This is a genomic window from Achromobacter xylosoxidans, assembly GCF_014490035.1.
Lineage (GTDB): Bacteria > Pseudomonadota > Gammaproteobacteria > Burkholderiales > Burkholderiaceae_B > Achromobacter > Achromobacter bronchisepticus_A.
Genome location: NZ_CP061008.1, coordinates 1,019,001 through 1,129,820, shown reverse-complemented (window position 1 = coordinate 1,129,820; position 110,820 = coordinate 1,019,001). Strand labels below are relative to the sequence as shown.

At 66.1% G+C, this 110,820-nt stretch carries 108 protein-coding genes (2 of these 108 running past the window's edge); 44 read left to right on the top strand and 64 right to left on the bottom strand.

All coding sequences use genetic code 11. From position 1 onward, the window contains the following. The 5 genes from IAG39_RS05180 to IAG39_RS05160 all read right to left on the bottom strand — a co-directional run. Window positions 1–319: the 5' end (the start) of a hypothetical protein gene (locus IAG39_RS05180; RefSeq protein ID WP_118931304.1), read on the bottom strand. The gene continues 902 nt to the left of window position 1, outside the view; only the first 319 of its 1,221 coding nucleotides appear in the window; its start codon is at window positions 317–319; its stop codon lies beyond the left edge, outside the window. Between the two features lie 125 nt (window positions 320–444). Continuing rightward, window positions 445–1,422, bottom strand: a complete 978-nt coding sequence (locus IAG39_RS05175) for a Bug family tripartite tricarboxylate transporter substrate binding protein (protein ID WP_118931305.1) — start codon at window positions 1,420–1,422, stop codon at window positions 445–447. 18 nt (window positions 1,423–1,440) lie between these two features. After that, window positions 1,441–3,066 carry a GMC family oxidoreductase gene (locus tag IAG39_RS05170; RefSeq protein ID WP_118931306.1) on the bottom strand — a complete coding sequence of 542 codons (1,626 nt, stop codon included), beginning with the start codon at window positions 3,064–3,066 and terminating at the stop codon, window positions 1,441–1,443. Beyond that, on the bottom strand, window positions 3,063–3,668 hold the full coding sequence (locus IAG39_RS05165) for a thiamine pyrophosphate-dependent enzyme (RefSeq protein ID WP_165867752.1): 606 nt from the start codon (window positions 3,666–3,668) through the stop codon (window positions 3,063–3,065). Before IAG39_RS05165 ends, IAG39_RS05170 begins: the two co-directional genes overlap by 4 nt. 2 nt (window positions 3,669–3,670) lie before the next feature. Beyond that, window positions 3,671–4,189, bottom strand: coding sequence for a thiamine pyrophosphate-binding protein (locus IAG39_RS05160; protein WP_191295103.1), 519 nt, complete (start codon window positions 4,187–4,189; stop codon window positions 3,671–3,673). 113 nt (window positions 4,190–4,302) lie between these two features. Between IAG39_RS05160 and IAG39_RS05155 the strand changes: the two genes are divergently transcribed. Then, window positions 4,303–5,265: a LysR family transcriptional regulator gene (locus IAG39_RS05155; RefSeq protein WP_118931308.1), complete on the top strand. Its 963-nt coding sequence runs from the start codon at window positions 4,303–4,305 to the stop codon at window positions 5,263–5,265. A 137-nt stretch (window positions 5,266–5,402) separates the two neighbouring features. Then, on the top strand, window positions 5,403–6,062 hold the full coding sequence (locus IAG39_RS05150) for a glutathione S-transferase family protein (RefSeq protein WP_118931309.1): 660 nt from the start codon (window positions 5,403–5,405) through the stop codon (window positions 6,060–6,062). Window positions 6,063–6,081: 19 nt separating this feature from the next. On the opposite strand, the gene IAG39_RS05145 is transcribed toward IAG39_RS05150, so the two are convergent. Genes IAG39_RS05145 through IAG39_RS05115 form a run of 7 tightly spaced genes read right to left on the bottom strand, consistent with a single transcriptional unit; the run spans window position 6,082 to window position 13,973 of the window. Further along, window positions 6,082–6,828, bottom strand: a complete 747-nt coding sequence (locus tag IAG39_RS05145; protein ID WP_054451836.1) for a citryl-CoA lyase — start codon at window positions 6,826–6,828, stop codon at window positions 6,082–6,084. Window positions 6,829–6,880: 52 nt separating this feature from the next. After that, window positions 6,881–9,016 carry an acetate--CoA ligase family protein gene (locus IAG39_RS05140; RefSeq protein WP_118931310.1) on the bottom strand — a complete coding sequence of 712 codons (2,136 nt, stop codon included), beginning with the start codon at window positions 9,014–9,016 and terminating at the stop codon, window positions 6,881–6,883. Then, on the bottom strand, window positions 9,013–9,510 hold the full coding sequence (locus IAG39_RS05135) for a MaoC/PaaZ C-terminal domain-containing protein (RefSeq protein ID WP_118931311.1): 498 nt from the start codon (window positions 9,508–9,510) through the stop codon (window positions 9,013–9,015). Before IAG39_RS05135 ends, IAG39_RS05140 begins: the two co-directional genes overlap by 4 nt. Further along, a complete protein-coding gene (locus IAG39_RS05130) occupies window positions 9,507–10,256 on the bottom strand; it encodes an SDR family oxidoreductase (RefSeq protein WP_059371457.1) in 750 nt (249 codons plus the stop codon). Before IAG39_RS05130 ends, IAG39_RS05135 begins: the two co-directional genes overlap by 4 nt. Before the next feature lie 60 nt (window positions 10,257–10,316). Further along, entirely contained in the window at window positions 10,317–11,282 is a 966-nt protein-coding gene (locus IAG39_RS05125) for a Bug family tripartite tricarboxylate transporter substrate binding protein (protein WP_118931312.1), read from the bottom strand. A gap of 22 nt (window positions 11,283–11,304) precedes the next feature. Continuing rightward, window positions 11,305–12,768, bottom strand: coding sequence for an aldehyde dehydrogenase family protein (locus IAG39_RS05120; protein ID WP_118931313.1), 1,464 nt, complete (start codon window positions 12,766–12,768; stop codon window positions 11,305–11,307). Window positions 12,769–12,779: 11 nt separating this feature from the next. Next, window positions 12,780–13,973 carry an iron-containing alcohol dehydrogenase family protein gene (locus IAG39_RS05115; RefSeq protein ID WP_118931314.1) on the bottom strand — a complete coding sequence of 398 codons (1,194 nt, stop codon included), beginning with the start codon at window positions 13,971–13,973 and terminating at the stop codon, window positions 12,780–12,782. Between the two features lie 80 nt (window positions 13,974–14,053). On the opposite strand from IAG39_RS05115, the gene IAG39_RS05110 reads away from it, so the two are divergent. The 4 genes from IAG39_RS05110 (at window position 14,054) to IAG39_RS05095 (ending at window position 18,276) form a co-directional block, all read left to right on the top strand. Beyond that, on the top strand, window positions 14,054–14,875 hold the full coding sequence (locus IAG39_RS05110; RefSeq protein ID WP_118931315.1) for an IclR family transcriptional regulator: 822 nt from the start codon (window positions 14,054–14,056) through the stop codon (window positions 14,873–14,875). After that, window positions 14,872–15,891, top strand: a complete 1,020-nt coding sequence (locus tag IAG39_RS05105; protein ID WP_118931316.1) for an NAD(P)H-dependent flavin oxidoreductase — start codon at window positions 14,872–14,874, stop codon at window positions 15,889–15,891. Before IAG39_RS05110 ends, IAG39_RS05105 begins: the two co-directional genes overlap by 4 nt. 257 nt (window positions 15,892–16,148) lie before the next feature. Continuing rightward, a complete protein-coding gene (locus IAG39_RS05100; protein ID WP_059371451.1) occupies window positions 16,149–17,120 on the top strand; it encodes a Bug family tripartite tricarboxylate transporter substrate binding protein in 972 nt (323 codons plus the stop codon). Window positions 17,121–17,124: 4 nt separating this feature from the next. After that, on the top strand, window positions 17,125–18,276 hold the full coding sequence (locus IAG39_RS05095) for an acyl-CoA dehydrogenase family protein (protein WP_118931317.1): 1,152 nt from the start codon (window positions 17,125–17,127) through the stop codon (window positions 18,274–18,276). Window positions 18,277–18,294: 18 nt separating this feature from the next. On the opposite strand, the gene IAG39_RS05090 is transcribed toward IAG39_RS05095, so the two are convergent. From IAG39_RS05090 to IAG39_RS05075, 4 genes are all read right to left on the bottom strand, one after another. Beyond that, window positions 18,295–19,233: a VOC family protein gene (locus IAG39_RS05090; RefSeq protein ID WP_118931318.1), complete on the bottom strand. Its 939-nt coding sequence runs from the start codon at window positions 19,231–19,233 to the stop codon at window positions 18,295–18,297. 47 nt (window positions 19,234–19,280) lie between these two features. Continuing rightward, window positions 19,281–20,267 (bottom strand): tripartite tricarboxylate transporter substrate binding protein, encoded by a 987-nt coding sequence (locus IAG39_RS05085; protein WP_118931319.1) that lies wholly within the window; start codon window positions 20,265–20,267, stop codon window positions 19,281–19,283. Window positions 20,268–20,336: 69 nt separating this feature from the next. Then, window positions 20,337–21,323 (bottom strand): Bug family tripartite tricarboxylate transporter substrate binding protein, encoded by a 987-nt coding sequence (locus IAG39_RS05080; RefSeq protein WP_165867753.1) that lies wholly within the window; start codon window positions 21,321–21,323, stop codon window positions 20,337–20,339. Between the two features lie 115 nt (window positions 21,324–21,438). After that, window positions 21,439–22,293 (bottom strand): fumarylacetoacetate hydrolase family protein, encoded by an 855-nt coding sequence (locus IAG39_RS05075; protein WP_118931321.1) that lies wholly within the window; start codon window positions 22,291–22,293, stop codon window positions 21,439–21,441. Between the two features lie 114 nt (window positions 22,294–22,407). Between IAG39_RS05075 and IAG39_RS05070 the strand changes: the two genes are divergently transcribed. The 3 genes from IAG39_RS05070 to IAG39_RS05060 all read left to right on the top strand — a co-directional run bounded on the left by IAG39_RS05070 (window position 22,408) and on the right by IAG39_RS05060 (window position 24,472). Then, a complete protein-coding gene (locus IAG39_RS05070) occupies window positions 22,408–23,115 on the top strand; it encodes a GntR family transcriptional regulator (RefSeq protein WP_118931322.1) in 708 nt (235 codons plus the stop codon). A 128-nt stretch (window positions 23,116–23,243) separates the two neighbouring features. Continuing rightward, window positions 23,244–23,864: an NAD(P)H-dependent oxidoreductase gene (locus tag IAG39_RS05065; RefSeq protein ID WP_118931323.1), complete on the top strand. Its 621-nt coding sequence runs from the start codon at window positions 23,244–23,246 to the stop codon at window positions 23,862–23,864. Next, complete coding sequence (locus IAG39_RS05060; RefSeq protein ID WP_118931324.1) at window positions 23,861–24,472, top strand: TetR/AcrR family transcriptional regulator; 612 nt, start codon at window positions 23,861–23,863, stop codon at window positions 24,470–24,472. The genes IAG39_RS05065 and IAG39_RS05060 overlap by 4 nt, the downstream gene beginning before the upstream one ends. 1 nt (window position 24,473) lies before the next feature. Here the strand turns inward: IAG39_RS05060 and IAG39_RS05055 are convergent, their stop codons facing one another. The 3 genes from IAG39_RS05055 to IAG39_RS05045 form a co-directional block, all read right to left on the bottom strand. After that, on the bottom strand, window positions 24,474–25,487 hold the full coding sequence (locus IAG39_RS05055; RefSeq protein WP_059371442.1) for a cyclase family protein: 1,014 nt from the start codon (window positions 25,485–25,487) through the stop codon (window positions 24,474–24,476). 85 nt (window positions 25,488–25,572) lie between these two features. After that, on the bottom strand, window positions 25,573–26,253 hold the full coding sequence (locus IAG39_RS05050; RefSeq protein WP_205736579.1) for a DsbA family protein: 681 nt from the start codon (window positions 26,251–26,253) through the stop codon (window positions 25,573–25,575). Window positions 26,254–26,333: 80 nt separating this feature from the next. After that, a complete protein-coding gene (locus IAG39_RS05045; RefSeq protein ID WP_118931325.1) occupies window positions 26,334–27,242 on the bottom strand; it encodes a LysR family transcriptional regulator in 909 nt (302 codons plus the stop codon). Between the two features lie 294 nt (window positions 27,243–27,536). Here IAG39_RS05045 and IAG39_RS05040 point away from each other — a divergent pair, with 294 nt between their 5' ends. Then, on the top strand, window positions 27,537–29,900 hold the full coding sequence (locus IAG39_RS05040; protein ID WP_223283265.1) for a mechanosensitive ion channel domain-containing protein: 2,364 nt from the start codon (window positions 27,537–27,539) through the stop codon (window positions 29,898–29,900). Window positions 29,901–29,973: 73 nt separating this feature from the next. Here the strand turns inward: IAG39_RS05040 and IAG39_RS05035 are convergent, their stop codons facing one another. After that, window positions 29,974–30,678: a glutathione S-transferase family protein gene (locus IAG39_RS05035; RefSeq protein WP_118931326.1), complete on the bottom strand. Its 705-nt coding sequence runs from the start codon at window positions 30,676–30,678 to the stop codon at window positions 29,974–29,976. A gap of 104 nt (window positions 30,679–30,782) precedes the next feature. Between IAG39_RS05035 and IAG39_RS05030 the strand changes: the two genes are divergently transcribed. Continuing rightward, window positions 30,783–31,112 carry a winged helix-turn-helix transcriptional regulator gene (locus IAG39_RS05030; protein ID WP_059371427.1) on the top strand — a complete coding sequence of 110 codons (330 nt, stop codon included), beginning with the start codon at window positions 30,783–30,785 and terminating at the stop codon, window positions 31,110–31,112. A gap of 27 nt (window positions 31,113–31,139) precedes the next feature. Here the strand turns inward: IAG39_RS05030 and fes are convergent, their stop codons facing one another. The 5 genes from fes to IAG39_RS05005 form a co-directional block, all read right to left on the bottom strand. Continuing rightward, the gene (gene fes, locus IAG39_RS05025) at window positions 31,140–32,735 is read right to left on the bottom strand and encodes an enterochelin esterase (RefSeq protein WP_223283266.1); all 1,596 of its coding nucleotides are present in this window, start codon (window positions 32,733–32,735) and stop codon (window positions 31,140–31,142) included. A gap of 42 nt (window positions 32,736–32,777) precedes the next feature. Then, window positions 32,778–34,406 (bottom strand): PepSY-associated TM helix domain-containing protein, encoded by a 1,629-nt coding sequence (locus IAG39_RS05020; protein ID WP_118931328.1) that lies wholly within the window; start codon window positions 34,404–34,406, stop codon window positions 32,778–32,780. 15 nt (window positions 34,407–34,421) lie between these two features. Beyond that, window positions 34,422–34,712, bottom strand: a complete 291-nt coding sequence (locus IAG39_RS05015) for a hypothetical protein (RefSeq protein WP_118931329.1) — start codon at window positions 34,710–34,712, stop codon at window positions 34,422–34,424. Continuing rightward, complete coding sequence (locus tag IAG39_RS05010; RefSeq protein ID WP_118931330.1) at window positions 34,699–34,986, bottom strand: hypothetical protein; 288 nt, start codon at window positions 34,984–34,986, stop codon at window positions 34,699–34,701. The genes IAG39_RS05015 and IAG39_RS05010 overlap by 14 nt, the downstream gene beginning before the upstream one ends. A gap of 91 nt (window positions 34,987–35,077) precedes the next feature. Then, window positions 35,078–37,252 (bottom strand): TonB-dependent receptor, encoded by a 2,175-nt coding sequence (locus IAG39_RS05005; RefSeq protein ID WP_118931331.1) that lies wholly within the window; start codon window positions 37,250–37,252, stop codon window positions 35,078–35,080. A 332-nt stretch (window positions 37,253–37,584) separates the two neighbouring features. On the opposite strand from IAG39_RS05005, the gene IAG39_RS05000 reads away from it, so the two are divergent. Next, window positions 37,585–38,256, top strand: coding sequence for a lysozyme inhibitor LprI family protein (locus IAG39_RS05000; protein ID WP_118931332.1), 672 nt, complete (start codon window positions 37,585–37,587; stop codon window positions 38,254–38,256). 61 nt (window positions 38,257–38,317) lie between these two features. Here the strand turns inward: IAG39_RS05000 and IAG39_RS04995 are convergent, their stop codons facing one another. Together IAG39_RS04995 and IAG39_RS04990 are read right to left on the bottom strand one after the other, a co-directional pair. Next, on the bottom strand, window positions 38,318–39,217 hold the full coding sequence (locus IAG39_RS04995) for an arginase family protein (RefSeq protein WP_118931426.1): 900 nt from the start codon (window positions 39,215–39,217) through the stop codon (window positions 38,318–38,320). A gap of 148 nt (window positions 39,218–39,365) precedes the next feature. Further along, entirely contained in the window at window positions 39,366–40,547 is a 1,182-nt protein-coding gene (locus IAG39_RS04990) for an MFS transporter (protein ID WP_059371420.1), read from the bottom strand. A 358-nt stretch (window positions 40,548–40,905) separates the two neighbouring features. Between IAG39_RS04990 and IAG39_RS04985 the strand changes: the two genes are divergently transcribed. Further along, a complete protein-coding gene (locus IAG39_RS04985) occupies window positions 40,906–42,174 on the top strand; it encodes a GGDEF domain-containing protein (RefSeq protein ID WP_240633175.1) in 1,269 nt (422 codons plus the stop codon). Here the strand turns inward: IAG39_RS04985 and IAG39_RS04980 are convergent. From IAG39_RS04980 to IAG39_RS04945, 8 genes are all read right to left on the bottom strand, one after another. Next, a complete protein-coding gene (locus tag IAG39_RS04980) occupies window positions 42,161–43,177 on the bottom strand; it encodes a hypothetical protein (RefSeq protein WP_118931333.1) in 1,017 nt (338 codons plus the stop codon). The genes IAG39_RS04985 and IAG39_RS04980 overlap by 14 nt on opposite strands. Window position 43,178: 1 nt before the next feature. Then, window positions 43,179–43,760, bottom strand: coding sequence for an SMI1/KNR4 family protein (locus IAG39_RS04975; RefSeq protein WP_118931334.1), 582 nt, complete (start codon window positions 43,758–43,760; stop codon window positions 43,179–43,181). Window positions 43,761–43,890: 130 nt separating this feature from the next. After that, window positions 43,891–44,499, bottom strand: coding sequence for a hypothetical protein (locus tag IAG39_RS04970; protein ID WP_059371416.1), 609 nt, complete (start codon window positions 44,497–44,499; stop codon window positions 43,891–43,893). A 128-nt stretch (window positions 44,500–44,627) separates the two neighbouring features. Next, window positions 44,628–45,026 (bottom strand): hypothetical protein, encoded by a 399-nt coding sequence (locus tag IAG39_RS04965; RefSeq protein WP_118931335.1) that lies wholly within the window; start codon window positions 45,024–45,026, stop codon window positions 44,628–44,630. 11 nt (window positions 45,027–45,037) lie between these two features. Next, window positions 45,038–45,967: a DMT family transporter gene (locus tag IAG39_RS04960; protein WP_059371414.1), complete on the bottom strand. Its 930-nt coding sequence runs from the start codon at window positions 45,965–45,967 to the stop codon at window positions 45,038–45,040. Window positions 45,968–46,224: 257 nt separating this feature from the next. Next, complete coding sequence (locus IAG39_RS04955; protein WP_118931337.1) at window positions 46,225–46,716, bottom strand: chromate resistance protein ChrB domain-containing protein; 492 nt, start codon at window positions 46,714–46,716, stop codon at window positions 46,225–46,227. Window positions 46,717–46,738: 22 nt separating this feature from the next. Continuing rightward, window positions 46,739–47,935: a chromate transporter gene (locus IAG39_RS04950; protein ID WP_118931338.1), complete on the bottom strand. Its 1,197-nt coding sequence runs from the start codon at window positions 47,933–47,935 to the stop codon at window positions 46,739–46,741. 34 nt (window positions 47,936–47,969) lie between these two features. After that, window positions 47,970–48,935 (bottom strand): chromate resistance protein ChrB domain-containing protein, encoded by a 966-nt coding sequence (locus tag IAG39_RS04945; protein WP_118931339.1) that lies wholly within the window; start codon window positions 48,933–48,935, stop codon window positions 47,970–47,972. Between the two features lie 128 nt (window positions 48,936–49,063). Between IAG39_RS04945 and IAG39_RS04940 the strand changes: the two genes are divergently transcribed. The 3 genes from IAG39_RS04940 (at window position 49,064) to IAG39_RS04930 (ending at window position 51,843) form a co-directional block, all read left to right on the top strand. Then, window positions 49,064–49,342 (top strand): metal-sensing transcriptional repressor, encoded by a 279-nt coding sequence (locus IAG39_RS04940; RefSeq protein ID WP_059371413.1) that lies wholly within the window; start codon window positions 49,064–49,066, stop codon window positions 49,340–49,342. Window positions 49,343–49,353: 11 nt separating this feature from the next. Beyond that, window positions 49,354–50,511, top strand: a complete 1,158-nt coding sequence (locus IAG39_RS04935) for a nickel/cobalt efflux transporter (protein WP_118931340.1) — start codon at window positions 49,354–49,356, stop codon at window positions 50,509–50,511. A 189-nt stretch (window positions 50,512–50,700) separates the two neighbouring features. Then, the gene (locus IAG39_RS04930) at window positions 50,701–51,843 is read left to right on the top strand and encodes an MFS transporter (protein ID WP_240633177.1); all 1,143 of its coding nucleotides are present in this window, start codon (window positions 50,701–50,703) and stop codon (window positions 51,841–51,843) included. 64 nt (window positions 51,844–51,907) lie between these two features. On the opposite strand, the gene IAG39_RS04925 is transcribed toward IAG39_RS04930, so the two are convergent. Continuing rightward, entirely contained in the window at window positions 51,908–52,885 is a 978-nt protein-coding gene (locus IAG39_RS04925; protein ID WP_118931342.1) for an alpha/beta fold hydrolase, read from the bottom strand. A 72-nt stretch (window positions 52,886–52,957) separates the two neighbouring features. On the opposite strand from IAG39_RS04925, the gene IAG39_RS04920 reads away from it, so the two are divergent. Next, entirely contained in the window at window positions 52,958–53,383 is a 426-nt protein-coding gene (locus IAG39_RS04920; protein ID WP_059371409.1) for an RrF2 family transcriptional regulator, read from the top strand. A 25-nt stretch (window positions 53,384–53,408) separates the two neighbouring features. Here the strand turns inward: IAG39_RS04920 and IAG39_RS04915 are convergent, their stop codons facing one another. Together IAG39_RS04915 and IAG39_RS04910 are read right to left on the bottom strand one after the other, a co-directional pair. Further along, entirely contained in the window at window positions 53,409–54,392 is a 984-nt protein-coding gene (locus IAG39_RS04915; protein ID WP_118931343.1) for a Bug family tripartite tricarboxylate transporter substrate binding protein, read from the bottom strand. A 375-nt stretch (window positions 54,393–54,767) separates the two neighbouring features. Beyond that, window positions 54,768–55,124, bottom strand: coding sequence for a hypothetical protein (locus IAG39_RS04910; RefSeq protein WP_118931344.1), 357 nt, complete (start codon window positions 55,122–55,124; stop codon window positions 54,768–54,770). A 321-nt stretch (window positions 55,125–55,445) separates the two neighbouring features. On the opposite strand from IAG39_RS04910, the gene groES reads away from it, so the two are divergent. The 3 genes from groES to IAG39_RS04895 all read left to right on the top strand — a co-directional run bounded on the left by groES (window position 55,446) and on the right by IAG39_RS04895 (window position 58,528). After that, window positions 55,446–55,733, top strand: a complete 288-nt coding sequence (groES, locus tag IAG39_RS04905; protein WP_006221616.1) for a co-chaperone GroES — start codon at window positions 55,446–55,448, stop codon at window positions 55,731–55,733. A gap of 37 nt (window positions 55,734–55,770) precedes the next feature. Continuing rightward, on the top strand, window positions 55,771–57,411 hold the full coding sequence (groL, locus tag IAG39_RS04900) for a chaperonin GroEL (RefSeq protein WP_054451905.1): 1,641 nt from the start codon (window positions 55,771–55,773) through the stop codon (window positions 57,409–57,411). Between the two features lie 199 nt (window positions 57,412–57,610). Beyond that, entirely contained in the window at window positions 57,611–58,528 is a 918-nt protein-coding gene (locus tag IAG39_RS04895) for a YihY/virulence factor BrkB family protein (RefSeq protein ID WP_059371386.1), read from the top strand. Between the two features lie 11 nt (window positions 58,529–58,539). On the opposite strand, the gene IAG39_RS04890 is transcribed toward IAG39_RS04895, so the two are convergent. Then, a complete protein-coding gene (locus tag IAG39_RS04890) occupies window positions 58,540–59,034 on the bottom strand; it encodes a MarR family winged helix-turn-helix transcriptional regulator (protein WP_059371385.1) in 495 nt (164 codons plus the stop codon). Between the two features lie 82 nt (window positions 59,035–59,116). Further along, on the bottom strand, window positions 59,117–59,953 hold the full coding sequence (locus tag IAG39_RS04885; protein ID WP_118931345.1) for a helix-turn-helix domain-containing protein: 837 nt from the start codon (window positions 59,951–59,953) through the stop codon (window positions 59,117–59,119). 148 nt (window positions 59,954–60,101) lie between these two features. Between IAG39_RS04885 and IAG39_RS04880 the strand changes: the two genes are divergently transcribed. From IAG39_RS04880 to IAG39_RS04855, 6 genes are all read left to right on the top strand, one after another. Beyond that, a complete protein-coding gene (locus IAG39_RS04880) occupies window positions 60,102–60,656 on the top strand; it encodes a GNAT family N-acetyltransferase (protein WP_191295102.1) in 555 nt (184 codons plus the stop codon). Between the two features lie 78 nt (window positions 60,657–60,734). Next, window positions 60,735–62,192, top strand: a complete 1,458-nt coding sequence (locus tag IAG39_RS04875; protein WP_118931428.1) for a 2-hydroxymuconic semialdehyde dehydrogenase — start codon at window positions 60,735–60,737, stop codon at window positions 62,190–62,192. A gap of 25 nt (window positions 62,193–62,217) precedes the next feature. Beyond that, the gene (locus tag IAG39_RS04870) at window positions 62,218–62,655 is read left to right on the top strand and encodes a RidA family protein (protein ID WP_059371383.1); all 438 of its coding nucleotides are present in this window, start codon (window positions 62,218–62,220) and stop codon (window positions 62,653–62,655) included. A gap of 6 nt (window positions 62,656–62,661) precedes the next feature. Then, entirely contained in the window at window positions 62,662–63,630 is a 969-nt protein-coding gene (locus tag IAG39_RS04865) for a LysR substrate-binding domain-containing protein (RefSeq protein WP_059371382.1), read from the top strand. A 139-nt stretch (window positions 63,631–63,769) separates the two neighbouring features. Continuing rightward, window positions 63,770–64,321 (top strand): 3-hydroxyanthranilate 3,4-dioxygenase, encoded by a 552-nt coding sequence (locus IAG39_RS04860; protein WP_059371381.1) that lies wholly within the window; start codon window positions 63,770–63,772, stop codon window positions 64,319–64,321. A gap of 68 nt (window positions 64,322–64,389) precedes the next feature. Continuing rightward, window positions 64,390–65,391: an amidohydrolase family protein gene (locus IAG39_RS04855; protein ID WP_118931346.1), complete on the top strand. Its 1,002-nt coding sequence runs from the start codon at window positions 64,390–64,392 to the stop codon at window positions 65,389–65,391. Window positions 65,392–65,419: 28 nt separating this feature from the next. On the opposite strand, the gene IAG39_RS04850 is transcribed toward IAG39_RS04855, so the two are convergent. The 11 genes from IAG39_RS04850 to IAG39_RS04800 all read right to left on the bottom strand — a co-directional run bounded on the left by IAG39_RS04850 (window position 65,420) and on the right by IAG39_RS04800 (window position 77,555). Then, complete coding sequence (locus IAG39_RS04850; RefSeq protein ID WP_059371379.1) at window positions 65,420–66,484, bottom strand: Ldh family oxidoreductase; 1,065 nt, start codon at window positions 66,482–66,484, stop codon at window positions 65,420–65,422. A 40-nt stretch (window positions 66,485–66,524) separates the two neighbouring features. Then, window positions 66,525–68,087 carry a mannitol dehydrogenase family protein gene (locus IAG39_RS04845; RefSeq protein ID WP_118931347.1) on the bottom strand — a complete coding sequence of 521 codons (1,563 nt, stop codon included), beginning with the start codon at window positions 68,085–68,087 and terminating at the stop codon, window positions 66,525–66,527. Window positions 68,088–68,090: 3 nt separating this feature from the next. After that, entirely contained in the window at window positions 68,091–69,302 is a 1,212-nt protein-coding gene (gene manD / locus IAG39_RS04840; protein WP_059371377.1) for a D-mannonate dehydratase ManD, read from the bottom strand. A gap of 46 nt (window positions 69,303–69,348) precedes the next feature. Continuing rightward, window positions 69,349–70,884 carry a UxaA family hydrolase gene (locus tag IAG39_RS04835; protein WP_118931348.1) on the bottom strand — a complete coding sequence of 512 codons (1,536 nt, stop codon included), beginning with the start codon at window positions 70,882–70,884 and terminating at the stop codon, window positions 69,349–69,351. Window positions 70,885–70,910: 26 nt separating this feature from the next. Next, window positions 70,911–71,777 (bottom strand): fumarylacetoacetate hydrolase family protein, encoded by an 867-nt coding sequence (locus IAG39_RS04830; protein WP_118931349.1) that lies wholly within the window; start codon window positions 71,775–71,777, stop codon window positions 70,911–70,913. Between the two features lie 27 nt (window positions 71,778–71,804). After that, complete coding sequence (locus tag IAG39_RS04825) at window positions 71,805–72,551, bottom strand: SDR family oxidoreductase (RefSeq protein WP_118931350.1); 747 nt, start codon at window positions 72,549–72,551, stop codon at window positions 71,805–71,807. Window positions 72,552–72,564: 13 nt separating this feature from the next. Next, window positions 72,565–73,971, bottom strand: coding sequence for a TRAP transporter large permease (locus tag IAG39_RS04820; RefSeq protein ID WP_118931351.1), 1,407 nt, complete (start codon window positions 73,969–73,971; stop codon window positions 72,565–72,567). A 44-nt stretch (window positions 73,972–74,015) separates the two neighbouring features. After that, window positions 74,016–74,642 carry a TRAP transporter small permease gene (locus tag IAG39_RS04815; RefSeq protein WP_205736580.1) on the bottom strand — a complete coding sequence of 209 codons (627 nt, stop codon included), beginning with the start codon at window positions 74,640–74,642 and terminating at the stop codon, window positions 74,016–74,018. Window positions 74,643–74,706: 64 nt separating this feature from the next. Next, a complete protein-coding gene (locus IAG39_RS04810) occupies window positions 74,707–75,681 on the bottom strand; it encodes a sialic acid TRAP transporter substrate-binding protein SiaP (protein WP_059371372.1) in 975 nt (324 codons plus the stop codon). A gap of 61 nt (window positions 75,682–75,742) precedes the next feature. Further along, window positions 75,743–76,777 carry an L-idonate 5-dehydrogenase gene (locus tag IAG39_RS04805; protein WP_118931352.1) on the bottom strand — a complete coding sequence of 345 codons (1,035 nt, stop codon included), beginning with the start codon at window positions 76,775–76,777 and terminating at the stop codon, window positions 75,743–75,745. A gap of 40 nt (window positions 76,778–76,817) precedes the next feature. Next, a complete protein-coding gene (locus tag IAG39_RS04800) occupies window positions 76,818–77,555 on the bottom strand; it encodes a FadR/GntR family transcriptional regulator (RefSeq protein WP_059371370.1) in 738 nt (245 codons plus the stop codon). A gap of 182 nt (window positions 77,556–77,737) precedes the next feature. Here IAG39_RS04800 and IAG39_RS04795 point away from each other — a divergent pair, with 182 nt between their 5' ends. Genes IAG39_RS04795 through pyrF form a run of 3 tightly spaced genes read left to right on the top strand, consistent with a single transcriptional unit; the run spans window position 77,738 to window position 80,330 of the window. After that, the gene (locus IAG39_RS04795) at window positions 77,738–78,136 is read left to right on the top strand and encodes a diacylglycerol kinase (protein WP_054451923.1); all 399 of its coding nucleotides are present in this window, start codon (window positions 77,738–77,740) and stop codon (window positions 78,134–78,136) included. Window positions 78,137–78,185: 49 nt separating this feature from the next. Next, window positions 78,186–79,505 carry an NAD(P)/FAD-dependent oxidoreductase gene (locus IAG39_RS04790; RefSeq protein WP_118931353.1) on the top strand — a complete coding sequence of 440 codons (1,320 nt, stop codon included), beginning with the start codon at window positions 78,186–78,188 and terminating at the stop codon, window positions 79,503–79,505. A 6-nt stretch (window positions 79,506–79,511) separates the two neighbouring features. Further along, window positions 79,512–80,330, top strand: coding sequence for an orotidine-5'-phosphate decarboxylase (pyrF, locus tag IAG39_RS04785; RefSeq protein ID WP_054451925.1), 819 nt, complete (start codon window positions 79,512–79,514; stop codon window positions 80,328–80,330). A gap of 45 nt (window positions 80,331–80,375) precedes the next feature. On the opposite strand, the gene IAG39_RS04780 is transcribed toward pyrF, so the two are convergent. From IAG39_RS04780 to ribBA, 6 genes are all read right to left on the bottom strand, one after another. Then, complete coding sequence (locus tag IAG39_RS04780) at window positions 80,376–80,942, bottom strand: CinA family protein (RefSeq protein ID WP_059371368.1); 567 nt, start codon at window positions 80,940–80,942, stop codon at window positions 80,376–80,378. Next, on the bottom strand, window positions 80,939–81,445 hold the full coding sequence (locus IAG39_RS04775; protein ID WP_059371493.1) for a phosphatidylglycerophosphatase A: 507 nt from the start codon (window positions 81,443–81,445) through the stop codon (window positions 80,939–80,941). Before IAG39_RS04775 ends, IAG39_RS04780 begins: the two co-directional genes overlap by 4 nt. 56 nt (window positions 81,446–81,501) lie before the next feature. Continuing rightward, a complete protein-coding gene (gene thiL, locus IAG39_RS04770) occupies window positions 81,502–82,467 on the bottom strand; it encodes a thiamine-phosphate kinase (protein ID WP_118931354.1) in 966 nt (321 codons plus the stop codon). Between the two features lie 239 nt (window positions 82,468–82,706). Then, entirely contained in the window at window positions 82,707–83,201 is a 495-nt protein-coding gene (gene nusB / locus IAG39_RS04765) for a transcription antitermination factor NusB (protein WP_059371366.1), read from the bottom strand. Beyond that, complete coding sequence (gene ribH / locus IAG39_RS04760; RefSeq protein ID WP_006391339.1) at window positions 83,170–83,700, bottom strand: 6,7-dimethyl-8-ribityllumazine synthase; 531 nt, start codon at window positions 83,698–83,700, stop codon at window positions 83,170–83,172. Before ribH ends, nusB begins: the two co-directional genes overlap by 32 nt. Before the next feature lie 10 nt (window positions 83,701–83,710). Beyond that, window positions 83,711–84,886: a bifunctional 3,4-dihydroxy-2-butanone-4-phosphate synthase/GTP cyclohydrolase II gene (ribBA, locus tag IAG39_RS04755; RefSeq protein WP_118931430.1), complete on the bottom strand. Its 1,176-nt coding sequence runs from the start codon at window positions 84,884–84,886 to the stop codon at window positions 83,711–83,713. Between the two features lie 151 nt (window positions 84,887–85,037). Between ribBA and IAG39_RS04750 the strand changes: the two genes are divergently transcribed. From IAG39_RS04750 to phnE (IAG39_RS04725), 6 genes are all read left to right on the top strand, one after another. Next, window positions 85,038–85,853 (top strand): HAD-IIB family hydrolase, encoded by an 816-nt coding sequence (locus tag IAG39_RS04750; RefSeq protein ID WP_059371365.1) that lies wholly within the window; start codon window positions 85,038–85,040, stop codon window positions 85,851–85,853. 12 nt (window positions 85,854–85,865) lie between these two features. Next, window positions 85,866–86,684 (top strand): IclR family transcriptional regulator, encoded by an 819-nt coding sequence (locus tag IAG39_RS04745; protein ID WP_059371364.1) that lies wholly within the window; start codon window positions 85,866–85,868, stop codon window positions 86,682–86,684. Between the two features lie 161 nt (window positions 86,685–86,845). Continuing rightward, window positions 86,846–87,844 carry a phosphate/phosphite/phosphonate ABC transporter substrate-binding protein gene (gene phnD, locus IAG39_RS04740; RefSeq protein WP_059371363.1) on the top strand — a complete coding sequence of 333 codons (999 nt, stop codon included), beginning with the start codon at window positions 86,846–86,848 and terminating at the stop codon, window positions 87,842–87,844. Between the two features lie 6 nt (window positions 87,845–87,850). Continuing rightward, window positions 87,851–88,621, top strand: a complete 771-nt coding sequence (gene phnC, locus IAG39_RS04735; protein WP_054451933.1) for a phosphonate ABC transporter ATP-binding protein — start codon at window positions 87,851–87,853, stop codon at window positions 88,619–88,621. After that, window positions 88,618–89,502 carry a phosphonate ABC transporter, permease protein PhnE gene (gene phnE, locus IAG39_RS04730; RefSeq protein WP_118931355.1) on the top strand — a complete coding sequence of 295 codons (885 nt, stop codon included), beginning with the start codon at window positions 88,618–88,620 and terminating at the stop codon, window positions 89,500–89,502. The genes phnC and phnE (IAG39_RS04730) overlap by 4 nt, the downstream gene beginning before the upstream one ends. Next, on the top strand, window positions 89,499–90,323 hold the full coding sequence (phnE, locus tag IAG39_RS04725) for a phosphonate ABC transporter, permease protein PhnE (protein ID WP_059371361.1): 825 nt from the start codon (window positions 89,499–89,501) through the stop codon (window positions 90,321–90,323). Before phnE (IAG39_RS04730) ends, phnE (IAG39_RS04725) begins: the two co-directional genes overlap by 4 nt. 71 nt (window positions 90,324–90,394) lie before the next feature. Here the strand turns inward: phnE (IAG39_RS04725) and IAG39_RS04720 are convergent, their stop codons facing one another. After that, window positions 90,395–95,218: an autotransporter domain-containing protein gene (locus tag IAG39_RS04720; protein ID WP_118931356.1), complete on the bottom strand. Its 4,824-nt coding sequence runs from the start codon at window positions 95,216–95,218 to the stop codon at window positions 90,395–90,397. Between the two features lie 342 nt (window positions 95,219–95,560). Between IAG39_RS04720 and IAG39_RS04715 the strand changes: the two genes are divergently transcribed. Continuing rightward, on the top strand, window positions 95,561–97,219 hold the full coding sequence (locus tag IAG39_RS04715; RefSeq protein WP_059371360.1) for a CYTH and CHAD domain-containing protein: 1,659 nt from the start codon (window positions 95,561–95,563) through the stop codon (window positions 97,217–97,219). Between the two features lie 78 nt (window positions 97,220–97,297). Here IAG39_RS04715 and ftsY read toward each other — a convergent pair whose 3' ends face one another. Further along, entirely contained in the window at window positions 97,298–98,245 is a 948-nt protein-coding gene (gene ftsY, locus IAG39_RS04710) for a signal recognition particle-docking protein FtsY (protein WP_410469170.1), read from the bottom strand. Between the two features lie 427 nt (window positions 98,246–98,672). Here ftsY and rsmD point away from each other — a divergent pair, with 427 nt between their 5' ends. The 4 genes from rsmD to IAG39_RS04690 all read left to right on the top strand — a co-directional run bounded on the left by rsmD (window position 98,673) and on the right by IAG39_RS04690 (window position 101,401). Continuing rightward, window positions 98,673–99,239, top strand: a complete 567-nt coding sequence (gene rsmD / locus IAG39_RS04705) for a 16S rRNA (guanine(966)-N(2))-methyltransferase RsmD (protein WP_118931432.1) — start codon at window positions 98,673–98,675, stop codon at window positions 99,237–99,239. Between the two features lie 58 nt (window positions 99,240–99,297). Further along, complete coding sequence (gene coaD / locus IAG39_RS04700; RefSeq protein WP_013396175.1) at window positions 99,298–99,801, top strand: pantetheine-phosphate adenylyltransferase; 504 nt, start codon at window positions 99,298–99,300, stop codon at window positions 99,799–99,801. Window positions 99,802–99,929: 128 nt separating this feature from the next. Next, complete coding sequence (locus IAG39_RS04695) at window positions 99,930–100,181, top strand: YfhL family 4Fe-4S dicluster ferredoxin (protein ID WP_042795127.1); 252 nt, start codon at window positions 99,930–99,932, stop codon at window positions 100,179–100,181. After that, complete coding sequence (locus tag IAG39_RS04690) at window positions 100,178–101,401, top strand: benzoate/H(+) symporter BenE family transporter (RefSeq protein WP_059371358.1); 1,224 nt, start codon at window positions 100,178–100,180, stop codon at window positions 101,399–101,401. The genes IAG39_RS04695 and IAG39_RS04690 overlap by 4 nt, the downstream gene beginning before the upstream one ends. A 22-nt stretch (window positions 101,402–101,423) precedes the next feature. On the opposite strand, the gene IAG39_RS04685 is transcribed toward IAG39_RS04690, so the two are convergent. Both IAG39_RS04685 and IAG39_RS04680 read right to left on the bottom strand, forming a co-directional pair. Further along, complete coding sequence (locus IAG39_RS04685) at window positions 101,424–101,810, bottom strand: MOSC N-terminal beta barrel domain-containing protein (protein WP_118931357.1); 387 nt, start codon at window positions 101,808–101,810, stop codon at window positions 101,424–101,426. Beyond that, the gene (locus IAG39_RS04680; protein WP_118931358.1) at window positions 101,807–104,320 is read right to left on the bottom strand and encodes an AsmA family protein; all 2,514 of its coding nucleotides are present in this window, start codon (window positions 104,318–104,320) and stop codon (window positions 101,807–101,809) included. Before IAG39_RS04680 ends, IAG39_RS04685 begins: the two co-directional genes overlap by 4 nt. 393 nt (window positions 104,321–104,713) lie before the next feature. Between IAG39_RS04680 and IAG39_RS04675 the strand changes: the two genes are divergently transcribed. From IAG39_RS04675 to IAG39_RS04660, 4 genes are all read left to right on the top strand, one after another. Beyond that, a complete protein-coding gene (locus IAG39_RS04675; RefSeq protein WP_118931359.1) occupies window positions 104,714–106,312 on the top strand; it encodes an MDR family MFS transporter in 1,599 nt (532 codons plus the stop codon). Window positions 106,313–106,315: 3 nt separating this feature from the next. After that, the gene (locus tag IAG39_RS04670) at window positions 106,316–106,759 is read left to right on the top strand and encodes a MarR family winged helix-turn-helix transcriptional regulator (RefSeq protein ID WP_059371354.1); all 444 of its coding nucleotides are present in this window, start codon (window positions 106,316–106,318) and stop codon (window positions 106,757–106,759) included. A 117-nt stretch (window positions 106,760–106,876) separates the two neighbouring features. After that, complete coding sequence (locus IAG39_RS04665; RefSeq protein WP_118931360.1) at window positions 106,877–107,632, top strand: sulfite exporter TauE/SafE family protein; 756 nt, start codon at window positions 106,877–106,879, stop codon at window positions 107,630–107,632. A gap of 40 nt (window positions 107,633–107,672) precedes the next feature. After that, window positions 107,673–108,050, top strand: coding sequence for a ligand-binding protein SH3 (locus IAG39_RS04660; RefSeq protein WP_118931361.1), 378 nt, complete (start codon window positions 107,673–107,675; stop codon window positions 108,048–108,050). 226 nt (window positions 108,051–108,276) lie between these two features. Here the strand turns inward: IAG39_RS04660 and ychF are convergent, their stop codons facing one another. From ychF to pth, 3 genes are all read right to left on the bottom strand, one after another. Further along, a complete protein-coding gene (gene ychF / locus IAG39_RS04655; protein ID WP_054451948.1) occupies window positions 108,277–109,368 on the bottom strand; it encodes a redox-regulated ATPase YchF in 1,092 nt (363 codons plus the stop codon). A 97-nt stretch (window positions 109,369–109,465) separates the two neighbouring features. Next, on the bottom strand, window positions 109,466–110,251 hold the full coding sequence (locus IAG39_RS04650) for a type II CAAX prenyl endopeptidase Rce1 family protein (RefSeq protein ID WP_118931362.1): 786 nt from the start codon (window positions 110,249–110,251) through the stop codon (window positions 109,466–109,468). Continuing rightward, on the bottom strand, window positions 110,251–110,820 hold the 3' portion of the coding sequence (gene pth / locus IAG39_RS04645) for an aminoacyl-tRNA hydrolase (RefSeq protein WP_013396185.1). The gene runs 27 nt beyond the window's last position; only the last 570 of its 597 coding nucleotides appear in the window; its start codon lies off the right edge, out of view; the stop codon is at window positions 110,251–110,253. Before pth ends, IAG39_RS04650 begins: the two co-directional genes overlap by 1 nt.

The following is a 110,820-nucleotide window of genomic DNA, read 5'->3' as shown; positions in this document are numbered from 1 at the left end:
ACGCCTGGAAGCGGTCCCACTTGCCCTGCTCGATGGAGTCGCTGACGGGCACGATGGCCAGCGCCAGCACGGTGGGCAGGAACATCCACGCGTGGACGCGCCCGGGCACCTGGCCCTTGTCGCGCACCATGTAGACGATCCAGCACAGCGCCAGCACCACGGCCAGCGGTCCGCCGAACAAAACGCCATAGCTCAACAGCGCCTGCGCGCCCCAGCCAAGGTTCGGGGTGGAAACGAACACGACGCCCAGGAATGCCAGCAGTCCCGCCAGCAGGATGGAGACGATGATGCCAAACAGGTAGTGCCGGATTTGCTTCAAGTGCGCAGTCCTCGCCGGTTGCGGCATCGGCGCCATCCCGGTAGGCATGGCAGCCGACGATCTAGTCTGGCGGCAGGATAACGCTAATTCCAGTTCGGTTCTGGATCAGGAAGCGGATTTGCGGGCTAGCGAGGCTTGATGCCCGCCGCGGAAATCTCCTTGCCCCAAACCTCATAGTCGTTCTTGATGCGTTGCTGTAGCTCTGCCGCAGTGGACGACCGTGGCTGCATCCCCATCGATTTCAGGCTCGTCGCGACCGATTCCTGGCCGACCGCTCGCTCCACCGACGCCTGCAGGCGTTCAATGATCGGCGCGGGTACGCCTGCGGGCGCAACCACGCCGTACCAGGAATTAAGGCCGAACGGTATGCCGAGTTCCTGGAACGTCGGAGCATCGGGGAACATGCCGGCCCGTTCGGGAGACGTCACGGCCAGGATCCGGACAGCCCCTGCCTTCGCCTGCGCGGAGGCCAGCGCCCAGCCGCCAAACGTCGCGTCCAGATCGCCGCCCAGCATGCCCATCAGCGCTTCGCTCGATCCCTTGTAGGCGACGTGCTGCATGCTGATGTTGGCGTGCCGCTTCATGATCTCACCGCTGATGTGTCCGGCGCTGCCATCCCCCCAGGAGCCGAAATTCATCGTTCCCGGGTTGGCCCGGGCGCGCTGTACCAGGTCTGCATAGGAAGATATGGGCGACTTCGCGGGAACCATCAGCGCATTGCCGGAAACCGAAATCAGCCCGATCCCTGCAATGTCCTTCAAGGGGTCGAAGAGCTTCTTCACGAGCAGGTGCGGCGACAACGACAAGGCCGCCTGGTACGAAACGCCTATCGTGTAGCCATCCGGCTTGGAATTGGCCAGGGCGGCGATGCCTATCAATCCGCCAGCGCCTGCCTTGTTCTCGACGATGACGGGCTGCCGCAGATCGGCGCTCATCTGCTGGGCGACCAGTCTTGCCAGCGTGTCAGGCTCCCCGCCGGCGGGCGATGGGACGATCAACCTGATCGGCTTCGTGGGATACGCGGCATCGCCTTGCGCCCATGCAGGTAACGCGACGCCGCAAAGTGACGCAAGAACTATCAGTCCTCTGATGTGCTTTTTCATGGCTTGTCTCAAAGATTTTTATGGGTGTACTGCATCTTCCAGAATCATGTCCGCCGCTTTCTCCCCGATGGCGATCGAGGGAGCATTGGTGTTTGCCGACGGCATGGTCGGCATGACCGAGGCATCCGCCACGCGCAGGCAGGAAACGCCCCGCACGCGCAACCGCTCATCCACGACGGATGCGGCATCGGTTCCCATGCGGCAAGAGCCTATGGGGTGATACGAGGTCTGACCCAGCGAGCCGACGTAATCCAGCCAGGCTTCGTCCGAAGTGCAGTCAGGCCCGGGCCTCGTTTCCCGCACGACGAACTCCGACAGCGCCGGCTGCGCGGCCACCTGGCGCGCGAGCCTCAACGCGCCGAGCGTCGCGTGCACATCGTCGGGATGGTCGAGATAGTTGCCATGGATGGCGGGAGCCGCGTCGGGATCTTTCGAAGTAATGTGCACCGAGCCTTGCGACTGCGGCCGCAATGCAAAGGTGCCGATCGAGAATCCGGGAAAGTCGTCGAGCACCAGTTTGCCCGCGGTCCTGGCATCTACGCTGGAAAGATAGTGCAACTGCAGCTTGGCGTCGGGCTGCGCGAGGCTTGGATCGGTACGGACCAAGGCGTGAGCGACGGCGCTCGCGCTGCTCATCAGCCCATCCCCGCAGGCGGCCAGGCGCAGGGCCATCAGCGCTTTGCGCCACGTGCTGGGCACGATCTGATTGAGCGTACGCGCGTTGCGGCATTCGTAGGTCAGCCGCACATGCAGATGATCGCGCAAGCCCTCGCCCACGGCCGGCGCATGATGCCGGACGGATATGCCCAAGCCGGAGAGACGCTGCGAATCGCCTACGCCGGAAAGCTCCAGCAACTGCGGCGATTGCAGGGCGCCCGCCGACAGGATAACTTCCTTGGCGGCCATGACACGGCCGCGCGCTCCGCCCCTGCGGTACTCCACGCCACATGCGCGACTGCCTTCGAACAGAATCTTCTCCGCCGGCGCGTCCGTGATCACCTGCAATGCGCTCCGGCGCGGCAGCGACGCAAGATACGCGTCGCGAGCGCTGACCCGGAGACCTCGCCGGGTGTTCATCTGCAGGTAGCCGACGCCCTCGTAGTGCAAGCCGTTGTAGTCGGCGTTCGCCGGAATTCCAGCCTGCACGCAGGCGGCCACGAACGCATCCATGAGCGGCTGGCGCGGGCCATATTCACTCACGACAACCGGCCCTTGCCGGCCGCGGCTGGCGGAATCTCCCGCCTGAAATCGCTCGACTCGCCGCAAGTAGGCCTTGAAGGACTGGTTGTCCCAGCCAGACAGCCCATACTCATCGCGCCAGCGGTCGTACTCCTGCGGATCGCCATGCACCCAGATCATGCCGTTGACGGTGGACGAGCCGCCTAGCACGCGGCCCCGCGGCCAATAGATCGGACGATCCTTGAGACGGGCTTCAGGTTGCGTGTAGAACTTCCTCACGACACGTTCGTCGCGGATCAGATAAGCAACCCCTGCGGGCACTCTTGTCCAGATGCTGCGCTCGGCCCGGCCTGCCTCGAGCAATACGACGCTGTGCTTGCCCGACCTGGCCAGTCCAGCCGCCACCGCGCAACCCGCCGACCCGCCGCCGATCACGACATAATCCACGATTTCGGGCGAGTTCATTGTGCCGTTCCCAGCGCGCGCATCAACCGCCGCGCTTCCATTCCCATGCGCGCGAAACGCGCATCGCCTTGTTCCGGCTGCGCAAGCTGCGGACCGAATCGCGCCGGAGTCGGTTCAATCTCAAGCTCGATCAGCGCGGGCGCAGGCGCGGCAAGCCATGCGCCTATGCCCGCACGAAACTCGTGGGCCTGCGTGAACCGGGCCGCGCCCGCGTAGCCCGAGGCCAGCGCCGCCGCGCTGAAATCGACACGCCCGTCCCCCGCCACCGCCAGATTCGCGCCGCCATTGAACTGCACGCCATTGGCGAACACGAAATGGTAGAAGTTCGACGGACGCATGCCTGCCACCGTGGCAAGTACGCCCAGCTCCATCAGCAAGCTGGCATCACCGTCAAGAATGATGACTTTGCGCTCCGGAAAGGAAAGCGCCAAGCCCAGCCCAAGTCCGGCCGCGCCTCCCATCAGCGGAACCGATGAAAGGCCGAAGGCATAGTCGGGGGCAATCTGGTCCATGCTGTGCATGGCGGACATGGTGCTGATCACGATAGCGTCGCCCCTGACTTCTTGAATGATCTTGCAAGCGTCTTGCGTCGAAATGCTCATGGCTAGTTCCAGGCGGTGTAGTGGCCGATCAATACTGCTGCAGGTCCCGACCGCGCGGCGCAGGAGTCGATTGCCGTGTCGATGTTCGGCAAATCTTGCGGGCCGTCCAGGCGCCAATGGTCGATACCCATGACGTCCAGGACGGGTTCCACCAGATTGACTACGCGGCGCTGCGACCGGGCTGGGTCGTTTCCCACATTGGCAAACTCCCTGCCGAATTGGCCGATCATCAACAGCATGGGCAAGCCCGCGTCCAGGCCCACGGCCCGCAGGCTGTTCAGGCAATTGAGCAAACCCTGGTTCTGGATCAGCACGGCGACTTTGTGTCCGCCGATATGCAGCCCCCCCGCGACATGGATGGCCTGGTTCTCGTCCGAGCACCGGATGACCTGAAAGCGCGGCGTCCTGTCGATCAGGTCATGGACCGAGAGCTGGACGAAGTCCGGCACGGTCACGATTTTGTGGAAGCCGCGCGCGTCGAGCCGTTCGACGATGGCGGTAGCGGGTATGGAGGCAGGCATGGCGGTCACGGTGTCGTCTCATTTACGCGGTGATCCAAATTCTAGGAATCCGATCAATAATTCACCATTCATATAAATTGATTTATCGATACGAAAAACGGATCGGAAAAATAATGGAAAACGCTGATTCCAACCTGCTCAAACGCCTGAGGATCCGTCACTTGGAATTGCTCGGCCATTTGCGGGAAGTTTCCACGGTGCACGCCGCTGCCGAGCGCATGCATCTGTCCCAGCCAGCCGTGACGCGCATGATCAAGGAGATCGAGGAGGTCTTCGGCGGTCCGCTCTTTGACCGCATGGCGCGCGGCATCGCCGCGAACCACATCGGCGCTGAACTGATGCGCCGTTCGGATGTCTTGATGGCGGGGCTGGGCGCGGCCCAGGAAGAAGCGGCCATCATGAGATCCGGCGGGTCGGGCCTGATCCGGATCGGAACGTTCTCGGGATCCAACATGCTGCCCTCCGGCATCGTGGAACTGCGCCGGCGCCTGCCCAGGCTGGCCGTGCAGATCCGCGAGTTCCAGATCGATCTGTTGATCGCGGAGCTGCTGCGAGGAGAGCTCGACTGCATCGTCGGCGCGCTCGCGCCGGACGAGTTCAACAATGAACGGCTGGACAGGCTGCAGGTCCACCTGCTTGCCAGCGACCGCCTTAGCGTGGTGGCGACCCGTACCCACCCGCTTGCACGCCGCAAGAAAATATCCTGGGCCCGTCTTGCCAACGAAGACTGGATCCTGCCGCCACGCGGATCGCTGCTGCGACGCGCGGTCATAGCGGCCTGCCTGACCGAGGGCGTCACGCCCCCTCAGCCCAGCATCGAATGTCTTTCCACGCTAACGGTGTTGACGTTTCTTCGTTTGGATCCAGGCAGCATCGGACCCATGCGGGAACAACATGCATTGGAGGAAACCAGGCTGAACAAGGACATGGTCATTCTTGACGTAAGGCCAGGCGCCACCATGCCGCCATTGGCGTTGATTACGCGCAGCGGCCCGGAAGCCATGCGTCATCCTGTCAAGGAATTGCTCGATATCCTCAGGGGCCAGTCTTCACCCCCCAAAGGGGCCATCGACTAATCCGCCCGCGACTGGAACACCGTCACTGTGGGCGCTTCGATGGTTGACACAAAAGGTTTGAAGTTACTTGTTGCGGTTGTTTCTCGTCTCGGCGATGCTAGGCATCGTCTGTCGCCATCCCGCCAGGAGACCCCGCCATGCCGCTCGCGCTTTACGGCCATCCGTTCTCTTCCTACACGCAAAAGGTATTGATCGCGCTGTACGAAAACGGCACCCCGTTCGAGTTCCGCTGCATCGGCCCGGACACGCCAGAGCACGCGGCCGAATGGCTGCGCCGCTGGCCCCTGCACAAGTTCCCGCTGCTGGAAGACGGCGGCCGCAACATCGCCGAGACCAGCATCATCATCGAACATCTGCAGCTGGAGCATCCCGGGCCGCAGCGCCTGCTGCCCGCCGATCCCAGGGCGGCGCTGCAGGTGCGCTTCCTGGACCGGTTCTTCGACCTGCACGTCATGAGCTGGACGCAGCATGCGGTAGGCGGCGCGCTATCGGGCGACGAGAGCAAGCGGCGGGAAGCGCTGGCCCTGGCGGTGGAAAAGCTGGAAGTCGCCTATGCATGGCTCGAAACGCATCTGGCCGGCAAGACCTGGGCGGCTGGCGAGGACTTCACCCTGGCGGACTGCGCCGCCGCGCCCTCGCTCTTCTATGGCGACTGGACGCACCGTATCGCCGACGCCTATCCAACGTTGCGCGCCTATCGGGCTCGCCTGCTGGCGCGTCCTTCGTTCGCGCGAGCCGTGGAAGAAGCGCGGCCCTACCGGCCGCTGTTCCCGCTGGGCGCGCCGGACCGGGACTGAATCCGGCCCGGCAGACGCATCACTCGTTGCCGGCAGCCATGTCCCACACTTTCTGGGCGATGGGGTTTTTCTGTTCCTCGATGATGTGCGCCATCAGGCCCACCGAACGTCCGATCATCGTCAAGGCCTTGCCCAATTCAGGCGTCAGGCCCATGTCGAGCACGATGGCGCCCTTGGCCCCGGTGGCGTTCAGCGGAATCTTGCGGCCGGACTGGCGCGCCGCGGCGGCGGCCAGCTCCACGGCAAAGCGCGAATAATTGCCGTAATAGCCGCAGTCCCTGGCGATCTCAAACATCTTTTCACAACGGGGATCGCCATCCACGTGTATCGGATGCCCCACGCCGGGAATCTTGCGCTTGGCCGCCTTGTTGGCCGCGACGCATTCCTCGGCATAGCGGCGCAGTTCCTCGTCCGTGTAGCTGTCCTGCTTGGGCAGGGCGTCGCGCAGAAAGCGCGCGGCGTATTCGATCACGCCGAGAAAGCGGCTGCCGGCGCCCAGCAATCCCGCAGCCAGGGCGCCCTGCATGGCCTCGGGCGCGCCGTGCAGGGTCAGCCGCGCCGACAAGGCGCTGGGCGTTAGGCCGTGGTCGGTCGCGCTCACCAGGAACAGGTTGAGCATGGTCTTGAGCTGGGGCGTGGGAAACTCGCCCAGCAGCTCCAGGGCCAGCACGTCGATGAAATCGCGCTGGAACAGGTCCTGCACCAGGTCATGGCCTCGCACCAGGATGGTATGGGCGTCGCCGCCTCCGATCTTGCTGTCGAACATCTGAAATCTCCGTGTTTTTTCCCGGGCAGCGGACGGCCGCTGCGCCGGCTTGCTATTCGATGACGGCGTCCAGCGCCACCACGCCGCGTCCTTCGTCCAACACCACCAGCGGATTGACCTCCAGCGATTGCACGCCGTCGCCCAGGGCCGTGAACAAGGCCGCGATGCGCTGCACGGCGTCCACCAGGGCCACCCTGTCGCGCGCCGGCAGGCCGCGATGGCTGGCCAGGCGGCGCGCGATGCGCGTCTGATCCAGCGCGCGCTCGATCCGCTTGCGGCTGGCCGGCAGATGGCAACGCGCCACGTCGGCCTCGACCTCCACCCACACGCCGCCCGCGCCCACGCTCAGCACCGGGCCGAAAACCTCGTCGCGATGCAGGCCCACCAGCATCTCCACGCCGTCGACCACCATTTCCGACACCAGCACGCCGCGGATGGCCGCGGCCGGCACCTGATGCCGCGCCGCGTTCGCGGCGATGTTCTCGAAGGCCTGCCGCACTTCGGCCTCATCGCGCAGCCGCAGCTGCACGCCGCCGATCTCGCTCTTGTGCAGCACGCCGTCGGCCACCAGTTTGAGCGCCACCGGAAAGCCGATGGCGCAGGCCACTGCCGCCGCCTCTTGCGCCGTGGCCGCCTGGGATTCGCGGGGCGCGCGCACGCCGTACTGCGCCAGCAGCGCCTTGGCCTGCGATTCATTGCAGGGCAGCTGCATGGCAGGCGCGGCCGAAGGCAGGCCGATGAGCGGGGCTTCTGGCGCCTCATCAGTGGCCTGGTCCGCGTACGCGCTGACGCGCTTGAGCGCCTGCATGGCGTTGCGCAGGCTGTAGACAGGCGCGAATCCTTCCTGGATCAGCAGGTCGTGCGCCGGACCGCGGCGGCTGCTCATCCAGACCGGCACGAACGCCTTGGCGCCGCCCTGCGCCACCGCCAGCATGTTGCGCACCAGCCCTTCGGTGCTGGCCGAATAATTGGAGGTGATGGGGTAGAGCACCGCGTCCACGCCCGGGTCCGCGAACAGCGGCGCCAGGCAGCGCCGCGCCAGGTCCGGATCGGTCAGCGCCTTGGTGGTCAGGTCCACGGGGTTGGTCAGGGCCGCGTAGGCGGGCGCGTGCCGCGCCATCTCGGCCACGGTCTCGTCGGCCAACACAGCCATTGCCAACCCGGCTTCGCCCACCTTGTCGGCCGACAGCACGCCCGCGCCGCCCGACGACGAATACACGCAGATGTTGCGCAGGCTGCGCACGCCCACGCGCGATATCAGGCTGGCGACGTCCAGCAGTTCGTCCAGGTCTTCCACCCGGATGACCCCGTACTGCGAGAACACCGCGTCGTTGACGGCGTCCTCGCCGGCCAGCGACGCGGTGTGCGATTGCGCTGCCTTCTTGCCAAAATCCGAGCGGCCGATCTTCAGCGCGATCAGCGGCTTGCCCGCGCGGCGCGCGGCAGCCGCCGCCGCGATGAACCGCGGGCCGCTGCGTATGCCCTCCATCACGGTGCAGATCAGGTCGGTGCCCGGGTCATGCGCCAGCCAGTTGATGAAGTCCGCGCTGTCCAGGTCCAGTTCGTTGCCGGTGGAGAACCAGCGCGAAAAGCACACGCCGCGCTCGTTGCCCTGCATGAGCGAACGGCCCAGGCCGCCGCCCTGCGTCACCAGGCCGATGCGCGAGAGCTTGCCGGTCCTGCCGTCGTTGCGGAATTCGGTGGAAAAGGTCAGGCCCAGGCGCGGCGCCAGCATGGTCATGCCGGCGCAGTTGGGGCCGTACAGCCTCATGCCGCTGCGCTGCGCCAGCGCCAGCATCTCGGCCTCGACCGTGCGCCCGGCCTCGCCCAGTTCAGCGAAGCCGCCGGTGAACACGATGACGTAGCGCACGCCCTTGCCGGCGCAGGCCTGCAACGTGGCGACGGCGGATTCGGCCGGCACCAGCAGCAGCGCCACGTCGATGCCTTGCGCCGGCACCGCGTCCACGCTGGCGTGCAAGGGCTTGCCGAAGAGTTCGCCGCCCTTGGGGTTGACCAGGTACACCTCGCCGTCGAAATCCGAGTGCTCCAGCACATTGACCACGGTGGTGTGGCCCAGCGTTCCCGGCTTGCTGGAAGCGCCCACGATCATGACCGAACGCGGCCGCGTCAGTTCCACCAGATCATCGAAGCGGACATTGGGATCGAACTGGGAAGGACTGGCGCTCATGCGGCCTCCGGTCGGCATTTCATCAGGGTGGTCCATTCCGACTCCACCACGACCTCGCCGTTCTGGTTCTTCACCGTGCGCAGCATGGTCACGCGGCCCGTGCCGGGGCGTTTCTGCGACAGCGTCTTTTCACCTATGCCGAGTTCAACGTGGATGGTGTCGCCGATGAGCACCGGCTTGCGCCACACGCAGCGCAGTTCGGTCAGCGCCAGCCGGGTGCCGTCCATCAGCCGGTACACGGGCATGCGGGTGGTCAGGCCCGACGCGATGGCCAGGGTCAGCATGCCGTGCGCGGCGCGCTGGCCAAAAGGATGGCTGGCGGCGAATACTGCATCCGTGTGCAGCGCGTTGTAGTCGCCGGACAGCCCGGCGAACTGCACCACATCCGCTTCGGTGACCGTGCGGCGCGGGCTTTCCCAGGACTGCCCGGACGCCAGGTCCTCGAAGTACAGGCGCCGGCCCAGGTGTTCGTCCAGATCGAATGGCGTGCTCATGCGTAGCGCCCTCCCGTCACGTGCACGGTCTCGCCCGTGGTGAAGCCGGCCAGGCGCGAGGCCAGGAAGGCTACTGTCGCGGCCACGTCGGCCGGGTCGCCCAGGCGGCCGACCGGCGTGTTGGTCTTGGCGCGTTCGGTCAGCTCTTGGTAGTCGGGGCGCTGCTGCATGCGCGGCGTCGAAATGACGCCCGGGGCGACCGCGTTGGCGGTGATGCCGAACTTGCCGGACTCCAGCGCCAGCGAGCGCGTGAAGCCGATCAGTCCGGCCTTGGCGGCCGAGTAGTTGGTCTGCCCCGGATTTCCCAAATGGGCGCGCGAGGCGATGTTGATGACGCGGCCGAAGCGCTGTTCCATCATCAGCGGCAGCACGGCGCGCGAGCAATGGAATGCCCCCTGCAGCGTCACGTCCAGCACCGCGTGCCAATCCTCCTCGGACATCTTGGTCAGGTAACGGTCGCGCGCAAAGCCCGCGTTGTTGACCAGTATGTCCACCTTCTTCCAGCGCTCGACCGCCAGCTGCACGGCGCGGCCCACCTCGTCCTTGTTGGTCACGTCGGCGCGCGCACCCAGGACGTTGCCGCCCAATTCCGACAGTTCCGCGCAGGCGGATTCGATCGCCGCTTCATTGGCGTCGCACACCACCACGTTGCAGCCTTCCTGCACGAAGCGCCTGGCCATTGCCATGCCCAGCGTGCCCGCGCCGCCCGTGATGAAAGCGGTGCAACCATTCAGTTCCAGATCCATGATGCCATTCCATTCGAGTTTCAATGTTCCCGCCGCGCCGGGCCCGCCCGGGCCCGGCGTTCAATCGACCTGCAGGCGCGCCTGTTCCACCAGCGTCTTGGCGCCGGCTCTTTCCTTGGCCCAGAACGCCGCGAAGGCTTCGGGCGTGCTGCCCACCAGCGGCGTGTAGATGCGCGCGAAGCGTTCCTGCACTTCCGGCATCTGCAAGGTTTCGCGCAGCGCGCCGGAGAACTTGTCGACGATGGGCTGCGGCGTGCCGGCGGGCATGACCACAGCCTGCCAGGTCGTCACCTTGAAGCCGGGCACGCCGGACTCGGCCACCGTGGGCACGTCGGGCATGTCCGCCACGCGCTGGTCGCCGCTGACGGCGAGCGCGCGCAGCGTGCCTTCCTTGATGAAGGGCGCGGTGGTGGAGCGGCTGTCCACCATGAAGGACAAGCGCCCGGCGATCAGGTCCTGCAGCGCCGGCGCGCTGCCCTTGTAAGGCACGTGCGTCATGGGCGCGTTCAGAGCCAGCGACAACGCGGCTCCCGCCACGTGCATGGAACTGCCATGCCCGGCGGACCCGTACGACAGCCCCGCGTCGGGCTTCTTCGCCGCCTGCACCAGGTCCTGCATGGTCTGGAACGGTGAAGACTTCGGGACCACCACCACCAGCGGCGAATCGGTCAATTGCGTGACCGGCACAAAGGCCTTGCCCGGATCGACCTGCACGCCCTTGTAGAGGTAGGTGTTGATGGCCAGCGGCCCGACGTTGGCCCACAGCGCCGTGTAGCCGTCGGGTTCGGCCGTGGCGACTGCCTGGTTGGCGATGTTGCCGTTGGCGCCGGGCTTGTAGATCGGCACCACGGGCTGCCCGAGCTTTTTGGACAGCTCGTCCTGCACCATCTTGAAAGCGATGTCCGAAGCGCCCCCGGGCGCAAAGCCGATGACCATGCGGATGGGCCGGTCGGGCCATTCCGCGTGCGCGCCGGCCGCCAGCATGCAGGCGGCCAGGCCCGAGGCCAGCTTGACGATGAACTTCATGTTGTCTCCTGTGGGCGCCACGCTAGATCGTGGTGTCGTACTTGATGTTCTTGAGCTGCGTGTTTTCGTAGATGGCTTCCAGCCCGCGTTCCTTGCCGATGCCGGACTGCTTGTAGCCGCCGAACGGCGCATCGAACGACGTCCGCAGGCCGGTGTTGATGGCCACGCTGCCCGACTGCAGCCCGCGCGCCATGCGCAGGGCGCGGCCGCCGTCGCGCGTGTACAGCACCGCGGCCAGGCCGTAGCGCGTGTCGTTGGCGATGCGCAGGGCCTCGGCCTCGTCGCGAAAGCCGATCACGGATTGCACCGGACCGAAGATCTCGTCCTGCGCGCTCTGCATGCGGGCATGGGAGTTCAGCAGCAGCGTGGGCGGCACGAAGTAGCCCTTGGCCGTATCGCCTTCCAGCTTCATGTTGCCGAAATGGGCGGGCTGCGCGCCCTCTGCCTGTGCCAGCGCCACGTACTTCTCGACACGCTGCTTCTGGGCCGCGCTGACCAGGGGGCCCATCTCGGTCGCCGGATCTGCCGGCGAGCCGATGCGCACGGTGTCCAGGCGCTGCTGCAGCAGGCCAAGGAACTCCTCGCGCACGGATTCCTGCACCAGCAGGCGCGTGCAGGCGATGCAGACCTGGCCGGAATTCTTGATGATGTCGCCCGCGGCCACGGCCGCGGCCTTGTCCAGCGGCGCGTCCTCGAACACGATCAGCGGCGACTTTCCGCCCAGCTCCAGCGTGACGCGCTTGACGTCTGCAGCCGCGGCCGCCTGGATGCGCGCGCCCGTCACGGTGCCGCCAGTGAACGACACCCGTGATACCAACGGATGGGTGACCAGCCGTTCGCCCACCGTGGCGCCCGGGCCGTTGACCACGTTGATCACGCCGGGCGGAAAGCCGGCTTCCTCGAACAATCGCGCCAGCGCCATGGTGGACAGCGGCGTCACTTCGGAGGGTTTGAGGATCACCGTGTTGCCCGCGGCCAGCGCCGGACCAAGCTTGTTGACGGTGAGCGTCATCGGGTAATTCCACGGCATGATGAGCGCACACACGCCCAGCGGCTCGCGTAGCGTGAAATTGAGCACGTCGGCATTGCCCACCGGTATGGTCTCGCCGCGCAGGGCCGGAATGATGCCCGCGAAGTACTCCAGCGACGCCGGCATGCCCTTGAGCGAATCCAGCGAATGCGTGATGGGCTTGCCCACGTTCAGCGTTTCGATCCAGGCGAGCTTTTCGCGGTCGCGCTCGAACAGGTCGGCCAGGCGCCGCAGCAGCTTGCCGCGCTGGGCCGGCGTGGTCTTGCGCCAATGCGTTTCAAAGGCGGTGTGCGCGGCCTGCACGGCGGCGTCGACGTCGGCCGCCGATGCCGCGTGCACGCTGGCAAGCACCTGCGCCGTGGCCGGATTGTAGGTATCGAACGTGCTGCCTTCGGCGCCTGCGCGCCAGTTTTCCCCAATCAACAGTTCATAGGGGCGGGAATCGATGACATCCATGCGGGCGCTCCTTACGCGGCCATTTGCAGGTATAGGGATTGAATTTCTTCCGGCGCGAGGACGCGCGGATTGACGGGCATGGACGCGCTCAGCATGGCCTGGCTGGCCAGCTGCGCGGCGTCCTGCTCAGACAGCGCCAAGCCGGTAAAGCGCAGAGGAATGCCCGCCAGCCGCGCCAGCGACTCGACCGCCACGATCAGGGCCAGGGCGTCCTGCTGCTCGTCGCCCGTTGCGGCCATGCCCAGCGCGCGTGCGGCCTCGGCATAGGGCGCGGCGGCGGTCTGCGCCGTGTGGCGCGCCACCACGCTGAAGATCGGACCCAGCACTTCCGCATGCGCCATATGGACGCGCGACTCCAGCGGCGTGCACATGGCGTGCACGGCGTCCACCTTGCTCATGCCGATGGCCAGGCCCGCCATATAGGCGCCCATCTGCATGTCAGCGCGCGCGCGCAGGCTGTCCGGCGCGCGCAGCACGTCGGGCAGCGCCCGCATGCACAGGCGCAAGGCCTGCAAGGCCATGGCCTTGCCGACGGGCGAAGGATCGGTGTTGATCCAGGCGCCCAGCGCATGCAGCACGGCATCGAAGCCGCCCTGCGCGGTGGGGCGCGGCGGCAGGCTGAGCGTGAGTTCGGGCTGCAGCGCCACCAGCGCCGGACGTGCGCGCAGGGAGCGGTACAGGCGCTTGCGCCCGTCGTCGCCCTGGATCAGCGCGGCCGAGCTGCTTTCGCTGCCGGTGCCCGAAGTCGTGGGCACGGCGATGAAAAGCGGATCGGCGGCCTCGGCGGCGGCGTTCAGCCAGGCTTGCCCTCGCGGCGCCTGCAATTCGTCGGCATCGAACCCGCCCGCCAGGCAGGCGTAGACCGCCTTGGCCACGTCGATGGCGCTGCCCCCGCCCACCGCCAGCACACTGGCGCAGCCCTGTTCGCGCGCCACGCGCAACGCGGCGCGCACCTGATCCATGGCGGGATTGGGCACCACGCCGTCATAGACACGCCATTGCAATCCCGGCACGGCGGCAAGCGCCGCTTCGACGGCGGAGCCCACCGCGCCCCAGGTGCCGGCGTCGGTCACCACCAGCGGCAGGCGCAGGCGCGCGCCCGCGGCCGCCAAGGTTCTGGCCAGGGCGTCCCCGCCCCAATGGCAAACGCCGGGCCAGGCCATCACGCCCTGGGCCTGTAGCGCACAATCCTGCTGACCGCTCATTCGTCCTCCTGATCTTGCATAATTTGCTATGCGAATTTATAATTCATTTAGTGAATTGATCATAAAAAAGGAGCTTGCCCATGTCAAGAGCCTCGCCTCGTGCGTCCAAGAACGACGCCACCGAAGATTCCGCGGAACCCGACCGCCAATTCGTCACCGCGCTGGCCCGCGGGCTCGACATCCTGCGCTGCTTCAGCGCCGAACGGCGCATGCTGGGCACGACGGAGCTGGCCCATCTGACCGGTCTGGCCCAGCCCACCGTATGGCGCCTGTGCCACACCCTGCAAAAGACGGGATTCCTGGCCGCCGTGCCGGGCAAGGACAAACTGCAACTGGGCATCGCCGCCATCGCGCTGGGCGGCGCGGCGCTGGCGGGACAGGAAGCGCTGGACGTCATCCGGCCGATGTTGCAGGCGCTGGCCGACCGCTATCAGGTCGCGGTGGCGCTGGGACGGCGCGACGGCGACAGCATCGTCTACCTGCTGCGCTGCCAGGGGAATTCACCGCTGCTGATGAACCTGCGCGTGGGTTCGCGCATACCGCTGTTCCACAGCGCAATCGGCTGGGCCTATCTGGCCTGCTGCTCGGCCGAGGAACGCGAGGCCCTGCTGCAAGAAGCCCGCGCATCCGGCAAGGCCGGCGACGCCGCGGAGCAGCAGGCCATTGCCGACGCCATCGCCCGGTATCCGGAACGCGGCTTCGTCTATCACGAGCGTCCCGCCTATCAGATCAACACCGTCGCCGCCGCCATCGAACTGCCCGCGGGCGAGCGCTACGTGGTCAGCTGCGGCGGCCCCGCAGCGCTGTTGCCGCGGCAACTGATGCTCGATGAAGCCGGCCCCACGCTGCGGCAGCTGGCGCACGAACTGCAGCCCATCCTGCTGATGGGGAGGCACGTGTGAACCAGCCTTTTGCTCCGGCCGTTCCGCAACGCTGGCCCACCCGCATCACCGAACTGATGGGCATACGCTGGCCGCTGCTGCTGGGCGGAATGATGTGGCTGTCGGATGCTCGCCTGGTGGCGGCCATGGTGCGCGCAGGCGGCATGGGATTCATCACCGCGCGCAGCTCGCGCACGGACCAGGACTTCCGCCAGGCGCTGCGCGATTGCGGCGAACTGACGGGCGGCCTGCCATTCGGCGTCAACCTGACACTGTCTCGCCGCGCGGCCAATAACGAGCCCATGCTGACGCGGCTGCGCATCGCGCTCGACGAAGGCGTGCGCCTGTTCGAAACGGCGGGCCTGCCGCCCACGCCGCTGCTGCCCGCCCTGCGCGAAGCCGGCGCCATCGTCATCCACAAGTGCGCGCACGTGCGCCATGCCGTCGCGGCGCAGAACATGGGCGTGGACGCAGTCACCCTGGTCGGCATGGAAGAAGGCGGCCACCCCGGCAGCAATCAGCTGCCCACGTTCCTCAACGGCGCCTATGCCCTGGAGCAGCTGCGCATTCCGCTGGCGCTGGGCGGCGGCATCGGCCACGGCCGGCAGATCGCCGCGGCGCTGGCGCTGGGCGCCGACGCCGTGGTGATGGGCAGCGTCTTCACGCCGGCGCAGGAAACCCCGGCGCACGCGGCGTACAAGCAGCGCGTGGTCGACACCAGCGAACACGGCACCCGCGCCGTGCTCGGCAGCCTGGGCGACACCTGGCGCATCCTCGACAACGAAAACGCCCGCAAGGTCGCCGCCCTGGAACTGGCGGGCGCCAACAGCTACGCGGACTTCGGCGAACTGATCAGCGGCGAGCGCACCCAGGCCCTTGCCTACCAGGCGGGCCAGCACGAAGAAGGCATGTTGTCCATGGGCCCGGCGGTGGGCTTTGCCCGCAACATCGAACCGGTGGAAAGCATCGTCCTGCGGTTGCAGCGGGAATGCATGCAGGCCAGCGCGCGCTTCAAGCACATGGTCGATTCCGCCTGAATCCGGTCCCGCGCCAGCGGGCCGTTACATACCCCCGCATCCCTGCCACGCCCCGCGCGCGGCAGGGATTTTTCATGCGCGTGCGCGGCCGCATTCGGCTGCAGATCGAAAACCCGTTATTGCAGCGCCCCGACGGCCGCAGTATCATCAATTCATTAAACGAATTATTAATTCGCAATGCGAATAACAAAACGGATCACCCAAGAATCCGTCCGCGCAACGCAAGCGCGCTCAACCCAGAAAAACAGGAGACAGGAATGAAGTTCAGCAAGATGGTGGCGGCAGCCCTGCTGGCCGCGGGCTTCGCGACGGCGGCCTCGGCCGCGGAATGGCCGGACAAGCCGATACGCGCCGTGATCGGATTTGCGCCGGGGGGACCTTCCGACATCGCGTTCAAGATGATGCAGGACGAGCTGAGCAAGAAGCTCGGCCAGCCCGTCATCCCGGAATACAAGCCTGGCGCCAACGGCAACCTCTCGCTGCTGGCCGCGGCCAGCGCGCCCGCCGACGGCTACACCATCCTATGGACCAACGCGGCCACCATCGCCGTCAACCAGTACCTGTACAAGGATCTGAAGATCGACCCGGCCCAGGCCTTCGCCCCCGTCGCGCAATTGACCGATTCGCCACTGGTGGTGGTGGTGCCCAAGGATTCGCCCTACCAGACCATGGCTGACCTGATCAAGGCGATCAAGGCGGACAAGCAGGCGACCATCACCTACGGATCGCCGGGCTACGGCAGTTCGGCGCACACCGCGGCCTCCTCGCTCGCGCTGGCCTTGAACACCAAGCTCACGCACGTGCCGTACAAAGGCAGCGCGCCCGCGCTGCAAGACCTGATCGCCGGACGGCTGACCTTCATGATCGACAGCCGTTCCAGCTCCCTGCCCTACATCAAGGACGGCATGCTGCGCCCCCTGGCGGTCAGCGGCGCCGCCCGCGTCAAGGATCTGCCGGACCTGCCGACCATCGCCGAATCTGGCGTTCCGGGCTTCAAGGTCACCACCTGGCAGGCCGTGGTCGTCCCCGCCGGCACCCCCAAGCCCATCATCGACAAGCTGGCCCGCGCGCTGGAAGAAACCGCCGCCATGCCCATCGTGCAGGAACGCTTCGAACGCATCGCCACTCCGCTGGTCAGCAGCTCGCCCGAGGCGTTCGCCAAATTCTGGGCGGAGCACCGCGAGGCCACCCGCGACCTGGTGGAACGCGCCAACCTGAAGCTGGAGTAAACGCATGAGCAACATCGACCTGACGCCCGAACAACAGGAGCTGCAGCACAGCATCCGCCGCTTCATGCTGGCGGAAGTGGCGCCCGTCGTCGCGCAGCACGAAAAGGCGCGGACCTTTCCGTTCGAACTGATGCCCAAGCTGGCGGAGCTGGGCTACCTCGGCGGCAACCTGCCGGAAGACCAGGGCGGACACGGCATCGACATGCCTACCTGGGCCATGATGATGGAAGAACTGGGCTACCACTGGCTGTCGCTGCGCACCATCGTCAATATCACCAACGGTTCCATCAAGCGCCTGGCCGCCCACGGTTCGCCGGCGCAGAAAGAGAAGTACCTCAAGCCGCTCATGGCCGGCCGCCTCAAGGCCTGCACCGGCCTGACGGAGCCGAACACCGGCTCCAACATCGCCGGCATCCAGACGCGGGCCGACCTGGTCGGCGACGAGTGGGTGCTGAATGGCCGCAAGCTGTGGATCACCAACGGCTGCGACGCGGACTTCGCCATGGTGGTGGCGCGCACCTACAGCCCCACCTGCGAAGGTAAGCTGTCGACCTTCATCGTCGAACGCGCCCTGGCCAACTATGACGTGCGCAAGCTCGACACCATGGTGCTGCGCTGCACCGGCACGGCCGAACTAGGCTTCGCCGATGTGCGCATCCCCAGGGAAAACCTGGTCGGCGTGGAAGGCGCGGCGCTCGCCGGCACGCTCAAGGGCCTGGACGCCGCGCGCCTGAACATCGCCATGGGCGCCGTCGGCGCCGCGCAGGCGGCCCTGGACATGTCCATCGACTATGCCAAGCAGCGCGAGCAGTTCGGCCGCCCCATCGGCAGCTTCCAGCTGGTGCAGAAGCACATCGTCGACATGACGGTCCGCGTCGAAGCGGCACGCGCGCTGGGCATGCGCGCGGCCCATGCGCTGGAAGCGGGCAAGGACGTGCGCCAGGCCTGCTCCATCGCCAAGCTCTACGCCACCGAGGCCGCCCACGAAGTGGCCAACATGGCGCTGCAAGTGCATGGCGGGCTGGGCTACTCGGAGGAGTATCCGATCGAGCGCATCTTCCGCGATACGCGCGGCGGCATGATTCCCGAAGGCACGACGGAAATCCAGACGCTGATCGCGGGGCGGGAGATTCTGGGGATGAACGCGATAGCCTGAAGGGGAGCGCGCCCGCCCTCAGGCATCCCGCTCATGATTGGTGATGAAGTCCGGCGGCAACGCCGGACCCCACACATACAGCGAATCCTCCGGCGGATAATCCGCCGACGGCCACTGCTGCCCTTCGGCGATGAAGTCGATGTCGTACGAATACTCGGCGTAGCTGCCCCAGGGATCGCGCACATAGCGGAAGTAGTTCGAACCCAACACATGCCGGCCCACGCCCCAACCGTCCGCATACCCCGCCGCGCCCATCTGCTCCATGCCCTGCCCCACCGCATCGATGGACGGCACGCACCAGCTGCTGTGATGCAGGCCCAGGCCATGCGACTTGGCCAGCGCAATCAGGTGGTGATCGCTGCCGTGCGGACTGTGGATGAAGGCGATGGCATCGCCCGAGGTATCCGACACGCGCAGCCCGAGCGCATCCACGTAGAACCGCGTGGCCCGGACCACGTCGGCGCTGAACAGCAGGATGTGCGACAGGTACAACGGCCGCACCTGCCGCACCTGGCTGCGCGCGGGCGCGCGGCCGGCGCCGCTGCTGGCCTGGGGCGGCTCTTGCGGCGCGGGAGCCGACGGTGAAGACTTGGCTGCAATCCGCAATTGCAGGGCCAGCCCGTCGGGCGCCTCAATCCAGAGCCCTGCGGGGTCGGCGCCCTGCGGCGCGTCGCGGCGGGCAATACCCTGGCGGTCCAGATGCACGGCGAACCGTTCCAGGTCGTCCGCGTGGATCCCCATGCTTACCCACAGCAGGCGCTTGCGCGCGCCCCGCAAGATGCGCGCCCAGCGGTGCGGATGGCCATGGGTGTACAACGCCAGGCAGCCGCCTTCATCCCGCACGTCCAGGCCGAAGCTCGAATAGAAGCGCCTGGCCTCTTCGAGATCGGGAACGCTGAACACGAACTCGTCCACCGAGTGCACGGCGAGCGGCGCTGTCTGCGCATTCGATTGCATGTCTGTCTCCAAGAATCTTGTTCTGGTTCTGGCAGGCTGCCCTGCCTTCACTGCTCGACGGCGACCTTCTGCGCCAGGCCCTGGTACAGCGCCGTCTCCGTCTGGTAGAAGTCCCGCATGTCCGCCACCGAGTTCTGCGCCACCAGCTCCATGCCGGTGGAAACAACATACTCGCGAAACGCGGCGTCTTCCATGGCCTGGACGATCGCGCGGTTCAGGCTGGCGACGGTTGCGTCCGGTGTCTTGGCCGGCACCAGGAAGGCGATCCACGTGCCGTACACGAAATCCCGCAGCTTTTCGCTGGATGCGGACAAGGGCGGCACTTGGGGCAGCTTGGGACTGGGCGCGGCGCCGGTCGTGGCGTAGGCCCGGATACGGCCGGACTCGATCAGGTCCAGCGTCGATCCGCCCAGCGGCAGGAAGCTCAGTTCTATCTGCCCGCCCATCAGGTCCTGCGTGACGGGCGGGACGCCCCGGTAGACGACGTGGTTGAGCTTGAACTGGCTTTGCCGCGCCCATTGCTCGCCCAATAGATGGATCATCGAGCCCGGACCGATGTGCCCGAAGTTCAGTCCCTTGTCCCCCTGGGCCTGCGCCAGCTGGGTCAGTTCGCCCAGGTTCTTGGCCGCCAGCGCGTTGCCGCCCGTCAGGATGTAGGGCAGCCGCGCCACCACCGCCACCGCGCGCAGGTTCTCCGCCCGATACTTCACATGCTGCATCGTGGCCGGGGTCAGGATGGGTTCGGTCTGGGACGCGATCAACAGCATGCGTCCGTCCGCCGGCGCATTCAACACCCGTTGCGTGCCGATGGAACCGCCCGCCCCCGGTTGGTTCTCGACGATGATGGTCCTGCCCAGCGCGGCCTGCAGCAGCGGCTGCAGCTTGCGCGCGACGCCGTCCGTGGGATTGCCCACCGGCTGCGGAACGACAATGGAGACGGGCGGCGCGTCGGCCTGGGCGTGGGCGTTCACGCACGCCAGGATGCCGATCAGGAACTGCAGGCTCGCGGTCACGCCGCTACGCAGTGCTTTCATTGCTGGCCTTTCTGGTTGGACTCGTTGGAAAGCCGAAGCTGCCGGGGATCAAAGATCCTCGCTACGGCATCACTCAAGCTGCAGGCGCGACACCATGGGGCCGAACTGGGCGAACTGACTTTTCAGCAAAGCGCTCATCTGCTCGGGACTGGAACCACTGGCCTCGGCGCCCAGCTCGGCGAGGCGCTGGCGGATGGCGGGCTGCTGAACAGCCTTGGACACGGCCTGGCCGATGCGCGCCACGACGACGTCGGGCGTCTGCGCCGGCGCGAGCAAACCGTTCCATCCCTCGGTATCGATGCCGGTAAAACCCAGTTCGCTGGCGGTGGGCGTGTCCGGCAGGGACGGCGAGCGTTGCGGCGACGTGACTGCCAGCGCGGTCAGGGAGCCGGCCCGGATGTCGCTCAGCGACGAAGACAGTTGGTCGCCGCCCATCTGGATGCGGCCCGCCAGCATTTCGCCCTTCAAGGGCGCCGCGCCCTTGAAGGGCACGTGCGTCATGGACGCGCCCGTCTGCTCCTGGAACCACATGCCGAACACGTGGATGTACGAACCGGGTCCCGTGGAGCCGTAGGCGTAGTGGGTGGAAGGATTCTTCTTGAGCAGGTCCGCGAACTCCTTCAGGTTGCGGGCCGGCACCGAAGGCGTGGACGTGATGACCAATGGCACGTTGGCCACCACGCTCACGCTGCGCAGGTCGGCCAGCGGATCGAAATTGAGCCGTTTCGCGCCCTGCGCCACCAGGGCGGCCAGCGGATAGGAGATGTTGGCCATCAACACCGTGTAGCCGTCGGGCGCCGCCTTGGCGACGGCATCCGCGCCCAGCAGCCCGCCCACGCCCGGGCGGTTCTCGACCACCACGGGCTGCCCCAGCTCCTGCGACATGGGCGTTGCGATCAGCCGCGCGATCAGGTCGGTGGTTCCGCCTGCGGCAAACGGCACCACGATCTTCACTGGCCGCGTCGGCCAATCCGCGGCGCTGGCCACACCCAGGCTGGATGCCAGGCCCGCGGCCAACAACAGTCTGGCCCAACGGCGCCGGGCGGGATTGCTCACGGATGACTTCACAAAAGCAGTTGCGATTCGCATGTCTGGAGTTCCAAGAGTAGATCGTGGCCGTACGCCCCGGCGCGCCGATGGCGCCGGGACCGCTGCAGGCGTGGCGACAAAGCTAGGCGGACTTCGCCTCGTCGCGGATGCGGTTGCGCAGCGTGCCGATGCGCTCGATATCCACCTCTACCGTGTCGCCGTCCTTCATGTAGAGCTTGGGCGTGCGCCCGAAGCCCACGCCCGCGGGGGTGCCAGAGAAAATGATGTCCCCGGCCTGCAAGGTAATGGCCTCGCTGACGGTCGAGATCACGGTGGCCACATCGAACAGCATGTCGCTGGTGTTGGACGATTGCATGGTCTCGCCATTGAGGCGGGTCTCGATCCGCAGACCGCTGCCGCCGGCCGGCAGCTCGTCGGCCGTGACCACGTACGGCCCCCAGGTTCCCGTGCCGTCGAAGTTCTTGCCCACCGTCCACTGCGGCGACTTGAACTGGTATTCGCGCACCGAGATCTCATTGCCCACGGCGTAGCCGAACACGTGGTCCAGCGCCTGTTCCTTGGCGATCCTGCGTCCGCCCTTGCCCAGCACCACGACCATTTCGCCCTCGTAGTCCAGCGTATCGCTGATGGCCGGACGCTCCACCACGGCGTCATGCGCGCCCAGGCTGGTCGACACGCGCAAGAACAGCGTCGGGTAATCGGGCTGGTCGTACGGGCTTTCCTTGGTGTGGTCGGCGTAGTTCAAGCCGACGCACAGGATCTTGGGAGGTTCGATCGACGGCGACAGAAAGGTCGCGGTGGCCGGATCGATGAACTGCGTGGCCGCGGCGGCCAGGCGCTCCAAATCGGCCAGCGTCTTGCCCTGGCGCAGCAGCGTGCCCAGATCGACGCCCGGAGCGGACAGCAGCGCCAGGCGGCCCTGCACGAGTGCGGCGGCGCGAGGAGCGCCGTCGATTTGTAGGGTGGCCAGTTTCACGAGATCTCCTGATGGGTGAGGGTTGGACGAAGAATATGTAATCCACAAAAATATATATATTCTGGTTTTCCCTGGATAACTTGAGGTTCATAGATAAAAACTTTATCGTTTCGCATGACTTCCGTTTCCACCCCATTCCGGACCGCGGCATCGGCCCTGGCCAATGACATCCGCGCAGACATCATCACGGGCAGCTTGCCCCCGGGAGCACGTCTGCGCATCAAGGATCTCTGCGAACGCTACGACAGCGGGGCGATTCCGCTGCGAGAGGCGCTGTCGCGCCTGGCGACCAGCGGATTCGTGGTCGCGGAAGACCAGCGCGGTTTCCGCGTGGCGGACGTCTCGGCGGAAGAACTGCTGGACATCACCGAAACCCGCATCCACATCGAATGCGAAGCGCTGCGCCGCGCCATCGCGCGCGGCAGCCTGGACTGGGAAGAGCGGCTGGCCGGCGCGCACTACCGCCTGAGCCGCCTGCCCCTGCACACGGCGGACGGCTCCGGCTTGTCGGCTGAATGGGAACAAGCGCATTCCGCTTTCCATTCGGCGCTGATCAGCGGCAGCGATTCGAAGTCGCTCATCGCCATCGCCGAACTGCTGCGCGACCAGACGGCGCGCTACCGCTACCTGTCGGTACAGCTGAATGCCGGCGCCAAGAACGCCGCCTCCCCAAAGAAGGGCAAGGAACGCAACGTCGCCGACGAACACCGCAAACTGCTGGACGCCGCGCTGGCCCGCGACGCCGACACCGCCGCCGAGCTGCTGGCCCAACACCTGCGCCAGACCACCCAGCTGGTGCTGGCGCAAATTCCCAGCCACTAGCAAACGCCCCGCCCTGCGCCGGGCCGTCGGCCTCCCAGGGAGCAGCGCCGCTACTCACGTCAAAATCTCAACCTACCAAAAGTAAGTTACTATCGGTAGGTTAATTATTTTGATGGAGCGTAGATGCCATGCATGCGCTAATCGTTGTTGCACATCCCGATCCCGCGTCGCTGACCCACGCGGTGGCGCGACAGGTCGCGGCAGGCATTTCCGCTGCCGATGCCGGACTCACATTCGAAGTCGCCGACCTGGCCGCGGAAGGCTTTGACCCGCGGTTCACCCAGCCGGACGTGGCGTTGGCCATGGGCAAGGGGGACGCCCTGCCGGAAGTCGCCGCGGAACATGCACGGCTCGAACGCGCGGATGCGCTGGTGCTGGTCTACCCCGTGTACTGGTGGTCCTTCCCGGGCCTGCTCAAGGGCTGGATCGACCGGGTGTTCACCCAAGGCTGGGCCTACGAAGACACGGACGGCAAGCTGGTCAAGAAGCTGCAACGCCTCGACGTGCACCTGGTCGCGCTGGGCGGCGCCAACCAGCGCACCTACGCGCGGCACGGCTACTTCGGCGCCATGAAGACGCAGATCGACCACGGCATCTTCGGCTACTGCGGCGCCAACGTGGTCACGTCTGAATTGCTGCTGCCGTCGGACGCGGGCTTTCCCGCCGCGCATCTCGACGCCGCCCGGACCCTAGGCCAGAAGATCTTCTCCTCGCGTGCTGTAATCCGCGAGGAGGAAGTCGAATCATGACCGCAAAAACACCAAGCCCCGCCAAAGCCGCCCCCCAGCGCCGCCTGTCGCGCGACGAGCGCCAGCGCCAACTGCTGGACGTCGCCTGGAAACTGATCAGCGACGAAGGCACGGACGCCCTGACCCTGGGGCGGCTGGCCGCGGAAGCGGGCATCACCAAGCCCGTGGCCTACGACCACTTCGGCACGCGCAACGGTTTGCTGGTGGCGCTGTATCAGGACTTCGACGTCCGCCAGACCGCGCTCATCGACGCGGCGATCGCCGCCAGCAAGCCGGCCTTGAAGGAAAAGGCCCGGGTCATCGCCGCAGGCTACATCGAATGCGTCATGACGCAGGGACGCGAAATACCCGGCGTGCTGGCCGCGCTGGGCGGCTCCCCGGAACTGACTGCGGTAAAGCATCAATACCAACAGGCCTTCATCAAGAAATGCCAAGCCATACTTGCGCCTTATGCCGGACCCGCGGGAGTTTCGCTGGCCGGCATGTGGGCGATGCTGGGCGCGGCTGACGGCCTGGCGCTCGCGGCTGTGGCCCGGGACATCAGCGTGGATCAGGCGCGCGACGAGTTGATGGATAACATCGTGGCGATGGTCAAGCGCAGCAAATAATTCAGCGCAGCGGCATCGCCACCGGACGCAGCGGCGCCGCATCGCCGCCGCGGATCTTCAGCGGCCCGCCGATGAAGGCGAATTCATAGACCTGGTCGCGCGACAGCTCGTCCAGCGCCGCCAGCTCGATGATGGGCACGCCCTTCTGCGCCAGCAGATAGGTATGCAGCGGCACATAGTCGTCGGACACCTCCGACGGGAAGGTCTCGAAACTGAGGTTGTCCGCCCCCAGAATCATGGCGCCGCCCTCCTCGACCAGATAACGCGCAGCGTCCAGGCCCATGCCCGGCGGCTTGGCCATGTAGGCCGCCGGATCGTTGTACAGCTTCATGCGGCCGGTGCGGATCAGGACAATGTCGCCCTCGCGCAGCTCGGTCTTCTGGCGCGCCAGCGCGGCTTTCAGGTCCTGTCGGGTAATGCGGTACTGGTCGGGCAGCATCTCCACACCCTTGAGCGCGGCCACGTCGATCAATACGCCGCGCGCCACCAGCGGCGGGAACTTCTCGATGCCCGTGCGCTTCCAACCGCGGTCCCCCAGATGCTCGTCGGCGCGGAAGCCATTCCAGATCTTGCCGTGGATGCCGAAATGGTTGAGCGCATCGATGTGCGTACCGGTGTGGCTATACATCGAGAACGCCGTGCCGGTGTAGCTGCGCATCGCGTTCATGTCCTTGCCCACGCCCATGGGGTCGTCGACTTCGGTGCCGCGCGGCGTGTGCGTCATCCAGAACTGGTAGTGCGGATCGCCCGCGTCCTGCCAACTGGGCATGCCCACGTAGTATTCCGTGGCCAGGTCATAGACCTTGCCGCCGGCCACGCGCGACATGACCGCGGCGCGCGATTCGGGCGTGATCAGGTTAAGGCGGCCGATCTCATCGTCCGGCCCCCAGGGGCTGATGCCCACTTGCTGTCCGGAGGCAGGCGCGCGGGCGGGCGCGCCGTGCGCGAGCACGTTGAAGCTCAAGGCGGCGCCCAGCGCCAGGCCAAGAAGTTTGCGGGTGTAGCGGATAGTCATGATGCACCTTGTGCGTGTGGTTTCCGTCCTGCGGACGGAAAAATGGAAAGAAGGAAAACGTGGGCGGCGCCCCGATGCGCGGCGATCAAGCCTCGACTGCGGCGGGCATCAGCGCCCGCAGCCTGTCCCGCAGATCGGCCGTGGACATGGTGTGCAGGCGAGCCCGGTGCGGCCCGGCGATCAACGTGGGAATGGAGTCGATGGCCAGCCGCGCGGCGGCGGCGCGATCGGCCTGCACGCGCTGCAAAACCTCCCCGCCCCGCATGAGGGCGGCGAATTCGCCCCGGTCATGGCCCAGCCCGGCGGCGATGTCCAACAGCACCGCGCTATCGCCGACGTTGCGGTGCTCGCTCAAGTGGGCATGCTGGATCGCGTCGAACATGTCCCAATGGCCCGCGTCGTCGGCCAGCAGATGTGCGGCCTGGCAAGCCAGCGCCCCGGCCATCCCGCTGGGATAATCGAATGATTCGGCGCGCATGCCCTCGACGTCGATGCGCGGCTGGTCTTCATGGAGGGTGCAGGCTTCCCAATGGCCCAGGATCACCTGCTTGGCGCGCGGCATCGAGCCGAACACCTGGCACATCTGTTCAGGCGATTCTTGCAGCACGAAGCTGCGCTGGCGCACGGCAATGCCCAGTTCGGCCGCGACCTGGCGCAGGCGGGGAGACATGACATAGCACCAGCCGCAAACCACGTCATGGAAGAAGTCCACGGTCAGCGGCGCGGCGGGTGCGCAATTGGAGGTCGAAGTCATGATGGCGTCCATCTCGTTTCAATGGACGCCAGCTTAAGGACGGGCCGGCGCGGGAGTAAGGTGTCCGCCGGCAGGACTTTATTAGCTGCGCGTCAACAATCGCCGCGCATGGCCGCCGGCAGATGCTCCGCCATGAAATCCACAAAGGCCTTGACCTTGGGCTGCAGGTGGCGGCTGGTCGGATAGACCGCGTAGACATGGCGAGGCGCGGCGGGTTGTTGGGGCAAAACGCGCACCAGCCTGCCGCTGGCGATGGCGGGCGCGGCCAGGAACGACGGCAAGGCGCCTATGCCCAGCCCCTCTTCCAGCAGGTCCCGCAGCATCAGGCTGTTGTTGACCTGCACCAGCGCGGGTCCGGCCAACGGATCCGCCTGCTGGCCCGCATCCTCGTCCGCAACCGCGCCAGGGCTTTCGGCCAAGGTATAGCTGAGGATGTCATGCCCGCGCAGCGCGTCCACGCTCTCCGGACGGCCGCGGCTGTCGAGGTAGGACGGCGCCGCGCACAGCACCTGCGTCAGCGACGCCAGCCGGCGCGCGATCAAGGAAGAATCGTCCAGCTGCGCGCGCAGCCGTATCGACACGTCAAAACCCTGCCCCACCGCATCGACCAACCGGTCTTCCATCGCCAGGTCCAGGCGCAGTTCCGGATACTGGCGCAGAAAGCGCGCCAGCAGCGGCGACAGCACGCTCAAGGCAAACGAGACCGGCGCGTTCACGCGCAGCCGCCCCGACACCAGGCGGGACTCCCGCTTGACGGATTTTTCCAGCGCGTCCAATTCGTCCAGCAACCGGCAGCATTCGGCGTAGTACGCCGCACCCGTGTCGGTCAGGCTCATCTTGCGGGTGGTGCGCTGGATCAGCACGGCGCCCAGGTGAGCTTCTAACGCGCGCAGCTGCTTGCTGAGGCCGGCGGAGGACATATCCAGGTCCTCCGCCGCCTTGGCCAGGCTGCCGAGTTCCACGATGCGCCGGAAGGCGCGCATGTAGTTGAAGGTGTCCATAAAGGTAACGAATAGAGACGAATTCCCAGATTTTCCAGGCATATCGGACATTTTCCAAACGAGGGACTCCAGTGCGACCAGCCCGGCCCGCGCCGCGGTGCATTTATCATCAAACCTGCAGCGGCGTTGCGACCGCGATCGCGCGCCGCCCTTTTTTACCGAGGTCACACAGGAGATTCTCTAGTGGCGAGATCCGCAACGACAGCATCGACAGCATTCTTCCGCCTTCACGCCGTATGCCTTTGGCGGCGCCGCAGGGAAAGGCCCCGGCTGGCAATTCTGCTGCTGGCGGCAATGCTGAGTTGCCTGTTGTTCACCTGGCAAGCCAAGGCGGCAACGCCACTGCTGGCACAGACTCCCCCCGCATCCGCGCCGGCGCTCACGCCGAATGCCCTGGCGGACTTGTTGGAAAACCCCGAAGCGCGCAAGGCGCTGGTGGACGAACTGCGCGCCCAGGCCTCCGGCGCAAAACCCGCCGCCTCCCGTTCCGCGGGCGCGGCCTCCGCGCCCGCACAGCCCGCCGAACCCGGTTTGCAGGAACGCATGGCCGACAACGTCCAGCGCTTCCTGACCGGCCTGGCGACCGACATGGGCCAGGGCGTGGAAGACATGCGCGCGCTGGCTTCGGGCGGCAGCCTGGGCATGGACAGCGACGCTGCGGGCCATGCCTTGAAGCCGCTCGCGCTGGCCGCGGCCGCCACCATCCTCGCCTTCATCCTGCTGCGGATGATCGCCATGTACGTCTACGGACGCATCGACCGCTGGGTCGCCGAACAGCGCCACGCTCCCGAAGCGCCGCCCAGGCGCGGCGCGCCAGCCTCCATGCGAGTGCTGTCCCGGCGCGCGGGCGCGATCGTGGGCGCGCTGGCCATCGATGCGGGAGTGGTGCTGCTTGCCGCCATGGCAGGCGGCGCGGCGGCGCTGTGGGGCACGCCCGGCCGCGGCGCGCTGGACGCGCTGGCGGCGGTGTTTCTGCGCGCCTTCGTCTCGGTGGAAATCGTCAAGGTGCTGATCCGCACGGTATTCGCCGTCAAGCATCCGCACCTGCGCCTCTTGCCCATGACGGACGAAAACGCCAGGTACTGGAATGCGTGGCTGCTGCGCATCGCCACCGCGGCCGGCTACGGCACGCTGCTGATCGACCCCGTGGTCTCGGCCTCGCTGTCGCCCGCGCTGGGCCGGCTGGCCAACCTGCTGATCATGCTGGCCGTGTACGTGTATGCGGTGCGCGTCATCTGGCGCAACCGCCAGACCGTGCGCGGGCACCTCGACCGGCGCGCCGCCAGCGCGACGACGTTCATGGGTTCGCGCTTGCACATCCTGGCGCGCGTGTGGCATGTGCTGGGCATAGGCTACTTCACCATCCTGCTGGTGGTCAGCCAGGTGGACCCGACCAACGCCCTGCCCTTCATGGCCCGCGCCACCGCGCAGACCCTGCTGGTCATCGGCGTGGGCAGCCTGCTGATCCTGCTGCTGAACGCCGCGCTGGCCAAGCCCATCAGGCTGCCTGACGACCTGCGCAAGCGCCTGCCGCTGCTGGAGGCTCGCGTCAACGCCTACGTGCCCGCCACCTTGAAACTGGTCGGCCTGATCATCCGCATCGTGCTGGTGCTGCTGGTCCTGGACGCGTGGCGCGCCTTCGACCTGTCGCGCTGGCTGGCCTCGGATGCCGGCGGCGCCGCCATCCGGATGACGGTGAACATCGTCATCGTGCTGCTGATCGCGGCGCTGGCCTGGACCGTGATCGCCAGCATCATCGAGCACCGCCTCAGCCAGAGCGAAGGACGCGGCATGCCCAGCGCGCGCGAACGCACCCTGCTGGCGCTGTTCCGCAACGCGGCGCTGATCGTCATCGTGACGATGACGCTGATGGTGCTGCTGTCGCAGATCGGCATCGACGTCGGCCCGTTGATCGCCGGCGCCGGCGTGGTCGGCCTGGCCATCGGCTTCGGCGCGCAGAAGCTGGTCCAGGACATCATCACGGGCATCTTCATCCAGCTAGAGAACGGCATGAACGAGAACGACGTGGTGCAGGTCGCGGGCGTGTTCGGCACGGTGGAGAAGATGACGATACGCTCGGTGGGCATCCGCACGCTGGACGGCGGCTACCATCTGGTGCCGTTCTCGTCGGTGGACGTCGTCGCCAACCACATGCGCGACTTCTCGTACCACCTGGGCGAGTACACCATCGCGCATCGCGAAAGCGTGGACGACGCGATCGTGCATCTGCGCGCGGCCTTCGCCGAGCTGATGACCGACACCGTGCTTGGCCCCGAGATCCTGGAAGACATCACGGTTGCCGGCGTTACCGCGGTCAACGAGAAGGGCGTGACGATCCGGATCCTGATCAAGACCACGCCGGGCATGCAGTGGGCCGTGCAGCGCGGCTACAACCGGCTGCTGAAGAAACACTTCGACGCCGCCGGCATCGAACTGCCTTATCCGCATACCGTGGTGTACTTCGGCCAGGACAAGCGGGGCTATGCGCCGCCGGCGAATGTCTTCGTGCAGGCCGAGCGTCCGGACGAAGGCGAGGACGCCCGCGCCGCCGGCCACACCCGGCGTCCGCTGGAGCCCGCGCCGCGAGGCGAGGACTCGGCCGAAGTGCTGGGCAACGAGCTGGAGGCGCGCGAGGAAGGCGAAGCGCCGCGCGCGTAGCAGACGCGCGTAGCAGACGCGCGTAGCAGACGCGCGTGGCAAAGCCGAGTAGCGGCGCGCTTGCGCGTGCCGCCTACTTCCCGTACGTGGCGATCAAGGTTTCCAGCGGAACGTGACCCTGGCACAGCCCCGAACAGGCGGGGCGTGCGCCATCTTCCAGCGCAATCGCATACTTCACCGCCGGATCGTGCTCCAGGCGCTGGCGCAGCGCCGCCAGTTTGGGCCAGCGGGACTTTGCAGCGACCTCATGGAAATCCAGCCAGCGCGCCACGCCGACCAGCACGGCGTCCGCCAGCGTCGGACGATCGCCTACGAGGAACGGCGTGTCGCCCAGCATCGCTTCGAGCTTGTCGTGCCGCTCGATGACGCGTTGCGCGCCCCACTCCCGCAGCGTTTTCTGCAAGGCCGGATCAGGCGGATCCATTTCCAGGGCGACCCAATGCGGGGTGAAGGCGGCGGTAAAACCGGTGTTCAGAAAAGCCATGAACTGGTGCATGCGGTCGGATTCCGGCGACAGCGGATCGAAGCTGATCCTGCGCTCGTCATCCCGGTTTTCGATCCAGCGCGCAATCGCCATGGTTTCCGTGAAAACCGCGCCTTGTTCGCTGACGAATGCCGGCGTTTCGTGGCGCGCGTTGATCCGCGCATAAGAAGGCAAACGCATTTCGTTCAGCATGTCCACACGGCACAGGCGATAGGGTTTGCCCAGCCACTCCAGCGCAGCGACGAGCCCCATGGAACTTCCCAGCGGAAAGCCATAGACAAGAATGGGTTCCAAGATTTCTTTCTCCGTAGATGAGGGTCAAGCTGCGCAGCGGATTGAATTCTACGGATCTGCTAGGCTAAGTAAATTACGCACATTTTTGTCACCATGACTCTCCCATGAAAGACCTGGTTTCGCGCTGCCCCATCGAGGAAGTCATGCAGATACTGAGCGGCAGATGGCCGGCGCTCCTCATCTACTACCTCAAGGAAGGCACCAGACGCTTCAGCGACCTGCGCCGCGACAATCCGACCATCTCACATCGGATGCTGACGCTGGAGCTGCGCAAGCTGGAGTTGGCCGGGATCGTCCTGCGCACTGATTTCGCTGGCTATCCGCGGCGCGTGGAGTACGAGCTCACGCCTTCCGGCAGGACTCTCGTGCCGCTGCTTGACGCGCTGGGTGACTGGTGGGACGAGCATGGCGAGGCGTCCGAAGACGCCTCCTGAGCAGGCCTGCCAGCTTTCAAGCCGGGCTTATCCGCCCCGCTGCTTGCCGGTGCCGATCAAATCCAGCAAGCCATCCGACAAGGTCCCGCGCCAGACCAGGTAATCGTGCCCGCCCGCCACCTCGCGGTGCGTCACCAGATAGCCCTTGGCACGCAGCACGTCCCGCAGATGGCGGTTGGTCTCCAGGATGCCCGGCTGGCCGCCGCGTCCGGACTCGAACAGCCCCGCGCCGAGGAAGAAGCGCACCGGCAGCTTGCGCACCGCGACGAACTGCCGCGTCAGCCACTGATCCTCCTCGCCGGCCGGCGACCACCAATAGGAACCTGACTGACTGAGCACGTTGCCGAATACTTCGGGGTGGCGCAACGCCGCATAGGCCGACGCGAGCCCACCGTAGCTGGAACCGCCGATGACCGTACGCGCGGCAGGCGCGCTGATGCCTTGCTTGCGCGCCCACGGCATCAGCTCTTTCGCGAGAAAGTCCGCAAAGTCCGGATTGGGCGGCAACTCCTGGCTGCGGGACTCTGCCGTAGGGTTGTCGACAAGCAGCGCCGCTGTCGGGGGAATGACACCGGCGGCGATCATGTTATCCAGGATGGTGGGCGTGGGTACGCGGCCCAGATAGGCGCCGGCATCGAACAGCACCAGCACGTGATTGTCCGCCGCGCCAGGCTGCCAGCCAGCAGGACGGTACAGGTGGATCTTGCGCGTGTTGCGCATGAGATCGCTGCGCAGCTCCTTGGTCTCGACCGTTCCCTGCCGCACGTCCGCGCGGGGCTCGACCCAGGGCTGCGGCGGCGCGTCCGCCAGTTCCAGCATGGAATAGGTCTGGTACGCGTCGACGCCGCGCACGGGGTATGCCTTGGGATTGTGCGGATCGGCCTGCGCCGTGGCCAGGATCGCGCGGCGCCGCGCCATGCCGGAGCCCGGAAGCTCCGGCACATCCGGCGCCAGGCGATAGGATAGGCGCGTGGACCGGGGGACGACGAAGCTGGCATGCCAGACATCGGAATTGCCCAGGCGCGCCAACTGAGCATGGTCCGACGATGGCCCGCCGAACAGGCGCACATTGCGTTCGGCGCCACGCCACAGGAACGTGACGCGGTCATGCCTGGCGTCCACGGCCTCGACCAGCGGCGCGCCTCGCTGAGCCACCTCATCCCAAAAGGCATCCGTCGTGCCGCCAGCGGCCAGCGTCGCCGCCAGCGCGGCCAGGCGCGGGCTGTCGAACGCCGGCGCGGACGCACGTTGTTCCGCAAGGGGCAGGCGTTCCGTTACGGCCCAGCGGAACAGGCCCTGACCCTGCGCGCGAACGGTGTAGAGGCCGTCCTCCGGCGCCACCAGCATCAGGGCTCCGGCCGGCTTCTCGCCGTCGCTCAGCCGGCGCACGTGCTGCCCGGCGCTGTCCAGCAGATCCAGGGTCACGCCGGATTCCGCGGCCCAAGTGCCCGCGAGGAACTCTCCCTTCCGTAGCGAAATTCGTTCGTCCATATGGGCCTCGGGTGTGACGACGCCCTGCCTGGACTGCGCCGCGGCCATGCCCGGCGCCATGCCTATCATCGAAACCGCCAGCGCGGCCGACGACATCCAATCCCGCCATTCCAATCTGTTCTTGTTACGCATGTTCATCCGTTCGGTTGTTCACGGCCCGTTCGCAGCGGTCCGCTATCTTTCGCGCGCGGCGAGCCTTCTGGGCGCCCATGCGCTGTCAGCGTCGCCTCGTCCTATCCTGCGCGCGCTGGCCTTCGCCATCCAGGCAAATCCCAGCCCCGCCGCCAGGGCCGTCGCATCCACTGCCAGCGCCGCGGCCGACGTGTGCGCCCAAAGCCCGGAGGCGGGAAACAGCCCGCCTACGAGCGAGGTCGCGGGTATCGTCAGCGTCAAGGCTGCCGCGACCCATAGCAGATGCACCCCTGCCGCGGCGCCCCCGCGCAGGAATGCCCAGGCCAGGCTGACAAAGAACGCCACGTAGTACAGCGCCCGGAGCCAGGCATTCAGATCGCCTACGTACCCGCTCAACCATTTGGACGCGACCATCATCAACGAAATGCCACACACGCACCCCAGGCAGACGCCCACGGTCGCCGACGCCATCAGCCGCGTGTCCAAGCGTTGCACGGGAATCTCGCCCGTCTGCCGGTTGGCGCGCTTGCGACGGGTTTCTATCCACAGCAGGTTGCCGCTATAGAACAGCCATGCGCCCGCAAGTCCAAGCAGGAAATAGAGCCACTGCACTGCCGCGCCGCCGAAGGAAGCCATATGCAGCGCGAAGAAACTGCTGATCCAGAGGTTGGGCGCGTCCTGTCCGCCCGGCAGATAGTCGCGGTTGAGTACCTTCCCGCTGTAGGGATCGAGCGCCACGAAGCCGCCTCGCGCCCGCGGCGATACCGCACTGTCGTCCTTGCCCCAGACGCGTACGATGGCGCGCGGGCTGGTGACCTGTTGATACTGCAGCGTGTAAGGCTCGAAACCCGGCGCGAGATCGCGCGCCTGGGCCAGCAGTTCCGCGGGCGTCAGCATGTCTGCGGGATTGCGGGCCTCTCCAGCGGGCGCGCCGCCGCCCGACCGCTGGAAAACGGATTCCAGCTTGCCTTCGTACATGAGCTTGTCCTGCAGATCGTAGATTCCGTCGTGGAACGCGAACACGACGGAGCTAAGCGCCATGACGATGTGAAATGGCAGCGAAACAATGCCCACCACGTTATGCGCATCCAGCCACATGCGCTTCAGGTTCTTACCGACCCGCAAGGCGAAAAAGTCCTTGACCAGCGACGGCAGCAGCACGATCACTCCCGACACCAGGGCGATTGCATAGAGCGATGCGACGATGCCCATGAACCAGCGGTTGGGATCGCTGTCGACAGGCAGGCCCACCACGCGGTGAAGCACGTCGATGAACGACATCAGCCCGCTCGGCGCGGACTCCTCCAACCGCAGCTCGCCGCCCGCGCCCAGATAGGCGACATGGTGGCGGATCGACGATTCATCGTGATCGTCGGCCTGCCCGTCACGGACTTCCCAGGTCATGCGGGCCGGCACGTGTTCGGCGTCCTGCAGATGGATGCTGAACCCCTTGGCCACATCCGGCCGCGCTTGCAGGGTTCTGGCGATAAGGCCGGGCGTTTCTTCCAGCGGCACGGGCGCGACGACCGCGGGCGGCGTCGCCCAACGGGTAAGCGGCTCCTTGAATACGGTCAGCGCGCCGGCGTAGAAGGCGATGAACAGCGCCATTCCGGTCAGGATGCCCGTCCAGGTATGGACGGATTTGTAGATGCGTATGTAGTCGGCTCTCATGATCGCGGACTCCCTTCAGATCGCCTTGACGACTAGCAGTCCGCCGTAGAGCAGCACGCAGGCTCCGCCCAGCCAGATCCACGCGCGCAGGCCGCTGGCGAAAAAATAGACGGTGCTCGCGACGCCGAGCCAGACCGGCGGCACCAGCCACATGGCAAGCTGCGAACGCGTCGCCAATGGAATGCCGGCCGTCAAGGCGGCAAGCGCCGCGCTGGCGCCCATGGCCAGCGCGAAACCGAGCAATGCGCCCGCCAGGCTCTTCGAAATCCAGTCGCGCCGGATCGGCGCGCGCTTAACGGGCTTCATGCGTGTCGCTTCCGCGCAAGCCCGCCAGCACGCCCAGATACGGCATGAGGCTGAAGAACAGCATCAAGGCCGTGCAGAAAACGAACACGGCCGCGACGGCAGAGAATGCGCGCAGGCACCCCCAGCCGCCCAGCGCGAGCAGCAGAATGCCCGCGACGCGGGCGGACAGGACCGGCCAGGACGTGGCGGCCCATCGCTGATTGGGCGAGGCGCGATAGATACAGAAACTGCCCAGGAACAGGCTTGCCAGGCTGAAAAGAATCAGGACTTCCATGGTCACCTCTGAATGAATTGCCCGAGACCTGCCTGCCTATCCCTGCCCCGCATCGACTGTCCGGAACAGGGACCGACAAAACATCCCGTATTCAGAAACTGATGCTGGCGGAGGCGGTCACGGTGCGCGCCGGACCCAGCGTCACGATAGGCGTCGTGTCGCTGAAACTGCCGGCGTAATAGTGCTTGTCGAACACGTTGTTGACATTCAACCGGTACACCACGTCCCGGCCGTTGATCTGCGTGGCGTAGCGGGCGCCCAGATCCAGTTGGCCCCAGCCCGGAATCTGCAGCTTGTTGGCCGCATCGGCGTACTGGCTCGAAGTCGCCTGCACGCGCGCGCTCAGCGTCACGCCGGGCACCCACGGCGTATCCCATTCCAGCCCGGCATTGGCCTGCCAGCGCGGCGCGCCCACCGCGGTATTGCCGTCATAGCGGCCATACGAGGTCTTGACCTGAGTGCCTTGCGTGTAAGTGACGCCGCCCAGCACGCGCAAGCCCGCCGCCAACTCGCCGAAGGTATTCCACTCCACGCCGCGGACACGCTTCTCACCGCCGTCCGCGTACGTAGGCTTGGCCGTGGAGCCCTCCGTCACCAGCATGGGCTTGTCGATCTGGAAGACTGCCAGGGTATTGGTGAAGGTGCCGGCATTCCACTTGACGCCCAGCTCCTGCTGCTTGGTCTTGTACGGCGCGAACACCTGGCCATAGTTGCTGGCGCTGGTGTCCGTGACGCTATCGCCCTTGCTCAGGCCCTGCACGTAGTTGGCATACAGCGAAACGTCCGGTCCCCAGGGCTTGACGACGATGGCGACGGCCGGCGTCACGGCGTCCTCGTCATAGCGGGCCGTCGTCTTGCCGGTCTTGTCGAAGTTCGTCGTCTTCACGCGCTGGTTGCGCAGGCCGCCGGTCAGGAGCAGCTTGTCGTCGAAGAAGGACATGGTATCCACCAGCGCCAGGCTGGACAGCGTATTCTCCGCCGTCTTGGGCGCGCTGCCCGGCACCGCCGGCATGACCGGCGTGATCGGGTCGTAGATGTTCGACTTGAAGGTCGATGCCGTGCCGGTGGCCGACCCGTCCTCGAGCTTCAGCAAGGAGGCCTGGAGCACCAGCTCGTGCCGCACGCTGCCCGTGTTGAACCGCGTACGCAGCCCGCCTTCGGCCGAGGTGGCGTCGGTGTAGGCGCGCTGGCCGATGATGGAGCCGGTGAAATTGCCATTGGCGTCTATCTGCCGCGCGTGGGTGCCGTTGATCAGGCCCGATTGATGGCTGTCGCGCCTGCCCACACCTGCGAAGGCCGATACGCTGTCATTGAAGCGGTATTCAGCCCGCGCCATGACGGCGTTGCTCTGGATGCTGCCATAGCCGGTGCTGAACTGGTTGATGCGGGGATCGGGCGCGTCGGGCACGACGGAGCCGCCGAACCAGAACATGGCCGGCGTGCCGCCCGAAAACGACTCCTGGCTGTGGTAAGCGTCTATCGACGCGCTCAGGGCGCTGCCGCGATAGTCCAGGCCGGCGGACAGGAACTCGCGCTTTCTGGATTGGCCGTCCAGCGTGGTGGCGCCGTCGCTGAAGGAACCGTTGACGCGCGCGCCCCATTCATTGGCGGAGCCGAAACGGCGGCCGGCATCGATGGTCGTGCCCAGCTGGCCGTCGGCCTGCCAGTTCACGCCGAAGGTGGCATTGGGCGTGTCTTGCGCCCGCTTGGGCACCAGGTTGATCGTGCCGCCCACCGCACCGCTGGGCGCCATGCCGCTGAACAAGGCGTTCGGGCCTTTCAGCACTTCCACCCGCTCGACGAACTCCAGCGGCGTGCGCCCCATGGGCGCCAGGCCATACATGCCGTTGATCGCCACGTCGTTCTGGTTGACGTCGAAGCCGCGGATGCGGAAGTTCTCGTAGGCATGCCCGCTCGACGTCGTGAACCGCACGGAAGGATCGTTGGCCATCACGTCCGCCAACGTGCGCGCCTGCTGGTTCTGGATCAGCTCGGAGGTATAGCTGGTGACGTTGAATGGCGTGTCCATCACGTCCTGATTGCCCATCAGGCCCAGGCGCGCGCCCTGCGCCACCTGCCCGCCGGCATAGGGCGCGGGCAAGTCTTCCTCCGAGACCGAACCCGCGGTCACGGTGACGGGCTGCAGCGTCGTGGTTTGCGCCGCGGTCTGGGCGGCGGCGCTGGCGGGAAGAATCAAGGACAGCGCGACTGCCGGGCTAAAGCACTGGACGCACAGCGAGATAGTCAACTGAGTTTTCTTGGCCACAATTCATCTTTCCGATATCTAAATGCGAATGCTTATCAGATGAATTATATATTTAAGAGAGTGCTATTGACCAAGAAATCAGGAGTCCACAACCAGAATCCGCTCGAATTGGCACGCAATTCAATAAGAATCAAAGGCTTATATTTTTTTGATTGACATACCCAACGCAAATTCCGCGGCCTCGGTTTGGAAGTCGCCAGCCCGGGCGCGGTTGGCAGAAGCGACAACGCCATCCCGCCGTCCCCAAGAACAATCCGCGCCGGTAAACTGCGCCGTCATCTCGGCGCCGACAGGCCCGCCGAACGCTTATACAACCTGGAGAGCTACACAAGATGATCCGTCATCTGGTCCTTGCAGCATCGTTGGCCGTGGCAGGCAGCGCCGTGGCTGCCCCCTCTTTCAACTGCGCCAAAGCCGCGACTCCGGTCGAAAAAGCCATTTGCGCCCACCCGGCCCTGGCCGACCAGGATGCGGCCATCGCGCAGCAGTACAAGGCGGTGCGCGCCAAACTCGACGCCGAGGCGGTCAAATCGCTGACCGCCGACCAACGTTATTTCCTGGGCGTGCGGGACAGGATCTACGACGAGCCCTTTTCGGGCGGCACGCCGGTCAAGGAGATCGGCACCAGCATGCGCTACCGCCTGAATTTTCTGAAGTCCATCAATCCGCAGCCGCCTGCCCGTTTTGTCGGCAAGTGGAAGAACGTCGAAGGTGAAATTGAAATCACCCGCGGCGCCGACGGTCAACTGCTCGTGGCCGCCAATTCGGCCGAGCCCTACAGCGGCCGCTGGGTCTGCGATCTGAGCGGCAAGGCGGTCGCCGTAGGCGACAGCATCATCGTCACCTATCAGGACGGGCCGCCGTGGACGCTGGACCTGACGCGCCGGGGCGCGGTGCTGGTGGTGCGAGAAACGCCGCCCGCCGGAGTGGAGAAAGACGGCTTCGGTCCGCCGTTCTGCGGCATGAACGGCAGCCTGGCGGGAGACTGGTTCGCGGTGCGCTGATCAAAGGCATCCCGCAGCTGCACGCAAACTCGATGCGACTGCGTGGCGCCGGACACCACGATTACACCGATGACGCAGCCGTTCCGAGGGCTGCAGCCAGCAAATCGGCCAGGCCACGCCCGGCGCTGCCATCTTCATCAAGATGCGGATTGTAGATAGTGATCTCAAGGCCGACAGCCTTGCCGCTCGACAGGACAATCCGCAGCGCGGCCGTCAGCTCTTCCCACGACAAGCCGCCAGGCACGCGGAAATCGACGGCCGGCATGATGGCGTCGTCAAGACAGTCTGCGTCGACGTGGATAAAGAAACCGTCCAACTCTGCTCGCGTCAGATGATCGACTGCCTGGCGCGCAGCAGCCTCGATGCCCATCGAACGTACTGCGGGGAGATCAAGCGTCTTGAGCGCTTCAGGGAGCGGCTGGCTGCCGTACTCTTCCTGGTCCTCATGATCGCGATACGCGAACGCAACAGCGTCTTCAGGGCGGACCAAAGGCCCGCGCCCTTCGATGTCGGCCAATAGCGGCGGACCATGGCCGGTGACGAAGGCAAGATCCATAGAAGCGCCTTCGCCGTTGGGTTCCGCCTCAGGTTGGAAAAAGTCGGCGTTGCCGTCGATGAAGAGCAGGCCGTAACGGCCGCGCCTGCGCAACGCGAGCATGGAACCCAGCAGGATTGTGCAATCGCCGCCTAGCAGCACCGGAAACTCGCCCGCATCAAGCAACGCGCCCACCGCGTCGGCAAGCTTGGGCGACCACGCCGCAATGGCCTTGGCGTTCAGGGTGCCGGTCTCGGGATCGGGCGTCGGATTCTTGGGAGGCACGGCAAGTCGCCCGGCGCGGCGTGCATGGATGCGCTCAGCAAGGCCGTGGGCCAGGAGCTGATCAGGCAGACATTCCACACCGTCGGTCGCCAAGCCTAGCGTGGAAGGGGCTTCGAGGATTGCATAGGAGAGAGTCGGCATCAGCGCCTCCGGGGCGGCCATTCCGCAAAAAATATGATGCCAGACTACAAATTGCGGCGCGAAAGCTCAATCCGACACCGTATCTTCCGTTTCCCTACGGAGACGCGGGCGGCTCCCATGACCCGTGCGAGCCCTGGAGCAAGGCTCCTCAAGCCTGCGCGCGGCGCGGCAACCAGCGCCAGAACACGCCGGCCGCCACCAGCCCCAGCGTGCCAACACCGAACGATGCGCCGCCGAGCGACACCAGGGCGGTCAGCACCGACAGCGCCACGGGTCCGCCGCTCGAGCCAAGGTCGGCCATGAAACGCCAGATGCCAAGGAACTGCGTGCGCGCGCCCGCTGGGGCGGCGTCGGCGCCCAGTGTCATGACGATGCCCGATCCGATGCCGTTGCCGAAGCCCAACAGCGCCGACACCAGGATGAAGCTCGCCACCCCGTCGGTAAGCGGGATCGCCATCAGGCTCAGCCCCATCAGCAGCGTGCAAGGCAATGCCACCCACAAGCGGCCGCGCTGGTCCATCACCTTGCCCGCCGGATAGAACACCGACATGTCGACTGCGGCGACCAGCCCGTAGATGAGCGAAGTGGTGGCGGCGTCGAGGCCCAGATGGTCTGCCCACAGGGGAATCACCACCTGGCGCGACGCGCGCAGCGCGCTGATCAGCATCACGCCCACGCCGAGCGTGGCGTACACGCCGCGATGGTCGCGCGCAACCTCGCCCATGCGCGCGCGCGGCGCGCCCGCGCTCACGCCCGCCGAAGGCTCGATGTCGGGCGCCTTGATGGCGATGAGTCCTGCGCCGAGCATGGCGCAGATGGCAACCCAATAGGCGCCATCCAGCCCCACGAAATGAATCAAGGCCGCCCCCGCGAAAGGGCCGAAGAAAGTACCGATCCGCGTCGTTCCGCCGAGCGTGGACAGGGCGCGCGCCCTGTACACCAGCGGCACGACCTCAATCATGTAGCTCTGGCGCGCCAGCTGAAACACCGACTGCGCGCATCCCTGCATCAGCATCGCCAGCGCCAGCACCCAGAGGTTGGGCACGCCAATCACGAGCAGCAGGCCGACCACGCTCAACACCGCCGCGCCAGCCATGGCGCGCTTCTCGCCGAAGCGATGCGTAATCAGCGCGGACGGAATATTGGAAAACAGCGAGCCGACCCCGATGAGGGCGGCGATCAGGCCGGCGGTGGCTATCGACGCTCCTTGATCGCGCGCGGTGAGCGCGATCACGGGAAGAATGGCGCCGTTGCTGATGCCATAGAGCAGCGATGGGCCGAACGCCGGCACGGCGATCTGCTTCAGATTGAACGAATCGGGTTGCGACATGGCGGGAGAATGGGAGACCGGCCGCCAGTCCGCCGCCTTGCCGCGGGGCACGGGACCGGTCCGGCGGACATTGGCGCGGGATGCCGGAAGTGTAGCTGGCGCCCCTCGCGCCCGCCTGTCGGCCAGCTGACAGCCGCCGCGTCTCTCGCCAGCTGTTCAACGTCCGGCAGACACCGGCTTTCCCTTCCCGGCGAAGCAGGCCGCAACGCTTGACAATCCTTGACTGTTGAGTCCTGGCGATACATTGCAACACACTGTAATCTTTTTCCATACAAATTGTGTCGGCCGAGCATGCGCTCGACTGTGTACCGTTCCACGTATTCGCCTGTCCATGCCCGCAACCCTTCTTGAATGGTCCGTGCCTGCAGCGATCCTGATGTGCGCCATCGGACTCTGCGCTGCACGCTTCATCGGCTTCAATACGCTCCGGTGGGGCTGCGCCCTGGCCTGCCTGGGCGCAGGCTACGCCATCATGCTGGTGCAGGCCAGCGCACTTTCCCCATATAAACAGGTCGTCGAGGATGCTTTCATTCTGGGCGGCGTCATCCTCGCCTGTCGCGCCCTTCAGAGCCGCAGGCGCAGCCAAGTTTCCCCCTACTTCGATGCTGCGGTCCTGCTTGCCTCGACGGCGATGGTAGTTGTCTCGGTAGTGCTGTTTGCCAGTGCGAAGCTGGAAACGTTCTTCGTGCAAGCCTGTTGCGCGCTCGTGACCTGGCGGGCCACGCTGTCCTTCGCCAGGCATGCCGTGACTACGTCGGACAGGGTGCTCACCGCCGCGTTCCTCTTCATCTCCCTCGTGTTGACGGGCCAGTGCATCCTGTACATTGCCGCCCCGATTCCGCCGCTCTCGACGGGCGAATGGAGAACGTCGGTCTGGGGCATCCTGATCCAATACACCGGACTGCTCGGAAGCATAGTCCTGACCTTCGCGGTCTTCATCGCGACGAGCTACGACGCCATAGAGAAGTACCGTCGCCATGCCCATACCGACGCCTTGACGGGCCTGCTGAACCGCCAAGGACTCGATAGTCTGCTTGCCTCCGGAAGCGCATTCTCGGATGCGGCGACACCGACCGCGCTGATCATGGCCGACATCGACAACTTCAAGCGCATCAACGATGTCTTCGGCCATGCGTTTGGCGACATGGTGCTTGCCCGATTCGGCGCCCTGCTGAGGCCGCAAGCAGACACCCGCATCCATGCGGCCCGGCTGGGAGGAGAAGAATTCCTGCTGCTGCTGCCCACGGCAAGCCTGGAAAGCGCCACCGCAATCGCCGAAGAGATCCGTGCCAGTTTCGTGGCGCAGCGCTGGGCGCCACAGGTTCCAGATTCCCGCTTCACTGCAAGCATGGGAGTGACCCTCGTGCAGGCAGGAGAACCTTTCGCCAGCGCGTTGAAGCGGGCAGACGACCTGCTTTACGAGGCGAAGCGACAAGGACGGAACTGCACGGTTGCGGGTATGGCGCCGGCAGAGGCCGGGCATGGCCGCCACGCGCCTGGCGACAACGCAAACACTCAAGCGTGTTGCGCGCACAGGCATGATGCCGCCGGCGCGGCCCGCGCCGCCCGCAGAGATCCCGGCAGGGTTCAATGCGGCGGGCAGCGCGCCGCGCTCATAGCGTCATGACCGGCTCGTCTTCGATTCGAAAGAACAAGGCGCTCGGCCCCATGATGCCCGTTCCGTCGAGATACTCGAAGGCAACGCGCTGGCCCGGCGCGGCAGCTTGCCCTAAATGCTCGACCCGGTACATCACGCCCCCGATGCGATAGTTGTGAACCAGCGTGGAAATGTTCGAGTTGGTCGCGCGCACGCGATAGCTCACGACTTCCTCGACCAAGCCGCGTACCCCGAGCTTGTAGCGGGCCCGCTTCAGCCTGGGGCCGCGCACGCCCAGCGCGAATCCCGTGAGAACGAAGAATGCGGCCAGCAGGATCAAGGGCCCCAGGAACAGGCTGCCGACCAGCGGCGCCAGGGCGAGCACGTAGAAGAACTTGCGCAGGCTCAATTCTTCCTTGCGCACGGCCTCGCGGTCGGCATTGCTGACTTCCTCGACCGAATTCCAGGCCTGCGCGCTCATCGGGTACTCGGCCAGCAACAGCACGGGTGGCGCGTCGGGGTCCAGCGTCAGCAAGTGCAGGCGCACGGGTAGGTCCGTCAGCGCCACGGCCGTCACAGGCCGGAAACCTTCTCGAGTGTCCCTGGCGATCTCGTTCCAAAACGGCAGAGCTACGTCCACGCGCTGTTCGCCGAAGACGTAGCAGATGCCGGGACTCCCGGCCGGACCAAAACCGGTCAGGTGCCCGGAAACGATCTGCTTGGGTACACGCCCCTTCAACACCCGATTGAAGCGGCGCCAGGCTTGCGGCAGGCGCAGCAACCTGCGTCCAAGAAAGACCGCGAAGCAAGTCATCGCCACTGTGCACAACAGGATCACCACGCCGTCAGCGCCGCGGCGCAGGCTGCGATCGGACGCGCCAAGCACGACGAACATGATCGCGCTGCTCGCCAGCAGCAGGAACATCAGCCCCGCGAACACGGCCGTCAGGAATCTGCCGCGACGGCCACGGCGCAGCAGCACGATGTCCTCATCGGCCAGGGGTTCTTCCGTGACTTGCAGCATTGCGCTCATGCTACCCCGGCAGCTTGCGCTGCTTGCGCGCCGCGCGTTCGGCCAGCCGCTGCGCCATATCCTGCTGGCGCTGCAGCAGATCGGCTATCTGCTCGGCGTAGAGGTCGGTGAGGTCGCCGGCCAGCGGCTCCACTTCGGTCAAGTCATCGATCACCACGACGGTCCCCGTCTGATCCACGCCCCAGATCCGGCTGCCGTCGCCCACGATCTTCAGCACGGGCAGGATGCCGGGCAAACCGGCCTCGGCGAGCTGGCGCTGCTGCGCCGAGATGCTGGCCCATTCGGGCAATTCCGGCGCATCGACGCCCAACAGCACCAGGCCGCGCCAGAACGTCCAGGCGGGGCCGACCTCGAACTCCTTCGCGTGCGGCCAGACTTCCTCGCGCGCCATCACGCACAGGCCGTTGGTACGCTGGCAGAAGGCCGCAAACGCCGAAGGCAGCGGGAAGCCGACAGCGGCCTCCAGAGCGGCGATCGCCTCCGCATCGGGCGCGGGCGCGGCCACGACCTCGAAATGTTCAGTGTCCACGGGATCCAGGATTTCCCACATGCGTTGATGAAACTGTTCGGCGGTCATGGTCATGCAAGCATCCTGAAGCTAAGAAAAGTCCTGGTTCGCCGCGAAGGCGGGAGCCTGGAGGGCGCACCACTATATCCCTGTTTGCGGCGGACCTGCCGATGCGAACGTACGAGCCACGGCGTGCCCAGCGCCTTCAGTCCCGCCGGCCAAACAGCATCGTCAATCCGAACAGCGCTCCCAGCCCGCCAACGATAGCCAGCGACATCGACGGTTCGCGCAAGCTCAGCGCCATGACCGCCACTCCCGCCCCCAGCACGACGATCAACAAGCCCACCAGGCGTCCTGCGTTGGAACCATAGAAATGTGTGCGGCGCGCTGCCTGCGTACCGGCGGGCTGGCGCGTATGCCACGCCGCCAAGGCCTGCTCAAACTCGCGCAACAGACGTTCACGTGTGGGCCGGTCCACTGCACTGACCAGCAACGTCGGCAGGCCGGGGCGGACCAGCTTGAGATAATCGTCGGTGCCCCAGCGGGACAAATGGGCGAAGGCGACGGCAGAGCGGCGCGAAAACTCCAGCCCTTCGGACGTCACCTTGACGGTATTGCGTGTGGGAAAGCCCTTGAACGCCACCAGCGGCGGCACCAGCAACCCCAGCACCGCCAGCACAACCGCCAGAACAATCGGCCCACGGTTGAACACCACCAGCATGAAGCTGCCCGCCGCCAGGGCGAAGGCCAACGGCACCGACAACTGGTGCCATCGGGTATAGACCGAGACCTGAATCCCGTCGTTGCTAGTCATGTTTGAGCCAATTGCATGCCGACTTCTCCGTGAATGACGCACGTGTCACGATCAGAGTGTAATCATGCGCCTGTGCGGAACCTGACGCGACATTGCCTCCAAGCGCCAAGAGGCCGTAGTGGCTCAGATCAGGATTCGCAGATCCAGTCCGCAGGCCGGTCATCCGCCGCGAAGCGTACGGCCGGCCAATAGCCATCCATGAACCAGGTCGCGTCGCGCGGCGCCAGGTGCAGCACGTAGCCCCCGTCGGCCGCGACGATCAGGTCGGATGGCGTGAAGTGTTCCAGGAACGTCGCAGGGGGATCTTCGGGGTCGCCGCTGTCGCGTCCCGCCTGCCAGAGGAATTGCAACGCGGCGTCGCGGTGCGTCGCCAGCGCTTGAGCGATCGAGCGGGCCCGCGCCAGCAGCGGCGCCGCCGCCTGCGGATCGGCTGCCAGCAGCACCACGCGCAGCCGGCCTCCGTCGGCGGTCGCGCAGTCCAGCCAAGTCTCCTGGGCCGGCAGGTTGTCGTGGGTATAGGGCTGCATGGAAGGTCCGCCTATCGGCGTTGTCGCGCCTCGGCGCGACGCCGGCCGACGTGCATGATCGCCATGCCCGAGATCGCAAGAGCGGCGCCGATGAACAGATTCGCGGGCGTGGCTTCACCCAGCCAAAGGCTGGAGAACAGCACGCCGAACACGGGCACCAGCGTGATGTAGCCCGAGGCCGCGCCGGCGCCCAGCGCCTTCACGCCTTCGAAGTACCAGGCGTAAGCGATCGCGGTCGCCCCGAACGCCAAAGCCAGCAGGCTGCCCCAGGCGCTGGCCGGCGCCTGCCCCAGCTTCTGCCAGGCCGGCACGCCTTCCACGATCAGGCTGGTGAGCAGCAGCATCAGCGCGCCGATCACGGTGGTCACCGTGGTGGTGGTCAGGGCGTCCACGCCTTTGAGCACCAGCCGGCCGATCAGGGTGTAGGCCACCCAGCAGGCCACGCAACCGAGCAGCAGCAATTCGCCGATGCCTACGCCGGAGCCGGCAGCGGCTTGTGAAACCCCGCCGCCGATGGCGATGTACGCACCGATGGCCGACAGGACCATGCCGGCCAGGATGGCGGGGTTGAGATGTTCGCGGAACAGGATCGCCGCCAGCAACAGCGTCGCGCCGGGGTTCAGCGTCACCACGATCGCGGCCTTGCCGGCCGGCACCAGCTGCAGGCTCAACATGAAGAAGCTGGAGTAGCCGAAGACGCCCGCCAACGCGGCGGCGGCCAGGCCGAGCCATTGGTTGCGCGTCAGGGACTTCAGGCCGCGCAGCGCCGAGGCGCGATGCATCCACAGGACCAAGACCACGCTGGCAAACAGGAACCGCAGGCTGGCCGCGGCCAGTGGCGCCATGGACTGGGCGACGACCTTGCCCCAGGACCACGACGCGCCCCAGAGCGCTGCCATGCCGAGCAGGCGCAGGTGCGTGGCCATCAATGTATTTTTCATTTGTGCTTTGAATGTGAGCCGCGGCGGCCGCACGAAGCGACGGAGCAACCGCAACGCATCGAGGTTGGCCATCCCTGACGGCCGTCTATGCGCTGCGGGATTTTAGCTGGCAGCGGCGGCCGCGCAGGGCGAGATGCATCCGTCGAGCCGCTTTTGGCCCGCAATGGGCGGAATTCCGCCACGCCCCGCACGCGGCCTCGATCCACCCATTTGTTACAGACCTGGACTGGTTGGCGCAGGGCCGGAGGTGTCCGGCCCTACTTTGTGGTCTGCAAGCCATTCGATGGATATGCCTGCATCACGGGTGGCCATCCGTGCGTCTCTGCCTGACACGCCTGGCACCATGCATAAAGGGCGTCGTACATGACCATTCCATGGCCGAGCATGGCGTGGTCGTCGGTAAACAGGTGCGACAGCCCCAGCGACAGGGCGTACAACCCGCCTGATTCCGAGGTCAAGTCCAGCCGCGAGGTGTCGGCGCCCCGAACAATCCGGGCCAACCGATGCAGTGCCGGGTTTCCCGCCAACTGGAACTTCTCAAGAAATGCGTCGAAGCTGCATAGGTCGCCCACATGCGTCAGCTCGACGCCGGGAATGTCGTAGGGAATCGCTCCCGTTTCCCGGGCCACGCGCAACACGTCCCCTGGCGGTACGTAGAGCAACTCGGGCGCCGTATCGATGAAGCGGGCGATCAGCCACGGACACGCGATGCGGTCGATCTTGGGGCGTTCTCGGGTGATCCATTGCATGATGGGCTCCTTGAAGGAAGGCCTAGTGCATCAGCGGATAGACGACCAGGCCAATGAGCGCGGCGCCTGCGACGATGGCCGGTTCGGGCAACTTCTTGAACCGCAGCAACAGCCCGATGGTGATGACGGCCAACGCCAGGGTGGGCGCATCGACGATCGAACGCCGCGCAATCACGATGACGGCGCCGGCGATGGCGCCCACCGCCGCGGCCGTGACGCCATTGACGAAGGCAATGATGGCGGGCAGCTTGCCGTACTTCTTGAAGTACGGTGCCGGCAGAATAGTAAAGAGATAGCAGGGCAGAAAGGTTGCCGCCGCCGCCACGCTGGCGCCGGGCAGACCGGCCACCAGATAGCCGATGAAACCAACCGTGATGACCACGGGCCCGGGCGTGATCATCGCCACCGCCACGGCGTCGACGAACTGACCATCGTTCAGCCAATGGAACTGGGTGACGACGCTGCCGTACAGGAAGGGCACGATAGCCAGGCCCGAGCCAAAGACAAACGCGCCGGCCTTGGCGAAGAAGATAGCGATCTGCGTCAATAGCGGCCAGTCGATGGCGGCCAGCGGACTGCCGGCCGCGGGTAGCGATACGGCGGCAAGCGCCGGCAGATTGCCGGATTTCAGCCATAGGGGCGGCGCGCGCCGGAGCCAGTTGATGACGCCAGCCACCAGGAACAGCCAAGCGACTTCCGACTCCGTGATGACGGTAACGGCGGCGAGCGTCAGGTAGATCGCCCACAGCAGCTTGTCCTTGCCGACATTCTTGGTGGTGAGCTTATAGCCGCTGATGGCAATGATGCCAATCACGGCCGCGCCCACGCCGTAGAACACGGCCTGCATCCAGACCAGCCCGCCAAAGCGCACATAGGCCCAGCCCAGGGCGACGACCATCAGGAAGGACGGAAGTACGAACGCGATGCCCACCAGCGTGGCGCCGAGGACGCGGTAATGCACGTAGCCAAGGTAGATGGCGAGTTGCGCGGCCAGCGGACCGGGCGCAAGTTGAGCCAGGGCCAGGCCCTCCTTGTAGTCAGCCTCCCCGATCCAGCCCCGTCGTTCCACCAGGTCGCGGTGCATGTAGCCTGCCAACGCGACCGGGCCGCCAAAGCCCAGCGAGCCCAGGCGGACGAAATACCAGAGCAGTTGCCAGAGGGCGTAACGCGGCGGGGCAATGGCGTTTTGCGCGGTAGGGTCTTGGATCGAAGTCGTCATGGCAGGCGCCTTGAAGACAGATAGTTCAGAAAGCTCAGGCTTTGCGGCCGCCGGAAAAATGGGCGTACAGCGAATCCAGCATTGCGCCGGCTTCGGCCAGCAACGTATCGTCATCGGACCAGCGTTTGCGCGCGCCAGCCAGCATGGCTTCGAAGCCGGCGGCCTCTGGAGGCGCGGCGCCGCCCACGTCAAGCGCGTGCACCAGTGCTGCGAGGCGGGCGAGGCCACGGTTTTCTTCCAGGCCAAAGCTGGCGAGCAGAACCTCGAACGACACCCTGTCGCCCACGTGCGTGAAGGTGGCGCCGTCAAAATCAAAGCCCAGGGCATCGGCGGGGCACTCCGCCGGGTTCTCCAGCCATAGAAAGCGCGCGGACGGATCAATGAAGCGCTGGATCAGCCACGCACAGGCGACCCGGTCGACCCAGATATGGCGCCGGGTCGCCCAGAGTCGACCTTGATGGCGCATGGGATCGCGGCGCGCGATGCCGCCTTCGGCGGCGCGGGGTTCGCCAGGCGATTGCAGGGATTCGATGGCATTGGCGAAATCGCGCTGCTGTGTCTGAGCGCGCAGCGATGTTTCAGACGGGAAGAAATCGATCTGGCGCAACGCCTGGTAGCTGCGCTCGAAACGGCGCAGCAGGCGGTTCAGTTCCGCCACGTTCAAAGCGTCCAGCGTCTGACGCGCCTGGGCCAGCTCCGCCAGCCAGGCATCGTAGTCGGCCGAGCGATCGAAAAGGGCCTGGAACGCGGCGGATTCGTCCTTGTCCTGGGGCTGGACCCCCAGCAGCCAAGCCTGGCCGCCTTCCTCGTTCGTTTCTGCGGCCAAATCGGCCAATCGGGACGCCTGCCCAGCGTGCGCCGGCAGTAGATAGGCTCCATCGCGTAAGGCGGCGCAGCCCAGGATCTTGAGCTTGCGCCAGATGCGCATGCGCGCCGTGGCTCCGCCGGTGGGCAGGCTGACGATCAGCAGAAGCCAGGAGGGTGTGAGCGAGGAGTCCATGGAGAGCAGAGTAAGAAAACGTCGTGATCGCTGCAATCATGTAGAGATCGCTACGGCAGTTTTTTGATTTCCCGATTAGCTTCGTGGTTTCTTCCACAACATCCCCCCGGGGGGGATATGATCCATGCATGAACAGACCCGATCCTCATCATCATCACGACGCCGTGGCCAAACGCCTCAAGCGGGCCGAAGGGCATTTGCGCAGCATTCTGTCGATGATGGAAGAACACCGTCCCTGCCTTGAGTTGGCTCAACAGCTGTACGCGGTCGAGCGTGCCATTTCCCAAGCCAAGAAGATCCTCATTCAGGACCATATCGACCACTGCCTGCAGGATGCGGTGGGAGAGCTGAACGAGGACAGGCAGCGCACGATCGACGAATTCAAAGAAATCACCAAGTATCTCTAAGCGCACTATCCATGTTGTCTTTTTCCGATCTGATCGCCCAGGGCGCGTCGCACGCCTGGCTGTTTATTCCCAGCGCCATTCTGCTGGGCGCTCTGCACGGGCTGGAGCCCGGCCATTCCAAGACGATGATGGCGGCATTCATCGTCGCGATCCGGGGATCGGTGTGGCAGGCGGTGCTGCTGGGCATCACCGCGACCATTTCGCACACCTTTATCGTGTGGGGGATCGGTCTGGGAGGAATGTATCTCTGGCGCGGGGTCGACGCGGAAGAGCTGGAGCCTTATTTTCAACTGGCGTCCGGGGTCATCATCGTGCTGATCGCGGCCTGGATGTTCTGGCGGACCTGGCGCGATCAGCATGGCGCGGGCCACGCCCATCATCACCATGACCATGATCACGGCCACGGGCATGAGGCTCATTCCCATGGCGCGGAGCGGCACGAGATCGATACCGGACACGGTCTGGTCGCGCTGGAGGTGTTCGAGGACGGCGTTGCGCCGCGCTGGAGACTCACCAGCCTGCGGGGCGGGAATTGGCAAGCGCAGGACGTTTCCGTGACGACAGAGAGGGTCGACGGTGCGCGCCACGCGTTCCGTTTCGCGCAGAAGGACGGCTATCTGGAGTCGGTTGAAGACATTCCCGAACCGCACGAGTTCATGGCCCGCCTGACCCTGGGGCACGGCGGGCATGTCCACAGCTATGACATCGCGTTCATGGAGCCGGATGAGCACCGGCATGACCACCTCCACGAAGAGCTGCGAGGCCTGGAGGTCGCGGGCGAGGGATACCAGGATGCACACCAGCTCGCGCATGCCAATGACATCCGCCGGCGCTTCACGAACCGGAACGTGACCAACTGGCAGATCGCCCTGTTTGGTCTGACCGGCGGACTGATCCCCTGCCCGGCGGCGATCACCGTGCTCTTGTTGTGCCTGCAGCTAAAGGAGTTCACACTGGGTGCCGTGCTGGTGCTGTGCTTCTCGATCGGACTGGCCGTCACGCTGGTGACGGTTGGAGCCGTCGCGGCGCTGAGCGTGCGCCAGGTCAACAAGCGCGCGCCATGGTTCAGCGCTGTGGCCCAGCGAGCTCCTTATCTCTCCAGCCTGCTGATCATCGCCGTGGGCATCTATGTGGGAATGAACGGATGGCTGGGCCTCCCCGCCAGATGACGCGCCGGCCGGGAGCTGCGGAGCAGGACCCGAAGGACAACGCGCAGCGTGCGTCCGGCGCCAGGGTGAAACGCCATGAGATCGAAGACGAATACACAAGACGCGTCGGACGGTACGGGCGGCAGGAAACGGACGCCTTGGCGGGAGATCCCGCCCGGGGTGTGGGCGCTGGGGTGCGTCAGTCTGCTGATGGATATCTCCTCGGAGATGATTCACGCGCTGCTGCCGGCCTATCTCGTCACCGTGCTGGGCACCTCCGTGCTGACGGTCGGCGTGCTCGAGGGGATCGCCGAGGCGACGGCGTCCGTTACCAAGATCTTTTCCGGGGCGCTTAGCGACTGGCTCGGCAAGCGCAAGCTCCTGGCGGCGATCGGCTACGGGCTGGCGGCCTTGACCAAGCCGGTCTTCCCTCTGGCTTCGTCCGTTGAATGGCTGTTCGCGGCGCGCTTCATCGACCGGGTCGGCAAGGGTATCCGAGGCGCGCCGCGCGACGCGCTCGTCGCCGACCTGTCTCCCCCCCGCTTGCGCGGCGCCAGCTTCGGCCTGCGGCAGTCGCTGGATACCGTCGGCGCCTTCCTGGGACCGCTGCTGGCCATCGGTCTCATGTGGCTGACAGCGGATCACTTCCAAGCCGTGTTCTGGGTTGCCGTTGTGCCGGCCTTCCTGTCGGTGGCGCTGATCGTAGTCGGGGTGAGCGAGCCTGAACGCTCCCCGGCGCTCCGGCAGGTGCGAATGCCGCTACACCCCGACGAGCTGCGCCGCCTGGGCGCGGGCTTCTGGTATGTGGTCGCCGTGGCGGCGGTGTTCACGCTCGCGCGCTTCAGCGAAGCCTTTCTCATCCTGCGGGCGCAATCGGCCGGGGTATCGCTGACACTGGTCCCGCTGGTACTGGTGATCATGAGCCTTGTGTACTCAGTCTCAGCCTATCCGGTGGGAATCCTGTCCGATCACATGAACCGGCCCACGGTACTCGCCATCGGCCTGGCTGTGCTGGTGCTGGCAGATCTGGTCCTGGCCTGGTCGAGCGGCATCGCCGGGGTCGCTGCCGGCGTCGCGCTCTGGGGCTTGCACATGGGCTTCACCCAGGGCCTGCTGACGACACTGGTCGCCGATGTCGCGCCGCCAGAGCTGCGCGGCACCGCGTTCGGCGTCTTCAACCTGATCACAGGCGTTACCGTGCTCGTGGCGAGCGTCCTTGCCGGAGCGCTGTGGGACATGGGCGGTCCTCAAGCCACGTTCCTGGCCGGCGCGGGTTTCGCCTTGCTGGCGCTGGCTGGCTTGTGGGGGTTACGCGGCCGGCTGGTTGAAAAACCTCGGTATGTCGATGGATGAACATCCATGTACAAGCTTGGCGAAGCGCGAAGCGATGGTCCTAATGCCGGGTCCTTCGCGCCCGTCAAAGACTCCTCAGGAAATCGACGAGCGCCTTGTTGACTGCCTCGGTGGCTTCCTGTTGCAACCAATGCCCCGCACCGGAAATGACTTCAGCAGCGCGCAGTTGGGGAACGAGGGCCGGCATGGCCGCGATGATCTGGTCCATGCCGGGAATCGCCAGGCCAGTATCCCTTTCCCCTACGAGATAAAGCGCAGGCACATCCACCGTCTTTCCCTCGAAGGCCCCCTGCAGCGCCCAATTGCGGTCCAGATTCCGGTAATAGTTAAGGCCGCCACGAAACCCGCTGGCTGTGTAGCTTTGTACAAAGGCAGCCAGATCCGACGGAGTAAGCCAGGCCGGCAAGGTCTGGGGGACCGGCAGCGAATCGAGCAGGCCACGGCCAGCGGCTACCATGCCAAACGGATTGGGCGTAGCGGGGTCGTCGCGCGGCCCGGCGTCGCCCGATGCCGCGAAGTAGATGGCGCGAAGGGTTGCGCTGATGTCGCGCTCGAACTCCTCTTCAGCAATTCCCGGCTCGTTGAAGTAATGCGTGTAAAACGCGGCGGACTCGGTCTTGGGGAAGAGGCGGCTGGGCGCAGCCGGCGCTCTGCGCATCATGGGAACGCCCAGGGCGACGACGGCCCGGAAGCGGTCCGGACGCAGTTGGGCTGCCTGCCATGCGATGCTGGCCCCCCAATCGCTCCCCACGATCACCGCGTCATCGGCCCCCTCGCTTTCGATAAGCGCGACAAGATCGCCAATGACATCCAAGGTCGTGAACGCCGCCACATCCGCCGGGCTGTCGCTGGCGCCATAACCGCGCAAATCCGGGGCCACGGCGCGGAATCCCGCCCGGGCCAGAACAGGAAGCTGGTGGCGCCAGGCATAGGCGGTCTCCGGGAAACCGTGGCACAGCAAGACGAGGGGGCCTACGCCCTGGGCCGTGACATTGAGCGTGATGCCGTTGACGGTCACAGCGCGTGTTTCAAGGTCGGTCATCGGGGAAGCTCTCAGGAAGTATCCGGTGCAGCTATAATACCGTAACACCTATAGTTACGGTAAATCGATCCCATGGCCAATGACACCCGTCTTGCCCGCCTGCTGCACGTCTTGATCCACATGCATTTGCGCGGCGGCACGACCACTTCTGGAACGCTGGCCCAGATGCTGCATACGAATGAGGTGGTGGTGCGCCGATCCATGGCGGCGCTGCGCACCGCCGGCATGGTGACCTCCACGGGCGGGCGCAATGGCGGCTGGGTGCTGGCCAGGGGACTGGAAACCATCACCGCGCGCGACGTCCATGAAGCCATCGCCCACGGCACGGTCTTTGCCATCGGGCCAGCCGACGACAATCCTGCTTGCCCCGTCGAACGGGCAGCGAACCAGTTGGTGGCGGATTCCCTGCGCGAAGGCGAGCATGCCTTGCTGCAACGCCTGGGCGCGGTATCGCTTGCCGAGCTCGCCGCGGAGATTGCGGCGCGCGAGGAAGGATGACGCGGAGCCTTTATCGTTGTTCCAGCTACTGTTCCTTCAGCCCCAACGACTTCATCAGCGGGGCGAACAATTTCTTTTCGTCCTGCACGCGCGCAGCATAGTCGGCCACGCTCAGCGGTAGCGCCTCGGCGCCCGCATCGAGAAAGCGCGCCTGGATCTCCGGCCGCGCAAGCACCTTGTTGATTTCGGCGTTCATGCGATCGACCACATCATCGCGGGTGCCCGCGGCGGCATACATGCCGAACAGGCTGTCCGCGAAAACACCGTCGATGCCGACCTCGGAAAAGGTTCGTATGTCGGGCGCCACGGCGGCGCGTTGCCGGCTCGCCACCGCCAGTACCTTCAGCTTGCCCGCTTGCACCATGGGAAAGACCGTGGCGGGTCCAAACGCGAAGTCGATCTGACCCGCTGCCAGGTCTTGTATCGCTGGCGCCACGCCGCGATACGGCGCATGGGTGGCCTGCATGCCAGTGGCCTGCTTGAGCAGCTCGCCAGCCAGATGCGGCGTCGTGCCGTTTCCTGCCGAACCGTAATTGAGAGGATCGGGCCGCTTGCGCGCGTATGCCACGAACTCTTCGAGCGTATCGACGCCAAGCGAGGACCGGACAAACAGGAACAACTGGCTGTTGGCCAGCAAGGCAACCGGCCGCAGGTCCCGCTGCGGATCGAACGGCATGCTGGTGAACATCAGCGGGTTGACCGATTCGGTCGTCGATGGATTGAGCAGGAAGGTATGGTTGTCTCCACCATTGCGCACCACCTCGGCTCCCGCCACGTTGCCGCCCGCACCGCCGCGATTCTCCACGATAACGGTCTGCTTCAAGGCCTCGGCCAGGTGCGGCTGCACTGTGCGCGCCAGCACGTCGACCAGCCCTCCGGGCGCCAGCCCCACGACCAGGCGCACGGGCTTGACGGGCCAGGCCGGAGATGGCGTTTGCGCATGGCTGCCCGTCGCCCAGCCAGTCAACGCCAGCATCATCATGGCCAGACAACGTCTACGCAACAGCATGCGATTCTCCTTTTGGGGGCTCACCCCGCGATCCCGCGCCCGGTGCGTCATGCCGCACCACTGTGAACCGCCTCGATGCCTCATGCAGCGGCGGCCCTATATCTGCCGCTCATTCTTCACAAAAGTTTAAGCATAAAGAATTCCGGATAACCCTAATTTGCCGGCGACAAGCGCGGCTCGTGGGCCCGGCTTTAGTCCGAAAAAAAAAACGGGATGACTCCAATTCGAGCCTCCCGTTCATATTGCAAGGTCTGTCGTCAAGCGGATTGGCAGCGCGGGCCGCGCCCAAGAAACAGCGGCTTCCCAAGCTTCAGGCGAAGGTTCGATTCCCGAAGGTTCGATTCCCTCCTTTACCCGCTCCAATCCCTCTCTTGATTACGCCACCTCCCACAACGCCGCTGTCAGCCCCAGCAACAGCAGGATCGCCGACGCGATGAACCATCGCACGGTTTTGCGGTATTCATTCTCGGCTTCATCCTCCAAACGCAAGGCGCGGTAAAGAGCTATTACCTGCAGCAGGCTGGCGAGCAACAAGCACACGCCCGGCAGCACGGACAGCGCGCTCCAATCGCCCGGCGCGTCGAAGCCCCAGTAGCGCAGGAAACCCAGCGAAAAGCCCAGCAATACCGTGATGGCCGTAATCAATCCAGCCCGAAAGCCCTGAGGCAGGTCGCGTGGCCTGTGGCTGCGGGTCCGTACCAAGTCGTCGTCCGGCGCTTCCGGTGTCGTCATTGAGATACTCCGCACTGAGTACGCTACGGCCCGCCCGCTACCGGTTCATGTGGGAGGGAAACTGACCTCCTGCCGTCACGCGGGGCCAGGTTGAATTGATTATGGCTGATATCGCAGCGCACTGGGACGGCCGAAGTCGGCAAGCTCAATGAACCTGACGCCTTGCGCCTTCGCTACCCGCAAATATGTAACAGCCCCGCCCTCCCCCCTTGAACCCTAGAACATCATCCCTATAATTAGCACTCGACACCGGTGAGTGCTAACAAGCGTTCCCGGGCCTAACCGATCATTTCCTTCTCTTTTTTGCAACAGGAGTTCCTCATGGCCTTGCGTCCCCTGGGCGATCGCGTGATCGTCAAACGCCTCGAAAACGAGCGCAAGACTGCATCGGGCATCGTTATCCCCGACAGCGCCGCTGAAAAGCCCGATCAGGGTGAAGTCGTGGCCGTCGGCCCCGGCAAGAAGACCGAAGACGGCAAGATCCTGCCGGTCGACCTGAAGGCTGGCGACAAGGTGCTGTTCGGCAAGTACGCCGGCCAGTCCGTGAAGGTTGACGGCGAAGAGCTGCTCGTCATCCGCGAGGACGAAATCCTCGCCGTGGTCCAGTAAACCCCGCCTCAAACGAATTTTCGAAGGAAGCTAAGAAATGGCTGCCAAGCAAGTACTGTTCGGTGACGACGCCCGCGTGCGCATCGTCCGCGGCGTGAATGTTCTCGCCAATGCTGTCAAGACCACCCTGGGCCCCAAGGGTCGCAACGTCGTGCTGGAGCGCTCGTTCGGCGCCCCGACCGTGACCAAGGACGGCGTGTCCGTCGCCAAGGAAATCGAACTGAAGGACAAGTTCGAGAACATCGGCGCCCAGCTGGTCAAGGACGTTGCCTCCAAGACCTCCGACAACGCCGGTGACGGCACCACCACCGCCACCGTGCTGGCCCAGGCCATCGTCATGGAAGGCCTGAAGTACGTTGCCGCCGGTTTCAACCCGATCGACCTGAAGCGCGGCATCGACAAGGCTGTCGCCGCCGCCGTCGCCGAACTGAAGAAGCAATCCAAGCCGGTCACGACCAGCAAGGAAATCGCCCAGGTCGGCTCGATCTCCGCCAACAGCGACACCTCCATCGGCCAGATCATCGCTGACGCGATGGACAAGGTCGGCAAGGAAGGCGTCATCACCGTCGAAGACGGCAAGTCGCTGGAAAACGAGCTGGACGTCGTCGAAGGCATGCAATTCGACCGCGGCTACCTGTCGCCCTACTTCATCAACAACCCGGACAAGCAAGTTGCCGCTCTGGAAGATCCGTTTGTCCTGATTTTCGACAAGAAGATCAGCAACATCCGCGACCTGCTGCCCGTGCTGGAACAAGTTGCCAAGTCGAGCCGTCCGCTGCTGATCATCGCTGAAGACGTCGAAGGCGAAGCCCTGGCCACCCTGGTTGTGAACAACATCCGCGGCATCCTGAAGACGACCGCCGTCAAGGCTCCTGGCTTCGGCGACCGCCGCAAGGCCATGCTGGAAGACATCGCCATCCTGACGGGCGGCACGGTGATCTCCGAAGAAACCGGCATGTCGCTGGAAAAGGCCGGCCTGGCTGAACTGGGCCAAGCCAAGCGCATCGAAGTGGGCAAGGAAAACACGACCATCATCGACGGCGCTGGCGACAGCAAGTCGATCGAAGCTCGCGTCAAGCAAATCCGCGTCCAGATCGAAGAAGCCACGTCCGACTACGACCGTGAAAAGCTGCAAGAACGCGTGGCCAAGCTGGCCGGCGGCGTTGCCGTGATTCGCGTTGGCGCTGCCACCGAAGTCGAAATGAAGGAAAAGAAGGCTCGCGTCGAAGACGCCCTGCACGCCACCCGCGCTGCAGTGGAAGAAGGCGTTGTGGCTGGCGGCGGCGTTGCTCTGCTGCGCGCCAAGCAAGCCATCGCTGACCTGAAGGGCGACACGCCTGACCAGAACGCCGGCATCAAGCTGATCCTGCGTGCTGTGGAAGAGCCGCTGCGCACCATCGTCACCAACGCCGGCGAAGAAGCCAGCGTGGTCGTCAACACCGTGCTGAACGGCAAGGGCAACTACGGCTACAACGCCGCGACCGGCGAGTACACCGACCTGGTCGAGCAAGGCGTGCTGGATCCCACCAAGGTGACCCGCACCGCCCTGCAGAACGCCGCTTCCGTCGCCAGCCTGCTGCTGACCGCCGAAGCTGCCGTGGTCGAACTGGCCGAAGACAAGCCCGCTGCTCCGGCCATGCCCGGCGGCATGGGCGGCATGGGCGGCATGGACTTCTAAGTCCCGCCATCCTTGCAAGGCCTCCCCGGCTCCGGCCGGGGAATGCAGTATCCCGAAAAACCCCCGGTCCTTCGCCCCGGGGGTTTTTCTTTTTCCGCAACGCGGCCTCGCCAAAGAACACGTTTGCGCACAATCTGCGGGTTTCGCCGCAGCGCATGCGTCCCTACAATGAAGGCTCTCCCAGAACGAGCCGAGTCCCATGCGTTTGCCCCCGACCCTGTTGCGCGCCCTGCGTCCGTCCGAAATCGGCGGGCTGTTGATGGACTCGGCCAAACAGTGGTCCACCCATCGCGCGTCCAGCAAGGGCGCGGCGCTGGCGCTGTACATGGTGTTTTCGCTGGCGCCCATGCTGATCCTGGTGATCGCGGTGGCGGGCGCGTTTTTCGGCGAAGATGCGGTGCGCTCGGAGCTGTTCTCGCAGCTGCGCGACCTGACCGGCGAGCGCGGCGCGGAAGTCATCCAGACGGTGCTGGCCAGCGCCCATGAATCGGGCAAGGGCTGGATCGCCGCGCTGATCTCGATTTTCGTGCTGATCTTCAGCGCCACCACGGCCTTCGCGGAACTGAAGGCCAGCCTGGACGAATTGTGGGAAGTCTCCGCGAACCAGAAAAGCGGGCTGCACAGCATGGTCCGCAGCCGCATGCTGTCGTTCGGCCTGGTGCTGGTGCTGGCGCTGTTCCTCTTGATATCGCTGACGGTGAACGCCGCGCTTGGGGCCGCGCGCGGCTATTACGGCGATCTATGGACGGCTTCGTCCTTCGCCCTGGTGGCGGAGTGGATCTCCAGCCTGTTTTCCTTCTCCATCGTGGTGGCGCTGTTCGCGGTCATCTACAAGCTGCTGCCCAGCGCGAAGATCTCGTGGCCAGACGTGATTCCGGGCGCCATCGTGACGGCGGCGCTGTTCCTGGTGGGCAAGTGGGGCATCGGCGTCTATCTCAGCCGGGGCGCGGCGGTGTCCGCCTATGGAGCGGCGGGATCGCTGATCGCGCTGTTGCTGTGGATCTACTATTCGGCGCAGATCTTTTTCTTCGGCGCGGTATTCACGCGCCAGTTCGCGCTGCGCTTCGGCCGGAAAAGCGCGCCCGCGGCGGAATCGACACCCGCAGCGGACGCCTGAACCCGACGCTCTCAGGCGGCGTCGTCCTGCGGCTCCAAGCCCGCCATCAGGCGCAGGCATTTCAAGAAGACCGGCCGCAGATCTTCTGGGATGGGCGCCAGCACCTCCGCCTCCACGGCGGCATCCTGCGGCAGGATGCGCGCCAACAGGGCAATGCCCTCTTCCGTGATCTCCAGCGCATAGGCGCGCCCGTCCTGGGCCGAACGCTTGCGGCGCACGTAGCCCTTTTTGGTCATGCGCGCGATCATTTCAGCGAAGGAATTGCGGTCCAGCGCGATAAGTTCGGCGATGCGGTTCTGGGTCGCACCCGGATTCTGGTAGACGGTGATCAGCAACGCCTTCTGGCGCGGGGTCAGGTCTTCGTCGGGAAAGGCCTGGGCAAACAGGGCTTCGGCGCGGAAGTGGGCCCGGCGCAGCAGATGCGATGCAACCTGGGTCAGGTCGAATGCCTGCAGGGCCTGGGCTGCGGCCTGCTTGGCGGGGATACGTCGGGATGCAGCAGTCATCGGGCTTCCAAGGAATGGGTGTCAGCGGTCATGACATGGCGCCGCAATGCCATAAGATAGCTCACACCCCTTTCAGACTTCATCATGTCCTGCCTTTCCGGTAGTCGGTCAAGCCCACGCCGGTATGGCGCTTGAAGAACTTGCCCAAATAGGAGGCGTCAGCGAAATGCAGCTCCTCCGCAATCTGCTGCACGGATATCCTGGGCTGGGTAAGGCGCTTTTTAATCTCCAGCACGACCTGCCTGTCGATCAGCGTTTTGGGCGCGTCGTTGAAGAATCTCCTGCTCAACTGCGACAGGTAGTACGGAGTGATGTGCAGCAGCCCTGCATAGAATGCCACGCCGCGCTGTTGCACGCAGTGCTGCGAGATCAGTTCCCAGAATTTCCAGCAGACCGCTTCCGATCTGCTGAAGTCATTCCTCATGCCGGCCCCAAGGCCGTCTGTCTTTTCACAGATCCACAAGAACAGGTTCTGGACATGGTTGACGATCATGGTCCGCTGGTAGGTGACGCACTGCTCATGGATCAGCGCCGCCTGGCCTTCCCAGGCCTTTGAATACTGCGGCGACAGCTTTTCGGCAGCGAAGAACGGCGAACGGCTCAAGAAAGAAAACAGGCTGTTGGGCAGGGCGTGCGCAATCTCCGCAGCGATGGACCGGTTCATCAAATAGCAGGCGCATGAATAGTCATCCGACTTGCGTTTGATGAGCGCGATGGAATCTTCCGCCAGGACCAGCAGATCGTTTTTCTTCATCCGGTGCGGCTTGAAGTTCACTTCCCACTCGGCGCTGCCCTCGCGGCAGATCAACACCACCACATACGCCAACGCCAAGGGGTGACCCACCTGTGCGTCGAAGCTATTGAGGCCGATGGCCAGGTCTTCGATGCCTGTATCCGAGAGTTGAGAGAGTGTTTTCATTTACGCTGAAATATTAAATCTTCACCCATGAATTTCCGCAATTTTGTTTTCAAAATTACCTAATCTACTCAACTCTGTCTATTATCAGTTGCACCCTCGGATCCTAGAATTGCAGCTGCTGTTTTCATTGCTGAAAGGAAGGGAAATCATGCTGCGCACCGAACGCCTCATCTTGCGGCCCTGGCACACCGACGACGCGCCGAGCCTGTTTAAGTATGCATGCGACGAACGGATCGGCCCCGCCGCGGGCTGGCCTGCTCATACAAGCGTCGAACATAGCCGGGAGATCATCCAGACGGTTTTTTCGCGGCCACTGGCCTATGCCTTGACAAAGAAGGAAGACAACACCGCCATAGGCCTGGTGGCGTTGCTCATGGGGAAGGACAGCAATTTCGACATTGCCGACGACGAAGCCGAAATCGCGTATTGGATCGGCGTACCGTTCTGGGGCCAGGGGTTGATTCCTGAAGCCGTCAGGGCACTGATGCGCCACGGGTTTGAAACGTTGAACTTCAACGCGCTATGGTGCGGCTATTTCGCCGACAACGAAAAATCGCGCAAAGCCCAGGAAAAGTGCGGCTTCAAGCACCATCACACCGAGGAGAACAAGTTCAATCAGTTCATGAACGACTACCGGACGGAGCATGTCAGCCGCATCGGCAAGGAAGAATGGCAGACCCTGACGGCTTCGGAATCGCATTGACTTGAGACGGGGCGCTGTCTATGATCCAAAATATAGTACGTATACGTATTTATTTTGCATCCCGACCTGGCCCTGCACATGACGATCCGACAATTGCGCAACTACATCGACGGCCGCTTTGAAGACGGCGCGTCCACCTTCGACAAGCACAGCCCGGTGGACGGGCGCCTGATCGCCCAGGTCCACGAAGCCAGCCGCGATCAGGTCGACCGCGCGGTGGCGGCGGCGCACCGCGCCCTGCCCGCCTGGGCCGGACTGCCGGTAGCCGAGCGCACCGACCATCTGCTGGCGCTGGCCGACGGCATCGCGCGACGCTTCGACGATTTCCTGCAGGCCGAGATCGGCGACACCGGCAAGCCGGTGGGCTGGGCCGGCAAGATCGACATTCCGCGCGGCGCGGCCAATTTCCGCGCCTTCGCGGAACTGGCTCGCACGCTGGACATGGAAAGCTACATGACGGACACGCCGGATGGCCGCCAGGCGCTGAACTACGCCTACCGCAAGCCGCTGGGCGTGGTGGGCGTGATTTCACCCTGGAACCTGCCGCTGCTGTTGCTGACCTGGAAGGTGGCGCCGGCGCTGGCGTTCGGCAATACGGTGATCATGAAGCCGTCCGAAGTCACGCCTTCCACGGCCACGCTGCTGGCCGAGGTCGCGCATGAAGCCGGGCTGCCGGCCGGCGTGCTGAATCTGGCGCATGGTTTCGGCCCGGACTCGGCGGGCGAATTCATGACCACGCATCCGGATATCGACGGCATTACCTTCACCGGCGAATCCGCCACGGGCGCGGCCATCATGCGGGCCGTGGCGCCGGGCGTGAAGCCGGTGTCCTTCGAGCTGGGCGGCAAGAACGCGGCGCTGGTGTTCGCCGATGCGGATTTCGACGCCGCGGTGGACGGCGTGACGCAATCGGTGTTCGCCAATTGCGGCCAGGTCTGCCTGTGCACCGAGCGCGTCTACGTCGAACGCCCGATCTACGAGCGCTTCGTCGCCGCGCTGGCGGCGCGCGCCGACGCCTTGCGCATCGGCTGGCCGATGGATCCGGCCACCGAGATGGGACCGCTGGTGTCGCGCGAGCATCGCGATAAGGTGCTGTCGTACTTCGCCCTGGCGCGCGAGGAAGGCGCGACGGTGGCGGCCGGCGGCGGCGTGCCGGTATTCGGCGACGCGCGCGATGAAGGCGCCTATGTGCAGCCCACGATCTGGACCGGCCTGCCCGAGACCGCCCGCTGCATCAAGGAGGAAGTCTTCGGCCCGGTCTGCCACGTGGCGCCCTTCGACACAGAAGAAGAAGCCATCCGCCTGGCCAACGACACGCGCTACGGCCTGGCCGCGGCCGTCTGGACGCAGAATCTCACGCGCGGCCACCGCGTGGCGCAGGCCATGAAGGTTGGCCTGGCCTGGGTCAACTGCTGGTTCCTGCGCGACCTGCGCACGCCGTTCGGCGGCAGCGGCCTCTCGGGCATCGGCCGCGAAGGTGGCCGCCATTCGCTGCATTTCTATACCGAACCGACCAATGTCTGCATTAAGCTCTGACCCACCCCACGCAAAGGAAGATGCGATGAACCCACCCCAGCCCGGCGTCAGCGCCACCGTCGTCGCAGGCAAGGCCACGCCGCGCGGCAAGTATCCGCACATCAAGCGCGCCGGCGATTTCCTGTATGTCTCCGGCACCAGCTCGCGCCTGCCCGACAACCGCATCGCGGGCGCCGAGGTCGATGCGATGGGCACCGCCACGCTGGACATCCGGGCGCAGACGCGCGCCGTCATCGAAAACATCCGCGACATCCTGGCAACGGCCGATGCGACGCTGGCCGACGTGGTCGAGATCAGCACCTTCCTCGTCAACATGAACGATTTCGGCGGCTACAACCAGGTGTATGGCGAGTACTTCGACTCCGACGGCCCGGCCCGCACCACCGTCGCCGTGCATCAGCTGCCGCATCCGCAGCTGCTGATCGAGATCAAGGCGGTCGCCTACAAGCCGCAGGCGCGCTAGCGGCGCATGTCGGACTTCCGCATTACGCCCAACGCGCTCAGCCGCAAGCTGAAGCTGCACCAGTTGCAGGTGTTCGAGCGCGTGCTGGCGTGCCGTTCACTGTCGCGCGCCGCCAGCGAATTGCATCTGACCCAGCCCACCGTCACCAAGGCCATCCACGAACTGGAGACCTTCTTCGGCGCGTCCTTGTTCGACCGCTCCAACCGCGGCGTGACGCCGACGGAGCTGGCCGTGGTGCTGGGCCGCCGGGTCCAGGCCATGATGGCCGAGATCCGCTACATGGCCGACGACATCGATGCGGTGCTGGGCGGGGCCAGCGGCCATGTGGTGGTGGGCACGCTCATCGCCGCGTCGGCCAAGCTGTTGCCCGAGGCGATTGCGCGCCTGATGACTGCGCACCCCGGCATCCAGGTCAGCGTGCGCGAAGGGCCGACCTCCCAGCTGCTGCCAGCGCTGGCCACGGGCGATCTGGACATCGTGGTCGGCCGCTTGCCCGGCGCCGACATGGCATCGATCTCCGGCGTGGCGGTGGACCACCACAAGCTGTACCGGGAAGAGCTGTGCCTGGTGGCGCGCGCCGCCCATCCCCTGGCCGGCGCGCCGCCCGCGCCGCTGGCCGCGCTGACCGATCACATCTGGATCCTGCCCGCCTCCAGCTCGCCGCTGCGCGCCTCGATCGAGCGCAGCTTCCTGGACGCCGGCCTGCGCCTGCCGGCCAGGCATGTCGAATCGCTATCGCTCCTGACCAACATCGGCGTGCTCATGCACAGCGACGCGCTGGCGCTGCTGCCTTATGACGCGGCGGCGCCGTTCCTTGCGACGGGCATGCTGGCCCGCCTGCCCACCAACGCCTTCGGCGCATTCGGCGACGTGGGTTACTCGGTGCGTGCGGACCGCCCGCTGACGCCGGCCTGCCAGCGCCTGGTGGACCATCTGAAGCAGATCGCGGCGCAGCGCGCTGAAACCGTCGGCTGACAGGTGGATCAGGGTTATCCCGCCATAGACAAGCCGCATACCCAACGGCGTAATTTCTATTGTGCAGGCCCGCAAGGTCCCGCCTAGACTGCGGGCTATGGGGCAGCCCCGGTCCGCCCCCAGACTTCCGGAGATCCGCATGCCTGCCTATGGCCCGCCGTTGAATTTCCAGCGCTGGATAGACGACCACGCGCATCTGCTCAAGCCGCCGGTCGGCAACCAGCAGATCTGGCAGGACGCCGACTTCATCGTCACCGTGGTCGGCGGCCCGAACCACCGCACCGACTACCACGACGACCCGCTGGAAGAGTTCTTCTACCAGCTGCGCGGCAACGCCTGGCTGTCGCTGTGGGTGGACGGCAAGCCCGAACGCGTGGACCTGAAGGAAGGCGACATCTTCCTGCTGCCGCCGCACGTGCGGCATTCGCCGCAACGTCCGGAGACCGACAGCGCCTGCCTGGTCATCGAACGCCAGCGCCCGGAAGGCCTGCTGGACGGCTTCGAGTGGTATTGCCCGCAATGCCGCAGCCTGGTGCACCGCGTGGAGGTGCAGCTCAAGAGCATCGTGACCGACCTGCCGCCGCTGTTCCAGGCCTTTTATTCCAGCACCGAGAAACGCACCTGTCCCAGTTGCGGCGAGATCCATCCAGGCAAGGGGCATGCGCCGTCCACGCAGGCGGCTCCGGCCTAGAGGCCATTTCAGCCAGCCCGATCTCGCGGCACGCCGCCGCACGCCCGACCGACTTTTTTCTTTCGCACATGACCCAGAAAATCGATATGCACGCGCACTTCTTCCCGCCGATCACCCGGCAGGAAGCGGCGGCGCTGGACCCCGTCAACGCGCCCTGGCTGCGTCTGGACGGCGGCGGCTCGACCGGCCAGATCATGGCGGGCGAGCGCCCGTTCCGCCCGGTGGACGCCACCTTGTGGGACCCGGCCCTGCGCCTGCAGCAGATGGACCGCAACGGCGTGGACCTGCAGATCCTGTGCGCGACGCCCATCATGTTCGGCTATTCCTATCCCGCCCAGGCAGCGGCCGACTGGGCCGCCCGCATGAACGACCTGGCGCTGGAGCATTGCGCCCATGCGCCAGCGCGCCTGAAGGCGCTGGCGCAAGTGCCGCTGCAGGATCTGGAGCTGGCCTGCAAGGAAGCGTCGCGCGCCCGCGCCGCCGGCCACCTGGGCGTGCAGATCGGCAACCACGTCGGCCCGCGCGACCTGGACGACGAGACCCTGGTGCAGTTCCTGATCCACTGCGCCAACAACCACATCCCGGTGCTGGTGCATCCCTGGGACATGATGACCGACGGCCGCATGCAGAAATGGATGCTGCCGTGGCTGGTCGCCATGCCCGCCGAAACCCAGCTGGGCATCCTGTCGCTGATCCTGTCCGGCGCGTTCGAACGCATCCCGCGCAGCCTGAAGCTCTGTTTCGCGCACGGCGGCGGCAGCTTCGCCTTCCTGCTGGGCCGCGTGGACAATGCCTGGCGCCATCGCGACATCATCCGCCAGGACTGTCCGCAGCTGCCCTCTTCCTACACCAACCGCTTCTACACCGACAGCGCGGTGTTCGACCCGCGCGCGCTGCGCCTGCTGATCGACGTGATGGGCGAAGACCGGGTGCTGCTGGGTTCCGACTATCCCTATCCGCTGGGCGAGCAGGAAGTGGGCAAGCTGGTGACGCACGCCGGCCTGCCGCCGGAAGTGCAGCAGAAGATTCTGAGCCGCAACACGATGGAATTCTTCGGTCTGGTCCCCTGACGCTTCTTGCGTAGCGGGACGGCTGCGATCAGGCCTGGGCCTCCGCCGGCGTGAACGGCGGCGGAGCAAGCCCCAACCTGGCGCTCCATTCGGCCATTTCAGCCTTCAAGGCCGGCGGCACCGGAATCCCCGCGGCCTGGCGCTGCGCCTGCGAGGCCAGTTCCGGATCGCCCGGCATGCGTGGCGATCCGGGCTGTTCCGCCAGTTCGGCCGCCATGCCCGCCGCCACGGCGGCCAACGCCGCGCCGCCCGCGAACCGGGCGGGATCGATGACGATAAAGAACGCCCCGAGTTCGCGCGGACGATCCAGCTGCTCGTACATGGGACCGATGTGCGGTCCATGGGGATTGCCGTTGAGCGGCCCGCACAAGAGTTCGACCATCATCGCCAGGCCGTAGCCCTTGTGGCCGTAGTCGCCGCCCAGCGGCGACAGGGCGCGGACACGCTCCGCGTCGGTCACGTTCCGCCCCTCGGCATCCAGCGCCACGCCAGCGGGCAGTTCGGCGCCGTCGCGACGCGCGTTCATGACCCGGTTCCACGGGATTGAAGTCGTCGCCATGTCCAGGCACAGGGGCTCGCCATCCTGCCTGGGGAAAGCGAAGGAAATGGGATTGGTGCCGAAATACGGTTGCCGGCCGCCGAACGGCGCGGCAATGGCGTCGGAATGCGTGTAGGCCATGCCGATCAGCCCTTGCCGGGCGGCTGCGCGCGTGTACAGGCCGATGGCCCCGCAATGCGACGAATCGCTGACGCCGACCGCGCCCACGCCCGCCTCGCGCGCCAGCGCCATGGCCGTCTGGCTGGCGCGGTGCGCCACCACGATGCCGTGGCCCCTGCCGCCATGCACCTGCGCGGTGGCCGGCCCGCTCTGTTCGATACGGATTTGCGGCCGCGCCAGGATCGAGCCATGGACGACGCGGTTCAGATAGTGCGGCAGCCGCGCGATGCCATGGGAATCAATGCCCCACAAACTGGTCTGCGCCAGGCTGGATGCCAGGCAGCGGGCATCGTCTTCGTTGAAATCCAGACGCCTCAAGCACGCCTCGCCCCATTGCTGCCACTGCGCCGCGTCCACGCATTCCCGCCTTGCCATGCTGTGCTCCTTGTGGATGCCGGCGGCGCGCCGCCAGCGGTCAAGCAGCCGGCACGGGCTGCACGGAGCCTTGCTGGGCCGCGTCCCGCTCCAGCGCCTCCAGCGCGCCCAGCACGCCGAGCGTCCGCAGACGTTCCAGCTGCAGGGCCAGCGCCTCGACAAAGACGGGCTTGCTGCCCAGGTCGCCGAAAACAGGCCGGAATCCCGCCATCACCGTGGCGCGCCGATGCGCTGCCTGGGAGGGGGCCGAAGCCGTTGCGGCGACCTCGGCGCGCGCCAGCAGCTTGGCAAGCGCGCCTGCCAGCGGATCCTGGATGGCATAGGCGTTGCCCTGCTCGTCGTATCCGCGCAAGTAATGCAGCCAGGCGGCCACGGACATCGCCAGCCGGTTGAAATCGTCGCCCCGCTGTTTGCGGTCGCGGATGGCGGCGAGCAGGCGCTGCGGCACCTTCTGCGAACCATCCATCGCGACCTGCCGGGTGAGGTGCGGCAGCGCGGGATTGGACACGCGCGCCAGGAAGCGCTGGCGATATTCATCCAACCCCGACTCCGGAACGCCGCGCAGCGTGGGCGCGAGTTCCAGCCGCATCATGTCGTCGACGTAGCGGCGCAACACCGGCGTGGCGGCGGCCTCGCTATTGGTGCGCAGGCCCAGCATCGAACCCAGGTACGCGAATGCGGAATGCGGCGCGTTGACCATGCGCAGCTTGAGGCGCTCGTAGGGCGCGGCGTTGCGTACGAAGCTCGCGCCGGCCGCGTCCCAGGCGGGCCGGCCGGCGGCGAACTTGTCCTCGATGACCCAGTTCAGGAAGGGTTCTCCCACCACCGGCCAGGCGTCCTCGAATCCCAGGCGCTGCGCCACGCGCGCGCGGTCTTCGTCCTGCGTGCCCGGCACGATGCGGTCCACCATGGAGTTCGGAAAGGTGCAGTGGTTGTCGATCCATGCGGTCAGGCCCACGTCGACCCGCAATGCGAAGGCCAGCACCAGGCTGCGCAGCGTGTCGCCGTTGGCGTGCAGGTTGTCGCAAGACAGCAGCGTGACGGGAGGCAGGCTGCGTTCGCGCCGCAGCGCCAGGCCGTACACCAGCATGCCGATGGTGCTGCGCGGCCTGACCGGATGCGCGAGGTCGTGCACGATGTCCGGGTCGTCCCAACACAAGTGGCCGGTGGACGGTTCGTGGCTGTAGCCCTTCTCGGTGACGGTCAGGCTGACGATGCGGGTCTGGGCGGAGGCAATGCGCTCCAGCACCGCCTGGGGATCTTCCTCGGCCACCACCACCCGCAGCACCGACCCGATCACCCGCAGCTGTTCCCGCAACTGCCCGTCCGCGTCGGCGTCGCGCAGCGCCAGGGTGTACAGGCCGTCCTGCGGCGTCAGCGCATCGCGCGTGGCCGGGCTGCGCAGCGAAACGCCCACGATGCCCCAACTCAGGTCCCCGCTGGCGGCCATGGCCAGGTCCGTCACCGCCGCCTGATGGGCGCGGTGGAAAGCGCCTATGCCCAGATGCACGATGCCGGGCGTGACCCGGCTGCGGTCATAAGCGGGAGATTCCACATCCTCGGGCAGATGCGCCAGGGACTCCGAGTTCAAGCGTTCGAGCATGGATTACCAGTGCCATAGTGCGCCATCATGCGCCTGCCGGTTGACCGGCAGGTAGGCGCGTTGGTAGGGATATCTGGCGGCGAGCTTTTCGTCGATGTCGACACCATGGCCCGGCGCGTCGCCAGGGTATAGCATGCCTTGGTTGAAGCTGTAAGCATGGGGAAACACCGCGTCCGTTTCGTCCGTGTGCCGCATGTACTCCTGGATGCCGAAATTCGGCACCCACAGGTCGAAGTGCAGCGCCGCGCCCATGCAGGCCGGCGACAGGTCGGTGGCGCCATGGCAGCCGGTCCGCACCTGATAGAGCGCGGCCAGATCGGCGATGCGGCGCAGATGCGTGATGCCGCCCGCATGCACCACCGTGGCGCGGATGTAGTCGATCAGCTGGTTCTCGATCAGGTCCTTGCAATCCCAGATGGTGTTGAAGACTTCGCCCACCGCGATCGGCGTGACCGTGTGCTGGCGGATCAGGCGGAAGGCTTCCTGGTTTTCCGCGGGCGTTGCGTCCTCCATCCAGAACAGGCGGTAAGGCTCCAGCGACTTGCCCAGGCGGCCGGCCTCGATGGGCGTGAGCCGGTGATGCACATCATGCAGCAGGTGGGTGTCCCAGCCCACCGCATCGCGCACCCGCTGGAACAGGCGCGGCGCGTGGTCCAGGTATTTTTCCGTGGACCAGTCATGTTCTGACGGCAGCGAGCCGTCGGCGGGTTCGTAGAACATGCGGCCGCGCCCCACCCCGTAGACCGAGTTCAGGCCCGGCACCCCGCTTTGCGCGCGGATGGCCAGGTAGCCCATTTCGCGGTAGCGCAACACCTCGTCCACGGTTTCGTCGATGTCGCGGCCATTGGCGTGGCCGTAGACCATGACACCCGAGCGGCTCTTGCCGCCCAGCAGCTGGTACAGCGGCATGTTGGCGGCCTTGGCCTTGATGTCCCACAAGGCCGTGTCCACGGCAGCGATGGCGGACATGGTGACCGGACCGCGCCGCCAATATGCGCCGCGGTACAGGTACTGCCAGATATCCTCGATCTGCTGCGGATCGCGGCCGATCAGGCAGGGAATCACGTGCTCGGTCAGGTAGGCCGCCACGGCCAGTTCGCGGCCGTTGAGCGTGGCATCGCCGATGCCGTACAGGCCTTCATCGGTTTCGATCTTCAAGGTGACGAAGTTGCGGCCGGGGCTGCAAACGATGACGCGCGCTTGGGTAATCTTCATGGATGGTCCCGTGGAATGCTGGAAACTCCCGGACGGCGCCGGGCGCCTACATCACCGCGCCCAGTTGCCAGGGCACGAACTCGTTCTGGCCGTAGCCATGTTCCTCGCTGCGCGTGCGCCGGCCCGAGGCCGTTTCCAGCATCAGACGGAATATGCGCTCACCCATCCCGGCCACGCTTTGCGCGCCGTCAACCACTTCGCCGCAATTGATGTCGATATCGTCGGACTGCCGCTGCCACAGCGCCGTGTTGGTCGACAGCTTCAAGGACGGCGCGGGCGCACAGCCATAGGCCGAGCCGCGGCCGGTGGTGAAGCAGATCAGGTTGGCCCCGCCCGCAACCTGGCCGGTGGCGGACACCGGGTCGTAGCCCGGCGTATCCATGAACACCAGCCCGCGCGCGCGCACGGTTTCGGCGTATTCATACACGTCGGCCAGGCGGGTCGTGCCGCTCTTGGCGATGGCGCCCAGGGACTTTTCCAGGATGGTGGTCAGCCCGCCGGCCTTGTTGCCGGCCGAGGGGTTGTTGTCCATTTCCGCGTCGTTGCGGGCGCAGTACTCCTCCCACCAGCGCAGCCTGGCGAGCAGCTTGGCCGCGACTTCGGGCGTGGCGGCGCGCCGGGTCAGCAGGTGCTCGCCGCCGTAGATCTCCGGCGTCTCCGACAGGATGGCGCTGCCGCCATGGCGTACCAGCAGGTCCACCGCGGCGCCCAGCGCCGGGTTGGCGCTGATGCCCGAATAGCCGTCGGACCCGCCGCATTGCAGGCCCACGGTCAGCAGGCTTGCAGGCACGGGCTGGCGCTGGACGCGGTCGGCCTGCGCCAGCATGGCGCGCACCAGTTCGATGCCATGCTCCACGGTCTTGCGCGTGCCGCCGGTCTCCTGGATGTTGAAGGTATGCAGCAAGCCGCTCTCGCGCAGTCCTTCCTGCTCCATCAGGCCGCCGATCTGGTTGGTTTCGCAACCCAGGCCCAGCACCAGCAGGCCCGCGAAATTGGGATGCCTGGCGTAGCCGCCCAGCGTGCGGCGCAAAAGGCGCAGAGGCTCGCCCTCGCTGCCCGTGGCGCAGCCGGCGCCATGCGTCAGCGCCACCACCCCGTCCACGTTGGGATAGGCGGCCAGCGCTTCCGGATGGATGTCGCGGCGGAAATGGTCGGCAATGGCGCGCGCGGCGGTAGCCGAACAGTTCACGCTGGTGAGGATGCCGATGTAGTTGCGCGTGGCAACGCGACCGTCGGCGCGCACGATGCCGTCGAACTGCGCGGGCGCGTCGACGTAGTCGGTGGCGCGCGCGTCGGCGCCCACGGCGTAATCGCGCTCGAAGTCGGAGAACTCCAGGTTATGCGTATGGACATGCGCGCCAGGCGCGATGTCGCAGCGCGCCACGCCGATGATCTGGTTGTAGCGCCGCACCGGCTCGCCTGCGGCGATGGCGCAGGTCGCCACCTTGTGCCCTGGCGGCACCAGGCCGCGCACGACGACGTCTTCGCCGGCCAGGCGCGTGCCGCCGGCCAGCTGGCGCCTGGCGATCACCACATTGTCCGCCGGGTGGATGCGTATGACCGCGGTATCGGTTTCAGACATGAATGCCTCCTGGCGTTCTCGCGCCGCTAACCGTCTATCAGCGCAGGGTCCCAGGCGTGGACGCGCTGCCGCTGCTCGCCCAGGCCGGCAATGCCCAGTCGCATCTCGTCGCCGGCCTTCAAGTACACGGGCGCCGGTTTCTGGCCCATGCCCACGCCCGGCGGCGTGCCGGTGCTGATCAAGTCGCCCGGGTACAGGGTCATGAAGCGGCTGACGTAGGACACCAGCTGCGCCACGCCGAACACCATGGTGCGCGTGCTGCCGTTCTGATAGCGTTTGCCGTTGACGTCCAGCCACATGTCCAGCGCCTGCGGGTCGGCGATCTCGTCGGCGGTGACCAGCCACGGGCCGACCGGGCCGAAGGTGTCGCAGCCCTTGCCCTTGTCCCAGGTGCCGCCGCGCTCGATCTGGTATTCACGTTCGGACACGTCGTTCACCACGCAATAGCCGGCCACGTGGTTCATGGCCTCTGCCTCGCTGACGTAGCGGGCCCGCTCGCCGATCACCACGCCCAGTTCCACTTCCCAGTCGGTCTTGACGGACTCTTGCGGCAGCACCACCGGATCGTTGCAGCCGACCACGGCCGAGGTCGGTTTCATGAACACCACGGGCTCGGCCGGCACTGGCAGGCCCGACTCCGCTGCGTGGTCGGCGTAGTTCAGGCCGATGCAGATGAACTTGCCCATGCCGCTCCAGGGCGGCGCCAGGCGGCCCGGGCGATCCACCAGCGGCAGGCTGGCCGGGTCCAGCGCGCGCAGCGGCGCAAGGCCCGCGCGCGTGAGCGTGGCGGCGCCTATGTCCGGCAGGACCGCCGACAGGTCCCGCACCTGCCCGCGGGCGTCCAGCATTCCGGGCTTCTCCGCGCCTTTCGCACCATAGCGCAACAGTTTCATCGCATGTTCCTCATGTGTAGTGAATGTTCAGTTGGACCAGCCGCCGTCGATGACCTGGGCCGTGCCGGTGGTGAAGGCGGACTCGTCGCTGGCAAGGTACACCGCCAGCAGGGCGATTTCCTCCGCGCTGCCGATGCGGCCCATGGGTTGGCGGGCGACGAAAGCGGCCTCCACCGCGGCCAGCGTCTGCCCGCCGGCGCTGGCCTGCGCTTCGATGCGCTGGCGCAGCGAAGGCGATTCCACCGTGCCCGGGCAGATGGCGTTGCAGCGTATGCCCTGCCCGACGTAATCCGCCGCCACGGACTTGGTCAGCCCGATCACCGCCGCCTTGGTGGCGCCATAGACGCAGCGGTTGGGCGCACCCTTGATGCTGGACGCCACCGAGGCCATGTTGACGATGGAGCCGCCGCCACGCGCCAGCATGCCGGGCAGGCAGGCGCGGATCATGCGGTACATGGATTTCACGTTCAGTTCGAACGAGAAGTCCCAGGCTTTTTCGTCGCAGTCCAGGATGGTCCCGGCATGCACGAAACCGGCGCCGTTGAACAGCACGTCCACCGGTCCGGCCTCGGCGGCCAGCGCGCCGATGGCGGCGGCGTCGGTCACGTCCAGCGTGCGGCGCCGGCATCCCGCCAGCGTCTCCAGCGCGCCGCCGTTGATGTCCAGCGCCAGCACGTCGGCGCCTTCGCGGACGTAGGCGTCGGCCACGGCGCGGCCGATGCCTTGCCCTGCGGCGGTGACGATGGCGGTCTTGCCTTGCAGCCTTCCAGTCATGACGTCTTCCTTTTTACTTGGCCATGCCCATGACGCCGGGCAGCCAGAGCGTGATCTGAGGGATATAGGTAATGGCGATCAGCGCCACGAACAGCGGCACCAGCCACGGCAGGATCGCAACCGTGGTCCGTTCCACCGACAGCTTGGACACGCGCGCCAGCACGAACAGCACCATGCCCATGGGCGGATGCAGCAGGCCGATCATCAGGTTCAGCGTCATGATCAGGCCGAAATGGATCGGATCGATGCCCAGCTTGAGCACGATGGGCAACAGGATCGGCACCAGGATGGTGATGGCGGCAATGGTGTCGATGAAGCAGCCCACGATCAGGATCAGGACGTTGGCCATCAGCAGGAACACCCACTTGTTCTGCGTCACGCTGAGAATGCCGTCGGTCAGCGCCTGGGCCGCCTGGGTGGTGGTCAGCAGCCACGCGAACACCGAGGCGGCGGTGACGATGAACAGCACCGAGGCCGTGGTCTCGATGGTGTCGAAAGTCGCTTTGGCCAGGGTCCGCAAGGTCATGGAGCGATAGCGCACCAAACCCAGGAACAGCGCCCAGATCACCGCAGCCACGGCGGCCTCGGTGGGCGTGAACCAGCCCAGCGTCATGCCGCCGATCAGGATGACGGGGGCCATCAGCGCCATCACCGCCGAGAAGTTGTAGCGCCAGTCCAGCGCCAGCAGCACGGCAAAGGCGATGCCTGCGGCCAGGTTGGCCGACATGCCCGCCTCGGTCATCAGCCAGATCGCCAGCGGGAAGGCCAGCACGATGCCGACTTCCAGCCCGGCGGCGCCCAGCCGCTTCCAGTCGAAGGACACGTCGCCGCCCCAGTTGTTGCGGCGCGCGTAATAGGCCACGGTCAGCATCATCAGCACGGTCAGGACCGCGCCGGGAATCAGGCCGGCCAGGAACAGCGAGCCGATCGACACGTTGGCCATCATGCCGTAGATGACGAAGGGCAGCGACGGCGGGATGATGGGGCCCAGCGTGGCCGAGGCAGCCGTCACGCCCACCGCGAACTCGGTCTCGTAGCCATGGTCCTTCATGGCCTTGATTTCGATGGTGCCCAGGCCCGCGGCGTCGGCGATGGCGGTGCCCGACATGCCGGCGAACACCACCGAACCGATGATGTTCACCTGCCCCAGGCCGCCGCGCATCCAGCCCACCAGCGCCACGGCGAAGTTGTAGATGCGGCCGGTAATGCCGGCGATGTTCATCAGGTTGCCGGCCAGGATGAAGAACGGCACGGCCAGCAGAGGAAAGGACTCCACCCCCGCGATCATGCGCTGCGCCACCACCACGTCGGGCACGCTGCCCGAAATCAGCACGAACAGCAGCGATGCGCCCGCCATGGCCACCGCCACCGGCAGGCCGAAGATCATCAACAGCAGAAAGGTTCCGATCAGTATGCCCATGTCTCGCTTCCGGTTGTCGTTGTCGGATTCCGGGGCTGCCCCGGCTAGTCCTGCGACTCGTAGGCCGCGGGGTTTTCCAGGATGGAGTAGCCCTGGCGCCAGTTGCAGACCGACACCTGCACCGAGCGCAGGAACATCAGGACGAATCCCGCCAGCGCCATCCAGTAGACATAGGCCTTGTTCCAGAACAGCGTGGTCATGGGCTCGTCGCCCACCAGTACGATGTAGCGGTAGGTGAGCCACACGGCATAGCCGAAGAACGCCGTGCGCAGCAGGTCGATGATGGTGGCCAGCGCGCGGCCGACGGGGCGCGGCAGGTAGCGGTACAGGAAGTCCACCTGGATGTGGCGGCAGGCGCGCACGCACATGGACGAGCCGATGAACACCACGCCGATCAGGCAATAGACGGCCAGTTCCTCGGTCCAGGCGTAGGAGTCGTTAAGCACATAGCGCGAAAAGAACTGCAGGAAGACCAGCAGCGCCATGACCCAGAATATGCCCAGGCAGATCCAGTCCTCGGGCTGGTAGCCCGCCAGGCTGACCTCGTGGCGGTCGGCTTCCTCGAAACTCTGGACGATCTCCTGCGCCGTGGCGGGCGGCTGGTGCCCCGCGGGATGGACAGGGTTGCTGCTGGCGGCCGCCATCACGGCGGCCTTGGCATCGGAATGCATGGCGTTCCCCTTGTGCGGAATCGGACGGGTCGATGCGGGGCCGCCCGGGCGGCCCCGGGCGCGCTTACTTCACGGCCTGGATCCGTTCCCAATCCGATTTTTCGTAGCCGTACTGCTTGAACGGCACTTTCTCCAGCACGGTGTCGCGGAAGTCCTGGACGTTCACCTCCGCCACGTTCAGGCCGCGCTTGCGGAACACCTCGACCATCTTCTTCTCGCTTTCGGCGACCTCGGCGGAAGCCTTCTCGGCCGCCTGCTGCGCCACTTCGGCGAAGATCTTCTTGTCCTCGTCGGACAGGCTCTTCCACAGCTTGCCCGAGATCACCGTGTTCAGGTGATCGACGATATGGCCCGTGAGGATGATGTTCTTCTGCACTTCGTAGAACTTCTTGGCCTCGATGGTGGTGAGCGGGTTCTCCTGCGCCTCCACGGTGCCGTTCTGCAAAGCCAGGTAGACCTCGGCGAAGGCGATCGGCGCGGTATTGGCGCCGCAGGCGCGCGGCATGGCCAGATAGGCGGCCACGTCAGGCACGCGGATCTTCAGGCCTTTCATTTCGGAACACTTGGTGAAGGGCCGGTTGGATGTGGTCTGGCGCGTGCCGTAGTAGGTGGTGGCGACGATGTGGTTGCCGCTTTTCTCGTCGTAGCCGCGCGTGAGTTCCTTGTAGATATCGCTCTTGGTGTAGGCGATCAGGTGCTCGGGATTGCGGAAGATGTAGGGATAGTAGGTGACGCCGATGCGGGGAAAGCTCTTGGCCGCGAAGCTGGAGCCCGAGATGATCATGTCCACCGTGCCCAGGGTCAGGCCCTGGTTGATGTCGTTTTCCTTGCCCAGCTGCGAGGCCGGGTATACGTCGATCTGGTAGCGGCCGTTGGTGCGCTTGCCGATTTCCTGCGCCGCCCAGACGGAGGCGGTATGGAAGGGTTCGGATGTTTCGTACACGTGGGCCCACTTGAGCTTGGTCTGCGCCATTGCGCTGCCGCTGGCGGCGAGCGCCAGGGCGGCGACCAGCGCCTTGACGGCGTTGCCTAGGTTCATGTCGTCTCCTCGTTGTTTTTTGAATGCCCGACGTGGCGGCCCATGGTGAGCCGCCAGCGGGTCACGCTTCAACTACAAGTTGCACCTTGGTACTGCGACTGCGATCCGCCGCCAGCTCGAAGGCCTCGACCGCCTGCGACAACGGCAACTGCGCGCTCATCAGGGGCCGCACTTCCACCTTGCGCGTACGCAGATAGGAGACGGCCCAATCGAACTCCACGCCCGCGCGGAACGCGCCGACGTAGTCGAGCTCCCGCGCCATGATGTTGTTGGCCGGAAACGCGATGCCCTCGGCGGGCAGCGTTCCCACTTGCACAATGCGGCCGCCGCGCCGCGTCGCCGTCAGGCAGGTCGCCAGCGCCGCAGGGCTGCCGGCGGCCTCGATGCTGATGTCGGCGATATCGGCCAGGTCGGCGGGCGCGAGCTGGTCGCTGCGTACGGCCTCGTCGGCGCCGACCTGACGGGCCATGTCCAGCGGCCGGTCGGCCACGTCCGCCACGGTCACGTGGGCGGCGCCCGCCAGCCTGGCGGCGAGCACGGTCATGCAGCCTATGGTGCCGCCGCCCGTGACCAGCACGCGCTTGCCCATCATCGGACCGGCCCGGTTGACGCCATGCAGTCCGATGGACAGCGGCTCGGCACAGGCGATCTCGCCCAGCGTGACGTCCGCTTCCGGCACCGGCGTGAGTTGGCGTTCGCCCATCACGAAGCGCTCGCGGAACATGCCTTGCACGTGCGGATAGATGCTGGCGCTGCCGAGAAAGCGCATGTTGCGGCACAGATTGTCGCGGCCGGCACGGCAGTAATCGCAGCCGCCGCAAGGGTGGGAAGGATTGATGGCGACCTTCATGCCCGGCGCCACTGACCGCACGGCATCGCCCGTGCGCAGCACCACGCCGGAAGCCTCATGGCCGGGAATCAAGGGTTCGCGAATGACGAAGGCGCCCACGCGGCCATGCAGGAAATAGTGCAGGTCGGATCCGCAGATGCCCGCGGCGCCCAGCCTCAGCTCCACTTCGTGCGGCGCCAAGGGCGCGACTTCGTCCGGTTCCAGGCGCAAATCGCGCGCCCCGTGGATGCGACAGGCCAGCGTCATGACGACTTGCTCCTTGGCATTGCGGACGGCCGTAAGGCGCTCATGGTTCCGCCTGCTCCCGGCTGTCCAACGGCAGGCCGGACGCGTCCGCGCCGGGCCAGCTTGCGGTAAGGCGGTCATGCGAGCAGGCCAGATGGTGGTGCATGGCGGCGCGCGCGCCGCGGTCGTCGCCGGCGCGGATGGCGTCGATCACCTTGCGATGTTCGGCGATGGCGGCCTCCCAGCTGGAAGGATTCTCGAAGTAGTCGCCCAGTTTCACGGACAGCGGATTGTGGCGCTCGTCGAACAGTTCGCTCACCACGCGCACCAGCACGGCGTTGTTCGCCATTTCGGCGACACGCAGATGGAACAGCCGGTCTCCGCGGATCGGCACATTGCCGGCCAGCGCCTCGTCTTCCATGGTGCCGACGGCTTCGGCCAACCCGTCCACCAGCGCGGGCGTATTGCGCAACGCGGCCTGTGCGGCCAGCTCGCCTTCGATCACCTGGCGGGCGCGTATGGTTTCCAGCGGGCTTTCGGCGGTCAGGCTGGCGCGCGGCCCGCCCGCCAGGCTTTGCACATAGACGCCCGAACCCATGCGGACTTCCACCCAGCCTTCGACCTCCAGCGCGATCAGCGCCTCGCGCACCGAAGGGCGCGATACGCCGAGCTTGAGCGCGAGATCGCGCTCGGGCGGCAAGCGCGCGCCGGCCGGAAACTCACCCGACTCGATCAGCAGGCGAAGCTGGTCGGCGATCTGGCGATACAGGCGGCGGGGTTCGATGGTCTGGATGGGCATGGACTGCGGGTGTACCGGTGGACAAGTCAGGCCAAAAGGTAAAGTGGCCTTACCAATTGACCAAATCTTGCGCCGGTCCCGGATGCGTCACAATTAGGGTTTGCCCAAAGATGCGCGCGATGGCTTCGCGGGCAATGCATATCTGTTAAAAAGCCGCCACACCCAGCCCATTTTCCGTACCCATGTCACAGAATCCGCATCATTCGCCCTACAAGAGCACCGGCGGCCTGCGCCGCATCCTGAATGCGCTGCGCTACTCCCTGCAGGGCCTGCAGGCGGCCATCAAGTACGAGGCGGCTTTCCGCCAGGAGCTGGCGCTGGCCGTCCTGATGATCCCGGCCGCGTTCTTCCTCGGCCGCACCACGGTTGAAGTGTTTTTCCTGGTGGGCACGGTGATCATGGTGCTGGCGGCGGAGCTGCTGAACTCCGCCATCGAGGCGCTGGCCGACGCGCTTTCCGTCGAATCGCACCCGCTCCTGGGGCGGGCCAAGGACCTGGGCAGCGCCGCCGTGATGCTGCTGCTGATCTTCGCCGGCACGGTCTGGGTCGGCGTGGCCATCAGCCGATTCGTCATGCATTGACACGGCTAGTCATCTCCTGGGAGATGCGCCGCTATTTATACTGGAAGCCATGATGCCTAGATCGACGCCCGACTCCTCTGAGCGCATTGTCATCGTCGGCGGCGGCGCCGGCGGCCTGGAATTGGCAGCCAAGCTGGGCCGCGTGCATGGCCGGCAGCACATCACGCTGGTCGACAGCCGCCCCTTCCATATCTGGAAGCCTTCGCTGCACGAAGCGGCCGCCGGCACGCTGGACATCCACCAGGAAGGCCTGTCCTATCTGATGCTGGCCCACATGAACGGGTTTTCGTTCGCGCAGGGCCGCCTCGAACACATAGACCGCGAGCAGCGCCGGATCACGGTGGACGCCGTGAACGACGCGCAAGGCCAGGAAGTCCTGCCGCGCCGCGAACTGGCCTACGACACGCTGGTGCTGGCCCTGGGCAGCACGTCCAATTTCTTCAATACCCCTGGCGCGGCGGAACACGCGGTCACGCTGGACTCCACCGAGAACGCGGAGCAGTTCCGCCTGACCATGCTCAAGGCCATGGCCCTGGTGGACCAGGCCAAGGTGCGCAATCCTTCGGCCCGGCTGGATCTGGTGATCGTGGGCGGCGGCGCCACGGGCGTCGAGCTGGCGGTGGAGCTGGTCGAGGCCAGCCACGTGGTCAGCGCCTACGGCCTGCCGAATTTCCGCGCCGAACGCGATCTGGCCATCACCCTGGTGGAAGGCGCCCCGCGCATCCTGTCGGCCCTGCCCGAGAAAATCTCGGTCGCGGCCACCAACCGCCTGACGGAACTGGGCATCCGGGTGGAAGCGTCCTGCCGGGTCTCGGAAGTCACCGCCGACAGCGTCAAGACGGCCGACGGCCGCGAATTCCCGGCCCAGCTATGCATGTGGGCGGCGGGCATCCAGGGCCCGGCCCTGTTGGCCGACCTGGACCTGCCGCTGAACAAGGTGGGCCAACTGGAAGTCAATGAACGGCTGGAAACCGCCGATCCGCACATCCTGGCGCTGGGCGACTGCTGCGCCGCGCCGTGGCGCGACGGCCGCAGCGTGCCGGCCCGCGCCCAGGCCGCGCATCAGCAGGCCGACTACCTGGCCAAGAAGCTCACCGCGCGCCTGCGCCATACGCCCGAGCCCACCGCGCCCTACGTCTACGAGGACCACGGTTCGCTGGTGTCGCTGGGCCAGGACGCCGGCGTCGGCAGCCTGATGGGCAAGCTCGCCGGACGAGGACTGTTCGTAAGCGGTACACTGGCACGCCTGATGTACATGAGCCTGCACCTGATGCACCACAAAGCGGTGCTCGGCATCTCGCGTACCGCCTCCCTTGCCCTGGCCCGCCTGCTCATGCGGCGCACGCGCCCGCGGGTCAAACTGCACTGAACTCCCATGAATTTCCTGCAAAAACTCGAACACGCCTGGACCACCAGCAACTCGCTCCTGCAAGTCGGGCTGGATCCCGATCCGCAGCGCTTCCCCCGCGAACTGCAGGACAAGCCGGACGCCATCTTCCAGTTCTGCCGCGACATCGTGGACGCCACCGCGCCCTATGCCTGCAGCTTCAAGCCGCAGATCGCCTACTTCGCCGCGCACCGCGCCGAAGACCAGCTGGAAGCGCTGTGCCAGCACATCCGCGAAAAGCATCCCGACCTGCCCATCGTGCTGGACGCCAAGCGCGGCGACATCGGCTCCACCGCCGAAAACTACGCCCGCGAAGCCTACGAGCGCTACCAGGCGCACGCGCTGACGGTCAGCCCCTACATGGGCCTGGACTCGGTCGAGCCCTATCTGGCGTGGCGCGACCGCGGCGTGATCGTGCTGTGCCGCACCTCCAACCCCGGCGGTTCGGACCTGCAATTCCTGAAGATGGACAATGGCGAGCCGCTGTACCTGCACGTCGCGGGCCTGGTCGCCGACAAATGGAATGCCAACGGCCAGTGCGGCCTGGTGGTGGGCGCGACCTTCCCGAATGAGCTGGCCGCGGTGCGCGCACGCATCGGCGACGCGGTGCCCCTGCTGGTGCCGGGCATCGGCGCCCAGGGCGGCGACATCACCGCCACCGTGAACGCGGGCGCCAACGCGGCCCGCAGCGGCATGATGATCAACTCGTCCCGCGCCATCATCTACGCCAGCGGCGGCGACGACTGGCGCGAGGCCGCCGGCACGGCGGCCAAGGGCCTGCGCGACGCGATCAACGCGGTGCGCTGATCCGGCACGGGGGCCTCGCGCCCCCAACCGCGCAAGCCCAGTCCTTCAGCGCCGGTTGACCGGCGCTCCCAACAATTCCAGCAGCCCGCGCAGCGCGTAGTCCACCGCCGCCTGGCGCACTTGCGCGCGGTCGCCCGGGAACACGTGTGTGACGGCGCGGCTGCTGATGCCTTCGCCCGAACGCTGCGCAAAGCCAAAGCACACCATGCCCACCGGCTTGCCCGGCGTCGCGCCGCCCGGCCCGGCAATGCCGGTCGTGGACACCGCAACATGCGCGGCGGGGGACGCCAGCAGCACGCCGTTGGCCATCTCCAGCGCCACCGGTTCGCTGACGGCGCCAAAGTGATGCAAGGCATCGGGCGACACGTCCAGTTCAGCAACCTTGGCTTCGTTGCTGTAGGTCACGAAGCCGCGCTCGAACCAGTCGCTGGAACCGGCCACCGCCGTCATCGCCCCGGCCAACAGGCCGCCGGTGCAGGATTCCGCCGTGCCCAGCATCCAGCCCTTGCGCCGCAGCGTTTCGCCCAGCCGTTCGGCCAGCGCCAGCGAGGTGGCTTGCGCCAACTGTTCGGCCGACAGATTGGGCCGGGTGCTTTCTTGTTGTCCGTTCATCCCAAGACTCCTGTGCGCACGACCAGCGCCATGATCAGCAGGGCATATCCGGCCGCCACGATATCGTCCCACATCACGCCGAAACCGCCCTTGATGTGGGCGTCGAAGAACTTGATGGGAGGCGGCTTGACGATGTCGAACGTGCGGAACAGCACGAACGCCAGCGCCTGCGGCAACCAGCCCGCGGGCGTCAGCCAGAGCACCAGCCAGAACGCCACCATCTCGTCCCAGACCATTCCGACATGATCCGACTGCTGGAGTTCACGGCCGACGCGATGGCAAGCCCAGCAGCCGTATAAAAATGCCAGCGCCAGGAATGCGCCGATCGCCCAGTCCGACGCGGCGGGTGCCGCGGCGACCCAGATTGCCCAAGCCAGCAGCGTGCCCCAGGTGCCGGAGGCCGGCCGGATCAGGCCGCTGCCGAAGCCGAACGCGATGAGCCGGCCCGGATCGCGGCAGACCCAGGACAAGGGCGGGTAGGCAGTCCGGGCGCGGTCGCGCATGGAGGTAGGACGGTTGTCGGTGGACGGCATGGGTATGCGGGTTGGGACGCGGCGGATCAGGCCGCGGGAAAATGATCGAAACCGGCCGGCAGGTCGTTCAGGGGCTGGCCCTGGCCGTCCAGCACGGACAAGCCCGGCTGCGCCTGGATCTGCCCCACGCGCGTCACGCGCGCGCCGGCCGCAGCCGCCGCCGCAAGCACGGCCTCGCGCCGGGAGGCGGGCGCGGTAAAGCATAGCTGGTAGACGTCGCCGCCACCCAGCACCGCGCGGCGCAGCGGCGCTTCTTGCAGGCCAGTCAGGGCGGGTGACACGGGCATCGCGGCGTAATGTAGCGTGGCGCCCACGCGGCTGGCAGCCAGGATATGGCCCAGGTCCTGCAGCAGTCCGTCGGAAATGTCGATGGCGGCATGGGCGATGCCACGCAAGGCCAGACCCAGCGCTACCTGAGGCTCAGGCCATTCCAGCGCGCCGCGCGTCGCCGCGAGCAGCGCCGCATCGGCAGGGTACTGGCCGTCCAGCAGGCGGTAGGCCACGTCGGCCGCCCCCAGCTCGCCGGATACCCAGATGTCGTCGCCAGCCTGGGCGCCATCCCGGCGCAATGCCCGCCCGGCAGGCACGCCGCCGAACACGGTGACGCTGATGGCAAGGTCATGCGCGCTACGCGTCGTGTCGCCGCCGATCAGGGGGCAGCCATGGGCGGCGGCCAGCGCGTGGAAGCCTTCGGCAAACGCCGCCAGCCAGGGCTCGTCCAGCCGCGGCAAGGCCAGGCCCAGCACGCAACCGATGGGGCGCGCGCCCATGGCGGCCAGGTCGGACAGGTTCACCGCCAGGGCCTTGTGCCCCAGCGACTTCGGATCCACATCGGGAAAGAAATGGCGGCCTTCCAGCAGCAGGTCCGTGCTGGTGGCCACCTGTTCGCCGGGAGGGACCGGGAACAGGGCGCAATCATCGCCCACGCCCAGCAGGCCGGCAGGAGCCGCGCGGGTGAAATAGCGCGCGATCAAATCAAATTCGGACGCCAAGGCAACTCCGCAGTCCGGCACGGCAGGCCGGCATTGAAACCCACGGGGGCTTGCCGCCCCCACAAATCATGCGGCGCGCCCCGCAACTCGGAAGAAACCCCAACCCACTCCTCGCGCGGCAAGACCTCGCGGCAAGAAACAGGTGCCCCCCCAATCCGGGCCGCGCGGATCCGGCTCCGCCGGTCCGCAGCGGCGCCCCCCTGGGGGGGAAGCGCGCAGCGCTTCGGGGGGGAGGGAGATTACCTCTTATTGACTTCGTGGGCGCGCACGTCGGCCGCCAGCTTGTCGAGCACGCCGTTGACGAACTTAAAACCGTCGGTGCCGCCGAACGATTTGGCCAGTTCGACAGCTTCATTGATGGCGACCTTGTACGGCACTTCGACATGATGGATCAGTTCGAAGCTGCCGATCAGCAGGATGCCATGCTCGACAGGCGACAGTTCGGCCAACGGACGGTCGACGTAGGGCGTGAAACGCTGGCGCAGCGCGGGCGCTTCGCGCAGCACGCCATGCAGCAAGGTCTTGAACCACTGCGCGTCGGCCTCGGAAAAATCCTCGGTGTCGCGCAGATGGGCGTCGATCTCGCCGGCGTCCTGCGTACCCTCGCCGCCGCGCAGCAGCCACGCGTACACGCCCTGCAGGGCGAATTCGCGTGCACGGCGGCGCGCGCTGCGCGCGTTGGCGCGGGCCTGCGCCGCGCTATCAGCGCTGGTCGTCGTCTTCTTCGTCGTCAAAATCTTCGTCCTCGTCTTCGTCGTCTTCGTCTTCTTCCTCGGGCTCCAGGGCCGCCACCAGGTTGGCCATTTCAACGGCCACCTGGGCGCAATCGCGGCCCTTGCCGGCCGCGCGCGCCTGCGCCTGCTCGTCGGTATCGACGGTCAGCACGCCGTTGGCGACGGGGATGCCGGTTTCCAGGGAAATACGGGTGATTGCCGTGGCCATTTCATTGCTGACCACTTCAAAGTGATAGGTCTCGCCGCGGATGACCGCGCCCAGCGCGATCAGGGCGTCGAATTCAAACGTTTCGGCCATGTGGGACAGGGCCACGCCCAGTTCCAGGGCGCCCGGAACGGTGGCGACCATGACGTCGCGCTCGTCCACGCCCAGTTCGGCCAGTTCCTTCAGGCACGCTTCGAGTTCGGCCTGGCCGATTTCCTCGTTGAAGCGGGCGCGTACGATGCCGATGTGCAGCCCTTCGCCGTTCAGGTCGGGGGTAAGGATGTAAGGGTTCATAGGTCGGCCTTCAGTGTGTTGCGGGAGTATTCGGAGGGTCGCAATCGTAACCCGTAATGGTGAGCGAGAAGCCCGCCATGCTGGGCATCTTGCGCGGGCGGGCCAGCAGCTTCATCTGGCCCACGTGCAGGTCACGCAGAATCTGGGCGCCAATCCCGTAGGTACGCAGGCCGTAGCGGTCGGCATTGCCGGGGTTGGCCTGGGCCTTCGGGTCGTTCCAGCCAGCGATCTGACCAAACAGGTGTTCCGTGGACGACTGGCAGTTCATCAGCACCAGCACCCCGGCGGGTGCGGCCGCGATGGCCTGCAAGGCCTGCGCCACGCCCCAACTGTGCGGGCTGGCGCCAGTGTCCAGCACGTCCAGCACGGAGGCCGGCTCGTGCACGCGCACCAGCGTCTCGGCGTCGGGAGTCACGTTACCATGCACCAGCGCCAAATGGGCGGAGCCGGTGGCGGCGTCTTCATAGGCCACGGCCTCGAATTCGCCCCAGGCGGTCTGCATGGTGCGCTTGCCCACCCGCTTGACGATGGATTCGTGTTCGCTGCGGTACTGGATCAGGTCGGCGATGGTGCCGATCTTCAGGCCGTGTTCGCGGGCGAACTGCACCAGGTCCGGCAGGCGGGCCATGGTGCCGTCGGGCTTGAGGATTTCGCAGATCACGGCGGCGGGCGTCAGGCCGGCCATGGCGGTCAGGTCGCAGCCCGCCTCGGTGTGGCCGGCGCGCACCAGCACGCCGCCGGGCACGGCGCGCACCGGGAAGATGTGGCCGGGCTGGACCAGGTCAGCCGGCTTGGCATCGCGCGCCACCGCCACCTGGATGGTGCGGGCGCGGTCGGCGGCCGAAATGCCGGTCTCGACGCCTTCGGCGGCCTCGATCGACTGGGTGAAGTTGGTGCCGTAGCGCGTCCCGTTGCGGGCCGCCATCAGGGGCAGATCGAGCTGGCGGCAGCGCTCTTCGGTCAAGGTCAGGCAGACCAGGCCGCGGCCGTGCGTCACCATGAAGTTGATCGCTTCGGGCGTGACGAATTCGGCGGCCATGACCAGGTCGCCCTCGTTTTCACGGTCTTCCTCGTCAACCAGGATGACGATGCGGCCGGCGCGCAGCTCGGCGATGATCTCGGCAACCGTAGCGATGCCGAAGGATTCCGGCTCGGAGCCGGGCAAAGGGGACAACTGGACGGACATGGCGGGCACGTAAACCAGGCGGGAAAGCCCGGATTTTACCGCTCCTGGAGGCGGAACCCCTATCCGGCCCTGCCAGCCCCGCCAGCCGGGGGTGTCCGGTAAACTTTCGCCCGGAGACCACCCCTTAAAAACCGAGCCAAGGAAACCCCACATGCAAGCCCTTGCGGCCATGCCTTTGACCGTCGCGGCGGCCGTCCGCGTCGTGCTGACCGACATCGACGACACGCTGACCACCGAAGGCCGCCTGCCGGCGGACGCCTATGCGGCGCTGGAACGCCTGGAACAGGCCGGCATCCAGGTCGTGCCCATCACCGGCCGCCCGGCCGGCTGGTGCGATCACATCGCCCGCATGTGGCCGGTGCGCGCCGTGGTCGGCGAAAACGGCGCCTTCTATTACGCCTACGACCGCCAGGCCCGCCGCATGACCACCCACTACTGGACCGACGCCGCCTCGCGCCAGGCCAGCCGCAGGAAGCTGGACGCCATCCGCGACCGCGTCCTGGCCGAAGTGCCCGGCGCCGCCGTGGCCAGCGACCAGGACTACCGCGTGGCCGACCTGGCCATCGATTTCTGCGAGGACGTGCCCGCCCTGCCCGATTCCGCCATCAGCCGGATCGTCCAGATCTTCGAGGAAGCCGGCGCCCAGGCCAAGGTCAGCTCCATCCACGTCAACGGCTGGTTCGGCGACTACGACAAGCTCACCATGACGCGCACCATGTTCCAGCGCGAGTTCGGCGCGGACGTGGCCGGCGCCCTGGACAGCACCCTGTTCATTGGCGACTCGCCCAACGACGAGCCCATGTTCGCCTACTTTCCGATTTCGGTCGGCGTGGCCAACATCCAGGCCCAGCTGCACCGCCTGACCCACCGCCCCGCCTTCGTCGCCGCCCACCATGGCGGCGCGGGCTTCGTCGAAATGGCCGACCGGCTGCTCGCCGCGCGGTCCACCCAAGCACAGCCGGCCTGAGGTCCGCACACCGTGGCGACATCCCCTTCCGCTTCCTCCCCGGCCGCCAACGACGGCCGCCGCAGCATCCAGTCGATCGAGGTGGGCGTGCCGCTGCTGGCCGCCCTGGTCGACGCCGGCAAGCCCCTGACCCTGCGCGACCTGGCCGCGGGCGCCGGCATGACCTCGGCCAAGGCGCACCCCTACCTGGTCAGCTTCATCCGAGTCGGCCTGGTGCAGCAGGACGCCATCACCGGCCAGTACGAGCTCGGCCCCTTCGCCCTGCAGATGGGGCTGGTCAGCCTGCAACGCCTGGACCCGGTGCGCGTCGCCATGCCGGAGATCGCCAAGCTGCAATCGGAGATCGGCCACACCCTGGGCATTGCCGTGCTCGGCTCGCACGGCCCCACCATGATCCACATGACCGAGGCCAGCTACCCGGTCCACGTGAACATGCGCAAAGGCACGGTGATGTCCATGCTGCACACGGCCACCGGCCTGGTGTTCGCGGCCTGGCTGCCGCCCAAGGTCAGCGAACACTACATCGCGCGCGAGGAAGGCGACACCGCCGTCATCGCCAGCACGCCGCCCCCGCGCAAGGCCTCCCGCGCCAATATCGAAGCGCAGCTGGCGGACATCCGCGTGCACGGCATGGCGCGCGCGCTGGGCAACCCGCTGCCGGGCGTGGACGCGCTGTCGGTCCCGGTTTTCGACAACACCGGCAACATCGTCCTGGCCCTGACCAGCCTGGGTCCCACCGGGCTGTTCGACGTGGCATGGGACGGCGCCATCGCCCGGCCGCTGCTGGCCTGCGCGCAGGAAATCTCGCGCAAGCTCGGGCACCGGAGTTGACCGGATGAAATTCGCGCAAAAACGAACATAAATCGAACAAAGCGAACAAAAGCCGAAAAGAAACACAGGGACTTTCCCGAGTGCGTCCCCTCCTCTTCCATGTTTGAATTCAGGTTGAATTAAGTGACACGTCACACAAACAAAGAAAGAGGAGACACAAGATGCAAGCTCTGCGCCTGCTTCAAGCGGCTACGCTGGCCGCCTTCGCCCTGGGCGCGTCCGCCGCGCAAGCCGCCGACGCCTGCCCCAACCGCGGCGACCTGGACCAGATGTACTGCGACGCCAACAAGGACCTGGTGGCCGACACGCCCACCGATCCGGCCAAGCTGAAGACCCCGTCCACCCTGGTGTTCACCTACACCCCGGTGGAAGACCCGGCGGTCTACGAAGACATCTTCAAGCCCTTCACCAAGCACCTGTCCGAATGCACGGGCAAGCGCGTGGTGTTCTATCAGGTGCAAAGCAACGCCGCGGAAATCGAGGCCATGCGCTCGGGCCGCCTGCACGTGGGCGGCTTCTCGACCGGCCCCACCGCCTTCGCCGTGAATATCGCGGGCGCAGTGCCGTTCGCGGTCAAGGGCTATGCCGACGGCTTCCAGGGCTACAACCTGATCGTCATCGTCAAGAAGGACAGCCCCTACCAGAAGCTGACCGACCTCAAGGGCAAGAAGCTCGCGCACACCGCGCCGTCCTCGAACTCTGGCCACATGGCGCCGGTGGCGCTGTTCCCCAAGGAAGGCCTGACCCCCGACAAGGACTACAAGGTCATCTTCTCCGGCAAGCACGACCAGTCCGTCATGGGCGTGAACTCCGGCGACTACGACGCCGCGGCCGTGGCCTCGGACGTGTTCAAGCGCATGGTCGAGCGCGGCCAGGTCAAGGAAGCCGACTTCCGCGTGATCTACAAGAGCGAGAAGTTCCCGACCTCGTCGTTCGCCTACGCGCATGACCTGGAGCCCAAGTTCCGCGACCAGATGCTCAAGTGCTTCTACGACTACCGCTTCCCGGCGGAAATGTCCAAGGCCTTCGACGGCGCCGACCGCTTCTATCCGGTGACCTACGAGAAGGACTGGGCCATCGTGCGCCAGGTCGCCGAATCGGGCGGCGAAAGTTTCAACCGCGCTGCCTACGACCGCGAATCCGCCAAGAGCAAGAAGTAATTCCGTATGACGACGTCGCTACGCATTTCCGGCCTGGTGAAGGAATACCGGGCCGGCCGGCCGGTACTCAACGGCATCGACCTGCAAATCGCGGGACAGGGGCTGACCGCCATCATCGGCCCCTCGGGCACCGGTAAAAGCACGCTCCTGCGTTGCATCAACCGGCTGATCGAACCCACCAAGGGCGAGATCGTGCTGCAGTCGAAGGACGGGTCCGTGGACTTGGCCCGCGTGCGCGGCGCGTCGCTGCGCCGCGCGCGCCGCCGCATCGGCATGGTGTTCCAGGAATACAACCTGGTCGAACGCCTGACGGTCATGGAAAACCTCCTGACTGGACGGCTGGGCTACACCTCCGCCGTCAAGGCATGGATGCGCCGCTTCGAGCCCGAGGACATCCAGCATGCCTACAAGCTGCTGGACACCGTGGGCCTGGCGGGTTTCGCCGACCAGCGCGCCGATGCGTTGTCGGGCGGCCAGCGCCAGCGCGTGGGCATTGCCCGCGCGCTGATGCAACGCCCGCAGCTGCTGCTGGCCGACGAGCCCACCTCCTCGCTGGATCCCAAGACCTCCGTCGAGATCATGGAACTGCTGTCCGAGCAGGGCAGCGCCACCGGCATTCCCGTCATCGTCAACATCCACGACGTCGAACTCGCCCGCCGCTATGCCACCCGCATCGTCGGCATGTCCGGCGGCCACGTGGTCTATGACGGCGACGGCCAGGGGCTGGACGCCGCCATGCTCAAGACCATCTACGGAGGCGAGTCTTGGCTGGAATGATCCAACCCAAGGGCGCCCGCCCCTTCGCCATGTCCGGGCGCGCCAAGGCCGGCGTGCTGTTGCTGCTGGCCTATACGCTGTACGCGGGCGCGCAGCTGGACTTCAGCTGGGCGCGCTTTGAAACCGGCATGGGCCACGCGTCCACCTTTCTTGCGCGCATGTTTCCGCCCAACTTCGAAAAGCCCGCCACCTTGTGGAAGGGCATCGCGGAAAGCCTGGAGATCGCGGTACTGGCCTCGGTCCTGGGCATCATCATCGCCCTGCCCATCGGCTTGCTGGGCGCGCGCAACATGATGCCCACCTGGGTATCCTGGCCCGCCCGCGCCATCGTGGCCCTGTGCCGCGCGCTGCACCCGGTCATCGTCGCCATCCTGTTCGTCAAGGCGGTGGGCTTCGGCGCGCTGGCCGGCATTCTGGCGCTGACGGTGGCCTCGGTCGGCTTCATCGGCAAGCTGTTCACCGAAGCCATCGAAGAGATTTCGTTGAAGCAGGTGGAAGCCGTGCGCGCCACCGGCGCCTCGTTCGCCAACGTGATCATCTTCGGCGTGCTGCCGCAGGTGTTCGCCCGCTTCATCGGCTTTGCCACCTACCAGTTCGACTCCAACCTGCGCAACTCCACCATGGTGGGGATCGTGGGCGCGGGTGGCGTGGGCGGCACGCTGTTCTCGGCGTTCCAGCGTTTTGACTATGACTTCGTCAGCGCCATCCTGCTGACCCTGATCGCCATCATCATGCTGGGCGAAATCCTGGCGGGCTTCGTGCGCGCCGTGTTCCTGGACAACCTGGGTTTCGACCGCATCCTGCAAGGCCGCTTCGCGGGTGCGCGCGGCCTCGGGGGCAGCGCAACGCCGGTCAAGCGCCGTGCGGAGGTGGACGAATGAACGCCCACGCTTCCACCTTCAATCCGGCGGGTTCGCCGCGTGTCTGGCAGCGCTACAGCATGGGCCAGCGCCTGCTGCGCTTTGCGCTCTACCTGCTGGTGGTCGCGGCCATCGTGCAGGCGATCCGCGGCGTCGAGATCATCCCGGAGTTCCTGTACGACGCGCCCGAACAGATGGCCGACCTGTTCCAGCGCATGTGGCCGATAGACTGGGCCTACTACCCGGAAGGCGTGCACGGCGCGCTGATCGAAACGCTGCACATCGCCACGCTGGGCACCATCCTGTCCGTGGTGATGGCGGTGCCGGTGGGCTTGCTCGCGGCCAACAATCTCACGCCCAGCAAAACCGTCAACATGCTGGCCAGGTTGATCCTGGTGTCCAGCCGTTCGGTCAACTCGCTGGTGTGGGCGCTGCTGTTCATCGCCATCTTCGGGCCGGGCGCGCTGGCCGGCACGCTGGCCATTGCGTTCCGTTCCATCGGCTTCGTCGGCAAGCTGGTCGGCGAAGCCATCGAGGAAGCCCAGCGCGGCCCGATCGAGGCCGTCACCGCCACCGGCGCCAGCAAGGCATCGGTGATCTGGTATGCCTACTGGCCGCAGATCCGCCCCGCCTTCTGGTCCATCGTGCTGCTGCGCTGGGACATCAATGTGCGCGAATCGGCCGTGCTCGGGCTGGTGGGCGCCGGCGGCATCGGCATGGCGCTGGACACCGCGCTGAACCTGTTCCAATGGGACCGCGTAGCCCTGGTGCTGGCCGCCATCTTCGCCGTGGTCGTGGTGGCCGAAATCATCATCACCCAGGTCCGCAAACGCATTCTCTGACGCGTCCGCGGATCCCTACAGCGTTCCTTTGCTCCGCCCGGACAACGGGCGGTTTTTTTTGCGCCGACGAATCAGAACCGCACGCTCACCCCGGCCCTGACGCCGTGGTCCTGCGCCCCGCTTGCGAGCTGCCCTTGGTATGACAGATCGAACGACACCTTGCGCGACACCTGCACATCCAGCCCCGCCTCCAGCACGGCGCTGTTCTTGGCGATGGGCACGCCGGCCACGGTAAAGGCATCGCCAGCGGAGAATGCCTGGGTCGCTGTGGGCTTCAAGTCACCGAAGGCGTAGCGCCAGCCCAGCGATCCCCGGGCCGTGGCTTGCGCGCCGCCCAGCTCGAACCCGGACATGACCCGCGAGCCGAGCGTCGTGTAGGTGGTCTCGGTGGTCTGGCTGCTTGCGCGCAGCGCCGCTGCGCCGCCGCTCTCGTTGTAGCCGTCGGTCTTGAGATTGACGTAAGCCAGGTTGGCGAACGGCTCGAACGCGGCGACGCTAGTGTCGATGCGATAGCTGAGGTCGGCAAAAGCCTGGACCGTGCGGCCATCGTAATTGGCCTTGAGGCGGTCTGAGTAACCCGGCATGGAAACCGAGCGCCGGGTGGCGATGTCGTGCCAGCTATAGGCCAGCCCGCCGCGCAGGCCCAGCGCGCCCCATTGGCCGCCGCCATAGGCGCCGAGATGGTAGTTGTCGCTGTCGCCCGAAGACGCGCGGTCGCGCACATCGAAATCCGTGCGGGTGTAGCCCGCCATCAGGCCCAGCCGCCAAGCGTCGGACACTGGCGCATCCGCGCCCAGCAGAAAGCCACCCGTCGAGCTCTTGACCTGGGCGGCATTGCCGTCGCCATCGGTCTGGCGCCAGGAACCCAGGCCCTGTATCCAGCTGGCGGGTCCCATTGCTGTTGCCGGAGCCAGGCGGGCGCCGCCCCCGGCGGACGCCAGCACCGGCGCCGCCGAAGCGCCGACCGCGCCTGCGGCCGAACGCAGGCGCTCGTTGGCGGCGTCGCGCACGTAGCGGCTGTCCTCCAGCAGCACGGTCTTGGCCGATGCATGGATTTCGCCGGATAGCTGGTCGAAGCTGGAGCGCAGCAGGTCTCTGTCGTCCGGCAGCACGGCGATTGCATCGTATAGCCCATTGCCCGCCGCCATGCCGATGCTGTCGATGGCGCCCGCTGCGGCGTTCTGGTTGCGCGTGTTGGCGGCCGAAGCCATTGCGGTGCCGTTGCGCGTCAATTCCAGCGAGACGCGGCCGGCGCCGTAGTCATAGCCAAGTTTCGGCGTCAGGAAGGCATAGTCGGAGGTCACCGTGTCGAAGCGGCCGGACAAGGTGCCATCAGCCGCCAATATCGTGTAGACGGAACGCAGCCCGTAGCCGCCGCCGATGCCGATATGCGCGACGGAGCCGCCATTGATCGTGGCATTGCCGGTGACATGGATGAGATCGGCATCGGCGCCCTGCGGATTGGTTTCCACGGCGTAGCGCGCGCCATTCTCGATGACAAGATTGCCATCGACAGTCAGCGTGCCGATGGAATTGCCCGGCGCCAGCGTGCCGCCGGCCGCCACCGTCACCACCGAGCCGGCGCCCGAGCCTATGGTCCCCCGGCCTCCGAGCACGCCGCCCTGGCCGATGGTGAGCGCGCCGCCCAGCTTGCCGTTCAAGGCCAGCCGGCCGCCCAGCACCGTGGTGCTGCCGGTAAAGCCCGAGCTGTCGCCGGTCAGCCCCAGCGTGCCGGCGCCGTTCTTGACCAGCGCGCCGCCGCCGGAGATGGCGCCGCCGAACGTTGCATTCGCGCCTTGGTCGAACACCAGGGTGCCGTTGTTATCGACATTGCCCCGGATCGACCCGGCATTGCCGATCAGCGCGCCCTCCTGGATCTGGGTGTTGCCATAGGCGTTGCCCGCGTTGTCCAGCCGCAGCGTGCCAGCGCCAGTCTTGATCAGGTCTGCATTGCCCGAGACTGCGCCGACCAGCCCCAACGTCGCGCCGCCAGCCACCTCGAAGCGTCCGGCCTGGGTCAGCGTCATGGCGCGCGCGGTATCGAAGGACGCCGATGCCGCCAACGTGCCGCCGCTGAAGGCCACACCGCCAGACGCTGCTCCCAGGTTCGCATCGCTTGCGACCTGCAAGGTGCCTGCGGCGATCGTAGTGCCGCCGCTATAGCTGTTGTTGCCGCTGAGAACCAGCGTACCGCCGCCGCTTTTGGCCAGCGCGCCTGCGCCCGAGACCGCGCCGGTCAGGCCCAGCGTGGCGCCCGTGGCCACGTCGAATCGCCCCGACTGCGCCAAGGCGACCGTGCGCGCGATGTCGAAGGTGGCCGTGGCCGCGAGCGTGCCGTCGCCGAAGGCCAGGCCGCCGGCCGTTGCCCCCAGGTTGGCATCGCGGTCGATCTGCAGCGTGCCGCTGGCAATCGTCGTGCCCCCGCCGTGGCTATTGTTGCCGCTCAAGACCATCGTGCCCGCGCCGCTCTTGACCAGGGCCCCCGCGCCCGACACCGCGCCGGTCAAGCCCAGCGTGGTGTCCGCCGCCACGTCGAAACGTCCGCTCTGCGCCAGCGTGACGGCGCGCGCGGTGTCGAAGCTGGCGGTGGTCGCCAGCGTACCCTCGCCGAAACGCAGCCCCCCGGCGGCAGCGCCCAGGTTGGCATCGCGATCGACCTGCAACGTGCCGCCTACGATGGCCGTGCCGCCGCTGTAAGTGTTGGCGCCTTGCAGCACCAGCGTGCCAGCGCCGGCCTTGGTCAAGCTCTTGCCGTCCCAACCGGCGGCGGCATTGGCGGCCTGGTCGGAAAGCGGCACCCCCAGCGTGAACCGGTTCGACGCATCGGCCAGCGTGAAAGTGCCATGGGCCAGGTTGTTGTTGGCGGTCCAGCTCAGACCGTAGGTGGCGAGGTACTGCTTGTTGTCCGCGGACTTGCGCGTGTTGACGGTGAGATAGTCGACCTCTCCGGTAAAGCCGCCCACGCTGACGGCGCCGAAATCACCGTCGATACCGCCCGTGGGCGCCTCGATCAACACGGTGTTGAGCCCGCTCTTGTCGGCGATGCCGCTCAACCTGAACACCACGCCATCGCCCAGCGTGAGCTTGTTTGCCTGCAACAACGGGCTGCCTGTGCCGGCCATCAAGTCCAGCACGGTGCCATCGGCCATTTCCACATCGCCCGTGACCGCCAGCGTGGCGCCCCGATGCACCGCCAGCGTGCTGCCGGCGCCTGAGACATTCAGGTTGCCGCTCAGGGTGTTGGCCGCGCCCGTGGCGCCGTCTCCGTACTGCAAGACCCCGCCCGTGACGGCGGCCGAACCTCCCAACTGGCCCAGCACCACCAGCTTGCCGCCCGACACCGTGGTCCTGCCCCGGAATGAGCTATTGGCGCCCGTCAGCAACGTGGTACCGGCGATCTGGTTCAGACTATGTGTGCCGGCGCCTGTGCTCAACAGCCGCGTCGAAAACGTGTACGCGGGCTCGGTATGGTTGAAGTTCACGGTGGCAATACCGGCGCCGAACTGGATCGCGCTGGCGTTGAGCGTGCCGGCGCCTACGGCCGGCTGCCCCGCCGCCGCGCCGATATTGATCGTGCCGGTGGTGGGAAAGATAAAAAACCGGTCCTGCGCCAGCGAAACGGTCCCCCCACCGTTCGCGCCGACGTTGACAGCGCCGCCTTGCGCGATCGTCAGGGTGCCCGCCCCCAATCCCGTACCGAACCCCAGGATCATCGCGCCGCTGTTGTCCCAGATGGAGCCGGCGCCACGGACAACGACGCTGCCGTTGCCATTCACGCTGCCCACATAGCTGTCTTTGTTCGAGACGAAGCCCCCCGCCTCGATACTCAGAATGCCCCGACCGTACACATCGCCCACCCTGAGCTCGCCGCTATTGGTCCAGGCCGAGCCGCGTCCCGACACCAGGAAGACGCCGCTGCCGTCCTCCTCGCGCCCGACGACGCCATCGACGCTGGTCACATACCCACCCGCCAGAATCGAAACGCTGCCCATCCCGCCTTCGGTGCCAACCAGCAGCGTTGCGCGATTGCTCCAGAGCGACCCGACATCGGAAACCGTCACTTTCGCCGCTCCGTTCTGCTGAGCAGCCACCGTTGCAAACTGGTTCGAGACCGTACCGGTACTGGAGATGCTCAGCTCTCCGAGTCCGGCGCCGCCGACAAAAAGGTTGTCCGTCAGCGCCCAGGTCGAACCGGGGCTGAACACGCTGACCCGGGCCGTGGCGCCGGGAGCTTGCCCGGCATCGATACGTCCTTCGGTGGTACCCAGAATGTTGAGAATCTGCAAGCTCCCACCCGTGACGGTGGTCTTGCCGACGAAGCCTGAACTGTCGCCGACCAGCCGCGTGGAGCCTGCATAGTGATTGAGCTGATGCGTGCCTGCATCCCTGCTGACCAGCGCCGCGCCGAAGTCGTGAAAACTGTTGGTGTTGAAGTTCAGCGTACCCGTGCCCGCGCCGAACTCGAGTAGCGACGTCGCTAGGAAACCCGCGCCCACGGGTGCAGCGCCAGGAGCCGCGCCGATGTTGATCGTGCCTTGAGCCGAGGCCGAGTCGGCCAGAATCACCGTGTAGCCCGGCGATATCGTCACCTGGCCGCCGTCGGCGGCGGTCAATGTTCCTACACCGGATATGCCCACATATAGCGGGGCGAAGGCCACCAAATTTGGACCTGAGTAGGGTGCGAAAGTAGTATCGCCGGTAAAGGTGACCATCGGCCCCGCCTGCGCTTGGCCGGCCGCGCCCAGGGCCGCCAGCAGCATCGCCATGAAGGGCAGGCGTCTGCGCGCGGATCTGCTTGCATGGCGGCCGCCCTTGCCTTGCCCACGGACGTGCTCGCTTACAACTTGCCACAAGCCCGCGCTACGGTTGAAGACAATGCGATACGTACGGTTCATGGCGCTCTTCTGTAATCGTGGCCCGCTCGGGCTGACGCCATGCGGACGCGTGTGGAATCGGATGGCGCGGGCCGCGTAACCCGCCGATTACAATTAGAAAAGCGATCCGTAACCATGCATATCACTGAAACTGGGTAATTTCAGAGTGCACATCCGCTCAAGCACACGCGGCCGCCAATGCGCCAGTCCGCTGCTCCGGCCCAGGATCCGCGCGCCCTTCGCCCCAGTTGTTGATGCGCCGCAAACGCGTCTATGCTCCATGTGAAATAAATATGACCGGTCATCAAATCGCCCTCCCCGTTTGATTAAGATCTCGGCTTTTGCCGTTGGACGCCCGCCGCCATGTCGGAACAGGAATTGAAACTGCACGTGCCCGCGGCTTCGCGCCAGGCGGTGCAGCGAGAGATCAAGCAGCTTGAGGCGACCCGCATCCGCCTGCACGCCATGTATTTCGATACGCCGGAACGCGAGCTCGCGCGTGCGCGCATCGCCATCCGGCTACGCCAGGAAGGCCGCGACTGGGTGCAGACGCTGAAGATGCCTGGCATCAACGCCATCACGCGCATCGAACTCAACCACCCACGGCCGGGTCCGGTGCTGGACCTGTCGGTGTATGCCGGCACCGAGGTCGAGGCCGCGCTGGCCGCCGTCAAGGGCGAACTGGGCCTGCGCTATGAAACCGACGTGCAGCGGCTGCTGCGCAAGGTCCGCACGCGCTACGGCACGGTGGAGCTGGCCTACGACACCGGCATCCTGCGCGCCGGCGCGTTGGAGCTGCCCATCTCCGAGCTGGAATTCGAATTGGTGTCGGGCCGTCCCGCCGCCATCTTCGCGGCGGCTCGCGGCTGGCAGCGGCGCCACAGCCTGGTGCTGGATCCGCGCAGCAAGTCCGAACGCGGCGACGCGCTGGCCCAGCTGGCGCAGCGCCTGGCCGATGCCGACGCGATTCCCGGCGATGATCTCGAAGCCCGCCGCGCGCAAGCCATTGCGCAATTCTGGGCGCCGCGCGGTGCCGCTTCGGTCAAGCTGCGCGAAGACATGACCGCGCCCCAGGCCATGGCGCGCATCGCCGCGGAATGCCTGGACCAGATCGCGCGCAACGCCGCCGTGCTGGCCGAGGTCGACACCGAGGGCGTCTACCGCGCCGGCAACTCCGAACACGTGCATCAGTTGCGCGTGGGGGTGCGCCGCCTGCGTTCAGCCTGGAAGCTGTTCGACGGCTGGATCGCGCCGATTCCCGACGCTCTGCTGCAAGGCGTGCGCACGCACTTCGCCGCCTTCGGCGCCAACCGCGACCAGGACGTGCTGAACGAAACGGTGGCGCCCGCGCTGACGCGCGCGGGCATGCCTGTGATCCCCATGGAAGCCGCGCCCCCGGAACAGGACGCGCGCAGCATCGCCGGCGGCAAGGCCTTCCAGGCCTGGATGCTGGACCTGCTGGAATGGAGCCTGGATGTGCCGCCAGCCCTGCCCGCCGTGGACAACCAGGCCATCGCCAACGGCACGCCCAGCGACGCCGCGCCCGAACCCGCCATCAAGCTGGAGGGCGGCGTGGCCGGCCCCAGCGTCAGACCCACCATCATTCCGATGCTGGCGCCCGAGCCCGATCCGCAACGCCTGCACAAGCAGCTCGCGCGGCGCCTGCACCGCTGGCATAGCAAGGTGGCCGACCAGGGTACACAGTTCGCGACGCTGGACATCCCCTCGCGCCACGAACTGCGCAAGCGCGGCAAGCGCCTGCGCTATAGCCTGGCGTTCGCCGAATCGCTGCTGCCCGCCGGCAAGCTGCGCGGCTATCGCAAGCTTCTGTCGCGCGTGCAGGACGTGCTGGGCGAAATCAACGACCTGGCGGTGGCCAAGGACTACTACGAGTCGTGTACCGCCACCCACCCGCAAGCCTGGTTCGCCCTGGGCTGGATCAGCGCGCGCCTGGAAGAACTGGCGGACGACGCGCAGAAAGCGTTCGACGACCTGGCCGCCAGCAAACCGTTCTGGAAGTGATGCGGGCTTGAATGCAAAAGGGACGGCATGCGCCGTCCCTTTGTTGTTTCCGGCGCATGCGCGCCGGGTCCCCGGGCCTCAATCCGCCAGCAAAGCCCCGGCAAATTCGTCGGCCACGAAGGGCTGCAGGTCTTCCAGGCTTTCGCCCACGCCGATCCAGTACACCGGGATCGGGCGCACGCCCTGGCTACCCGCGGCCACGGCGGCCAACGTGCCGCCCTTGGCGGTGCCGTCCAGCTTGGTCACGACCAGGCCGGTCAGATTGATGGCGGCATCGAAGGCGCGGATCTGCGCCAAGGCGTTCTGGCCGGTATTGCCGTCCACCACCAGCAGCACCTCGTGCGGCGCGGCGGCATCCGCCTTGCCGATGACGCGGCGGATCTTCTTCAGCTCTTCCATCAGGTGCAGCTGCGTGGGCAGGCGGCCTGCGGTATCCACCATCACCACGCCCATGCCGCGCGCGCGACCGGCATTGACGGCATCGAAAGCGACAGCTGCCGGATCGCCGCCGTCCTGCGAGATCACCGTCACGTTGTTGCGGCTACCCCATTCGATGAGCTGCTCGCGCGCGGCGGCGCGGAAGGTGTCGCCCGCGGCCAGCAGCACACTGGCCCCCTGGCGCTGGAAGGTGTGGGCCAGCTTGCCGATGGAAGTGGTCTTGCCGGCGCCGTTGACGCCGGCGATCATGACGACCAGGGGTTGCGTGCGCTTCAGATCGAAGGCGCGCTCCAGCGGACGCAGGTGGTCGGCCAGCAACTGGCGCAGCGCCGCCTTGACCTTGGCAGGGTCTTCGATGCGTTCTTTCTTGACTCGCGCGCGCAGCGCGGTCAGGAGCTTTTCGGTAGCCTCCAGGCCCGCATCGGCCATAATGAGCGCCGATTCGAGTTCCTCGAACAGGTTCTCGTCGACCTTCACGCCGATGAAGATGCCGCCGATGCTCTGGCCCGTACGCGACAGGCCTTGCTTCAGGCGGGACAGCCAGGAAGCCTTCTTGGGGGCTTCAGCGGCGGGCTCGACGGCGGGCATGGCCGGAGCCGCAACCGGCGCAGGCGCGGCGGCCGGGGCAGGCGTTGCCGCCACTGGCGCAGAAACCGCGACAGGCGCGGGAGCCGCTACCGGCGCAGGCGCTGGCGCCGGAACAGGTGCCGGTGACGCTGCCTGAGCGGGTGGCGGCGTAAACGCTGCGGGTGCAACCGGCGCGGGCGTTACTGCTGGAGCCTCGTGCGGCGCAGCAACTGGCGCAACAACCGGCGTTGCAGCCGGTGCGGCGGCGGCCTGTTCGATACTGGGTTCGCGGCGCGGTTCGGCGGTCACGGGCGCCGGCGGCGCGGGAGTGACCGGGACGGCGGCGGGCTCGGCAGGCGCGGCTACGGCGTCTGCGGCCTCCGGCGGCGGCGCGGGTTGGACCGGCGCGGCGGGCGGAGGGGATTTTTTCTTGAAGAAGCGGCTAAACATGGGTAACAAGTATATTCGTATCGTCGGGGGCCAATACAGACGCACCCCCATTGTCGTGCCCGACGTGGAGACGCTGCGCCCCACGCCCGACCGGGTGCGCGAGACGCTGTTCAACTGGCTCAATCACCTGTGGGGCGGCGATTTCGCCGACAAGCAGGTGCTGGATCTGTTCGCCGGCAGCGGCGCCCTGGGCTTCGAGGCGGCCTCGCGCGGCGTGGCGCATGTGCAGATGGTCGAGCGGGACAAGACCGCTGCGTCCGCGCTGCGGACACTGCGCGACAAGCTCAAAGCCGACATGATACGCATCCATGTAGGCGACGCCATGCAGGTCGCTGAACGCATGGATGCGTCCCGATTTGACCTGATCCTGCTGGATCCGCCCTTCGGCCAGGGCTGGCTGCCGCGCCTGTGGCCGATTCTGCCGGGCATTCTGACCGAGCATGGGCTAGTCTACGTAGAGGCGGAAAATCCCATCGAAGCCCCCGAAGGATTCACGATCTTGCGACAGGACAAGGCAGGCGCGGTCCACTACCACCTGCTGGAATTTGCTGCATTGCGCAAATAGGTCAATAATCCGAGCTTCGGAGGATGGTGTACACCACTTATAACGGTACGGAGCTCCTATGATCACCGCTGTATATCCCGGCACTTTCGACCCGCTGACCAGAGGCCACGAGGACCTGGTCCGCCGTGCCGCCACGCTTTTCGACAAAGTCGTGGTGGGGATCGCGATTAGCCGCAACAAGAAGCCCTTCTTCAGCATCGACGAGCGCGTGGAAATCGCGCGCGAAGTGCTGGGCCACTATCCCAACGTGGAAGTGCAAAGCTTCGGCGGCCTGCTCAAGGACTTCGTGCGCGACCAGGGCGGACGCGTGATCGTGCGCGGCCTGCGCGCCGTGTCCGACTTCGAGTACGAATTCCAGATGGCCGGCATGAACCGCCACCTGCTGCCCGACGTCGAAACGCTGTTCATGACGCCCTCGGACCAGTACCAGTTCATCTCCGGCACCATCGTGCGCGAAATCGCACAGCTGGGCGGCGACGTGAGCAAGTTCGTGTTTCCGTCGGTCGAGCGCTGGCTCCAGGAAAAAGCCAAGGAACGCCGCGAACAGTCCTGGCCGGGCTGAGCCCCGCCGGGCAGGTATTGCTCCACCCTCGAAGGGCGCGCAAAGCGCCCTTCTTGCGCTGCGCAGCCCGGGGCGGACGGCGGCGGTACAATGCGCTCAGCCCTACCCGCCCCATACCGCAGCCCGCCATGGCCCTGACCATCACCGAAGAATGCATCAATTGCGACGTTTGCGAGCCCCAGTGCCCGAACGAAGCAATCTCCATGGGCGAGGACTATTACGTCATCGACCCCGACCGGTGCACCGAATGCGTGGGCCATCACGACGAGCCTCAATGCAAGGTCGTGTGCCCCGTGGAGTGCATCGAGCTGCACCCGCAATGGAATGAAGGCCAGGAACAGCTCATGGCCAAGTACCGTCGGCTGACCGGTGCCGCATGAGCGACGCCGCGCAGTCCAGCATCAACCTCCCTCCTTCCCCCCACCACGCCCGCCGCGACCTGTCCGCATCGGCCATCGCCGCCGGCCTGGTCGCCGTGCTGGTCAGCTTCGGCGGCACCGCCGTGCTGATGGTGCAGGCTGGCCACACCGCGGGCCTGGATTCCGCACACATCGGCTCCTGGATCGGCTCGCTCAGCCTGGCGTTCGGCCTGGGCGGCGCCTTGTACAGCCTGCGCACGGGCCTGCCCATCGTCATGGCCTGGTCCACCCCCGGCGCGGCCCTGCTGGTCACCGCGCTGGCCGGGGTTCCGTTCAATGAAGCCATCGGCGCCTTCATCCTGGCCGCCGCGCTGACGCTGGCCTGCGGCCTGTTCGGCTGGATCGATCCCATCCTGCGCCGCATCCCCGGCGAAATCGCCGCGGCCATGCTGGCGGGCGTGCTGCTCAATTTCGGCATGGGCGTCTTCAGCAACATCAAGCAGCAGCCGGCGCTGGTGCTGGCGATGTGCGCCGCCTATCTGCTGTGCCGGCGCTGGGCGCCGCGCTATGCGGTGCTGGTGGTCATGCTGGTGGCCATCGCCATCGCCTTCGGCCTGAACCTGATCCAGCTGGACCTGCTGGACTGGCGCCTCACCGAATTTGTCTGGACCACGCCCGCCTTCAGCGCGCAGGCCGCGGTCAGCCTGGGCATTCCGCTTTTCGTGGTCGCGATGGCCTCGCAAAACCTTCCCGGCCTGGCCATCCTGCAAGCGGCCGGCTACCAGCCGCCCGCTTCGCGCCTGGTGGCGGCCACCGGCCTGCTGGGCCTGCTGGCTGCGCCCTTCGGCGCGCACAGCGTCACGATGGGCGCCATCAGCGCGGCCATCTGCACCGGTCCCGAAGCGCATGCGGACCCGTCCAAGCGCTACATCGCCGCCGCCACCTACGGCCTGGGCTATGTCGTGCTGAGCGTCGTGGCCGGCGCCGTGGCCGTGTTCTTCCAGGCCTTGCCCGCCGCCTTGCTGGCCGCGCTGGCCGGGCTGGCGCTGCTGGGCACCATCATGGGCGGCATGGCTGCAGCCATGGCCAACCCGCAACGCCGCGAAGCCGCACTCATCACGCTGCTGGCCACGGCATCGGGCTTCAGTTTCTGGGGTATCGGATCGGCCTTCTGGGGCCTGCTGGCAGGCCTGCTGGCCCACGCGGCGTTCGAATTCAAACGCTCTGGCGCAAAGGCCTGAGCGGCCCTTGCGCCCGGCCCCTTCAGGCCGGCCAAGCGGCCACGGGCGTGTCGGGGTGTACCTTCATGATGCGGCAAGGCACCTGCACGAAGTTGGAAATCCAGGCCGCGGCCAGCTCCCCTTCGTCGATCACATCGACTACCTGCTCGCCCACCTTCATGCTGTAGCGCACGCTGTCGTCGTCTTCGATGACGTCCAGCGGAATGTCCATGCGCAGCATGCCTGGCGCCTTCAGCACCAGGTAGCCCAACCGCAACTCGACCGAGACCTCGGCCAGCCGCGGACACAGGGCGCGGTTCAGCCACTGCCCGGAATCGTTGGCGACCAGCCATTGCCGGTGATAGCCCGCGGCCTCGGCCTGCGCGGTCAAGCCGCACTCGGCCACGGGTTGGAAGTTCTCGGCGTTCATTTGCCCAGCAATCCCTTCAAAGCCTTGTCGACGGCCGCGCCGCCCTTGCCCTTGCCCGTCACCGCTTCGCGCAGCTTGTTTTCCAGGCTGCGCTGGAGTATGCCGCCTATGGCGTCCTTCCAGAGCACAGTGTAGGTCGGCTTGTCGAACGGCCCCTTGACGTGCACGGGGATGGTGACGTCCTTCAGGTCTATCAGCTCCTTGCCTTCCGGATCGGCAGCCGGATTGACGACGCGGGCGCGCGCCACCAGGTCCAGTTCGCTCTTGACGAAGTCTATGGTGGCCGGGTCGCCCTGCGTCACGCGCAACAGCGGTGACACCACGTTCAGGCGCTTGACCGCGGCCACGCCCTTGGCGAAGGCCAAATCGGCGTCCATCTCGGAGAATTCCGTCTGCTTGCTGGTGTCGGAGGCGACGGTTTCGTTCTGCGACTCAGGCTTGAAGGCGGCCTTCAGTTCGCGCAGCGTCTGCGTCAGGTTGATGCCCTTGACCGCGCCATCGCGCAGGCGCAATTGCATCGTGCCGCCCAGACCGCTCTTCATGGCATAGGCGTTGGCGCCCGCCGTCTTCAAATCCAGCGCCAGGCTGCCCGTGCCGCTCAGCACGTTCTGGCGCGCCAGGTCCATCAGGAACGGTTCGATGGCAATGCCGGCCAGCGACATCTTGGTGGCCAGCTGGTTACCCTGCGCGGCATCCACCGACAGCGTGCCCGCCAGCTTGCCGCCGTACAGGCCCGCCGTCAGGCTGGAGATATCCAGCTTGCCCTTGTCCAGCTTGACCGCGGCGCCGACGTCATCGGCCTTCAGGCCGCGCACGACCAGCTTGCCGACCTTGATCGTGCCGTTGACGCTGGGGCCGATCAGCGCCGACAGGTCGATCGTATCGTCGGCAGGCTTGGCGGGCGCAGGAGCCGGCTGAGCCGGCTTGCCATCTTCCTTCTTGGCTTCCGCAGGCTGCTTGGGCGCCGGCTGCGCAGGCGTTGCCGCCGCGGGAGGCACCAGCTTGTCCAGATCGAGCGTGTCCACCACCAGCGCAAAATTCACCTTCGGCGCATCGCTCAGCTTGGTGATGTCCGCGCTCAGATCGAACTTGCCGCCTTCCAGCACGGCGTTGATTTTGCTGGTGGCCTGATCCTTCAGCAGATCCACGGTCGCGCTGCCGATCACGGGAATCTGCAGGCTACCCTTGGGCAGTCCCGGATCGGTAATGTTGACGTCGCCGCGCAGGCCGGACAAGCCGCCGCTGCGCTGCAGCAGGTTCAAGGACAGCGGCGAAGCGAAGTTCAGCTTGACGATCCGTTCGCCGTTCTTGGACGTGCTGTCCAGCTTGGCTTCCTTGATTTCCAGTTCGCCGGCATTGCCGCTGATGCCGTTCAGGCCGAAGCTCGCGTCCAGGCCGCTGATGCGCACACGGCCGGTCAGCGCCTCTCCCGTGGCCGAAGCCGGAGAGATGTTGAGCGCCGGCGCGTCCACGGCGAATTCGAAGGGACCGTCGGCCATGCCGCCCTTGGCGCGGATGGCAAGCTTTTCGATCTGCAGCTGGCTCTTGTGCGGGTCGATCGCCAACTTGGGGATGGCCACGCTGGCATCCACATTGGTCGCGCGCGCGGCGGGATCCGTGACGTCGCCCTGGAAGACGATTTCCAGACCGGCAATATCCAGTGCCGACTTCTGGCCGTTGAAGGCCAGGTTGCCGCGCATGGCCAGGCTCTTGGCCTCGGCGCCCGGCAGCTTGCCGTCCATGCGCAGGTCCAGCTTCTGCGCGGCGTAGCGCTTGGCGGACGGGTCCAGCGTCAGCAGGGCCTGACCGGTCAGATTGGCGTCCACGCGTGGATCGCCCCCTTCGACGCGCGCGGTCATGCGCACATCGAACGGCTGATTGAAGGTGACGCGGCCGGTGTTGGCGTTGATCTTGGTGACCGCCACCGCCATGCCCGAGATCTCGTCCTGCAACTGCACCTGGCCGTCCTTCAGGTCAAGCCCGGCGATGTCGATCTGCATGTTGTTGCGCGGCTGCGGCAGGTTGCCGTTGGCGATGGCCTGCACCGCGCTCTGCGCCGCGCCCGCCAAGGCTTCAGCCGGATTGGCCGGCGCCGCCGTGATCGGAGCTGTGCCGCCCACGAGATTGCTGAAATTGAAATGACCCTGCTTGTCCCGCACCACACGGGCCTTGAAACCGGTGATGGCCACATGGTCGACGACAAAGCTGTTGGACAGCAGCGGCCACACGGCGACCGCCAGCCTGGTGCTATCGATGGAGGCGAATGTCTCGGAGCTGTTCGGCTCGGACAGCGACACGCCCTGCACCGACAGCCCGATGCGCGGGAAGAGCGACAGCTCGATCTCGCCGTCGATCGTCAGCGTGCGTTGGTAGCGTTGCTGGACAAGCTCTTCCAGCTTGTACTTGTACGCGTTGGGGTCGAATGTCAGCAAGAAGATGGCCAGGCCAACGACGGCCACGACAACCAACACTACCAGGCCTATCAAAATGCGCTTGAACCACGTTTTCATTGCTGCCCCGTCGGTACCTCGACTGGAAATCCTTGAATGCCGTCCGCGGCGCCAGGCGCGCGGAAGGTGCTTTAGCTGCGGAAAAACCGCCAGGCCCATGTAGCCACGGCCTTTCAGGGCGTGCCCGCTCTCTTGCCGAGCCTGGGGCTGCGGCGCCAAAAATGGGATCTGCCAAGGAAGGCTTGATGAAGACGCCAGCCGAGCCAGCGTACAGATAGCGCTATCGTAACAAATCGGGCCGGCTTCGCGCAGATGGCCGGGCGAGGCAACACAAAATCAACACTATCGGCATCGATGCCGTGCGTCGAAATCCGGCCTCGGACCTGACAACTTTCTGTCTCGCGGATTGTAGGGCTAGAATGATTGATACATCAATCATTGATAGATCCAACAATGTCCGCCCCCGCTACAGGCACCCCTCACTCGCCCGGCCAGGTGCTTCCTTTCCGCCAAACCTTGCTTGCCATGCTGGGCATGTGCTTCGTCATGATGATGGTCGCCATCGATCAGACCGTGGTCGGCACCGCGCTTCCGACCATTGTGGCCGAACTCAAGGGCTTCGAACTGTATGCATGGGTAGCGACGTCTTACCTGCTTACCTCCGTCATCACCGTGCCCATCTTCGGCCGCCTGGGCGACTACTACGGGCGCAAACCATTCGTGGTGGCGGCCATCGTGCTGTTCACCCTGGCCTCGGCGCTATGCGGTGCGGCCGACAGCATGTTCACGCTGGTCCTGGCGCGGGCGCTGCAAGGCATAGGCGGCGGCATGCTGGTAGGCACGGCGTTCGCATCCATCCCCGACCTGTTTCCCGATCCCCACGTGCGGTTGCGCTGGCAGGTCATGCTCAGTTCCGCCTTCGGCATCGCCAATGCCATCGGCCCGACCCTGGGCGGCGCGCTGACCGAGCACTACGGCTGGCGCTCGGTGTTCTACGTCAACCTGCCCATCGGCATACTCGGCCTCTGGTTCGTCGGACGCCATCTGCCGCACCTGCGCAACCACACGACCAGCCGCGTGCGGCTGGACTGGCAGGGCGCGCTGCTCATCGCGCTGGCGCTGGGCAGCCTGCAGCTACTGGTCGAGCTGCTGCCCAAGGAAGGACTGAGCGCATCCATCATGCTGCTGGGTGTGGGCAGCGCGGCGGCCTTCGCCCTGCTGTTCTGGTGGGAACGGCGCTGCCCGCACCCGCTACTGCCCCTGGATATGTTCCGCAATCGCGGTCTGGCCATGCTCTTCACGCTGGCCCTGCTGGTGGGCGTGACCATGTACTCGCTGCTGTTCTACGCGCCACTGCTGCTACAGGGCGGCTTCGGGCTGTCGCCCCAGGACGCCGGACTGCTGATCACGCCGATGGTGGTTTTCATCACCGTGGGCAGCATCGTCAACGGCCGCATCATCACCCGCATCCGCAATCCCAACCGCATGCTGTACGCGGGTTTCATCCTGATGGCGCTCTCGTGTCTGGGCATTGTTACCACCCATAGCTATACGTCACATGCGCTCATCGCCGCATACATGTTGATGGCTGGGCTGGGCATGGGCTTCATCATGCCCAACCTGACGGTCTTCGCGCAGCAGACCGCCGGCCGCAGCCACCTGGGCATCGCCACCGCGCTGCTGCAGTCCCTGCGCATGATAGGCGGCATGCTGGGCACGGCGATCGTCGGCACCATGGTCAGCCACAGCTATTTCAGCGGCGTCGAATCCACGCTGCGCGGCGCTTCCGCGCGCTGGCTGCCCGAGCTGAACGATCCCCAGATGCTGGTCAATCCCGCGGCCCAGACGCAGTTCCTGGCACAATTGGCGCATCAAGGCCAGGACGGAACCTCGCTGATCGAGATCGCGCGCGTCGCGCTCGTCGGCGCCATCCACGAAGGGCAGCTCATTGCCCTGGCGGTTGCGGTGTTCGCGCTCTGGTGCGTGCGGCGCGTGCCGCCGGTCCAGTTGATCCGCCCCTCCAAACCAGAGCCGGCCGGCGTCGGAGAATAGCTTTTGCCCAAACAACAACAAGGCTTGCAGGTCATCCAGCACATGGGACAGGCCTACCGCGGCATGCAGAGCGCGTTCAGCAGCACGGTTGGCCACGCCCTGCCCCGCTGGCGCATCCTGCTGGCGCTGCATGAGTGCGGCCAATGTTCGCAGAAGCATCTGGCCGAACGCTGCCGGCTCGATCCGGCATCGCTCACACGGCAGCTGCAGGCCATGCAGAAGCTGGGCTGGATCGCGCGCGCAGTGGATCCGCAGGACAACCGTCTGACCAACGCCAGCCTCACGCCGGCCGGCCAGGCCGTGGTGGACGAAGCCTTGCCCAAGCGGGCGGCCTTCTTCGAAGAATCGCTCAAGGGGTTGTCGGCCGCGGATATCGATACGTTGAATCGCGTGCTGAGCGTGCTGGAGGCGAACTTCCTGCGGGCGGCGGATAAGACGCCGAACTAGAACCCACTGCGCCGCCATAAGAAGCGCGGTATCGGCCCATAGCAAAACGCGATTCGCGAGCCATCAGGATCATCCAGAATACAAGCCGTTTCCCGACATAAAAACAAAGAGGCGGCAATGGATTCCGTGTATTTGGTGGTGACCCTGGGCGCGGTCATCGCGGGCTTCGTGCAAGGTCTGTCAGGCTTTGCCTTCGGCCTGGTGGCGATGTCGTTCTGGGCCTGGGTGTTGGACCCGCGCCTGGCTGCGACGCTCGCGGTATTCGGCGCCCTGGTCGGACAGATCCTCGCCGCCATCACCGTGCGCCGCGGCTTCGATCTGCGACGATTGCTGCCCTTCGTGATCGGCGGCCTGTTCGGCATTCCGCTGGGCGTGGCGTTGCTGCCGCGCCTGGACATGGATTGGTTCAAGACCATACTCGGCATCCTGCTCGTGATCTGGTGCCCCGCCATGTTGTTGGCCAAGAATCTCCCGAAGATCACCGCAGGCGGGCGCGCCGCCGACGCGGCCGTCGGCATGGCTGGCGGCGTGCTGGGCGGCATCGGCGGCTTCACGGGCACGCTGCCCACCTTGTGGTGCACTCTGCGCGGATTCGACAAAGACGCGCAACGCGCCATCATCCAGAACTTCAACCTGTCCATGCTGCTGGTGACCATGGGCACGTACTTGGCCAGCGGCATCGTCACGCGCGCCATGTTGCCCATGTTCGCCATCGTCGCCGCCGCCATGCTGGTGCCGGTGCTGCTGGGCGCCAAGCTTTACATAGGCGTCAGCGAGGCGCGCTTCCGGCAGATCGTGCTGGGCCTGCTGACGGCTTCCGGAGTCGCGTTGCTGGCCTCGGCGGTGCCGCGGCTGCTGGAGCGCATGGCATAGTTCCGTCCGTACCCGCAGCAATACGGACCCAACAATGCCCATGAAGCCCGACCGCCGCTACCTCGTCGTCCAGGCCCACGCCAGCGAGTTCCCCAACCCCATGCTGGTGCGCAAGGGCGATCGCGTCGCCGTCGGCGAACGGTACGATGGCCCGGAGGGCTGGCCCGACTGGTATCTGTGCACGCCAGCAGACCAGCAAGCCGGCTTCGTGCCGGCGCAATTCCTGGACCGCCACGCCGACGGCAGCGCGACAATGCTGGAGGATTTCACCAACAAGGAACTGGATGTCGCGCAAGGCGAAATACTGCGCGGAGAACGCGAATTGAATGGATGGGTGTGGGTGGTCAGGCTTATTGGTGAAGAGGCGGGCTGGGTGCCGCTTGAAAACCTGCGTCTGTGCGATCACACCATCTGCTGATGCGGTCCAACCCGGTCGCTGCCAGTCATCCCGCTATTCACCGCATGATTTGCGGCGAATAGCCAGCCTATTCGCCGCGACCGATCATTTCTCGTCCCTCATGCCGTTCTCGCAAAGCCCTTCCTGAAGCGGCGCGCATTGCTCTTGACGCCTCACCATGAAAAACACCCCAAAGATCGGACCAGGGTCCAATCTTTGGGGCGCTTCTCGGAATGTGCGGTTTCGCTTAGACGTTGAACAAGAAGTTCATCACGTCCCCATCCTGCACAATGTATTCCTTGCCTTCCGCGCGCATCTTGCCCGCTTCCTTGGCGCCCTGCTCACCCTTGTAAGTGATGTAGTCGTCGTAGGAAATGGTCTGGGCGCGGATGAAGCCGCGTTCGAAGTCGGTGTGGATGACGCCGGCGGCCTGGGGCGCGGTGGCGCCGATCGGCACGGTCCAGGCGCGCACTTCCTTCACGCCGGCGGTGAAGTAGGTCTGCAGGCCCAGCAGCTTGAAGGCGGCGCGGATCAGGCGGTTCAGGCCGGGCTCTTCCATGCCCATATCCGACAGGAAGGCCTGGCGGTCGGCGTCGTCGAGGTCGACGATTTCGGATTCGATCGCGGCGCAGATGGCGACCACCGGCGCATTGCGCGCGGCGGCGAATTCGGTCAGGCGGTCGAGCAGCGGATTGTTGGTGAAGCCGTCGTCGGCCACGTTGCCCACGTACATCGCGCGCTTGGCGGTGATGAAGCAGAGCTGGGCGATGTCGGCCTTTTCCTCGGTGGACAGGTCCAGCGCGCGGATCGGCTTGGCTTCGTTCAGCTGGGCCACGCACTTTTCCAGCACGGCCACGATGCGCTGCGATTCCTTGTCGCCCGAACGCGCCGTCTTCTGGTGGCGTTGCAGCGCCTTTTCGGCGGTCTGCAGGTCGGCCAGGGCCAGTTCGGTTTCGATGACTTCGATGTCGGCGATGGGATCGACCTTGCCGGCCACGTGGATCACGTTGGGATCTTCGAAGCAGCGCACCACGTTGACGATGGCGTCGGTTTCGCGGATATGCGAGAGGAACTGGTTGCCCAGGCCTTCGCCCTTGCTCGCGCCGGCCACCAGGCCAGCGATGTCGACGAATTCGACGGTGGCGGACAGGATGCGTTCGGGTTTGACGATTTCAGCCAGCTTCTGCAGACGCTGATCCGGCACTTCGACCACACCGACGTTGGGTTCGATGGTGCAGAACGGATAGTTTTCGGCGGCGATGCCGGCGCGGGTCAGAGCGTTGAAGAGGGTCGATTTGCCTACGTTGGGCAGGCCGACGATGCCGCATTGCAGAGCCATGGGAATCCTGTGTAAGTACGGTATTGATCGTTAACGTTCTAGTTTACCCCGGCTGGGCGCTCAAGCCCCGCCGGCCGGACCGCCGTTGCGGCCCCGGTTAGGCTGCGGCGGCGGGAACCCAGCGCATGATGATCCAGATCATCAAAATGGGGCCGGCATTGAAAGCGGAATGCAGCAATATGGCGGCGCCGATGCCGCGGCGCACGCGCATCCAGCCCAGCACGAGGCCCGTGAGCCACTGTGGCAGCACCAGCAGGGGCAACAGCCAGTAAGGCGTCTTGCTGTAGACGAAGTTGGTCAGGTGCACCGCCGCGAAGGTCAGCGCGACCAGGTGGAACACCAGGCCGTAGTGCTTCAAGTAGTAGCGCCGCCAGGTCGTATCCCAGCCTTGCAGCGGTTCGGCGCGCTGACGCGCGCCCCAGCATGCCAGGATGACAAATGCGGCCAGCAGCAGAGCGGTCCAGACCTTGGGGCCCCATAGCACCACGGGCACCATCGCCGGAATCAGCCACAGTGTCTGCTTGGGGCGGCGCAGACCATAGCGGAACAACATTTCTTCGACCAACGGCGCCCAGATCACCGCGGTCAGCCAGGGGATGTTGGCGGGATCGAGCCGGTGCGTGACGCCGCCCAGCCCGGCCGCGGCCACGGCTACAGGCCCCAATGCAAACAGGTTCACGGCCCACAGCAGCGCGGCCCAGGCCAGCAGTCGACCCGGCCCCATGCCCGGCCACCAGTCGGCCACGAGGCCGCTCGCGGCAGCACGCCCCGGCAGGCGCGAAGCCGGATGCGGATGGCGGATGAAGCGCCAGAAATCCGCGACTTCGCTGCGAAAGCGCAGCTTTCCGCCAGACACTGAAGCCGATTGCCGCTGGTCCGTCATCAGGCCTCGTTGCCGCTATGGAGTTGGCGTGTCGCCAGCGGGAAATCGCCAGCCAGCATGGCTGGCACCACGGCGCGGCACCGGTCGATGACCGCTTCGATCTCTTTCTGTTCCTCGCGGCGCGGGGGATGCAGCACGAAGTCCGCCACCTGCTGGGCCAGGCCCAGCGTGCGGGGATGGCCGATGCCGATGCGCAGGCGCCAGAAGTTGGGGCTGCCCAAGGCCGCCTGGATGTCCTTCAAGCCATTGTGGCCAGCGTGGCCGCCGCCCTGTTTCAATTTCACCTGCCCCGGCATCAAGTCCAGTTCGTCGTGCAGCACCAGCACCTGCTCCGGCGTCAGCTTGTAGAAGCGGGCCAACGCGCCGACCGCCTGGCCGGAACGATTCATGTAGGTATTGGGCTTTAACAGCAGCACGTTGTCGGCGCCCAGGCGGGACTTGGCCACCATGCCGAAAAAGGACTTCTCCAGCGCAAAAGAAGCGCGCAAGTCGTCCGCCAGATGGTCGGCCAGCCAGAAGCCGGCGTTATGCCGGGTCGTTTCGTAGTCGGGGCCGGGATTACCCAGGCC

Excerpts from the sequence above, each read along its gene's own strand:
- IAG39_RS05175 (WP_118931305.1), bottom strand. The coding sequence starts at position 1,422 with ATGAAAAAGCACATCAGAGGACTGATAGTTCTTGCGTCACTTTGCGGC.
- IAG39_RS05170 (WP_118931306.1), bottom strand. The coding sequence starts at position 3,066 with ATGAACTCGCCCGAAATCGTGGATTATGTCGTGATCGGCGGCGGGTCG.
- IAG39_RS05165 (WP_165867752.1), bottom strand. The coding sequence starts at position 3,668 with ATGAGCATTTCGACGCAAGACGCTTGCAAGATCATTCAAGAAGTCAGG.
- IAG39_RS05160 (WP_191295103.1), bottom strand. The coding sequence starts at position 4,189 with ATGCCTGCCTCCATACCCGCTACCGCCATCGTCGAACGGCTCGACGCG.
- IAG39_RS05155 (WP_118931308.1), top strand. The coding sequence starts at position 4,303 with ATGGAAAACGCTGATTCCAACCTGCTCAAACGCCTGAGGATCCGTCAC.
- IAG39_RS05150 (WP_118931309.1), top strand. The coding sequence starts at position 5,403 with ATGCCGCTCGCGCTTTACGGCCATCCGTTCTCTTCCTACACGCAAAAG.
- IAG39_RS05145 (WP_054451836.1), bottom strand. The coding sequence starts at position 6,828 with ATGTTCGACAGCAAGATCGGAGGCGGCGACGCCCATACCATCCTGGTG.
- IAG39_RS05140 (WP_118931310.1), bottom strand. The coding sequence starts at position 9,016 with ATGAGCGCCAGTCCTTCCCAGTTCGATCCCAATGTCCGCTTCGATGAT.
- IAG39_RS05135 (WP_118931311.1), bottom strand. The coding sequence starts at position 9,510 with ATGAGCACGCCATTCGATCTGGACGAACACCTGGGCCGGCGCCTGTAC.
- IAG39_RS05130 (WP_059371457.1), bottom strand. The coding sequence starts at position 10,256 with ATGGATCTGGAACTGAATGGTTGCACCGCTTTCATCACGGGCGGCGCG.
- IAG39_RS05125 (WP_118931312.1), bottom strand. The coding sequence starts at position 11,282 with ATGAAGTTCATCGTCAAGCTGGCCTCGGGCCTGGCCGCCTGCATGCTG.
- IAG39_RS05120 (WP_118931313.1), bottom strand. The coding sequence starts at position 12,768 with ATGGATGTCATCGATTCCCGCCCCTATGAACTGTTGATTGGGGAAAAC.
- IAG39_RS05115 (WP_118931314.1), bottom strand. The coding sequence starts at position 13,973 with ATGAGCGGTCAGCAGGATTGTGCGCTACAGGCCCAGGGCGTGATGGCC.
- IAG39_RS05110 (WP_118931315.1), top strand. The coding sequence starts at position 14,054 with ATGTCAAGAGCCTCGCCTCGTGCGTCCAAGAACGACGCCACCGAAGAT.
- IAG39_RS05100 (WP_059371451.1), top strand. The coding sequence starts at position 16,149 with ATGAAGTTCAGCAAGATGGTGGCGGCAGCCCTGCTGGCCGCGGGCTTC.
- IAG39_RS05095 (WP_118931317.1), top strand. The coding sequence starts at position 17,125 with ATGAGCAACATCGACCTGACGCCCGAACAACAGGAGCTGCAGCACAGC.
- IAG39_RS05090 (WP_118931318.1), bottom strand. The coding sequence starts at position 19,233 with ATGCAATCGAATGCGCAGACAGCGCCGCTCGCCGTGCACTCGGTGGAC.
- IAG39_RS05085 (WP_118931319.1), bottom strand. The coding sequence starts at position 20,267 with ATGAAAGCACTGCGTAGCGGCGTGACCGCGAGCCTGCAGTTCCTGATC.
- IAG39_RS05070 (WP_118931322.1), top strand. The coding sequence starts at position 22,408 with ATGACTTCCGTTTCCACCCCATTCCGGACCGCGGCATCGGCCCTGGCC.
- IAG39_RS05065 (WP_118931323.1), top strand. The coding sequence starts at position 23,244 with ATGCATGCGCTAATCGTTGTTGCACATCCCGATCCCGCGTCGCTGACC.
- IAG39_RS05060 (WP_118931324.1), top strand. The coding sequence starts at position 23,861 with ATGACCGCAAAAACACCAAGCCCCGCCAAAGCCGCCCCCCAGCGCCGC.
- IAG39_RS05055 (WP_059371442.1), bottom strand. The coding sequence starts at position 25,487 with ATGACTATCCGCTACACCCGCAAACTTCTTGGCCTGGCGCTGGGCGCC.
- IAG39_RS05050 (WP_205736579.1), bottom strand. The coding sequence starts at position 26,253 with ATGGACGCCATCATGACTTCGACCTCCAATTGCGCACCCGCCGCGCCG.
- IAG39_RS05045 (WP_118931325.1), bottom strand. The coding sequence starts at position 27,242 with ATGGACACCTTCAACTACATGCGCGCCTTCCGGCGCATCGTGGAACTC.
- IAG39_RS05040 (WP_223283265.1), top strand. The coding sequence starts at position 27,537 with ATGCTGAGTTGCCTGTTGTTCACCTGGCAAGCCAAGGCGGCAACGCCA.
- IAG39_RS05030 (WP_059371427.1), top strand. The coding sequence starts at position 30,783 with ATGAAAGACCTGGTTTCGCGCTGCCCCATCGAGGAAGTCATGCAGATA.
- fes (WP_223283266.1), bottom strand. The coding sequence starts at position 32,735 with ATGCGTAACAAGAACAGATTGGAATGGCGGGATTGGATGTCGTCGGCC.
- IAG39_RS05020 (WP_118931328.1), bottom strand. The coding sequence starts at position 34,406 with ATGAGAGCCGACTACATACGCATCTACAAATCCGTCCATACCTGGACG.
- IAG39_RS05015 (WP_118931329.1), bottom strand. The coding sequence starts at position 34,712 with ATGAAGCCCGTTAAGCGCGCGCCGATCCGGCGCGACTGGATTTCGAAG.
- IAG39_RS05010 (WP_118931330.1), bottom strand. The coding sequence starts at position 34,986 with ATGGAAGTCCTGATTCTTTTCAGCCTGGCAAGCCTGTTCCTGGGCAGT.
- IAG39_RS05000 (WP_118931332.1), top strand. The coding sequence starts at position 37,585 with ATGATCCGTCATCTGGTCCTTGCAGCATCGTTGGCCGTGGCAGGCAGC.
- IAG39_RS04995 (WP_118931426.1), bottom strand. The coding sequence starts at position 39,217 with ATGCCGACTCTCTCCTATGCAATCCTCGAAGCCCCTTCCACGCTAGGC.
- IAG39_RS04990 (WP_059371420.1), bottom strand. The coding sequence starts at position 40,547 with ATGTCGCAACCCGATTCGTTCAATCTGAAGCAGATCGCCGTGCCGGCG.
- IAG39_RS04980 (WP_118931333.1), bottom strand. The coding sequence starts at position 43,177 with ATGAGCGCAATGCTGCAAGTCACGGAAGAACCCCTGGCCGATGAGGAC.
- IAG39_RS04975 (WP_118931334.1), bottom strand. The coding sequence starts at position 43,760 with ATGACCATGACCGCCGAACAGTTTCATCAACGCATGTGGGAAATCCTG.
- IAG39_RS04970 (WP_059371416.1), bottom strand. The coding sequence starts at position 44,499 with ATGACTAGCAACGACGGGATTCAGGTCTCGGTCTATACCCGATGGCAC.
- IAG39_RS04965 (WP_118931335.1), bottom strand. The coding sequence starts at position 45,026 with ATGCAGCCCTATACCCACGACAACCTGCCGGCCCAGGAGACTTGGCTG.
- IAG39_RS04960 (WP_059371414.1), bottom strand. The coding sequence starts at position 45,967 with ATGAAAAATACATTGATGGCCACGCACCTGCGCCTGCTCGGCATGGCA.
- IAG39_RS04955 (WP_118931337.1), bottom strand. The coding sequence starts at position 46,716 with ATGCAATGGATCACCCGAGAACGCCCCAAGATCGACCGCATCGCGTGT.
- IAG39_RS04950 (WP_118931338.1), bottom strand. The coding sequence starts at position 47,935 with ATGACGACTTCGATCCAAGACCCTACCGCGCAAAACGCCATTGCCCCG.
- IAG39_RS04945 (WP_118931339.1), bottom strand. The coding sequence starts at position 48,935 with ATGGACTCCTCGCTCACACCCTCCTGGCTTCTGCTGATCGTCAGCCTG.
- IAG39_RS04940 (WP_059371413.1), top strand. The coding sequence starts at position 49,064 with ATGAACAGACCCGATCCTCATCATCATCACGACGCCGTGGCCAAACGC.
- IAG39_RS04935 (WP_118931340.1), top strand. The coding sequence starts at position 49,354 with ATGTTGTCTTTTTCCGATCTGATCGCCCAGGGCGCGTCGCACGCCTGG.
- IAG39_RS04930 (WP_240633177.1), top strand. The coding sequence starts at position 50,701 with ATGGATATCTCCTCGGAGATGATTCACGCGCTGCTGCCGGCCTATCTC.
- IAG39_RS04925 (WP_118931342.1), bottom strand. The coding sequence starts at position 52,885 with ATGACCGACCTTGAAACACGCGCTGTGACCGTCAACGGCATCACGCTC.
- IAG39_RS04920 (WP_059371409.1), top strand. The coding sequence starts at position 52,958 with ATGGCCAATGACACCCGTCTTGCCCGCCTGCTGCACGTCTTGATCCAC.
- IAG39_RS04915 (WP_118931343.1), bottom strand. The coding sequence starts at position 54,392 with ATGCTGTTGCGTAGACGTTGTCTGGCCATGATGATGCTGGCGTTGACT.
- IAG39_RS04910 (WP_118931344.1), bottom strand. The coding sequence starts at position 55,124 with ATGACGACACCGGAAGCGCCGGACGACGACTTGGTACGGACCCGCAGC.
- groES (WP_006221616.1), top strand. The coding sequence starts at position 55,446 with ATGGCCTTGCGTCCCCTGGGCGATCGCGTGATCGTCAAACGCCTCGAA.
- groL (WP_054451905.1), top strand. The coding sequence starts at position 55,771 with ATGGCTGCCAAGCAAGTACTGTTCGGTGACGACGCCCGCGTGCGCATC.
- IAG39_RS04895 (WP_059371386.1), top strand. The coding sequence starts at position 57,611 with ATGCGTTTGCCCCCGACCCTGTTGCGCGCCCTGCGTCCGTCCGAAATC.
- IAG39_RS04890 (WP_059371385.1), bottom strand. The coding sequence starts at position 59,034 with ATGACTGCTGCATCCCGACGTATCCCCGCCAAGCAGGCCGCAGCCCAG.
- IAG39_RS04885 (WP_118931345.1), bottom strand. The coding sequence starts at position 59,953 with ATGAAAACACTCTCTCAACTCTCGGATACAGGCATCGAAGACCTGGCC.
- IAG39_RS04880 (WP_191295102.1), top strand. The coding sequence starts at position 60,102 with ATGCTGCGCACCGAACGCCTCATCTTGCGGCCCTGGCACACCGACGAC.
- IAG39_RS04875 (WP_118931428.1), top strand. The coding sequence starts at position 60,735 with ATGACGATCCGACAATTGCGCAACTACATCGACGGCCGCTTTGAAGAC.
- IAG39_RS04870 (WP_059371383.1), top strand. The coding sequence starts at position 62,218 with ATGAACCCACCCCAGCCCGGCGTCAGCGCCACCGTCGTCGCAGGCAAG.
- IAG39_RS04865 (WP_059371382.1), top strand. The coding sequence starts at position 62,662 with ATGTCGGACTTCCGCATTACGCCCAACGCGCTCAGCCGCAAGCTGAAG.
- IAG39_RS04860 (WP_059371381.1), top strand. The coding sequence starts at position 63,770 with ATGCCTGCCTATGGCCCGCCGTTGAATTTCCAGCGCTGGATAGACGAC.
- IAG39_RS04855 (WP_118931346.1), top strand. The coding sequence starts at position 64,390 with ATGACCCAGAAAATCGATATGCACGCGCACTTCTTCCCGCCGATCACC.
- IAG39_RS04850 (WP_059371379.1), bottom strand. The coding sequence starts at position 66,484 with ATGGCAAGGCGGGAATGCGTGGACGCGGCGCAGTGGCAGCAATGGGGC.
- IAG39_RS04845 (WP_118931347.1), bottom strand. The coding sequence starts at position 68,087 with ATGCTCGAACGCTTGAACTCGGAGTCCCTGGCGCATCTGCCCGAGGAT.
- manD (WP_059371377.1), bottom strand. The coding sequence starts at position 69,302 with ATGAAGATTACCCAAGCGCGCGTCATCGTTTGCAGCCCCGGCCGCAAC.
- IAG39_RS04835 (WP_118931348.1), bottom strand. The coding sequence starts at position 70,884 with ATGTCTGAAACCGATACCGCGGTCATACGCATCCACCCGGCGGACAAT.
- IAG39_RS04830 (WP_118931349.1), bottom strand. The coding sequence starts at position 71,777 with ATGAAACTGTTGCGCTATGGTGCGAAAGGCGCGGAGAAGCCCGGAATG.
- IAG39_RS04825 (WP_118931350.1), bottom strand. The coding sequence starts at position 72,551 with ATGACTGGAAGGCTGCAAGGCAAGACCGCCATCGTCACCGCCGCAGGG.
- IAG39_RS04820 (WP_118931351.1), bottom strand. The coding sequence starts at position 73,971 with ATGGGCATACTGATCGGAACCTTTCTGCTGTTGATGATCTTCGGCCTG.
- IAG39_RS04815 (WP_205736580.1), bottom strand. The coding sequence starts at position 74,642 with ATGCATTCCGATGCCAAGGCCGCCGTGATGGCGGCCGCCAGCAGCAAC.
- IAG39_RS04810 (WP_059371372.1), bottom strand. The coding sequence starts at position 75,681 with ATGAACCTAGGCAACGCCGTCAAGGCGCTGGTCGCCGCCCTGGCGCTC.
- IAG39_RS04805 (WP_118931352.1), bottom strand. The coding sequence starts at position 76,777 with ATGACGCTGGCCTGTCGCATCCACGGGGCGCGCGATTTGCGCCTGGAA.
- IAG39_RS04800 (WP_059371370.1), bottom strand. The coding sequence starts at position 77,555 with ATGCCCATCCAGACCATCGAACCCCGCCGCCTGTATCGCCAGATCGCC.
- IAG39_RS04795 (WP_054451923.1), top strand. The coding sequence starts at position 77,738 with ATGTCACAGAATCCGCATCATTCGCCCTACAAGAGCACCGGCGGCCTG.
- IAG39_RS04790 (WP_118931353.1), top strand. The coding sequence starts at position 78,186 with ATGATGCCTAGATCGACGCCCGACTCCTCTGAGCGCATTGTCATCGTC.
- pyrF (WP_054451925.1), top strand. The coding sequence starts at position 79,512 with ATGAATTTCCTGCAAAAACTCGAACACGCCTGGACCACCAGCAACTCG.
- IAG39_RS04780 (WP_059371368.1), bottom strand. The coding sequence starts at position 80,942 with ATGAACGGACAACAAGAAAGCACCCGGCCCAATCTGTCGGCCGAACAG.
- IAG39_RS04775 (WP_059371493.1), bottom strand. The coding sequence starts at position 81,445 with ATGCGCGACCGCGCCCGGACTGCCTACCCGCCCTTGTCCTGGGTCTGC.
- ribH (WP_006391339.1), bottom strand. The coding sequence starts at position 83,700 with ATGAACCCTTACATCCTTACCCCCGACCTGAACGGCGAAGGGCTGCAC.
- ribBA (WP_118931430.1), bottom strand. The coding sequence starts at position 84,886 with ATGTCCGTCCAGTTGTCCCCTTTGCCCGGCTCCGAGCCGGAATCCTTC.
- IAG39_RS04750 (WP_059371365.1), top strand. The coding sequence starts at position 85,038 with ATGCAAGCCCTTGCGGCCATGCCTTTGACCGTCGCGGCGGCCGTCCGC.
- phnD (WP_059371363.1), top strand. The coding sequence starts at position 86,846 with ATGCAAGCTCTGCGCCTGCTTCAAGCGGCTACGCTGGCCGCCTTCGCC.
- phnC (WP_054451933.1), top strand. The coding sequence starts at position 87,851 with ATGACGACGTCGCTACGCATTTCCGGCCTGGTGAAGGAATACCGGGCC.
- phnE (WP_118931355.1), top strand. The coding sequence starts at position 88,618 with ATGATCCAACCCAAGGGCGCCCGCCCCTTCGCCATGTCCGGGCGCGCC.
- phnE (WP_059371361.1), top strand. The coding sequence starts at position 89,499 with ATGAACGCCCACGCTTCCACCTTCAATCCGGCGGGTTCGCCGCGTGTC.
- IAG39_RS04720 (WP_118931356.1), bottom strand. The coding sequence starts at position 95,218 with ATGAACCGTACGTATCGCATTGTCTTCAACCGTAGCGCGGGCTTGTGG.
- IAG39_RS04715 (WP_059371360.1), top strand. The coding sequence starts at position 95,561 with ATGTCGGAACAGGAATTGAAACTGCACGTGCCCGCGGCTTCGCGCCAG.
- ftsY (WP_410469170.1), bottom strand. The coding sequence starts at position 98,245 with ATGCCCGCCGTCGAGCCCGCCGCTGAAGCCCCCAAGAAGGCTTCCTGG.
- rsmD (WP_118931432.1), top strand. The coding sequence starts at position 98,673 with ATGGGTAACAAGTATATTCGTATCGTCGGGGGCCAATACAGACGCACC.
- coaD (WP_013396175.1), top strand. The coding sequence starts at position 99,298 with ATGATCACCGCTGTATATCCCGGCACTTTCGACCCGCTGACCAGAGGC.
- IAG39_RS04695 (WP_042795127.1), top strand. The coding sequence starts at position 99,930 with ATGGCCCTGACCATCACCGAAGAATGCATCAATTGCGACGTTTGCGAG.
- IAG39_RS04690 (WP_059371358.1), top strand. The coding sequence starts at position 100,178 with ATGAGCGACGCCGCGCAGTCCAGCATCAACCTCCCTCCTTCCCCCCAC.
- IAG39_RS04685 (WP_118931357.1), bottom strand. The coding sequence starts at position 101,810 with ATGAACGCCGAGAACTTCCAACCCGTGGCCGAGTGCGGCTTGACCGCG.
- IAG39_RS04680 (WP_118931358.1), bottom strand. The coding sequence starts at position 104,320 with ATGAAAACGTGGTTCAAGCGCATTTTGATAGGCCTGGTAGTGTTGGTT.
- IAG39_RS04675 (WP_118931359.1), top strand. The coding sequence starts at position 104,714 with ATGTCCGCCCCCGCTACAGGCACCCCTCACTCGCCCGGCCAGGTGCTT.
- IAG39_RS04665 (WP_118931360.1), top strand. The coding sequence starts at position 106,877 with ATGGATTCCGTGTATTTGGTGGTGACCCTGGGCGCGGTCATCGCGGGC.
- IAG39_RS04660 (WP_118931361.1), top strand. The coding sequence starts at position 107,673 with ATGAAGCCCGACCGCCGCTACCTCGTCGTCCAGGCCCACGCCAGCGAG.
- ychF (WP_054451948.1), bottom strand. The coding sequence starts at position 109,368 with ATGGCTCTGCAATGCGGCATCGTCGGCCTGCCCAACGTAGGCAAATCG.
- IAG39_RS04650 (WP_118931362.1), bottom strand. The coding sequence starts at position 110,251 with ATGACGGACCAGCGGCAATCGGCTTCAGTGTCTGGCGGAAAGCTGCGC.